This is a genomic window from Candidatus Doolittlea endobia, assembly GCF_900039485.1.
Taxonomy (GTDB): Bacteria; Pseudomonadota; Gammaproteobacteria; order Enterobacterales; family Enterobacteriaceae; genus Doolittlea; species Doolittlea endobia.
In genome coordinates, this window is record NZ_LN999833.1 from 230,685 (window position 1) to 346,027 (window position 115,343).

66 protein-coding genes, 7 tRNA genes, 1 other RNA gene and 7 pseudogenes are annotated in these 115,343 nt (G+C 43.7%); 32 read left to right on the forward strand and 49 right to left on the reverse strand.

What is annotated here, in order from left to right:
• Positions 1-243 precede the first annotated feature (243 nt).
• Positions 244-687, forward strand: coding sequence for a flavodoxin (locus tag A4A68_RS00845; protein ID WP_067565491.1), 444 nt, complete (start codon positions 244-246; stop codon positions 685-687).
• Between the two features lie 464 nt (positions 688-1,151).
• On the opposite strand, the gene murJ is transcribed toward A4A68_RS00845, so the two are convergent.
• Positions 1,152-2,684: a murein biosynthesis integral membrane protein MurJ gene (gene murJ / locus A4A68_RS00850; RefSeq protein WP_067565493.1), complete on the reverse strand. Its 1,533-nt coding sequence runs from the start codon at positions 2,682-2,684 to the stop codon at positions 1,152-1,154.
• 414 nt (positions 2,685-3,098) lie between these two features.
• Between murJ and A4A68_RS03845 the strand changes: the two genes are divergently transcribed.
• Positions 3,099-3,200 (forward strand): hypothetical protein, encoded by a 102-nt coding sequence (locus A4A68_RS03845; RefSeq protein ID WP_158648169.1) that lies wholly within the window; start codon positions 3,099-3,101, stop codon positions 3,198-3,200.
• A 160-nt stretch (positions 3,201-3,360) separates the two neighbouring features.
• Here the strand turns inward: A4A68_RS03845 and A4A68_RS00855 are convergent, their stop codons facing one another.
• Positions 3,361-3,699, reverse strand: a complete 339-nt coding sequence (locus A4A68_RS00855) for a DUF413 domain-containing protein (protein WP_067565496.1) — start codon at positions 3,697-3,699, stop codon at positions 3,361-3,363.
• A 113-nt stretch (positions 3,700-3,812) separates the two neighbouring features.
• On the opposite strand from A4A68_RS00855, the gene hdfR reads away from it, so the two are divergent.
• A complete protein-coding gene (gene hdfR, locus A4A68_RS00860) occupies positions 3,813-4,634 on the forward strand; it encodes an HTH-type transcriptional regulator HdfR (protein ID WP_067565499.1) in 822 nt (273 codons plus the stop codon).
• Positions 4,635-8,506: 3,872 nt separating this feature from the next.
• Here hdfR and A4A68_RS03655 read toward each other — a convergent pair.
• Positions 8,507-9,561 (reverse strand): annotated as a pseudogene (locus A4A68_RS03655) (dihydroorotase).
• A 176-nt stretch (positions 9,562-9,737) separates the two neighbouring features.
• Positions 9,738-12,956 carry a ribonuclease E gene (gene rne, locus A4A68_RS00875; RefSeq protein ID WP_067565508.1) on the reverse strand — a complete coding sequence of 1,073 codons (3,219 nt, stop codon included), beginning with the start codon at positions 12,954-12,956 and terminating at the stop codon, positions 9,738-9,740.
• Positions 12,957-13,395: 439 nt separating this feature from the next.
• Here rne and rluC point away from each other — a divergent pair, with 439 nt between their 5' ends.
• The 6 genes from rluC (at position 13,396) to acpP (ending at position 19,211) form a co-directional block, all read left to right on the forward strand.
• Positions 13,396-14,364, forward strand: a complete 969-nt coding sequence (gene rluC / locus A4A68_RS00880) for a 23S rRNA pseudouridine(955/2504/2580) synthase RluC (protein ID WP_067565511.1) — start codon at positions 13,396-13,398, stop codon at positions 14,362-14,364.
• 677 nt (positions 14,365-15,041) lie between these two features.
• Entirely contained in the window at positions 15,042-15,233 is a 192-nt protein-coding gene (gene rpmF / locus A4A68_RS00890) for a 50S ribosomal protein L32 (RefSeq protein ID WP_067565516.1), read from the forward strand.
• Positions 15,234-16,168: 935 nt separating this feature from the next.
• Positions 16,169-17,122 (forward strand): beta-ketoacyl-ACP synthase III, encoded by a 954-nt coding sequence (locus tag A4A68_RS00895; RefSeq protein ID WP_067565518.1) that lies wholly within the window; start codon positions 16,169-16,171, stop codon positions 17,120-17,122.
• A 16-nt stretch (positions 17,123-17,138) separates the two neighbouring features.
• On the forward strand, positions 17,139-18,086 hold the full coding sequence (gene fabD, locus A4A68_RS00900; protein WP_067565520.1) for an ACP S-malonyltransferase: 948 nt from the start codon (positions 17,139-17,141) through the stop codon (positions 18,084-18,086).
• 5 nt (positions 18,087-18,091) lie between these two features.
• Complete coding sequence (gene fabG, locus A4A68_RS00905) at positions 18,092-18,826, forward strand: 3-oxoacyl-ACP reductase FabG (protein WP_067566519.1); 735 nt, start codon at positions 18,092-18,094, stop codon at positions 18,824-18,826.
• 151 nt (positions 18,827-18,977) lie between these two features.
• Positions 18,978-19,211: an acyl carrier protein gene (acpP, locus tag A4A68_RS00910; protein ID WP_067565522.1), complete on the forward strand. Its 234-nt coding sequence runs from the start codon at positions 18,978-18,980 to the stop codon at positions 19,209-19,211.
• Between the two features lie 1,974 nt (positions 19,212-21,185).
• Here acpP and A4A68_RS00915 read toward each other — a convergent pair.
• Positions 21,186-21,262: transfer RNA gene (locus A4A68_RS00915), tRNA-Pro, on the reverse strand.
• 875 nt (positions 21,263-22,137) lie between these two features.
• On the opposite strand from A4A68_RS00915, the gene slyA reads away from it, so the two are divergent.
• Positions 22,138-22,572 carry a transcriptional regulator SlyA gene (gene slyA, locus A4A68_RS00920; RefSeq protein ID WP_067565523.1) on the forward strand — a complete coding sequence of 145 codons (435 nt, stop codon included), beginning with the start codon at positions 22,138-22,140 and terminating at the stop codon, positions 22,570-22,572.
• Positions 22,573-22,642: 70 nt separating this feature from the next.
• Here the strand turns inward: slyA and A4A68_RS00925 are convergent, their stop codons facing one another.
• Positions 22,643-23,110 (reverse strand): outer membrane lipoprotein, encoded by a 468-nt coding sequence (locus A4A68_RS00925; RefSeq protein ID WP_067565527.1) that lies wholly within the window; start codon positions 23,108-23,110, stop codon positions 22,643-22,645.
• Between the two features lie 216 nt (positions 23,111-23,326).
• Here A4A68_RS00925 and A4A68_RS03445 point away from each other — a divergent pair, with 216 nt between their 5' ends.
• Positions 23,327-23,464, forward strand: a complete 138-nt coding sequence (locus tag A4A68_RS03445) for a hypothetical protein (protein ID WP_158648170.1) — start codon at positions 23,327-23,329, stop codon at positions 23,462-23,464.
• 368 nt (positions 23,465-23,832) lie between these two features.
• Here the strand turns inward: A4A68_RS03445 and lpdA are convergent, their stop codons facing one another.
• The 3 genes from lpdA to aceE form a co-directional block, all read right to left on the reverse strand.
• Positions 23,833-25,251, reverse strand: a complete 1,419-nt coding sequence (gene lpdA, locus A4A68_RS00930) for a dihydrolipoyl dehydrogenase (RefSeq protein WP_067565530.1) — start codon at positions 25,249-25,251, stop codon at positions 23,833-23,835.
• Positions 25,252-25,404: 153 nt separating this feature from the next.
• Complete coding sequence (gene aceF / locus A4A68_RS00935) at positions 25,405-27,159, reverse strand: pyruvate dehydrogenase complex dihydrolipoyllysine-residue acetyltransferase (RefSeq protein ID WP_067565533.1); 1,755 nt, start codon at positions 27,157-27,159, stop codon at positions 25,405-25,407.
• A gap of 15 nt (positions 27,160-27,174) precedes the next feature.
• A complete protein-coding gene (gene aceE / locus A4A68_RS00940; protein ID WP_067565535.1) occupies positions 27,175-29,841 on the reverse strand; it encodes a pyruvate dehydrogenase (acetyl-transferring), homodimeric type in 2,667 nt (888 codons plus the stop codon).
• 1,659 nt (positions 29,842-31,500) lie between these two features.
• On the opposite strand from aceE, the gene dnaX reads away from it, so the two are divergent.
• The 3 genes and pseudogenes from dnaX to purL all read left to right on the forward strand — a co-directional run bounded on the left by dnaX (position 31,501) and on the right by purL (position 38,472).
• Positions 31,501-33,789: a DNA polymerase III subunit gamma/tau gene (dnaX, locus tag A4A68_RS00945; protein ID WP_067565537.1), complete on the forward strand. Its 2,289-nt coding sequence runs from the start codon at positions 31,501-31,503 to the stop codon at positions 33,787-33,789.
• A gap of 59 nt (positions 33,790-33,848) precedes the next feature.
• Positions 33,849-34,178: a YbaB/EbfC family nucleoid-associated protein gene (locus tag A4A68_RS00950; RefSeq protein WP_067565540.1), complete on the forward strand. Its 330-nt coding sequence runs from the start codon at positions 33,849-33,851 to the stop codon at positions 34,176-34,178.
• Between the two features lie 893 nt (positions 34,179-35,071).
• Positions 35,072-38,472: pseudogene (gene purL, locus A4A68_RS00955) on the forward strand (phosphoribosylformylglycinamidine synthase).
• A gap of 200 nt (positions 38,473-38,672) precedes the next feature.
• On the opposite strand, the pseudogene A4A68_RS03170 reads toward purL, so the two are convergent.
• The 13 genes and pseudogenes from A4A68_RS03170 to tsaE all read right to left on the reverse strand — a co-directional run bounded on the left by A4A68_RS03170 (position 38,673) and on the right by tsaE (position 52,668).
• A pseudogene (locus tag A4A68_RS03170) lies at positions 38,673-39,381 on the reverse strand (response regulator).
• 261 nt (positions 39,382-39,642) lie between these two features.
• Entirely contained in the window at positions 39,643-40,437 is a 795-nt protein-coding gene (rlmB, locus tag A4A68_RS00965) for a 23S rRNA (guanosine(2251)-2'-O)-methyltransferase RlmB (RefSeq protein WP_082800144.1), read from the reverse strand.
• A 248-nt stretch (positions 40,438-40,685) separates the two neighbouring features.
• Positions 40,686-43,031 (reverse strand): ribonuclease R, encoded by a 2,346-nt coding sequence (rnr, locus tag A4A68_RS00970; protein WP_067565543.1) that lies wholly within the window; start codon positions 43,029-43,031, stop codon positions 40,686-40,688.
• 344 nt (positions 43,032-43,375) lie between these two features.
• A pseudogene (locus tag A4A68_RS03850) lies at positions 43,376-43,729 on the reverse strand (adenylosuccinate synthetase); the annotation flags it as partial.
• 86 nt (positions 43,730-43,815) lie between these two features.
• Positions 43,816-44,219 (reverse strand): annotated as a pseudogene (locus A4A68_RS03855) (adenylosuccinate synthetase); the annotation flags it as partial.
• A 62-nt stretch (positions 44,220-44,281) separates the two neighbouring features.
• Complete coding sequence (hflC, locus tag A4A68_RS00975) at positions 44,282-45,286, reverse strand: protease modulator HflC (protein WP_067565546.1); 1,005 nt, start codon at positions 45,284-45,286, stop codon at positions 44,282-44,284.
• A 3-nt stretch (positions 45,287-45,289) separates the two neighbouring features.
• Positions 45,290-46,531, reverse strand: a complete 1,242-nt coding sequence (gene hflK / locus A4A68_RS00980; RefSeq protein ID WP_067565549.1) for an FtsH protease activity modulator HflK — start codon at positions 46,529-46,531, stop codon at positions 45,290-45,292.
• 525 nt (positions 46,532-47,056) lie between these two features.
• Positions 47,057-47,362, reverse strand: a complete 306-nt coding sequence (gene hfq / locus A4A68_RS00985; protein ID WP_067565553.1) for an RNA chaperone Hfq — start codon at positions 47,360-47,362, stop codon at positions 47,057-47,059.
• A 238-nt stretch (positions 47,363-47,600) separates the two neighbouring features.
• On the reverse strand, positions 47,601-48,587 hold the full coding sequence (gene miaA, locus A4A68_RS00990) for a tRNA (adenosine(37)-N6)-dimethylallyltransferase MiaA (RefSeq protein WP_067565556.1): 987 nt from the start codon (positions 48,585-48,587) through the stop codon (positions 47,601-47,603).
• A 544-nt stretch (positions 48,588-49,131) separates the two neighbouring features.
• Positions 49,132-49,416: a hypothetical protein gene (locus tag A4A68_RS03460; RefSeq protein WP_158648171.1), complete on the reverse strand. Its 285-nt coding sequence runs from the start codon at positions 49,414-49,416 to the stop codon at positions 49,132-49,134.
• A 232-nt stretch (positions 49,417-49,648) separates the two neighbouring features.
• Positions 49,649-50,619: pseudogene (mutL, locus tag A4A68_RS03180) on the reverse strand (DNA mismatch repair endonuclease MutL); the annotation flags it as partial.
• Positions 50,620-50,632: 13 nt separating this feature from the next.
• Positions 50,633-52,186: an N-acetylmuramoyl-L-alanine amidase gene (locus tag A4A68_RS01010; RefSeq protein ID WP_067565567.1), complete on the reverse strand. Its 1,554-nt coding sequence runs from the start codon at positions 52,184-52,186 to the stop codon at positions 50,633-50,635.
• Positions 52,183-52,668, reverse strand: a complete 486-nt coding sequence (tsaE, locus tag A4A68_RS01015) for a tRNA (adenosine(37)-N6)-threonylcarbamoyltransferase complex ATPase subunit type 1 TsaE (protein ID WP_067565570.1) — start codon at positions 52,666-52,668, stop codon at positions 52,183-52,185. The genes A4A68_RS01010 and tsaE overlap by 4 nt, the downstream gene beginning before the upstream one ends.
• 1,436 nt (positions 52,669-54,104) lie before the next feature.
• Here tsaE and birA point away from each other — a divergent pair.
• Complete coding sequence (birA, locus tag A4A68_RS01020; RefSeq protein ID WP_067566522.1) at positions 54,105-55,064, forward strand: bifunctional biotin--[acetyl-CoA-carboxylase] ligase/biotin operon repressor BirA; 960 nt, start codon at positions 54,105-54,107, stop codon at positions 55,062-55,064.
• 468 nt (positions 55,065-55,532) lie between these two features.
• Here the strand turns inward: birA and murB are convergent, their stop codons facing one another.
• Entirely contained in the window at positions 55,533-56,567 is a 1,035-nt protein-coding gene (gene murB / locus A4A68_RS01025) for a UDP-N-acetylmuramate dehydrogenase (RefSeq protein WP_067565573.1), read from the reverse strand.
• Between the two features lie 1,517 nt (positions 56,568-58,084).
• Between murB and rplU the strand changes: the two genes are divergently transcribed.
• Positions 58,085-58,396, forward strand: a complete 312-nt coding sequence (rplU, locus tag A4A68_RS01030) for a 50S ribosomal protein L21 (RefSeq protein ID WP_067565576.1) — start codon at positions 58,085-58,087, stop codon at positions 58,394-58,396.
• A 600-nt stretch (positions 58,397-58,996) separates the two neighbouring features.
• On the opposite strand, the gene ispF is transcribed toward rplU, so the two are convergent.
• Positions 58,997-59,476, reverse strand: coding sequence for a 2-C-methyl-D-erythritol 2,4-cyclodiphosphate synthase (ispF, locus tag A4A68_RS01035; protein WP_067565579.1), 480 nt, complete (start codon positions 59,474-59,476; stop codon positions 58,997-58,999).
• Positions 59,477-60,288: 812 nt separating this feature from the next.
• Between ispF and rpsF the strand changes: the two genes are divergently transcribed.
• From rpsF to rplI, 4 genes are all read left to right on the forward strand, one after another.
• Positions 60,289-60,684, forward strand: a complete 396-nt coding sequence (rpsF, locus tag A4A68_RS01045; protein WP_067565585.1) for a 30S ribosomal protein S6 — start codon at positions 60,289-60,291, stop codon at positions 60,682-60,684.
• Between the two features lie 3 nt (positions 60,685-60,687).
• Complete coding sequence (gene priB, locus A4A68_RS01050; protein WP_102135076.1) at positions 60,688-61,008, forward strand: primosomal replication protein N; 321 nt, start codon at positions 60,688-60,690, stop codon at positions 61,006-61,008.
• A gap of 4 nt (positions 61,009-61,012) precedes the next feature.
• Positions 61,013-61,240, forward strand: coding sequence for a 30S ribosomal protein S18 (gene rpsR, locus A4A68_RS01055; protein ID WP_067565589.1), 228 nt, complete (start codon positions 61,013-61,015; stop codon positions 61,238-61,240).
• Between the two features lie 482 nt (positions 61,241-61,722).
• Positions 61,723-62,172: a 50S ribosomal protein L9 gene (gene rplI, locus A4A68_RS01060; protein WP_067565592.1), complete on the forward strand. Its 450-nt coding sequence runs from the start codon at positions 61,723-61,725 to the stop codon at positions 62,170-62,172.
• 344 nt (positions 62,173-62,516) lie between these two features.
• Here rplI and speG read toward each other — a convergent pair whose 3' ends face one another.
• The 3 genes from speG to A4A68_RS01075 all read right to left on the reverse strand — a co-directional run bounded on the left by speG (position 62,517) and on the right by A4A68_RS01075 (position 65,252).
• A complete protein-coding gene (gene speG / locus A4A68_RS01065) occupies positions 62,517-63,122 on the reverse strand; it encodes a spermidine N1-acetyltransferase (RefSeq protein WP_067565595.1) in 606 nt (201 codons plus the stop codon).
• Positions 63,123-63,669: 547 nt separating this feature from the next.
• Positions 63,670-63,766, reverse strand: an RNA gene (gene ffs / locus A4A68_RS01070) — signal recognition particle sRNA small type.
• Positions 63,767-65,178: 1,412 nt separating this feature from the next.
• Positions 65,179-65,252 (reverse strand) — tRNA-Pro (locus A4A68_RS01075).
• A 1,241-nt stretch (positions 65,253-66,493) separates the two neighbouring features.
• On the opposite strand from A4A68_RS01075, the gene hinT reads away from it, so the two are divergent.
• Both hinT and lpoB read left to right on the forward strand, forming a co-directional pair.
• Positions 66,494-66,841 (forward strand): purine nucleoside phosphoramidase, encoded by a 348-nt coding sequence (hinT, locus tag A4A68_RS01080; RefSeq protein WP_067565598.1) that lies wholly within the window; start codon positions 66,494-66,496, stop codon positions 66,839-66,841.
• Between the two features lie 329 nt (positions 66,842-67,170).
• A complete protein-coding gene (gene lpoB / locus A4A68_RS01085) occupies positions 67,171-67,752 on the forward strand; it encodes a penicillin-binding protein activator LpoB (RefSeq protein ID WP_082800145.1) in 582 nt (193 codons plus the stop codon).
• Positions 67,753-69,204: 1,452 nt separating this feature from the next.
• Here the strand turns inward: lpoB and infA are convergent.
• The 11 genes from infA to rpmH form a co-directional block, all read right to left on the reverse strand.
• On the reverse strand, positions 69,205-69,420 hold the full coding sequence (gene infA / locus A4A68_RS01090; RefSeq protein WP_082800146.1) for a translation initiation factor IF-1: 216 nt from the start codon (positions 69,418-69,420) through the stop codon (positions 69,205-69,207).
• Positions 69,421-69,764: 344 nt separating this feature from the next.
• Positions 69,765-71,495: a heme ABC transporter ATP-binding protein/permease CydC gene (cydC, locus tag A4A68_RS01095; RefSeq protein WP_067565604.1), complete on the reverse strand. Its 1,731-nt coding sequence runs from the start codon at positions 71,493-71,495 to the stop codon at positions 69,765-69,767.
• Between the two features lie 2 nt (positions 71,496-71,497).
• Positions 71,498-73,261 carry a heme ABC transporter permease/ATP-binding protein CydD gene (gene cydD / locus A4A68_RS01100; RefSeq protein WP_067565607.1) on the reverse strand — a complete coding sequence of 588 codons (1,764 nt, stop codon included), beginning with the start codon at positions 73,259-73,261 and terminating at the stop codon, positions 71,498-71,500.
• Between the two features lie 2,287 nt (positions 73,262-75,548).
• Entirely contained in the window at positions 75,549-76,598 is a 1,050-nt protein-coding gene (gene pgl, locus A4A68_RS01105; protein WP_067565610.1) for a 6-phosphogluconolactonase, read from the reverse strand.
• A 500-nt stretch (positions 76,599-77,098) separates the two neighbouring features.
• Positions 77,099-78,208 (reverse strand): D-alanine--D-alanine ligase, encoded by a 1,110-nt coding sequence (ddlA, locus tag A4A68_RS01110; protein ID WP_067565613.1) that lies wholly within the window; start codon positions 78,206-78,208, stop codon positions 77,099-77,101.
• A 1,129-nt stretch (positions 78,209-79,337) separates the two neighbouring features.
• Entirely contained in the window at positions 79,338-79,523 is a 186-nt protein-coding gene (locus A4A68_RS03465; RefSeq protein WP_158648172.1) for a hypothetical protein, read from the reverse strand.
• A 556-nt stretch (positions 79,524-80,079) separates the two neighbouring features.
• Positions 80,080-81,438: a tRNA uridine-5-carboxymethylaminomethyl(34) synthesis GTPase MnmE gene (gene mnmE / locus A4A68_RS01120; protein ID WP_067565619.1), complete on the reverse strand. Its 1,359-nt coding sequence runs from the start codon at positions 81,436-81,438 to the stop codon at positions 80,080-80,082.
• A gap of 341 nt (positions 81,439-81,779) precedes the next feature.
• Positions 81,780-83,420, reverse strand: a complete 1,641-nt coding sequence (gene yidC / locus A4A68_RS01125; protein WP_067565622.1) for a membrane protein insertase YidC — start codon at positions 83,418-83,420, stop codon at positions 81,780-81,782.
• 12 nt (positions 83,421-83,432) lie between these two features.
• Positions 83,433-83,681 (reverse strand): membrane protein insertion efficiency factor YidD, encoded by a 249-nt coding sequence (gene yidD / locus A4A68_RS03190; RefSeq protein WP_082800147.1) that lies wholly within the window; start codon positions 83,679-83,681, stop codon positions 83,433-83,435.
• Positions 83,660-84,004 carry a ribonuclease P protein component gene (gene rnpA / locus A4A68_RS01130; protein WP_067565625.1) on the reverse strand — a complete coding sequence of 115 codons (345 nt, stop codon included), beginning with the start codon at positions 84,002-84,004 and terminating at the stop codon, positions 83,660-83,662. The genes yidD and rnpA overlap by 22 nt, the downstream gene beginning before the upstream one ends.
• Positions 84,005-84,020: 16 nt before the next feature.
• The gene (gene rpmH, locus A4A68_RS01135) at positions 84,021-84,164 is read right to left on the reverse strand and encodes a 50S ribosomal protein L34 (RefSeq protein ID WP_067565628.1); all 144 of its coding nucleotides are present in this window, start codon (positions 84,162-84,164) and stop codon (positions 84,021-84,023) included.
• 512 nt (positions 84,165-84,676) lie between these two features.
• Here rpmH and A4A68_RS01140 point away from each other — a divergent pair.
• Both A4A68_RS01140 and clpB read left to right on the forward strand, forming a co-directional pair.
• Positions 84,677-85,279, forward strand: a complete 603-nt coding sequence (locus A4A68_RS01140) for a peroxiredoxin C (protein WP_067565631.1) — start codon at positions 84,677-84,679, stop codon at positions 85,277-85,279.
• 1,049 nt (positions 85,280-86,328) lie between these two features.
• Positions 86,329-88,902 carry an ATP-dependent chaperone ClpB gene (gene clpB, locus A4A68_RS01145; RefSeq protein WP_067566533.1) on the forward strand — a complete coding sequence of 858 codons (2,574 nt, stop codon included), beginning with the start codon at positions 86,329-86,331 and terminating at the stop codon, positions 88,900-88,902.
• An 823-nt stretch (positions 88,903-89,725) separates the two neighbouring features.
• On the opposite strand, the gene rho is transcribed toward clpB, so the two are convergent.
• Both rho and trxA read right to left on the reverse strand, forming a co-directional pair.
• Positions 89,726-90,985, reverse strand: a complete 1,260-nt coding sequence (rho, locus tag A4A68_RS01150; protein ID WP_067565634.1) for a transcription termination factor Rho — start codon at positions 90,983-90,985, stop codon at positions 89,726-89,728.
• 1,091 nt (positions 90,986-92,076) lie between these two features.
• Positions 92,077-92,403: a thioredoxin TrxA gene (gene trxA, locus A4A68_RS01155; protein ID WP_067565637.1), complete on the reverse strand. Its 327-nt coding sequence runs from the start codon at positions 92,401-92,403 to the stop codon at positions 92,077-92,079.
• Positions 92,404-94,982: 2,579 nt separating this feature from the next.
• On the opposite strand from trxA, the gene A4A68_RS01160 reads away from it, so the two are divergent.
• Positions 94,983-96,713, forward strand: coding sequence for a potassium/proton antiporter (locus A4A68_RS01160; protein ID WP_067565640.1), 1,731 nt, complete (start codon positions 94,983-94,985; stop codon positions 96,711-96,713).
• 939 nt (positions 96,714-97,652) lie between these two features.
• Here A4A68_RS01160 and A4A68_RS03665 read toward each other — a convergent pair.
• Both A4A68_RS03665 and A4A68_RS03670 read right to left on the reverse strand, forming a co-directional pair.
• Positions 97,653-97,871, reverse strand: a complete 219-nt coding sequence (locus A4A68_RS03665; RefSeq protein ID WP_231938061.1) for a UbiD family decarboxylase domain-containing protein — start codon at positions 97,869-97,871, stop codon at positions 97,653-97,655.
• Positions 97,872-98,128: 257 nt separating this feature from the next.
• The gene (locus tag A4A68_RS03670) at positions 98,129-98,458 is read right to left on the reverse strand and encodes a UbiD family decarboxylase domain-containing protein (RefSeq protein WP_320409010.1); all 330 of its coding nucleotides are present in this window, start codon (positions 98,456-98,458) and stop codon (positions 98,129-98,131) included.
• 567 nt (positions 98,459-99,025) lie between these two features.
• On the opposite strand from A4A68_RS03670, the gene A4A68_RS01165 reads away from it, so the two are divergent.
• Positions 99,026-99,673: a DedA family protein gene (locus A4A68_RS01165; RefSeq protein WP_067565643.1), complete on the forward strand. Its 648-nt coding sequence runs from the start codon at positions 99,026-99,028 to the stop codon at positions 99,671-99,673.
• Between the two features lie 785 nt (positions 99,674-100,458).
• On the opposite strand, the gene A4A68_RS01170 is transcribed toward A4A68_RS01165, so the two are convergent.
• The 4 genes from A4A68_RS01170 to A4A68_RS01185 all read right to left on the reverse strand — a co-directional run bounded on the left by A4A68_RS01170 (position 100,459) and on the right by A4A68_RS01185 (position 101,569).
• Positions 100,459-100,540: transfer RNA gene (locus A4A68_RS01170), tRNA-Leu, on the reverse strand.
• Positions 100,541-100,829: 289 nt separating this feature from the next.
• Positions 100,830-100,902: transfer RNA gene (locus A4A68_RS01175), tRNA-Ile, on the reverse strand.
• A 498-nt stretch (positions 100,903-101,400) separates the two neighbouring features.
• Positions 101,401-101,473 (reverse strand) — tRNA-Lys (locus A4A68_RS01180).
• A gap of 23 nt (positions 101,474-101,496) precedes the next feature.
• Positions 101,497-101,569: transfer RNA gene (locus tag A4A68_RS01185), tRNA-Val, on the reverse strand.
• Between the two features lie 227 nt (positions 101,570-101,796).
• Between A4A68_RS01185 and gltX the strand changes: the two genes are divergently transcribed.
• The 4 genes from gltX to pfkA all read left to right on the forward strand — a co-directional run bounded on the left by gltX (position 101,797) and on the right by pfkA (position 108,491).
• A complete protein-coding gene (gltX, locus tag A4A68_RS01190; protein WP_067566536.1) occupies positions 101,797-103,224 on the forward strand; it encodes a glutamate--tRNA ligase in 1,428 nt (475 codons plus the stop codon).
• Positions 103,225-103,311: 87 nt separating this feature from the next.
• A tRNA-Ala gene (locus A4A68_RS01195) sits at positions 103,312-103,384 on the forward strand.
• A 1,364-nt stretch (positions 103,385-104,748) separates the two neighbouring features.
• On the forward strand, positions 104,749-106,167 hold the full coding sequence (gene tilS, locus A4A68_RS01200) for a tRNA lysidine(34) synthetase TilS (protein ID WP_067565646.1): 1,419 nt from the start codon (positions 104,749-104,751) through the stop codon (positions 106,165-106,167).
• A 1,361-nt stretch (positions 106,168-107,528) separates the two neighbouring features.
• Positions 107,529-108,491, forward strand: a complete 963-nt coding sequence (gene pfkA / locus A4A68_RS01205; RefSeq protein WP_067565649.1) for a 6-phosphofructokinase — start codon at positions 107,529-107,531, stop codon at positions 108,489-108,491.
• 251 nt (positions 108,492-108,742) lie between these two features.
• Here the strand turns inward: pfkA and A4A68_RS03085 are convergent, their stop codons facing one another.
• Complete coding sequence (locus A4A68_RS03085) at positions 108,743-108,958, reverse strand: hypothetical protein (RefSeq protein WP_158648173.1); 216 nt, start codon at positions 108,956-108,958, stop codon at positions 108,743-108,745.
• A gap of 2 nt (positions 108,959-108,960) precedes the next feature.
• Positions 108,961-109,793: pseudogene (locus A4A68_RS03200) on the reverse strand (phosphoribosylformylglycinamidine cyclo-ligase); the annotation flags it as partial.
• A 1,226-nt stretch (positions 109,794-111,019) separates the two neighbouring features.
• Between A4A68_RS03200 and A4A68_RS03470 the strand changes: the two are divergent.
• Positions 111,020-111,193, forward strand: coding sequence for a hypothetical protein (locus A4A68_RS03470; protein WP_158648174.1), 174 nt, complete (start codon positions 111,020-111,022; stop codon positions 111,191-111,193).
• A complete protein-coding gene (locus A4A68_RS01215) occupies positions 111,190-112,191 on the forward strand; it encodes an AI-2E family transporter (RefSeq protein ID WP_067565652.1) in 1,002 nt (333 codons plus the stop codon). Before A4A68_RS03470 ends, A4A68_RS01215 begins: the two co-directional genes overlap by 4 nt.
• A 1,471-nt stretch (positions 112,192-113,662) precedes the next feature.
• On the opposite strand, the gene tldD is transcribed toward A4A68_RS01215, so the two are convergent.
• The gene (gene tldD / locus A4A68_RS01220) at positions 113,663-115,108 is read right to left on the reverse strand and encodes a metalloprotease TldD (protein ID WP_067565656.1); all 1,446 of its coding nucleotides are present in this window, start codon (positions 115,106-115,108) and stop codon (positions 113,663-113,665) included.
• Positions 115,109-115,343: the final 235 nt, after the last annotated feature.

Below are 115,343 nucleotides of genomic sequence, written 5' to 3' on the forward strand. Positions count from 1 at the left end.
ACAAACATGGTTTCGCCTCCGTTTTTAGGGACAACAAGCTGTCTTGCACACTTGTCGAGCACGATTGCCTACGTATCACTTATTATTGGATGTCTGCTAGGGAGAATAGCTGACAAACTATTGATGAGATGCGCCCGTCTAACTCAACCTTTCCATGTATGTAAAAAGGTTGAGCTTACTTAGTTTTCTGGTCAGGATAAGACTTTTGATTATATGATGTAGGTTAGGGGAGTCATAAGTGGTATGGCGCAGATAAGTATTTTTGTTGGTACAGTATACGGTAACGCATTACAGATCGCTGAAGCAGTAAAATCAGTTTTGACAGAGCAGGGCCATCAGGTAATATTATTTCAAGATGGTGATTTTCAGTGGAAGGCGCATGCCGAACGAGTAATCCTTATTATTACTTCCACTACCGGAAAAGGGAGATTACCGGATAATATCGTACCATTATTCCAGAAGATGAAGGATAAGCTGTTGTATCAACCAGCGCTGCACTATGGTATTATCGCGTTGGGCGACAGCAGTTATAATACATTTTGCAACGCAGGGCACGTTTTTGACCTGCTATTACAGGAGCAGGGGGCCACGCGGGTGGGCGCTTTGTTAGAGATCGATGCTATAGAACGTCCTGAGCCCAAAACGTTTGCTTGTCAATGGGCGAGAGAGTGGGGCGCATTGTTATAATGCGTTCTCACATGTATTGTGATAACGACAGTAGGCTGGCGCCTCTCCTTGCATTAGGAGAGGGATATTGAGGAGAAACTTGGCGCCGACAACGTCGGCACTCCTTACAATTCTCTGACGCGTGCTAGTTCAACCGGGTCACTTTTCGATATAGCCAATTTTATTAGGCACCATGTTTTCCAGATAGCGCAAATCATCCAATATCTTATTTCCAAATCTACTTTGATCAATAAATTTAATGCAGCTATAATGTATCTTATAGACGTTGTGATTCAGATTTGCTGATAATAATGTGCATTCATATACTATCCAATAAAAACATATGACTCGTAAAAGCATTGGCTTGTTAAAATTAGGATAGATGCATGATAAGATCATTATATGATATATAACCATATACTATTATCAGTAAATCTGAATCATGCTTGAATCTCATAATCTTGTAATGATAATTTCTAGTACATCTAGACCGAGCGTGCGAAGTGACGTAGTCGGAATCCCATCAGCCACAGTGTAGCGAAATAAACTATCCCTCCCACCGCAACTACACCCATAAGGCGTAGAAGCCGCCAGAACATACTGCCTTGTGCCCAGTCGGGCATTATCATTAAAAGCCCGACAAGCGCTGCCGCCATAACAATAACTGCTAGTAACAACCGACAGCAAAATCCCATCCATCCCGGCTGCGGTTCAAACAGTTTTTGTCGGCGTAATTGCCAATACAAGAGCGCGGCATTAAGACAGGCTGCTAGACCTATGGATAGCGATAAGCCGGCATGTTTTAGCGTACCAACAAAAGCCAAGTTCATTAATTGCGTTATGAGAAGCGTAATCATCGCTATACGTACCGGAGTTTTGATGTCTTGTCTGGAGTAAAACCCTGGCGCAAGTACTTTGACCAAAATCAAACCAACTAAGCCCACTGAATAAGCTATTAAAGCTCGTTGCGTCATCAAAGCGTCAAAGGCAGAGAACTTGCCGTATTGGAATAGCGCGACGGTCAATGGATGCGCTAAAATTCCTAGTGCTACAGCACTAGGAAACGCCAGCATGAAGCATAAGCGTAACCCCCAGTCCAGTAAATGAGAGTGCTCAGCGTAATTCCCGCGTGTAAAGCTACGCGATAATAAAGGCAATAAAATAGTTCCTATCGCCATACCGAGCACACCGGATGGAAACTCCATCAAACGATCGGCATAATACATCCACGACACCGAGCCGGAAGCTAAAAAAGAAGCAAAAATAGTATTGATAATAATGGAGATTTGGCTGACGGATACACCGAGGAGAGCCGGTCCCATTTGCCGCAGTACGCGCCAAACACCGGCGTCATGGCACTGTAGTCTAGGAAAGACCAACATGCCAATTTTCTTCAGGTGAGACAGCTGATATCCCAGTTGCAGGATGCCACCGGTCACTACGGCCCAGGCCAGCGCCATAATAGGTGGATGGAAGAGTGATGCTGCTAACAACGCGAAACCTATCATGCTAACATTGAATAACGTCGGTGCGAATGCCGGTGCAGAGAAGCAGTTCCAAGTATTCAGAACCGCTCCAACTAGAGAAGTGAGAGAAATCAGAAAAATATAGGGAAATGTGACACGTAACAGCGCTGTAGTCAAAACAAATTTCTCTGGCATACCGGTAAATCCCGGTGCAGTAATTGTCACGATCCAGGGTGCAGCCAACATACCTGTTATGGTGATCAGCGCCAGAACCAACATGAGTAAGCCTGCAACATAAGTGACAAACACGCGTGTAACTACATCACCTTTCAGGCTCTTGTATTCCGCTAAAATAGGAACAAACGCTTGTGAAAAAGCTCCTTCGGCGAAGATGCGCCGCAATAGATTGGGAATTTTGAAAGCCACGCAAAAAGCGTCACTTTCCATGCCCGCGCCAAACACTCTCGCAACGATGGTGTCGCGAATAAACCCTAGAACGCGGGAAAAAAGTGCCATGGAACTGACCGCTGCCAGTGTTTTTAATAAATTCATGGTGTTAGTTTCCGTCTGGACGGTGTCGAAGGTTCTGTACTGTCCGGCAAATACTGAACATTATGAGTCTGCTTTGATTTCCCCCTGCCTGATAAACACCACTATCTCGTCTTCACCATTTCTGAGGTGTAAAGTGTCTCTTTCTCCGAGACTGTAATAAGTCAACCGGCGTTGCTATTTCGTTTTTAATACATTAAAAGGAAACTTAAGAACAACTCTCGTGAGTAGCTGTCGTTGCGAGCAATACAGGTATTAATGGTTTTTAAACTAAAACAACAGAAATTATTAAGAGCGTTAAGCAAATTCAACATAGCTTTTGCATGATAGATGCAGAGATTTTGATAGAGTTTTGTTGAACTTAAATAATCATGTAGTCAGCAAACACTTACTCAGCGGATAGAACGGCGGCATCAATTGACTTTATGTGCTCATAGCAAACGTCTTTCTCGTAAAACCATTTACTTTTCAAAATCGAAAGCAATGCATGACGAGATAGGATGTTATCAGCAAATCTAAGTCATGGCTCAGTACTTGTACGATATCCTTATATTAAGTGTATTGTCATATCAATTATAGTCTAGTTTATGTAAGTATGTTCGACTGGTATAGCAGGTGGAATATTTTCAAATATAGCTTACTGATGCAGCGTTAAGATCCTAACGCTGCATAGCGAACATCAATCTTCGGTGTCTGTGTAGTCCTCTACCACATCCATCTGTGGCTTACCGCCGGTAAGGGTATGAAAACGCTTGGGACGGCGAGTATATTCTGTATACTTAAACCAAACTTTCTCATGTTCATTGAGAGGGGCAAGTTTGCCGTGACATACCGCAACAAACTGTCGTTCATCTTCTGTTATAGGCTCCCGTTTCCCACTGTTTAAATCATTATAAGCATTGCCGCAACGCTCTAACAATTGCGCTTCTCGAATGCTGAAGCAGCCATGCCTAGAGAAACCGCGAGGATAGTTTTTATGATCAAAATAACGATTAGTAGTAAAAAAACTGTCTGCCATCTTTTCCGTCTTTACATCAGCCACATTGTTTATGACGCGGAGTATTAGTTAGGCTTGACTTTCTGTAAAACAAAAACATTTAATCATTACGATAATTTTTTTTTGAGAACGTAGTGGATACGGAATTATTAAAAACATTTCTGGAAGTAAGTCGTACTCGACACTTTGGGCGTGCGGCGGAAGGGCTTTATCTGACACAATCGGCGGTAAGTTTTCGTATCCGCCAATTGGAAACGCAGCTCGGTGTTAGTCTCTTCACCCGCCACAGAAATAATATTCGCTTGACTGCGGCGGGAGAACGCTTGTTGCCCTATGCTAAAAATCTGATAGTCACTTGGTTAGTCGCCAAGAAGGAAGTGACGCGCTCATTGCAACATAATCCGCTGTCCATCGGCGCCAGTGCCTCACTGTGGGAAGCGTGGCTGGGGAACTGGCTGAAAAACCTTTACCAACAATGGCCAGATTTACAGTTGGAAGCACGCGTTGCTGTGCGTCAAGGGCTGATAAAAGAGTTGCACGAACGTCAATTAGATTTGCTAATTACTACCGAAGCGCCAAAAATGGAAGAATTAGCTAGTCAGCAGCTAGGCTGTTTCTCATTAACGCTATTTACTGATGTCAACAGCGTGTCGATGAGCGACAGACGTCCCTATATTCAGCTTGAATGGGGCGCCGATTTTCATGTACATGAAAATCGGCTTCAGTTAAACCAGCAGGCGCCGCTCGTTACCACAACTTCAGCGCAATTAACGCGTCAATTATTGCAAGTTACTACCGCCTGTGCCTTTCTGCCTAGTCATTGGGTCCAATCTTTCGAAGATTTGCGAGCTGTCAACGACGCCCTGTCGATAGTCTGTCCACTATATGCGGTGTGGTTACAAAACAGCGATCAGAATCCGCTGATTAGACAGCTCTTAAAAACTACTGTTCTATAAAGGTTCTCGGCGCTTTGCATTGGTTAACGCGATTTCTCTTATTGTCGTGGATTCCGACTTCTACTACGGTATCGTTTGCACGACGCGTTAGTTAGAGAATGTTTACTCATTTCTGTAATCTGATAAAACTGAACAATAGGATTCTGATGACAATCTTAAATGTTTGCTTAGAAACATAACGCCTAATAACGTGTCGAAGCCGCTTGTCAACAATGTACCTCAATGACCACCCGAAATAGCATCTAGTTCCTGGTCGATAATTTCCGCAGTATAGCTTGTTATATATAGAAATACGATATAAATCATCGTTGTATCTAGGCAACCACCAAGCATAATAACCAGCAGAGCCGTACTGCGATGTAAAAGAGAAGGGCCGGCTCGTGTGAAACGGTCAAATTCATGCTGTGCAGGAAAAACATATTATCTGAGTAATAAGAAGTGCTGACAGATGTAACACATTCTGAATAATCCAACTAATCAGTGCGCACCACAATACTCGTTTGAGATTACAGTGCTGCCTATGCGACACATTATAAAACAGATAGAAGTTAGTTAGCTCGGCGCCAAAGCGCTGACTGATACCACTTGTCTTGTTGATCGCGATAAGCTTGGTTTTTCTTCTGCGACACGATATAGGATGAATAGCGTTCTCGTGAACATATACTAGAGCATCTTGTTGGATGCATGATTAGCATGGTGCATTTTTGCTTTGCCGAAGAGCTAATTTTTTAATACTGATAAGGCAGGTTTCATCGTAGAATCGCATCACTCCTGGCTTGTCGCTAATATCGAAGAAGAAAAACCCGACACAATGGAGTTACCTGAGGTATATGTGATCTGGCACGGAGTGAATTAACCGGTATGATAATGACATTGAAAGACCTGCTTCTAGCTTAACAATGATATACAAGGGAAACAAAAAAGGACTATTCAATCCGCTAGATACCTGGTTTGACTGCTAATATATAGCGATGCTAGTGCTCGATGGACTCTAATTGAAATCACTGTACTATCAAGAAGTGACACAACAGGGTTATGCTGACTACCGGACAAGCGGATAATTTAGTGTAAAATGGTCATTGTCTCGAAGAGCACCATATTGTTGGCAAAGCAGCGGTAAAAGCTATTTATCAAGGCGTTCCATTAGAATACTATCGATAACGCGATTACAAGATTTTAGCTTCGACAATGAGTTTATCCGGTCCTTGCGTTAGCTGCTGTTGTACCTGCACAACATAAAGCGAAAAGTGGTGTACCGATGGAGCAGATTATGGGGATTAGCGCGGTTCTCCAGCCTAGCCGAATTCTGTCTCTAGAAGGCTACTTTTGTAAGTGCTATCAATCAGCTAAACATAGCTATAACTTTTTATACAAGGGACAAACTCGTTAATTTTTCACTAAAAGACTAGATAGTTGTATTTCCAGCCAATAATCTAAATCTCTCATTAGCGCAGTTACGTGATTAAAAACGTGCCGATGAGAGCAGAAACGTAGTGCTAACGCTAAACAGAAAACGGGACTGACTTTATCGCGCATAATAAATCCGCGCTTCTACCGTCAAGCGACAATAAAAAATACTGCTTGAAGCCGTTGTAAACAAGTGCGCCTAATTCAGACAACTTTTTCTACGGTTTTTCAAAATAGGCACGCAGACACTGCAAATAGTACACTCGAAATCTTCGATATTAGTATCCGACAGCACATAGCCGAAGTTCACGTGCAGATCTGCTACCTTGCAGTAATCGCGGTCGAAAACACAATAAAGTTTTTAGTCAGATAGCGCTTATTTTCTTCATTAAGCGCTTCCGCAGCCGATACCAATACTTGGATTTGAAACTAACAAAAATATTTTATGAGTGCATATCGGTGTAAAAACCATCACGAAAAACCTAAGTCAAAAAACCTATACCTGCGCTTCCTAGTAGCTTCCATATTGGTTTCCTGCTTCTCCAGCGTGACTACATCATTGATAGGTATGCCATAGATGCGCTTTAATGATCATCAAAGTTTCGCTGCAGTAGCAATTTGGGCAAACCTCTGTTACTATAACATCAAACTATCAGAAAAATTACGTCGCAACTGCGTGATATTTTGTCGCTTCATGCAATAAATTTAACTCATTAAGCAATCTTTTTATATTTTAGTGCGATTTCGACAGACTACAGACGTCGACTATCCGGGAAAAATGCGGTATACAACTAGTCAACTTTTACATTAAACGTATATCAGCTTTAATTATCAGATAAACATCCTAGCGGATCGCTTTGATCATTACCTCTTGGCTATTTTTTAGCCGAACAGTATGCACTTGCACAATCGAGGCGAAAACTAGCGGTTTCTGTTAGAAATTGTCGAATTAGGTTGCTTGCGGGTACGGCTCCCTATAGAACGCTCGATATGCGAGCCCTGCACCCGTCTTGCAGCATTACTAGCTCATCAGCGATGAGCGCCGAGAAAAGATCAAGGCGAGTAAAAAGCATCTGCCTGAACTTGACCCATATCAGCCCTATCTTCTGCAAGACTAAAGATTCTCCTAGCAAGCGGCGTGGCTGTGCGACAGCCATAACAGCAAATTACATCCTATCTGTAGCGGAAGAGTCAACCGCGTTTTCGGGATACACTAATCCGGCTTGTAGATAAGCATGATACGAATAATCAAATAAAAGTGGCGAATATCATCTGCTGGCCTCCATCAAGCAGGTTACTATAACTTCGCCTGGACCGGATGACCTTATCTATTGACCGATAACCATACCTGCTCTAGCGCTGAGGGCGCTAGACGCCATTCATCGGTTATTTTCTACGTCACCTCTACGTCACCTGCCTTTGGCTAGTGCTCAACAACCACAATGTGTTGGTTAGCAAACACACTAGACCAGTTAACTAACACTTTCAGAAGTGCTGTCCCAATCTAAGAAGCCGACAGTTCAGCCACATCACATTTAGAATATCCGCTAGCACAGCGACACTTAGGACGCTTTACTTCATTATCTACGCCAACTTTTGACATTTTTATATCGCCTGTAATATATAGCAAGATGGGTGCATATCGTGCAATCCACCGCATTATCCTAGACGTTGAGTACATATACATGATGCTGGCTGAATACTAAAATGGTCGACGTTTCCTATTCGGCTAATTCAAATTGTAAAATTTTGCCTTTCAAGCGTAACAGAGCAGATATGCATGATTTTAATAAAGCAGGCGTTCAAGCACAACTTCTAGAATCATTGCTTTAAATGTGTCCTGTTCTAGGTGGTTGTAGATGAACTTCGCCAGACAGCGATAGCTTTAGCAGTAGCATCTAGGGTTACCATGTCAGCGATGCGCGAAAGATCGCCGGTGATGCCTGTCGCGTAAATAGCATTTCTTCAATGACGCATGTCATTAATCTCTATCATAACACGTCGCTTTCCTGCAGCGGGTATTTCTTGCTGCCGAAAAGACCGATCACCGAATCTGCGCTTCGCCGGATAAGACTACTATGTTCTTCAGGTAATTTGTGCAGTATTTTAAATCTTAAGAGCATGGGTCTGAGTTGTAACTGCTTATTATCCTTTGTAATACTCATGTTGTAATAATCACGAAGCATCGAGAACTCAACGCTACACCAGCAAGCTGTATTTAAACATTTCAGCTTCATTTTCGCTGTTAGAACATTGAATCTGTAGAGATACAGAGAACTATCTTCAATATAGCAACGAATGCTTTTACTGTACTTTAATGACTTGCCCAATTTGAAAAACAAAAGATTTTACGAGCAAGATTCTGATGTGGAAACATAAATTGAAGTTACGATATAATATTTACTAAATATATTTTTACTACACGACTAAATCATAGTTCATTCCAATTCGCACTATCGTGTACTTCAAGCCAAACAAGAATGACGGTTTATTAGCACAAGCAGGCGACACGCGAGATGGGTGGATAATCGTTTTCGTTCAATTGAGTGCCTTTTAGCAAGAAACGGGATTAGCGTTTCGTCGTTATCGCCCGTCATAGGAATAGCTGCGGGTTGTTGATGGGATTCACGGCGCAGGATAATAAAATCATCGTTAAGCGACAAGCTGTAAAAGTACGGATCATTTAGCAAACGAAAAACTTCAAAATGTGACGTATATTTTTCAAACATCGTTGCGTATGACGGTAGAACGGCGAAGGCATGAAATACCCCAGCGTAACTGCAGTGCACTTCCTAAGTCCGCGAGTATGAAGGACGGGTTAGCACCGAGGAACAAACGGTCACAACCAATGGGCACCGCCGCACGCAATGCATGCTGATATATTGTGTTTCAAAATAGGAAAGCAATAAAGATGCGGACGTACGCTTCCCACTAGCATATAGTTAGGATTGAACATAAGATGTTACGGAGTAGAAGTAGCGGCTAAAGACTTATCACCGATTAGTACATAATTGGTAGCTTCTGTAGTAGTGATGTACTCAAATACGATTTTCAGCGCCGGAAATTGACTGGCATAGGCGCCATAGCTTTTCAATAAAGTGCGACTCCCGAAAAAATATTAACGTCTATCACTGTGAATCCTCTATGAATAAGAAGCGGCAGACAGATGGTCTGCATGGCATTAATAAAGGATAAACATTGATTATACCATGTTGAATGTTGCTTGTGGCATTGACTGGATACAGTTTATTGGCGGTAACATTTTATGGTGATATATCCATTAATTAGTGTTTGTTTGTCTAACAAATCTGTCAAATAGAAGGTCGTCATACCGGAAGCGAAACTAAAATACGTTCGCGATAGGTTATCACCTGGGAGAGAGCGTCGTATAATGGGCGGTCAAATTTGAAACAATAATCGCTCGGCCAAAATAGCAGTTAGTGTAAAGTAGCACTGTGCGCAACACGTTATTGTTTCGCAAATGAATGTGCCAATCGTCCGGATGACAAATTTTCAGTATTTCAGGTTATGTGATCATAGGGTTGCTCTCCTATTAAACGAAGCATGTCGTTGTGCATTGTTCCATTATAATCAAGTATAAAATAATCGACGTTATTACATTAAGATCTTGGCAAATCACGACCACACTGGAGAAATAAAAGACCCGCTATCTCACGCGGGTCTGAGAGTGGAGACTTATAACGGATCCGGTTTATCCGGACGGGTTTTTAATACAGTTGCCTGATGGTCTGCGGTGTGATTTCCAGCAGTGCCACGATCGTTGAAACAGTAGTCCGACTGTTTCCAGCTGCTAGCCGGTAACAGAGAGGCCTTATAGGCCGGCGCAGGTGCTTTGGTTATCGGTGCGCTGGCGTGATGCTTAAAGCGCGTATTAGGGGTTTTCGGCGTGTGAAGTGAAACGCTTTTGACTGCAGTGCAAAGTGCAGTTTGTCCGATTTGGAGAAATGTAGCATCAGAACATGTAGTGGCTTCCACCGTTTTTTCAAGATGTCGCGCCTCATCTGTTGATGCCGGCGCCAAGCTAGCAAAGCGTTCTTCTTTGTATGAAGCGACAGGCTGAGATAACGCGGCGGAACACACCTGCGCTTCAACTCTCAGATTAACCGGCAAGTGATCCAGTGCATCCCCATTGTTAGGTTGAGAGAGATCTACAGCCATCGGCACCATTACGTTACTATCGAAGGTCAACTCGGATTGCACAGGCCGTCGTTGTGCTACTTGATGATCTTCTGTAGCAATAACCACCTGCGGCACCTCATTGCTGACCGTCGTCGGTCTGCCTGATTTCCTTGCGGAAAATGCCGTCTGTAGTTGCTGTTCATCAATAGCGACTACTTCTGTAATCTGGGGAATACCAGTTGTATCGGCAAACACGTCTTTTTCAATCCGATCGATGGCTGTGACAGGATAACTAATCCACACTTTACCAGAGGCTATTTCCGGCGATACGACCGCGCTAGTAAGCGGTACAGGCGACGAGAGTGGACAACATCTATCGCGGTAACGGCGACGGCGCTGGCTGTTTACACGCAGATATCGTGGGGAACGCCGTGCACGGGTGGGCAAAAACGCCTCACTGTTACGTCCAGAATTAGCATTGCTGGTATTAAGCGATATGCCATTTTTGTCTTGCAGGACGTCGTTACAATCATTATTGTCCTGATTTTCTATCGCTGTATTAAACGCGGCAGTAGCGCTTTCTACGGAGGCAGTCTGTGCGGTGGTAGAAAGGATGGGCCGCTCGTCGCCGTGAATTTTATGATTTAATACGCGACACTGACGGCGTAGCCGAACTTGGATCGTCTTATTGCCTTCGTCATAGGTGTTACTGCCGTTTGAAGCTATCGCGGGAGCAGGTTGCGCTTTGATTTCCTGCTCTTCAGGTCGATCCTGACATGATTCGCGACGTGGGTAGAGTTGCGCTTTTTGTGGCTTTTCTTTGACAAGATCACTTACTATGCCTGTTTCACGTAGAGTCTGTGAATATTTGCGGCGCGGACCGTCACGTCTATCACGGCAGTCACGGCGGCCCCTCTGTCGGAGTTGATTGCAACGATTCTGACTTTCCTGATGATGCGTGGTTCCCGCTTCAACCGGTGTCTCCATAACTACCGCATCGGCAGCTTCAGTTTCCTGTTGTAGCGCAGGCGTGAAGAGAGATTTAAAACCGTCAACTAGACGACCGAACAGGCTACGCGATGTGCTGGCGCTTGCTGTGCTGAAGGTAGGCGCTGTCGGCATACGATTCGCATCAGCCGTAGCGGGTTTTTCGCTAATCAACGGTGAATTATGTATTACAAATGCCGACAACGCCGGCTGTTCAGAATGTTTACGATCAGAGGAAGGCTCCTCTGAGGATTGGGTCATTTCTGCTTCATGCAACTGCGGCAACAAATAACTTAAAGTAAGAACCTCTTCACCTTTTCGAACACGCAGAACTGCATAATGCGGGGTTTGCATTTGATGATTCGGTACAATAATCGCCCGGACGCCGCCTTGACGCTTTTCAATGGCGTTAACAGCTGCGCGTTTTTCGTTCAGCAAATAAGAGGCGATAGGTACTGGCACAATAGCATGCACTTCATGTGTGTTATCTTTTAGCGCTTCTTCTTCAATCAGCCGAAGTATAGAGAGAGAAAGGGATGCATTATCGCGAATGGCGCCGGTACCGCCGCAGCGGGGACAAACGTGATGGGTTGATTCACCCAATGACGGACTCAGTCTCTGACGGGATAGCTCTAGTAAGCCGAAGCGAGAAATGCGCCCAATTTGGATGCGAGCACGGTCTTGACGAACCGATTCTCGCAAGCAATTTTCCACCTCGCGTTGGTGGCGCACTGGCGTCATATCGATAAAATCAATGACAACTAAACCGCCCAAATCTCGCAGACGCAGCTGACGGGCGATTTCATTCGCCGCTTGCAGGTTGGTATTGAAAGCAGTTTCTTCAATATCACCACCGCGGGTTGAGCGCGCGGAGTTGATATCAATGGAAGTCAACGCCTCGGTAGTATCGATGATAATGGAGCCACCGGAAGGCAGGCGCACTTCACGTTGAAAGGCAGATTCAATCTGTGATTCGATCTGGTAATGGCTGAACAAAGGAATTTCTCCTCTGTAAAGCTTAATTTTACTAGTAAAATCAGGGCGACCTAATGAAACAATGTGCTCTTTTGCTAGATCTAGCACTTTAGGATTATCGATCAGAATTTCGCCGATATCCGGCCGCAAATAATCTCGGAAAGCACGGACAATAACATTGCTTTCCTGATGGATCAAGAATGGCGCTGGGCGTTCTTCAGCGGCCTTTTTAATAGCTTGCCAATGTTTGCAACGGAAAGTTAGATCCCATTGAAGCGCCTCAGCCGACTTTCCGACACCGGCGGTGCGAACGATAAGTCCCATGCCATCTGGAAGATTAAGGGAGGACAAGACTTCTTTCAGCTCGATGCGATCATCGCCTTCTATACGGCGTGATATTCCGCCCACTCGCGGATTATTCGGCATTAGCACCAGATAACTACCGGCTAGACTGATAAATGTAGTTAGTGCCGCACCTTTATTCCCTCGTTCTTCTTTATCAACCTGTACGATAACTTCCTGGCTTTCTCGAAGTACGTCCCTGATATTTGGTCTAGCGTAAGTAGAATATTGAGGTGGAAAGTATTCGCTAGAAATTTCTTTAAGAGGAAGGAAACCATGGCGTTCTGCGCCATAATCCACAAACGCTGCTTCCAGGCTGGGTTCAATACGGATGATTTTACCCTTATAAATATTGGCTTTTTTTTGTTCATGGCCAGGGCTTTCGATATCTAGGTCATACAGTCTCTGGCCCTCTACCAGAGCGACACGCAACTCTTCCTGTTGAGTTGCGTTAATTAACATTCTTTTCATTGTAACATACTCATTTTATGCATTAGCATGCAGCGCTGTGGCAAACGTACGGTCAATCATAGACAGACTCATGACTTGGCGCAAAGCCGTTAACCTTACAGTTATCGCTTGCTAAGGGAGGCATGATTGCGATAGTTTGTCCCATGTCTGCAGCTCGCTAACTGCTAGATAGCTATTACGTTTTGCCCACTGCCGCGTTTAGGATCAACCAAATTCGAAATTCCTTAATGACGCGTCTTAGACGCGAAAATATGGAAAGTAAACGTATTATTCCACTGCTGATACGCATATAGCAATATGACTTTAGCCATCGATAAGATGGTTTTTAAAGAACAGCGCAACGAGTTCACCGGACTAAAGACCTTTTACCGATGAAACTATAGTTAAGCACAGAAAAAGAAGTAGCGCTATGCTATCAACATATTTAGGGTTTAGGCTCATGGATAAAAATAATCCAAGCGTACATTTTATCACTGTATCTACAAACGAAACCGATCAGCGGATTGATAATTTTTTACGTACGCACCTTAAAGGGACGCCGAAAAGCATAATTTATCGCATCGTGCGTACAGGTAAAGTACGCGTCAATAAGAAAAGGGTAAAACCGAAATACAAACTGCAAAACGATGATATAGTGCGTATTCCTCCGGTACGATGTTCTAACGAAGAACGCCAGCCTATATCTTCCGGAGGGGCTAAAGTTGCTACCTTAAATAAGGCTGTTCTTTACGAAGACGATTATTTATTGATTCTGAACAAGCCGGCCGGCACAGCAGTACATGGAGGCAGCAGTATCAGCTTCGGTGTTATTGAAGGTTTACGCGCGTTACGCCAAGATGCACGTTTTCTAGAATTAGTTCACCGTTTGGATAAAGACACCTCCGGCGTACTGTTGGTGGCCAAAAAGCAGTCGGCGCTGCGTGCGTTGCATGAGCAATTGCGTGCTAAAGAAATGCAAAAGGATTATCTAGCATTGGTACGCAATCAATGGCAGTCCCATTGTAAAATGGTTACGGCACCGTTGTTAAAAAATATTTTCTCCAGCGGTGAGCGCATTGTACGGGTGAACAGCGATGGCAAACCATCGGAAACCCGTTTTAAGATCGAGGAACGGTTTACTTTAGCCACTTTGGTTCGTGCTTGTCCGATAACCGGGCGCACCCACCAAATCCGTGTTCATGCCCAACATGCCGGTCATCCAATTGCGTTCGACGATCGTTATGGTGATAACGCGTTCGATCAGCAACTAAAAGGCTGTGGTCTAAACCGCCTGTTTCTGCACGCAGCCGAGCTGCGGTTCGACCATCCAAATAGTGGCGAAACGTTACGGATAGAAGCGCCGCTGGATGAGTCGTTGCGCCAGTGCTTGTTGTATTTGCGCGACAATTATAGGTTTGTCGGCAGTTAGCGCTTACCGACGTAACAGATTTATTCCTGACGCTATATGTTACAAACCACCAATAAAGGCGACACGCTTAATGTGCATTGGAGCTCTGCCCTCTATCGTAAAGAAGCGCGTGATCCTCAATCATCATTTAACTGAAAATCAAACGGAGCGCGTAAGAAACAAAGGAACGATTTTATACGTCGTTACATTTAAAACTCTGCGATGCTAAGATAAAGCAAGTGCAAATACCCTCTTGACTCCCGCTCCCGTTATAAAAAAAATCAAATGCCCGTGACCATTGATGCACTATATGCCGCTTTAAAAACCTGTACTATCTTGGTATCCATGCATCTGAGTGAGTAGAATGTGTCGTTGAATTCCTAGTCAGCGTGAAGATGATAGTGCCTTTCGTTGATGAGCAGTTGTGCAGACGTAAGGATAATCTGTGCTAGCAGTATTGCAATCAGTCGTTCGCATATTAGGTATATACGATATGTTTAGTCCAGTCATTAGCGATGAATGGGCTGAAGAATTGTCGGAAACGTATGAAGCAATCTACATCAATATATTATTTCATTGCATATCGCGTCAGTACGTTATCTTGAATACTGTAGGTATTTTCAACGAAATATAGAGGAAAAACCTAACCTATTTGCTATATTAGCCAGTTTAAAACATAAGTAATCGAGGGCAGGCCCATGGCCGTACAAAAAAACAAACCTACCCGCTCAAAACGGGGCATGCGTCGTTCTCACGACGCACTGACTACTGCCATTGTATCAGTAGACAAAATTTCCGGTGAAATCCACCTGCGTCACCACATCACCGCCGGCGGTTTCTACCGCGGTCGTAAAATTATCGCTAAAAGTTTTAGGGCGATAGCTTCTTGAGACGCCTCACATTTGCATTACCTGCTATAGGAAGCGGCTTCAATCCCGCCGTGACGGCGTCTACAGCCTTGCTGATATTGATCTCATATCCGCAATTTGCACTGCCTTTTTTCGACAGTCCCACTGTAATACATCTTTTATTAATAACAACTAATCCGTTCTGCTTAAGTGATGCACGGTTATTCCCAATACATCGATTATTACTAGTGATACTAAAGCATCGAAGGTCGTGCTCAGTTCTGCATCAGTGCCGTCAATACTGGCGTAAGAATCTGGCGCTAAACCCTATGAACGGTATTGAACAGACGGTGCTGATGTGGTTTTACTTCATTATAAGCAGGGCGAAACAGGCTGCTGGTTTTGGGTTCAACGTCGCTTGCGATACTGGAGAAACTTTCCGTGACAGGCGCGGTGATGGCCAAGCAAGGGGTTACCTAATCTGCGTCTGGTATTGTTGAGTATTGGCGAGGAAAGGAGTCTCGATCTATTTCAACATGTGACGACGCTTTTACTGAATATTTCGTCGGTTGGTTATGTCAACTATTCTAAAGCTAACACATTATTAATGGAGAACAGATAGCCTAATCTGTGACAACTTTGTTGATAACGTTACATTAAAAATCATGGAATGAGATAAGAGCTTTCTATCATTGTTAGAATCTTCTTAGAAAGCGGCAGGCAGGGCTATCTGATGCAATGGGTCAAGCGATGGGCAAACAGTCGCTTGATGCGTTAATTCGTGCAGTTGAATCCCAACCTATATGATAGCGCTTGCCTGATAGGTTTGCGCAGACTGTTTTCAACAGTCACATTGAAACCAACTAGTGTGCGTTACCAACGATATTGAACAGGCAATGCAAGCGGTGAAGTGGCGAATCCCGGAGCGGATAGCCGCACGCCTGGATGCGGTACTACTCAAGAGTGATTAAGCGTACATGTTTACAAAGATGCTCGGCACCGGGAGCTATCTTCCGGCAAATATTAGGTCTAACGCCGACCTGGAAAAAATGATGGATACGTCTGATGAGTGGATCGTTACCCGCACCGGTATTCGCGAACGCCGTATCGCTAGAGCCGATGAAACTGTTTCCAGTATGGGGCGCGTTGCTGCTGTACAAGCGCTGACTATGGCCGGCATTGCAGCGGATAAAGTTGGTATGATAATCGTTGCCACCACATCGTCAAGTCATGCTTTTCCAAGTTCAGCTTGCCAGATTCAGCGCGAACTAAGTATTAATGATTGCATCGCTTTCGATTTAGCAGCAGCCTGCGCCGGTTTCGCTTACGCGCTAAGCGTGGCGGACAACTACATTAAGAACGGCGCAGTCAAATATGCGCTGGTGGTCGGCTCTGATGCGTTGAGCCATACCTTAGATCCTAAGGATCGCGGAACGTTGATTTTATTTGGCGATGGCGCGGGTGCACTGGTGATCGGGCCTTCCGCTGAGCCGGGCATCATCTCCACACACCTGCACGCTGATGGCCGCTATGGCGATTTGCTAACGCTGCCGTACCATAATCGTCTCGATCCAGCCGCGTCCGCTTACCTGAGCATGTCAGGCAATGAAGTATTTAAAATAGCGGTGACAGAACTGGCAGATATTGCTGATGAAACGCTCAGCGCCAATGGGCTAGACCACAGTGAACTGGACTGGCTAGTTCCTCATCAGGCTAATCTCCGTATTATAACTGCTACCGCTAAACGCATAGGAATGGGTATGGAGAAAGTGGTCGTGACCCTTGACAGGCACGGTAATACTTCGGCCGCTTCTGTTCCGCTGGCGCTGGACGAAGCAGTGCGCGATGGCCGCATTCAACCGGGACATCTAGTGTTACTTGAAGCATTTGGTGGTGGTTTCACCTGGGGTTCAGCGCTACTACGGTTTTAATCGACAGGAAGAAAAAATGACTATTTTCGCTATGGTATTTCCGGGACAAGGTTCCCAAACGGTAGGCATGTTAACAGAGCTAGCGGTAGATTACGAGGTAATAGAGGCAACATTCTCCGAAGCGTCTTCCGTCTTAGGTTATGATTTATGGAAAGTGGTGCAGCAAGGTCCGACTGAAGTACTAAACCAAACCTGGGTGACACAGCCGGCGTTACTAGCATCATCGATAGCTATTTGGCGGATCTGGCAGCAGAAAGGCGGGCGAGCTCCGGCACTTATGGCTGGCCATAGTCTTGGCGAATATTCCGCATTGGTATGTGCAGGTAGTCTAGATTTTTCTGCGGCAATTGCGCTAGTGGCGCTGCGCGGCAAACTAATGCATGATGCAGTACCATCCGGTACTGGTGCGATGTCTGCTATTATCGGTCTAGATAACGAAGCCATCGTTGCCGCCTGTAAACAAGCGGCCAAAGGACAAGTAGTGTCGCCGGTTAATTTTAATTCACCGGGGCAAGTGGTTATCGCCGGACATAAAGAAGCAGTGGAGCGTGCCGGTCTGGTTTGTAAGGAAATAGGGGCTAAGCGCACTTTGCCACTGCAGATCAGCGTACCATCCCATTGTTTATTGATGAAACCTGCTGCGGAAAAATTGGCGAAAACACTAGAAACGGTAAGATTCTCCGGATTGCAAATTCCGGTGATTAATAATGTAGATGTGCGCGCGGAGCAACAGCCGACGGCCATCCGTCAGGCGCTGGTGCGTCAACTGTACAGCCCGGTGCGCTGGTCTGAAAGTGTAGAATATCTTGCATCCCAGGGCGTAGAGATATTGCTAGAAATCGGTCCAGGTCAAGTACTAACTAACCTAACTAAACGAATAAACGGCAACCTATCTGGAGTGGCGGTAAATGATGTCGCTTCTCTGGCTGTTGCGATCGAAGACTACAATTGGAGTTACAGATGAATTTAATGACTTTAAAAGGTAAAATCGCCCTGGTGACTGGTGCTAGTCGTGGCATCGGCCGTGCAATCTCAGAAACGCTCGCAGATCGAGGGGCAACAGTAATTGGTACTGCAACCAGTAAATTGGGTGCTGCAACCATCAGCGCTTATCTAGGCGACAGCGGCAAAGGCATGAAATTGGATGTTACTAACAACAATTCAATCGATGCTGTGTTAGAAAAAATACACGCAGAATTTGGTGATACAGATATTTTAGTGAATAATGTAGGTATTGCAAGTGATAATTTGTTGATGCGTATGAAAGAAGACGAATGGCAGTCTATTCTTGACACTAATCTGACCTCCGTATTCCGCATGTCAAAAGCGATAATGAGGGGAATGATGAAAAAGCACTACGGCAGAATAATTACCATTGGTTCTATTGTAGGGTCCATGGGTAACGCCGGGCAGACAAATTATGCTGCCGCTAAGGCGGGCTTAGTGGGTTTTAGTAAATCGTTAGCTCGTGAGGTTGCTTCGCGTGGTATTACCGTCAATGTGGTAGCGCCGGGATTTATCGAAACCGATATGACCGAAGCGTTGACAGATGAGCACCGTGCGAGCATTTTGTCTCAGATTCCGGCGAATCGTCTTGGTTGTCCAAAAGACATTGCCAGTGCTGTCGCTTTTTTCGCTTCTGAAGAGACAACATATATTACCGGCGAAACGATACATGTCAATGGTGGCATGTATATGCTATAAAAGTATGAAAATCATTTGCGTTATTTGTGGTAAAAGCCGCAGAATGGCATAAAATCGTGGTGCAGCTAGTCGGGTTTGAGTTGCGTCATTTCAGATTTATATACCACGAAAATCATCGCGTAAGCGAGTTTTGATAGGAAAATATACGAGTATGAGCACTATCGAAGAGAGCGTTAAAGCAATCATCGCCGAGCAGTTGGGCGTCAAGAAAGAAGAAGTCGTTAATAATGCTTCTTTTGTTGACGACCTCGGAGCTGATTCTCTTGACACCGTTGAGTTAGTTATGGCGCTGGAAGAAAAGTTCGATACTGAAATTCCGGACGAGGAAGCTGAAAAAATCACTACTGTTCAAGCAGCAATTGATTTCATCCGAAAAAACCGATAGTAAGCGAACATGTTTGCATCGCTATTGTTATTTGAGTACGTTTGACGAAAATTAACCAGCAATGAGAAGAGCATCCTCTCTTGAGGAGCATCCAAGGTGGGTAGTTGACTTTTTTGCCTAAGAAACATGCTTAGTTCTGAAATCAGATTCAATTGAACAGCAGATAGCGATGTTATCGAATAAAATCACTTAAATTGAAGATATCTCTTCGGATGACTTACGTCGCTTCTATATTAAAGCTTATCTCGGTGATATAGTCTCGCCAACGATGCTCATCTCTGCAGGACCGTCAGTTCTACGTCTAATTACTGATGCTTTTCACCGCACGTTTTCCAGTGGGTAGCGCCGCTAGTCGTGCCGTGAGTGCTTCTCTACGACTAAGGCAATCATCTCAGGTGGTCGACAACATGATAACGGATAAAATATCCGGCTACATGCGACATAACCAAAAGTCTATAATTCCCCGTACGCCCTGTAAAACGCAAGTTTCGCTTGAGCAATACCCTCCCTCCCTCCCTATTAGGGTCAAAGGAGACAGGTAAAGCATGCTTCTCTATAGAAGGCAATTATAAATAATTTTGGTTTTATACGTCGCGTTAAAGCAGATTACCACCAATAGAGTAGGGACTAATGCTGAAGTCGTCGGTCATTATCTGCTGTATGGTCTAATATAACCAGTTATGTAATAAGTAACATATATTTAACGGATAAAGCGGCAAAATTGAAATCAATACTTAACAAAATTAAGTATACGATCACTAAAAAACTTCAGGAATAACATATTTAGAACCTACATTATGGTCAATAGATTACCGGAACCATACTAGTTTGATCATCTAAATAGCCACCTTTCTCGTTTAAAAGAGAACAATTAGTGTGTCTTTACAAAAGAGTGATGAAACTTGCTCTTTGGTAAGAATACAGAGTTAATGTATTGCAACTTAAGTCGAAATCTTGTGACGGAGAGGTCTTTCGGGGGTTGTTTTCGGTAAAAATAATATAAAGTAGGTATAGGTTAAAATAAAAGACAAACACAGGTTCCGGTTTTGATTACCAACTCGGTGGAACCGGCACCGGACGAAGACAGTGCGTTACTTGCCAAATTTACAGGTCGAAGGCCATTAGTTGCGCTTCCATGAACTGTTTCGCTCCACCGTTGTCTGGAACGCGCCTCGACAAGCGATTTGCATGTTGAGAACTTGTGAATAGCTTTCAGTGATGGTATTAAATGTTGCTTCCTTGAATCTTCCAGCACTGTACAGTGGAAAAGCGTCGATTCTAGCAGTTACAGACTACGACGCGTTGATGGCTACGTTGCCTGCCCTTCCCCCTCCATGAAAGGGGATATAACCTGACACTTAACCCTTCTGGACCACGAAGGCTGCTGCCACTCTACGATCACTGGACGTCACTAGTGTGAGCTGCCTTTCCGAAACCTTTACCTTATATCATGGGAGCATTTTCCTGCACCAGCGATATGTACTGACAGAGTTAGCCCTGATAGCAAATGCTGCGTATATCCATTAATCCTCTTGCCGGACAGGGGCTGTCTTGGCTTTCGCGATGTCAATGCACTCTATAGCTGAGGTCTTGCTTGTTTTACGCAACCGTGGCGAACATTGGGAATGCTGGCAGTGCACGTTATCAGTACTGTCAGTACAGCGATAATCTACTGATGCAGATGAAATGGATGCGTTCACGCAACTTGGTGTCTTTAATGTTAGGCCTGCTTGTTGACGTCGAGCTATTAATTATAATCATAAACAGCTGAGATAAAACTCTTGTACATCAGTTTTACAGCAGATAACGACTTCGCATTAAAGGTTGTCGTTATCCGTTAAAGACAAATCCTAGTTATTTTTAAATGAAAATAAAAACATTTTAAGTCTGCGAGGCTATTTTGTAAAGCTTTGCAGCCTAATGTGCGGTGTGCTATGGCTTTTATGTTTGTGCGTTGTCTTACTAAAGAGAGATTGGTCGGCATGAGAGGATTTGAACCTCTGACCCCCGACACCCCATGACGGTGCGCTACCAGACTGCGCTACATGCCGAATTCATTGTCACTTATACTACCTGTTCTTGCTACGAATGCAATAGAAGATTTGAACGACTGCCTTAGGAATTGTCGTTATGCATTAAAGACAGGTATATGTTCTTATCCTAAGGAATGTTATGTTCTTATCCTAAGGAATGTATAGAAATTATAGTCTACATGACTTATATATAACCACCTTATAAGATTTTTTTAGATTCAAGCAGTCATGTAAGCGAAAATATATTTAGAAAATGGCACAGTACAACTTTAATTTATGTATTTATATCAAATGTCTTACTCGTAAAATTCTTTGTTTTCAAAATTTAAACGTATGTTTGGTAAACGAAATATGTTGTGTCTTGGATAGGATGTGCTTAGTACTAATATCTTACACGGTGTTGTATTGCGGAGTTGATCACTGAAAATTTCCGTTTCTTCGATGAATAGAATCGCCCCATTACCGGGAAATTAGCCGATTTTGGAAGAGGCTTTTACTATTCAAAGTACTGTCGGTGCTATTGGTAGCACTAAAAAAGTATCATTTTGCAGCGCCATCGATACGTTAATTTGTCAATGCATTGATTTCTATCGTCTTATCTTTAAAGAATACATACAGTAAGATCTACATTGTTTGCTCTCATTATATAATGATGTAGTTTGATATAATGAATGGCAAAGAAAGCTGAATGATATATTAAATAACAAACTAAAAGAAATCAACGATAATACACTTTACCGTTGAGATCGGAGGTATGCGTCATAGATCTATCTTTACATAAAGCTTAGGTTATGAGTATATATATTTGTCATTTGTTCATTCACCTATTAGGATGCAATGGAGTCCAAGACGTAAGGTTAACTAGCTTAATTATAAATTATAAGGAGAAAGCATTGGAATCACCATTAGGATCAGATTTGACGCGACTTGTTCGCGTGTGGCGCGCTTTAATTGACCACCGTTTAAAGCCTTTAGAACTTACACAGACGCATTGGATCACTTTACATAAGATCTGCCAGTTGCCGCCAGAGCGATCTCAAATTCAACTGGCAAAGGCTATCGGTATCGAACAGCCTTCATTGGTGCGAACGTTGGATCAGCTCGAAGAAAAAGGGTTTATCACCCGGCATATCTGCGCCAATGATCGCCGGGCGAAGCGGATCAAACTGACCGCATTGGCTGAACCTATTATCAAAGCAGTGAATAATGTTATCGATAGTACCAGAAATGAAATTCTTAATGGTATTAGCCAGGAAGAGATTAAAATACTGAGTAGTTTGATAGCTAAACTCGAAAAGAATATTCTTGAGCTTCATAACAAACCTTAATACGTACTTCTACAGCACTGATGTGAAAACCGGCCTTGTGGCCGGTTTTTTGTGGCATGAAAACAGAGGATTAACGCGGAGATACAGTAATAGTGCGGCCATTACTGACAAGCGCAACACGCTGCCCAACGCTAAAACGGGTACGACTCTGTTTCTGTACAACTATAATTATATTACCGTCATCTTTACGTACTTCAAGCTCCACCCCTTGAGTCCGGTTCACCGCACTCTCAATGCTTGATCCAGCTACACTGCCGGCTACGGCGCCCGCCGTGCTTGCCAAACTGCTGCCGCTACCGCCCCCGATCGTGCTCCCCAGCACTCCGCCCAGCACTGCGCCGCTGATAGCGCCAACGACATTTGAATCTTCATTGCCCTGGATTTGTACCGGGCGAATCCCCATAAGGGTGCCGTACGTCACGCTTTGAACCTGTTTGGCTTCCGAAGCAGAATAAACATCACTGGATAGTGTGCTATTATTGGCGCAACCCGCCACCGTCATACCGGTCAGGGCCACTACGATCAAACGTTTCATCATAAAAACTCCAGTTAATATAGCCGTTCTGTACGGGTAATCCCGGACAGAATCGGATAGACGGTAAAATTTTATGCGCCGGTATAGGGAATCAAAGTGACCTGTGACGCACAGAGACCAGAGTTAATTGTATCGAAAAAAGTTAAACTGAGAATAAACAGATTAAGGTAGTTAGAAGATTAAATCGCACTTACACTCGGTGTAATCATATCATTACTAATGCGTAATATTCTAAAACATTGCTTAATTTTCGTGACTTCATCCAACAGCTTGACAGAATACGGCAATATCGCTTACGTTACTGTCGAAGCAAATCTTGCCGTTTATCAAGACGCTTGTCTTGGTGCTGTGATGTAAAAATAAAGTAACACAATCCTAATTCACACTAAATAGTGTGCTTGCACACGAGAACTCTGGAAATCGCTGAATAGCGACAAGCTCACGACTTTTACGATACACCCTATTCGAAATAGGCGGAATTAAGTTCCATTAACGTCAGCTCCATCGTCTGCTGGATTCGCGACAATAACAGAAGTCGTTCTTAAAGAGAATGTCATCACGAGGTTAAGATAGATATGCGTTGTTGCTTTTTAAGCAAAAAAAGCAAATGAGATTTGATGATATCACGCATTTGGCTTGTTATCATCTTGTGATAATGGGCTGGGAATGCCAGACGTACACAAAAAGGCAAATGCGTTTGCCTTTCCCCAAAAGATAAAGGAAGATTATTTCTTTTTAACGTTAAGCAAATCAGTAATGGTGCCTGTATATACTTCCGCCGCTAGACCCACCGATTCATGTAGAGTAGGGTGCGCATGGATGGTCAATGCAATATCTTCTGCGTCGCAACCCATTTCAATTGCGAAACCAATTTCACCCAATAGCTCACCACCATTGGTGCCGACTACGGCGCCACCAATAATCCGATGGCTTTTTTTATCAAAAATCAGCTTAGTTATACCGTCCTTGTAATCTGAAGAAATAGCGCGCCCGGAGGCTGCCCAAGGAAACGTAGCGACTTCATAGTTAATGTTTTGCACTTGTGCTTCTTTTTCTGTCAAGCCGACCCATGCCACTTCCGGCTCAGTATAAGCGATAGACGGAATGACTTTAGGATTAAAATAGTGTTTCTTGCCAGCAATGACTTCCGCTGCCACGTGTCCTTCGTGTGTACCTTTGTGCGCTAACATCGGCTGGCCAATGATATCGCCGATAGCATAAATGTGCGAAACATTGGTGCGCATCTGTTTGTCGACGCGGATAAAGCCGCAATCAGTCACTTCGACCCCGGCCCGGCAGGCATCTAGAAGCTTACCGTTCGGGGAACGTCCGATGGCAACAAGCACGGCATCATAGCGTTGAGCTTCTGAAGGCGCTTGTTTCCCTTTCATGCTGACATACACGCCATCTTCCCGGGCTTCCACCGCAGTGACTTTAGTTTCTAGCATCAGGTTAAACTGTGAACTGATACGCTTAGTGAACACTTGTACCACATCTTTATCGGCAGTCGGGATAACCTGATCGAACATTTCCACCACGTCGATTTCTGAACGCAAGGCATGGTAAACGGTAGCCATTTCAAGACCTATAATTCCTCCACCCATCACCAATAGCCGCTTTGGCACTGACGTCAGGGCGAGCGCATCAGTAGAATCCCATATGCGTGAATCAACATAGGGGATAAAAGGCAGCTGGATCGGGTGTGAGCCAGCTGCAATAATGGCATTGTCAAAAGTGACGATAGTGGTACTGTTTTCGCTTTCTACCTGAAGCGTATTAGTACTGGTGAATTTACCATAACCGTTTACCACCTTTACCCTACGCGCTCTGGCCATACCGCATAGACCGCTTGTTAGCTGACTAACAACCTTTTCCTTCCATGTGCGCACTTTGTCGATATTGATTTGTGGTTCGCCAAAGACTATACCGTTTTTGTTCAACGCTTTAGCCTCTGTAATAACCTTAGCGATGTGTAATAATGCTTTGGAAGGAATACAGCCTACATTTAGACAAGCTCCGCCAAGGGCGGAATAACGTTCCACCAGGAGAGTTTCTAGACCTAAATCTGCACAACGGAATGCTGCAGAATAACCTCCTGGGCCTGCCCCAAGTACCACGACTTGAGTTTTTATTTTAGTGCTCATATGACCTCTTAGCGAATTATCCGTTGTCTATTTTATCGTACATAATCCACCGTGTCACCTTGACATTTCTATTTAGTTTGCATAAATATTAATAGAATAAGAGTATGTGATGTTATTAATTGATACTATCGACAACTCGCTGGTGACACCAGACTACATCATTAAGAGGCGAATATCAGACAACATGTTATTAATACATCTGATAAAGCGCGCGCTATCAGCGCCGTCAATAACCCTGTGGTCATAGGACAGCGACAGCGGCAACATCAGCCGAGGTGAGAACTCTGTACCATTCCATATTGGTTTTGTTGACGATTTTGACACGCCGAGAATCGCTACTTCCGGCGCGTTGACGATAGGCGTGAACGCTGTTCCGCCAATACCGCCCAAGCTGGAAATAGTGAAACAGCCTCCCTGCATATCTAACGCAGTTAGTTTCCCATCACGAGCCTTTTGGGAGATCGCTGTTAGCTCGTGCGACAGCTCTAGAATACCTTTTTTATGTACATCGCGAAACACAGGTACTACTAGGCCATTCGAGGTGTCAACTGCTACGCCGATATTGATGTATTTCTTTAACGTCAGTTTTTGAGCATCCTCTGACAAGGAGCTGTTAAAACGCGGAAATTCTTCCAGTCCCTTGGCGACTGCTTTCATGATAAACACCAGCGGTGTGATTTTCACATTCCGCTTCTTTTTCTCGGCTTCGGTGTTTTGCTGTTTACGAAAGGCTTCCATTTCGGTGATGTCGGCTTCGTCGAACTGGGTCACATGGGGGATCGTGACCCAGTTACGGAGCAGGTTGGCGCCGGAGATTTTTTGAATCCGGCTCAGATCTACCGTTTCAATATCGCCCAATTTGCTGAAGTCCATTTTTGGCCACGGCAATAGTCCGAGCAGCGGACTGACGCCGGTCACTGATGGCACGGTCTCGGCGCGTTTAATTACATCTTTGATGTAAGCCTGAATATCTTCACGCAAGATACGTTTTTTACGCCCGGTACCTTTTACTTTCTCTAAGTTAACACCGAACTCGCGCGCTAGACGGCGAATTACCGGAGTAGCATGTATATAGGCGTCGTTCTCAGCAAATTCATTTTTGCCGTTAGGCGATAATGAAGCGAAAGTGGCAGTAGATGCGTTTTTTTTGACGTTTGATGTTATCGTCGGTGCCACGGTTGCAGTACTTTCCGCTTCAAACACCATCATTTTTGAACCAGTGCTAATCTTATCTCCGACGTTAATGTTAATTTCTTTAACGGTACCATCGAACGGCGCCGGCACCTCCATTGATGTTTTATCGCCTTCCACAGTAATCAGCGACTGTTCGCTCTTAACCTTGTCGCCGACCTTGACCATGACCTCGGTGACCTCCAGTGCATTGCCACCGATATCTGGAACGTGCACATCTTTTTTATTGCCGATGGATTGAATCGATGGACTCTGCGGCAACGCCGTAGACGAAGCAGCTTCCTCGCAGATCATAATAAGCGATCCAGTATTCACTTTATCACCGATATTGACCTTTACTGCTTTAATCATGCCAGAGAACGGCGCCGGCACTTCCATTGATGTTTTGTCACCCTCAATGGTAATCAGCGACTGTTCGGCCTTGACCTTATCCCCGACCTTTACTAATATCTCGGTAACTTCTACCTCATCATCCCCGATATCAGGAACGTGAATTTCTTTATTTTCTGTTGCACAGCCATCGGTGGATACAGGTTGGATCGTCAGCGCGCTGTCGGTTGTCATTATCAGCGCCTGACGAGAGGACGTTTGTATGGAGGCTTTATCGCCTTCCACAGTAATCAGCGACTGTTCGGCCTTTACCTTATCGCCTTTGCTAACCGGGGCTTCAATAATTTTATCTCTACAGATATTCGGTACGTTCATTTCATTATCCATAATCTATTTTACCTTTTACGCCAGACGCGGATTGATTTTATCAGCATCGATGCTAAATGTGCTGATGGCTTGCGTTACTACATCAACGCCGATATTACCGCGTTTGACCAATTCACTTAGCGCCGCTACTACCACATAGCTGGCATTCACTTCAAAGTGACAACGCAGGTTTGCTCGACTGTCGGAACGACCGAAACCATCTGTGCCTAGAACGCGGAATTCGCTGGCGGGAATAAAGTTGCGGATCTGCTCGGCAAATAGTTTTATATAATCAGTAGACGCTACCGTGGGCGCATCGTTTAGCACAGTGGTTACATATGGCACCCTCTGCGTTTCGGTCGGATGCAGCATATTCCAGCGTTCGCAATCCTGGCCGTCTCGAGCTAGCTCAGTAAACGAAGTCACACTGTACACATCGGAAGCGACATTATAGTCTTTCGACAAGATGTGCGCCGCTTCTCGTACGTGGCGCAGAATAGCGCCGGAGCCCATGAGTTGCACTTTACCTTTACCGCCTTCCAGTGTTTCTAGCTTGTAGATCCCCTTGAGAATACCTTTTTCCGCGCCTTTCGGCATGGCTGGCATAGCGTAATTTTCATTTAACGTAGTTAGATAGTAATAGACGTTTTCTGGCTTATCGCCATACATCCTGGTTAGACCGTCATGTATAATAACCGCGACTTCATAGGCATAAGCCGGATCATAAGAGATGCAGTTTGGAATAGTCAGCGACTGAATATGGCTATGACCGTCTTCATGCTGCAAGCCTTCACCATTTAGAGTTGTGCGTCCCGAGGTGCCGCCGATAAGGAAACCACGCGCCTGTTGATCGCCCGCCGCCCAACACAGATCTCCGATTCTCTGAAAACCAAACATCGAATAATAAATGTAAAAAGGAATCATTGGTAAATTATTAGAGCTATAAGAGGTCGCCGCTGCTAACCAGGAAGAAGCCGCACCAAGCTCGTTAATCCCTTCTTGCAGTACCTGTCCTTTTTCATCTTCGCGGTAATAGGCAACCTGCTCGCGGTCCTGCGGCGTATACTGCTGACCGCTAGGATTGTAAATACCTATCTGCCGGAATAGACCTTCCATACCAAAGGTACGGGCTTCATCAGCAATAATCGGGACCAAGCGATCTTTAATCGTTTTGTTCTTCAACATCACGTTCAATACGCGGACAAAAGCGATGGTGGTGGAGATTTCTTTCTTCTGTTCTTTCAAAAGCGATGCAAAATCCTCAAGAGTCGGCAAGTCCAACGGTTCGGTGAAATCTTTCAAGCGACTCGGCAAATAACCATGAAGTGATTTTCGGCGCTCATGTAAATAAGTGTGTTCTTCGGACCCTTCTGCAAAAGTGATATAAGGCAGCGTTTCAATCTTGTCGTCTGTAATGACGCTCAAGTTGAAGCGATCGCGGAAATAACGTACTCCTTCCATGTTCATTTTTTTTACTTGGTGCGCGATATTCATACCTTCTGCAGTCACACCCATTCCGTAGCCTTTAATGGTGTGCGCTAAAATTACTACAGGCTTTCCGGTGGTTTTTTTGGCCTTTTGCAGAGCGGCATAGATCTTTTTTGGATCGTGGCCACCGCGGTCGAGCTCCCAAATCTCGTCGTCGCTCATGTTTTTCACCAGCGCAGCGGTTTCTGAGTATTTACCAAAGAAATGCTCACGTACGTAGGCGCCGTTTTTCGATTTAAAGGTCTGATAGTCACCGTCGACAGTTTCGTTCATTAGTTGAATTAGCTTGCCAGAAGTATCTTTGCGTAGCAGTTTATCCCAGCGGCTTCCCCAGACTACCTTAATTACTTCCCATCCGGCGCCGCTAAATACGCCTTCTAATTCGCTAATGATCTTGCCATTACCGTTAACGGGACCGTCTAAACGCTGAAGGTTACAATTAACGATGAATATCAAGTTGTCCAGCTGCGCGCGAGTCGCAACAGTGATAGCGCCTTTAGATTCCGGCTCATCCATTTCACCATCGCCTAGAAATGAGTACACAGTCTGATTACTAGTGTTTTTCAGTCCCCGGTGGTGCAGATATTTTAAAAATTTTGCTTGATAGATGGCGCTTATCGGACCGAGGCCCATCGATACTGTCGGAAATTGCCAGAAATCTGGCATCAGCTTCGGATGCGGGTAAGATGATAACCCCTTGCTATGTACTTCCTGGCGGAAATTGTTCATTTGATCTTCGCTTAGACGGCCTTCAAGGAAGGCACGAGCGTATATACCTGGAGAAATATGCCCCTGGAAATAAACCAGATCGCCGCCGTCTTTGTCATTACGCGCGCGAAAGAAATGGTTAAAGCATACTTCATAAATGGTGGCAGACGACTGAAATGACGCGATATGTCCGCCTAGTTCTACATTTTTCTTCGATGCGTGCAGAACTGTCATTACAGCGTTCCAGCGAATAGCAGAACGAATGCGGCGCTCTAATTCTAAATTGCCAGGATACGTAGGCTCTTCCTCAACTGGAATCGTGTTGATGTAGTTTTGCCCATCAGCGCCTTGCGCAAGGCTGACCCCACTTTTACGCGCTTTATCCATCACTTGCTCAATTAGGAATTGAGCGCGTTCAATACCTTCTTCACGGATAACCGATTCGATCCCCTGGAGCCAGTCACGTGTTTCGATCGGATCCACGTCATTATAAAAACGTTTTGACATGGTGGTGTTCCTTATCTATCTTTAATGTTGGTTTAGTTAGCACCTATATGTTTTGTCCATCATAACATACGAAGACAGGCTTATAGATTCTCCCAGCGTCTGGCTATTATTCCATGAGGTTTAATCCGCGTTCTTGGAAATGTCGAAGCAATCGTTTTAGCTGGCTAAATTCCTGGATAAGGCCAGGAATATTTTCGTTTTCACCTTGCTGACACAGCCGCTGTCCTTTAATTTTCAATCACTAGAGGTTTTCTGTAGTGAGGAGTTGATAGGTCAGTTAGAACTCGTTAGGCAGTTTTGTTGGGCGCAGTATTCCTTGCGGGATTAAATATTCCAACTACTATGACATCCAATAACTAGGTTAACACAGAGCTCTGCTAATCTTCTCAGCGGATAGCGAATGATTAATTGGTAATACAAATTTTGTTTATACGATACTAAAAGAAGCAGAGTATTCAATTTATATCCGTTATGACTTTGACTTAAGTCATCAAATTTCACGCATTTTTATAAAATCTTTATACCTGTCCTGCATTAGGTTCGGTCTTTCAGCAGTATTTTACACTACAAAAAGGTTCTTAGGTGTTGTCGTCACGAGCTAAAGACAAGCATTAGATTAGTTGTTCTTTTGTAATATCTAATCTTGTTGCCGATTGTATAGTCGTTTGAAGCTTTAGTAGGTCTTATTGAACTCAGCCACCTTCTTGTGTTTTGATTTTGAAAACACATGGTCACATGAGCAATGTGGGTACGTAAATTCAAGTGATGCCACTCTATCCACTAAATATGCTTTCCTTGCTACTATACAATAGGTCAAGTTCCCAACAAGGCCTTATAAACAAACATACATCAATCATGTTAACGCGGCGATCACCTATGTAGCTGTCGAGTACGGGTGGAATTGTTTTTAGAGATGCGCAAGCTATCACTATCGTGAATCTTCGTAAGAAACCACCGACGAAGCTAGCTCGTGGGATAACGCGGCATTTGTTGGGTAAGCCGATTGGCTAGCCAGGCAACGCGCTTAGTGCTACCCTATTCCACCACACTGATCAAATTAGAGAGCATTGTGCGGTTCTCGAACAGATAGTCAGTCGTTTACAGTGATGCGTAACATTAACTCGGAGGGGCGCATCGCCGAGGCTTGTTGCTACTATTAAGCCAATCAGTTTTATTCTAAACATGACAGTGTTGTTGTAGAATATTAAATTGGTTCCTAGCTATCCGAAACTAGGCATTCTATTTTTCAATATTATTTAGCCAACTCGCGTTATTGAATAATTTTTTTCGCGAAGCCAACTGTAAGACTCGGCACAAAAGCGCGTAGATTATTGTTTAGCACAGTGGTTACGTTAGTGTTGAGCTGAGATTTGTTCCAATGTGCAATTCAGGCAAGATGCTGCGTGAAACTATTAGTGAATACTGAAGTATCCAGCGATAAAGTGCCAATGGATAATATTCCACTAGCCATAAGCGATCTATTTGCGCTACAGTGAGACTGACGCGGAGGCTCAGTCGGCAGGATGTTTTGTCTTTATTATCACAGTATTAGCGTAGCTAGTTATAGCTAGTATTCTTCTCAGGTTGCTGTTAAGTATTCGTGAGACGGTGCGTAGTTGTGTTAATATAGTTGCGTTTTCCTAACATAAATTTTGACTCATGAGCTACCAGGTTCTTGCCCGTAAGTGGCGTCCGCAAACATTTATCGATATAGTAGGCCAGGAGCATATCCTAGCGGCGCTAGCAAACAGCTTTTCATTGGGTAGGATTCATCACGCCTATCTTTTCTCTGGTACTCGCGGTGTGGGTAAGACTACGATTGGCCGTCTTTTGGCTAAAGGGCTAAACTGCCACACAGGTATCACTGCAACCCCTTGCAGACAATGCGACAACTGCCGGGAAATCGAGCAGGGCCGCTTTGTCGATTTAATTGAAATTGATGCTGCCTCGCGTACTAAAGTTGAAGATACCCGCGAGCTGCTGGATAACGTTCAATATATTCCGGCACGCGGCCGATTTAAGGTCTATCTGATCGACGAAGTACATATGCTATCCTGCTACAGCTTTAATGCTTTACTGAAAACCCTTGAGGAACCGCCAGCGCATGTCAAGTTTTTACTGGCTACTACCAATCCGCAAAAACTTCCGGTGACTATCCTGTCCCGCTGTCTGCAATTCCATTTAAAGGCTCTTGACGTTAAACAAATCCGTAATCATCTGTCCTACGTCTTGCAGAAAGAACAGATCATGGCCGAACCTCATGCGCTACAAATGTTAGCCAGTGCTGCTGATGGTAGTATGCGAGACGCTCTCAGTCTAACCGACCAAGCCATCGCCACAGGTCTAGGGGAGGTAAGCGATGAAGCGGTCAGTCTAATGCTCGGGACACTCAATACAGAGCAGCCGCTGGCGCTTATCGAAGCATTGGCCGAGGCCGACGGTGGCGCGATAATGGCGACACTCGCGCAATGCGCTGCTCGCGGTATGGACTGGGACAATCTGCTTGTTGAGATGCTTTCTTTACTACATCGCCTTGCGTTGGGACAGTTAGCGCCTGACCAGTTAAATTCTGAAGACAACCCGGCTAGCAAACTGCGTTTGCGCGACCTGGCCCGGCGTTTACCGCCTTCCGATCTGCAACTATACTACCAGGCTCTAATTATCGGACGCAAAGAGCTGCCTTTTTCACCGGATCCACGGATAGGAGTGGAAATGACTCTGCTGCGCGCGCTGGCGTTTCGTCCTTCCGCTGTAGAAAAAATGACCACTGTCGCTAGCATGGAAAAAAAAACGGCTGAATTCGACGAAAACAGACACTGCGACAGCAGTGCTACCGGTGCGTCTGGCGCCAAACGGGCACTGACGCAATTAAAGCTTGATAATACCAGACGCGCCGGGGCAAATATAGCGACGCCAGCGCAAGACGTACCAAAATCGTCTTCTTTTTCCAGTGGAGTCAATGTTGGCAAGCGCCTGATAACGGTGAAGAAGCAAAATACGCTTACTGCTCCGGTATCAGGATCGTGGACTGATTGGCAGACCACGTTGCCTAGCTGTCCTCAGTCTAGCTGGATCGATATAGATAAAGAGCATTTTAGGCTAATTTATACTGGTAGCGACTGTAATGATGAAAAAGCAGAGAGCGATAGGCAAGACATCGTGTTGAAGTCTGAACAAGAAGCATCTCGAGCACTTTTTTTACCATCTTCAAGTAGTGATAGTCCGCTTCCGGATGCGACTACGCAATTTTTGCAGGCTCGCATTGCCCTGTTAAAGTGGCAAAAGATTAAAAAAACAAAAAAGTGCGGACAGGCACCGGCACGGCAGAAGACTACTGTTCCTTCGCTAGAACGGCCGGCTAGTGCGAGCGAACGTACGAAGCAGCAACACGATGACGCTGGAAAGAAAGAGCCGATGAAAACCCCGCGACCGGAGGTGTATGGTTGGCGTGTCACTCAACAACCAGAGGTAGCCTCGAAGCCGGTGACGACCACGAAATCGCTGCGTACAGCGCTAGAGCATGCAAAAACATCAAAGTTAGCATTGTGCTTAGCCGAAGAGTCGCTGACGCGCGATCCTTGGGCAGCGCAAGTAAATCGTTTGGTGGTGCCCAAAGTAGCACAACAACTAGCTTTAAACGCCTGGAAAGAGGATTTGGCTCCAGGCAAAATTTGTTTGCACCTGCGCGCCTCTCAGCGTCATTTAAATTCGGCTTCAGCGCAAAGCGCTCTGTGCACCGCGTTGAGCGACGTCTTTGGCGCGTCGATTGACTTGACCATAGTGGAAGATGATAATCTGACAATGAAAACGCCATTAGAATGGCGACAGGAAATTTATGAAGAGAAGCTGATTCGGGCCAAGAAAGCGATTTTGCATGATGCTCACATTCAAGTGCTACAAAGTTTTTTCGATGCCGAGCTAGATGAAGATAGCATCCGACCCGTATAACCCGTCGAATTGCGGAAGGATATCATAAATGCAGTTCGATTCAACTAGGGGGAAAGATTATGTTTGGTAAAGGCGGAATGGGTAACCTGACGAAACAAGCTCAGCAAATGCAAGAAAAATTACAGCGGACGCAAGAAGAGATCGCGAAGCTGGAAGTGACTGGGGAGTCTGGTGCTGGCTTGGTCAAGATCACGATTAATGGCGCACATAATTGCCGGCGTGTTGAAGTCGATTCCAACTTGCTGGAAAATGACAAAGATATGCTGGAAGATCTGATCGCCGCAGCGTTTAATGATGCTATCCGCCGTATTGCTAAAACTCAGAAGGAAAAGATGGCCTCTGTTTCCAGCGGCATGTCGCTTCCTCCTGGTTTTAAAATGCCGTTCTAATGCAAATCAATCCAGTATTAGAAGTACAGCAAAAGGTTTTGTTCTACAGGCGGCAATCGAGCCAAATCTGTGTGGTGGTAAGCCTAATACGCTGATTATCGACATGATCGGCTATAGGAACGTTAATCTTGCACTCTATGTAGCTCTTCCACCGTTAGGTAAATTCTGCTGTACTACGCTAATAGTTTCTACACAGAACGCTGATGCTTACAAATTGTACTGTACGAACCGCACTCGTAATTGAAAGCAATGTTGGCCTGCCATGCAGCCAATGGACGGTCTCAGTAAATGGAAGAAACGCGTCAATATGGCTTTGCTCACTACCGCTATGAGGTGAGTCATGGAAATTTTTCGCGACTACATCATGCTTAATCTTCCCGATCCTTATCGCGTCAATCAAGACATCTATGAACTGTCGGAATGGAAGGAAGCGACTCGCAAATCGTCCAGTTAATAATTCTACTTGTCTGTTATCCTGTCGTCGTCTCACAGCTGGCAATTAAACCTTTAAGTCGAGAGTAAATTACTACATGGCTGACAACCAGTGTATCCGATGATTAACGCAATCAACGTAGTCAAGTGTACTGGCACCAAAGTCGGAGTTAGGCACACCTTTTTGCGATACCGATTATAAAATTCGGGAAGAATATTTAATCGCAGTCACCGCTAAAGATAATCCACTAAAGTGGCAGTAGAAGTAGGTGCAGCGCACTAATATCTTGTTTTGATTTTACGTAAAGCTAACCTTATATTACGACCTGGCAGATGGGATCTGTATCCATAGGATGCTTTCTTTTTCTTTTAGCAAGTTCTGCATAGGAGTAATGCAATCAAGTGTTAACGTGCAATAAAATTGCTCTGCGTATCCGCGCCTTGGGCCACTGCGCCTATGAATAGTCAAACCACACACTTGCGACACGCCCATCCTGTCTACATTTCACATTAATAAGCTGCTAGTTCGTTGTCGAACTGCTCGACTAGTGGTCTATGATATCTATGTTAAATGCATCCACTTCACTGACGTCAGCGCTACGCTCAACAAAGATGCGTTAAGGCGACTGCAGCAGCTGTTGGAACACAGTCCTCTTTTAGCAACCGATATTCAGCTGTGGACTTAGATAAAACGTCTACCTCAATTACGTAAGCCGAAGTGGTAGAGAGAACTTTCTGTCCTATTGCACGACAGAATGATAAAAACAGTGTTCACCATTGAGCTATATATGTTTGCTCAAGCTAACTCTGAGCATTGCCGCCATAAAATTTTCAACGCCGATTGGGTGATCGATGGTGCATCTATAAGCCAAGTTGCTATTCAATATGATTCAAAACACCTTCTAGTAAACTTCAGACTATATGTTATCGGCCTATAAGGACAATGCTGCGGTGATGAAGGGAGAAGTAGTAGGGCGCTTCCCAACGCGCAAACAGTGAAGTACAACTTCCATTAGGAAGCAGCGCATATTTTAATGAAAGTCGAAACCTATAATCATCCGGCCGTCATCTCATCTTGGCCAGGCGCAGCTACTGGTTCCGGTAGTGAAATCCGTGATGAAGATAATACCGGCCGTGGCGCTAAACCGAAAGCTTCTGGTCGGAAGCTCCGTTACGTATTCCTGGCTTTGACAAGCCTGGGAAGAAGATTTTAGTTGGCCACCTAGGATGTCTTGTCAGCGCATTAAATATCATGACCAACGGCTCTTTGTGAAGATCAGCGTACAATAATTAATTTAGCCATCCCGTTTTGACTGGCTATTTTCGCATCTATGAAGAGCGCGTAGATAGTCATAACGGCATGGAGTTGCACGGTTACCATAAGCACCATTGTGCTAGTTGGCAGCATTGGTAATATTCGTGCATCGACGTCAAAAAAAGCAAAATTAGCGTGGGCGATAAGTTTATAGTTTTTGGCGGTCCAACGATGAAGATCAGCCTTGGCGCCGGCACAGCCTCGTCGAGAATTTCCGGTCAGCTCGATAACGATTTAGATTTTGCATCTGTGCAGCGCACCAATCCTGAAATGGCACGACGCTGTCAAGCAGTCATCGATCGAGGTGAAGATAGCCCGATTCTATTTATCCATGACGTGGTGTCGGCGGTTTGGCAAACGCCATGCCGGCGCTGATCATCGACGACAAACGCGACGGACGTTTCCAACTGCGCGAGATCCCTAATGACGAGACTGGTATGAGTCCGTTGAAAATCTAGTGTAATGAATCACAAGAACGTCACTTTATAGCAATTTCCCCTGAGCGGTTGGAAGAATTTGACGCTCTTTGCCACCGTGAGCGCGCTCTTTACGCGGTGATAGGCGAAGCGACAGAGGCGCTGCATCTCAAAGTAGACGACGCGTATTATATAGCAACAGGCCGATTGATTTGCCGCTTAATGTTTTTTGAAAAGACGCCAAAGATGCATTGGGTAGCCGTAAGCCTACAGGCTGCCGGCTACTCGCGTAATCACAATGGAATTATGCCTACCGAGGCGATTAACCGCGTATTGTATTTGCCAGCAGTTTCGGAAAACCTTCCTTCTTACCATCAGTGCGTAGTATAACCGGAAATGGTCGCGCGTGATCAAATGATCAGCGCGTGGTAAGTGCCGAGACGGACTGCGCCGTGACAACCGCTAATTTTGACAGTTATTATGGCAAAGCGATGTCGCTAGGTAACGATCGCCAGTCGCGCTGCTAAATTGCCGCTTCCTCACGCCTAGTAGTAGGCGAGGCATTGACTAATCTGGCTGCTACATATATCGGTGATATCAGACGGGTAAATTTTCCTCCAACTGAATGGATGTCCGGGTCATCCTGGTGAAGATGCCGGCCTGTATCAGGCACTGAAAACAGTAGGCGGAAAGCTTTGCCCCGGCGCTGGGCTCAGTGCAAAGCCGAATCACGGGAAATGACGGCACCGCTGTCACTGGTCGCTCACTGTTTTCGCCAGCGTGGAAGACGTACGTGCTACCGTGACGCTACAATTACAGCCGGAACGAGATAATACATTGTTGCTTATCGATCTAGGCGCCGGTTATCAAGCTTTAGGAGCTACTGCACTGGCACAAGTGTATCCATCAGCTCGGGGGATAAAACTACTAATGTGCGCGACGTTTGTCAGTTATCCGCCTTTTCCCGCGTCATACAATAACTAGTAGCGCGAAGGAAACTGTTACCTATCATGACCGTTCCAACGGCGGCTTGTTAGTAACACTGGCAGAAATAACGTTTGCTGGTCACTGCAGTATCAATGTTGATATTGGTCCGCTAGGAGAGTGGTTAACTGCCCTCTTTGATGAAGAGCTGGGAGCAGTGATACAAATCGAAAAAGCTGATCGGGACGCGATCGCAGCGCTTTTCCATCAAGAAGCTCTAACGAGCCGCTTACATTATCTTGGCTCAGGTCCAGCCCGGAGACCGTTTTATTCTGCGCGCCGGAAAGAGTGTGCTTATATAATGAAAGCTATACAACCCAGAGAATCTGGCGGCAGAAACTAGCCGGCAAATGCAGCGACTACGTGATAATCCTGAAAGTGCCATCAGGAACACACTTCTCATCAAGATCCCAACGATCTTGGATCGGTAGCCTTAAGCTGTGATCTTAATGATGATATCGCTGCACTATTTATCGCCAAAGTCGTACGACCGAAGATTGTCGTACTACGGGAACAAGTCGCAAACTTCCATATAGAGATGGAAGCCGATTTTCATCGCGCTGAGTTTGAGACTATCGATATGAATATGAACGATCTGCTTATCGGAGAGAAAACCCTTAAGGATTTTCATACGCTGGTAGCTTGTGGCGGCTTCTCCTATGGCGATGTGTTGGGTGTTGGAGAAAGATGGCGGAGTCAATTTATTGAACCAGCGCGTGCGCAATATGTTTGAGGCTTTCCCGTCGTCCACAAGCCTTAGCGCTCTGGATTCGCAATGGATGTCAAATGATGTCCAATTTACACGACGTACATAATAAATCCGAGCGATTTGAAGCGCGATTCAGCCTGGTAGAGGTAACGCAGTATCCGTCGCTACTGTTACATGGCATGACCTACCTATCGCTGTTTCTCACGGAGAAGGGCAGGTAGAAGCGCGCAATACGTCGCATTTAGCAGAGATTGGGAATGCATGCCTGGTGTCTCTACGCTACGCTATGTAGACAATTATAGTAAGGTTACTGAAAACTATCCCGCTAACCTAAATGGCTCACTTAACGGGAGAGCTATCATGATCATGCCACAATTCTGAACGTGTTTTCCTCACAATTAGCCACTTTTGGCACCCTGCTGGGTGAGACAAATATGAGCATGGATGCAGCTGTTTCGCAATGCACGTAAGCAATTTATCTAACTCCGAAGATTAGTTTTCGCCGGTTTATAGTTAGAGTAAAGCTCAAAGTAGATTCTATTATACTGCGAGAAATGCGCCGAGATTATGTTATGCGTCGCTTGTGCCAAGCCAGCGACTAGAGGTCAATCAGCAACAATAATGCAAACATATGTCACTCATATACTTCTATCCAAAAAAGCGCTTGAAAGCTCTCTCTCATTAGAGAATGTTGTTCTTAAGCCTCTTTTTTGTTGTATAGATTTGTGCACTGACTCTTTCAAATCGTCGCAGAAACAATAATCTTCCTCAATAGTGTCTATTTTCGGCGTATCTGGTGTAAATTCAAGATACTTGCGTATGTGCCTGTATTTTCTCAAAAGTGCAGCATAGCGCGAAATTCGCTGCGGGGCAATTTGTAGCTCTCGCCTTTAAGACTCAGAAAAAACGGCTTATTAATATAGAGATACCAACCGTTAAATTGGTAACTTTCTACTAGTTTTCAAGAGTAACGTTCAGAGACATAGTGCGAAATAGTAGGTTAAGCACACGGATAGTAGGTTCACGCAGGTTGAACGGTTTGGTAATATAATCCGTCGGCTCCAATTTCCAGTCCAAAGATTTTATCCACTTCGTTATTGCGGCAGGTAAGAAACATTAAGGCGACGCTGGTAAGTTTACGAAACTTTCTTGCTAGTAACAAGCCATTTTTACCCGGTAGGTTAATATCTATGATAAGTGAATTAATATCATGTTCCAACAGCACTCAGTGCATCTACGCGTCGTCGGTAGCTGCATAAACTATATAGCCTTATCTTCAAAAATCCTTTTAAGGATATTACAAATGACCAACTCATTTTCAACGACAAGGATTTGCGGCATCTGCATGTTTACTACCTAAAGTGACTAATATCACTAAAAGAGGAGATGCTCAAGATCTGAAAGCTGTTTTGGAAGCATTCTAACTGCATTCAAAACTTGACCAAAACCTTCGCATAGTCGAAGGTGTTGCCACCAGCACCCCTAATGTATCTTAACTATGAGGTCTGCGTTCACCATCACGCATACACTACGTATCGATGTAGGCTGGGAAAGCACTGTGGCCTTTTATCGACAGGCAGACGAACTCAAATACGTTACTAGCAAACCCTAATGATCTCTAAAGCGCTGACTCTCAACGCCTGGCACACAGCGAGGCGATTCTTTCTGTAGACACAGGCGTTGCCTCACAGCTTCAAACAGACACACTCCAGCAGCAACCGACACATTGAGTGACGAAACCGTGCCTGCCATGGGAATGCTGATAAGCTCATCGCAGTATTTTCGCGTCAGGTGACGCATGCCATCACCTTCTGAGCCCATGACTATTGCCAACGACCCAGTTAATTTACTTTGATAAATATGATGATCTGCTTCACCGACAGTGCCAACTATCCGGACATTATGTTCTTGCAGCAGACGCTGCGTACGCGCTAGATTGATCACGCGGATGAGTGGCACAGTTTCCCCAGCGCCGCTAGCCACTTTTTTAGCGGTAGCGTTAAGCGGCGCTGTGCGATCACGCGGTACGATCACCGCATGCACTCCGGCGGCATCAGCGCAGCGTAGGCATGCGCCTAGATTATGTGGATCGGTAACGCCATCAAGCACTAGTAGAAAAGGTGCAACTTGTTGCTTCAGAAACGCCGGGAGATTGCTTTCTTGGCATTGCCACACTTCCCGCACGCGGGCGACGATGCCTTGATGAACGGCACCTTTCACTTTCTCGTTCAGCCACTGGCGACTCACCATCTGAATAGCGATATCCGCACTTTCCAATCGCTGAACTAGCGACTGCAAACGACGGTCATCACGTCCTTTGAGAAGATACACATCTAAGAAACGCCGATGATCACACTCCAGCAAAGCTTGTATAGCATGAATTCCGTAAATAATTTCACTCATGATCGTCTTTCATCGTTAATAGATTTAGCTAATTCATTTGCTATATTAGTTAATAGCACTTATCGACACTCAACTTTCTGAACGGCGTAATGCTCTGTCCTTGGGCGGTTTATTAAGAAAATGCTTCTTTAACGATTAATTTTTCGTTACCTTTTTAGCGCGCTTCCGCCGTCGAGACTGCTGGGGATCGTCTTCGATTTGTTTATTCCGCCTACAGTGTCCATCTTCGGGCTTGTTACCTTCGTTTCTTATCTCTCCGTTGGTCGAGATGCACTATTATGCTTTAAATTAGCGAGCTGTTTATCACTACGGTGACGTTGTGATAGTTTGCCTTCGTTGCCGCCGTAGATCGTCTGCTGCTGACGCTGACGTTGTCGAATCGTTTTGCCTACGCCTCGCGACTGACGACAGCTAGAAATTAAAGAAAAATCAATTTTTCGATCGTCCATATGTACGGCTTCGACTCGAATACTGACAGTATCGCCGAGCTGGTACACTCTACCGCTAGACTCCCCTATCAACTTCTGGCTGATATTGTCATAACGATAATAGTCATTATTCAATGATGAAATGTGCACAAGACCATCGATAAACAGTTTATCAAGACGTACGAAAAAACCAAAAGTAGCTACACTGGTGATAAGTCCGCTAAACACCTCACCAATATGATCCTGTATAAAATCACACTTCAACCAATCTGCCACATCGCGGCTTGCTTCATCGGCACGACGCTCATTCAGCGAACATTGCTGGCCCAATCGCAACATATCTTTTAACTCAAAATGCCAACCGCCGGTCGGGGTAGCGCGGCCGTTAATTTCACCGGTTTGCTGGCTAAGCAGATATTTAATTGCCCGATGCAACGCCAGATCCGGATAACGCCGAATCGGCGAAGTAAAATGAGCATAGGTTTGTAGAGCTAACCCGAAATGGCCGCGGTTTTCTGGATCGTAAATCGCCTGTTTCATTGATCGCAACAGTATGGTTTGCAGCATTTCGTGATCCGGCCAGCTCGCAACCAGATTCATCATATCAGCATAATCCTTCGGTGCAGGTTTATCGCCGCCGCCAAGAGTCAGTCCTAGCTTGCCCAATACCGTGCGCAACGATGTGATGTGGTCCTTACTTGGCCTATCATGTACACGATAAAGCGCTGGTTCTTTGTACTTTTCAACAAAACGTGCCGCGGCAATATTCGCCAAGATCATGCACTCTTCGAGCAGTTTATGAGCATCATTGCGCTTTACCGCTTCGATACGTTCAATACGGTGCTTTGTGTTAAAAATGAACTTGGCCTCCTCAGTTTCAAAAAAGATCCCGCCGCGCTGAACTCTGGCCTGCTCTAGCATTTGATACATTTCATGTAATTGCGTCAAAGACTTGACGAACGGCGCGTATTGGGTGCGCAATTCCTGCTGCCCCTGCAGTGTCTGCCAAACCTTGTTATAGGTGAGACGAGCATGAGAGTGCATTACCGCTTCATAAAATTTATAACATGAAAGGCGTCCCTGAGCAGAAATGGCCATCTCGCAGACTATGCATAACCTGTCTACATGTGGATTTAACGAACATAATCCGTTGGACAGCACTTCTGGAAGCATTGGGATCACCTGTGAAGGAAAATACACTGAGGTGGCACGCCAGCTAGCTTCCTGATCGAGCGGTGTATTCGGGCGGACGTAATAGCTGACATCAGCGATTGCCACCCATAATCGCCAACCCCCACTGCGTTTTTTCTCGCAGTATACAGCATCGTCGAAATCACGTGCATCCTCGTCGTCAATGGTTACCAGCGGTAGTGCACGTAAATCGACACGCCCACGCTTGGCTTCTTCCGGTACTTCTTCTTGTAAATTCGCAAGCTGCTGTTCGACTTCTGGCGGCCAAACATAGGGAATATCGTGCGTACGCAACGCAATATCTACCGCCATACCGGTACCCATATTATCGCCGAGCACTTCTACCACCTTACCTGTGGCTTTAGTACGCCGAGTCGGGCGCTGCGTCAATTCCACCATTACCACGCTCCCCATACAGGCGTTCTTGGTTTCTTCTGGTGGAATCAGAATATCGAAACTGAGGCGACTGTCATCCGGCACAACAAATGCGTTGTCTGCATCGGTGAAAAAACGGCCGACGATCTGGTTGGTTTTCGGTACTATTACTTGTACAATGCGGGCTTCTCGACGGCCTTTACGGTCTACACTCTGAGGCTGCGCCATGACTACATCGCCGTGAATAGCCATTTTCATCTGTTCAGAAGACAAATAATAGTCATCCTTGCTGCCTTCGATACGCAAAAAACCAAACCCGTCACGATGACCGATGACTGTGCCGCGCAATAAATCCAGGCGTTTTGGGAGCGCATAACACTGGCGCCTGGTAAAAATCAATTGTCCATCCCGCTCCATGGCGCGCAGGCGTCGACGTAAACCTTCTAGTTGGTTTTTGCTGCTGATGTTCAACTCTTGTGCTAATTCCTCTCGGCTAGTGGGCTTTCCCCGCTTAGCTAAGCAAGTGAGGATAAATTCTCGGCTGGGAATCGAGAATACGTATTTCTCTATCTCTTTTTCTAGAAAAGGATCTTGTGACATCGTGTTACCTCCATCATAATGTCAAACAGGTTGCCGTGCTGCCAGTAGGTACGCGCACATCTATGTGGCGCGGCGGTTAGACAATAATGCAAACAAGGCTCGAAGTAATGCAAAACTATTATGGGCGCCTACGGCAACGCCTGTTTGTAATGGCAAATATCAACCTTATATCCCACACTACTAGACAGCGCGTAACACGCCGACTTTACAACCTCACCAAACTCTAGCGGAGTTAACTGTATCGATAAAAAGGGAACATACACAATAAGTTATAAGACTTGTTGAGTATAAATGAGGACATGCGCGGTAATGGCAAGATAAGCTATTTTGTGTATTTTAACGCATCAGGCGTCAAACGGGTCGTGTGAAATCATGGTTTCACTTCGGTTAGGCCCGGTCGATACGATCTTCGATACACTTGATGACCTGCTTCGGGAGGCTTATTGAACGTCTTCGTAGGCTCTTTCCAGTTTTCGCCAGCGGCGTATTTGTCATCGTGAAACCATCAGGTAAGCAATAAGCGATGCATACCTGCACTTCCTGCAGACCGTCAAGCACGTCAAATTTAGTGAGGCAAAAACCGGGAAGTGAGTTGACCTGCACCAACAATCCAGTGCGACAGTGTTGGCTGTGGTATTCGATGAGGTGACGTAAGGATAGGTGCCTTGATCGATATCAAGCAGCGTGTCCTGAGCACCTTACCTTACCTTCAGCGTTTACGGCATTACGTCGGATATCATCAGGATGCTACCAGTACCGTTTTGTAATCTACCGAATTGGCCTAATAATGTATTAGCTGAAAGCTGTAGTAGTGCATAATTTCTTTTAACTTATCAGGAAAATGACAGGCAAGAATTAAAAGGCACGACTCGGATATTATCATACGTCTACGTACTAGAATCCCCTGTACCTCTAGCTCACTTATTTCTTTCATTAACTCTTCTGGTGACAAAAGAACGCTGTTGGCGATAACGCTGATAACGTTTCACGCAGGATGACCGTTAATAACTAAAGTGCGATCAGCATTATGGCCACCTTATTATGGCCACTTTGATCGCGTACAACATATTTTAGCCAGTTCAGTCAGCAGGTTAACAACCTTACCTTTACTTTGTCACCCCATTGAGCGCCCAGTACGATAACGCATCTCTTTATTTCACCAGATTCCTTAAAAATGGATTCTACCATCCGCATTCCACGATTTTCAGTGCTTCTTATAGGTGATGCAGATGGCGAATCGACGCAAAAGCCTATCTAGTAGTACCTTTTGGCGATTTCATGAAGCGGAAAAAATCACTTTCCGGACTCAACACTATCATATCATTATTATTGAAACTATTCTCATATGCACGCAGACTACGAATAAAAGCATAAAATGCTGGGTCTTTGTTGAACGCATCGGCGTACAGCTTAGTGGTTTCCGCATCCGCTTCACCTCGGATAATCAAAGCTTGACGCTTAGCTTCAGACAACGTTCGAGTTACTTTGTAATCCGCTGCTGCGCGTAGCTTTTCGGCTTCTTCCAAGCCTTGTGAACGGTGGCGACGAGCGACGGCTTCACGTTCGGCGCGCATACGCTGATAAATAGCGTCGGACACTTCCGTTGGCAAGTTGATTTGTTTGATACGTACGTCAACTACTTTGATTCCCAGTGCTGCCATACTATTAGGATTCACCGATGGCTGAGGGCCGCCGTTGGTCTCACGCTCCACCCGCGCGACGACGGAAGCGATAGCGTTATCAGCAGTGTTTGTTTGCAACTCTTCATCGCTACCAGACGTTCCGTTGTTTAGTGCTTCGCGCACATCAGTCATCAGACGATTTCGGGAATCAGTGACAATCCCTTTGACATCTAACCGACCAAGCTCCGAACGTAGACGATCGGAAAACTTCCGTTTCAACAATACTTCCGCCTGAGACACATCACCGCCACCGGTCGCTAGATAATAACGGCTGAAATCGCTAATACGCCATTTAATATAGGAATCGACAATAAGGTCTTTCTTTTCCATGGTGACAAAACGATCTGCCTGGTTTTCCATCGTCTGAATGCGTGCATCAAGATTTTTTACTGTTTCGATAAACGGTATTTTTATGTGTAGACCTGGATTGTAAATCAACGGCTTTTTATCGTCGTCGCGAAGTACTTTGCCAAATCGCAAAACAATACCACGTTGGCCTTCCTTCACAACAAACAGTGACGCACACATCACCACCAAAGTTACGACCATAATAAGAAATAAAGGCTTACGCATCCGTTATTCTCTCCTTTCGCGCGTGGTATCAGTACGTTGTACATTGGCATGTCGTTGATCTATGATTGTTCCACTGACGTTGCTACCTACAGCAGGTGTGGTCGCGGTACCGCCGGAGATGCCAGAAGGCAACTGCGGCAAATTAAGGGTATCGTCGCCCAAGCTAGTCTTAGTATTGCCGGTTGACGCGTTGCGCAACATCTGGTCAAGCGGCAGTACCATCAAATTATTGCTGTCCTTGTTATTGACTAAAATTTTGCAAGTTTTACTCAGCATGCGCTCCATGGAATCAATATACATACGTTCACGGGTCATTCCCGGAGCTACTTTATATTCCGGAAGTACTTTGGCGAACCGCTGGACTTCCCCCTGCGCTTCCATCACCGTACGGGCTTTATATGCGCGTCCTTCTTCAAGGATACGCTGCGCCTGACCGTTAGCACGAGGCTGGACTTCGTTTGAGTACGCTTCGGCTTCACGAATATATTGCTGTTCATTTTCCCGCGCAGCAATAGCGTCATCAAACGCCGCCTTTACCTCTTCCGGTGGCCTGGCGGCCTGGAAGTTAACGTCCAGAAGAGTAATGCCCATGTTATATGGCTGAATAGTATCTTCCAGAACGTGCTGAGTGTCACTGCGCACCACAGTGCGGCCTTCAGTTAGAATACGATCCATAGTATATTTACCGATAACGCCTCGTAAGGCGCTGTCAGTGGCCTGTCGCAGGCTTTCATCGGCGCTGGTTACACTGAATAGATAGAGCTTAGGGTCGGTCACGCGGTATTGCACGTTCATTTCTACTCGTACAACATTTTCATCAGCAGTTAACATTACACCTGAGGCCGCTAGCTCCCGTACCGACTCCACATTGACCGTAGTTACGGTGTCGATGAAAACTGGTTTCCAGTTCAGGCCTGGCTGAACAAGATGGTCAAATTTCCCGAAACGCAACACTACGCCGCGTTCCGCTTCCTTGATTGTATAAAAGCCACTGCCCGCCCAAACGGCTATGATGACCGCGACTACTAGACCGATATAATGACCGCTTCTGCTTGGCGTGCCGTTGCTGCCTTTTTTACCAAACTCGCCCAGTTTGCGGCTGAATTTATGGTAGATATCATCTAGATCGAGCGAGCTTTGTTCATGTCCACCTTTATTGTCATTGCCGTCAATGTTGTCTTTATGATCGCTATTTCCCCACGGATCACGGTCATGTCCGTGATTACCAGGCTTATTCCATGCCATAATTTTAGCTCCACTTTACTTCCATTAGTATTCTTCAACTAAGAAAAGTATCTAGTCGGTTACGCAACCATACGGGTTAGTCTCAAGCTTGCGTAACCCCGAGTGCTTTCTTCCACTCAAGATACGTTTAGCTACGTATAAAACATGTGACAAGATGATGCGGTTGAGCCAGATCTCCTTGCAGTATTACTCTCATGTGCATGCTGAACCTGGTAACACATCGAGGCTTAATCCTGTACGATCGATCACGGCACTTACAAAGTGTGTAGGATTACACCCCTAGACAGAAAGTTAAACTTTTAACGATCTCTGCGATCTTTTCTTTTTTACTCACTGATATTTTGGATACGACATCTTTTGATTGCCGATCACGGCATACAGGAATGCTATTCCTGTAGTACACGCCTGTTTGTTCGACAAACCGATCTCTTAACAGTCAGACAAGCGTACAACATCTCATACGAGTTATAACTACACTATATGCTAAAGCGCTATGAAATGAGCAAGAAGCAAAAAAATGTTGCTTCATTCGAAGTTCTCACTTACCGGCTGAGACGGTTGAAAAGCAGAGGCGCTGCTATGATGATAACTACTGGAACCGCCACTTGGATTGTTATTATAATGTGATACAGGGCGAGCCGGTACAACAGTAGAAATAGCATGTTTGTAAACCATCTGACTGACAGTGCTTTTCAATAAAATGACAAATTGATCAAAAGATTCAATTTGGCCCTGTAATTTAATACCGTTTACCAAATAAATAGAAACCGGAACACGTTCCCGACGCAATGCGTTTAAAAACGGGTCTTGCAAAGATTGCCCCTTCGCCATTCTGTCGTTTCCTTATGCGCTTCTTGTTTATAAGAAGAACCATGTATTTCTAAACAAAATAATCGTTGTAAAAAGTACGTTCAGTACCGTCAATTGCACACATCACCTAATCTAGGCGCTAAGGGCTGTCGTTACGAGTTAAAACAGACATGAGTTATTCTTTTTGGTACAAAAATAAAAGTGGCGTATATCTTAGTTTGGATTGAATCACTTATCATCCTGATGGGATGAATTTTAATCACAATCTAGATCTTAAGTATATCGGGTATTTTATCTTTTGACGATAACTTCTAACAACCTGTAAAATCCTATCGAGAGAAGCAGCGGGTGCATTGCTATCCAGCCAATGAATATTGCACCACCTTCGAAGCCAAGTCATTTGGCGCTTGGCAAGGTGCCGTGTCGCAGAAATTCCACTAAACACCATGTCATCATAATCGGTTCTATTGGCTAAATACGACCACATCTGTCGGTAGCCGACGCAACGCATAGATGGCATATCCTTATGAAGATCATTTCGCTTAAAAAGCGCACTAACCTCGTGTTCGAAGCCAGCGACTAACATCTGATGAAAGCGCTGCGTAATACGCTGATTCAGCAAAGCACGGTCAAGGGGTGCGATGGCGAATTGATGCACCAGATACTTCAATGTTTCACCTGAAATTTTCATTAGTTCCGTTAGAGTGTGACCTGAAATGAAAAAGACTTCTAGTGCCCGTGACAGTCTCTGCAGATCATTAGGATGAATGCGATTTGCTGCAATCGGATCAATCTGTTGTAATTTTCGGTGCAACGCCTGCCATCCTACTGTTTCCGCTTCGCGCTCAATATGAGCACGTACTTCAGGATCTGCTGAGGGCAAGGGAGAGAGTCCTTCCAGCAGCACCTTGAAATAAAGCATGGTCCCGCCTACCAGCAATGGTATACGACCAGCGTTGGTAATCTCTTTCATTGCCTTAAGCGCATCAAGGCGAAAATCCTCCGCTGAATAAACTTCCGACGGATCGCGGATATTTATTAGGCGATGTGGCACCCGCGCTAGCTCGTTGGCGCTAGGCTTCGCCGTGCCGATATCCATACCGCGATAGATCAATGCAGAATCGACGCTGATGATCTCTACTGGCAGATGTTGATGCGACACTATCGCTAGCGCGGTTTTGCCAGAAGCGGTTGGTCCCATAAGAAAAATGGCTTGGGGCCGGCTAGAAAATGTCGGCTTATTCATTGTTCAGAGCTTTAAGGTGACCTTAAAATTTAATATTATCAGAAGTTCGTATAGTTGTGCTTACACCAATTTCGGACACAATCGCTCCAACTCGGAAAGTAATTGCATGGCCTGAGAATGACTCTAGGCGACTGACTCGCGCTGAAACCAACGAGCAAGCCAGACAATAAAGTGGTGATAAGTTACTAACGTTTTACTTCCAGGTATCTTAACAGGTTTGGAATCAAATTTTGTAAATTCTGGCATTGTAATGATAAAAGTACCACATTTAATATCGCATGATGTAAATGTGTCGTAGCACAATACCCATTGTCTGTAAGAGCGGTTGATGACGTTTCAATGCTACAATCTCCGCATCGTGCAGTGTTATACGTAATAGCATCAGCAGAGACTGAACTCGTAGCGTCTCACTTTTTAATATTAGTTAGCGTTCAGTCAGGCAATGTTCAGCAATCGACAAAGAGAGTAATGCAAGAGTGCTTGCCGATTTCATCGGCGCGTAGCAAGGCGGTACTAAGGTCAACACTCCGCCTATGCGGATTTTTCACGACGCGTTCTCTTTAGCGTTGACGTGACAGCAACCGCTACAAGGGCCAATGCGCAGGTAGGCATTTTCGGTATCTGCTTCAACAGAGTTGACGCTCTTGTTCCGTTTTGTCGACGTAACGTCGATTGAGTCAATTTCACGACTCAGAGATAATTGAGCCTTTTCACTTTGTCCATGATGAGCCTGACTTGCCCCAGCGTGTCCCGTGTCGTCAGAAGAAGAGATCTCATGAGAAGACGACCTGGTAGTCTTTTCCGGCCGACGCTTAGTGAGTATATCCACTGCATTGTTTGTGCTCCTTGCTGAAACGCCACTGTCTGCATACGTAGCCGGTATGCCTGGCTACCGTAAACATTATTATACTGACGCGATAACCTTGTTTTTTCACTCACATCCCCTCTGATCTTTTCCTTCGTCGCTCCGCCTCAGCGCTGGTATCTGCTGAAAGCAGCTGCTTTGATGCAGCAAGATCCACCGGTGATAGTGTACGCGTCAGCGGCCTTCCCTCACTCATCAGGCCAGAAGCCGTGCTTTGCCGCAGAACAGTCATTGCCGCCTGATAAATAAAATCATGTACCAACCGTGCTTTGTGAAACCGCACTTCGTGCTTAGCAGGATGGACATTAATATCGACCTGATGAGGCGCTACGTTAAGAAAAACTACAAATTCCGTCTGTTGCATTTCTGCCAGCTGTTCCTGATACGCCGGATGACGTGATTGATTAATTTATCGCGTATCGTACGACGATTAACATAACTGTATTGCATCTCGGACAATGCTTTTCTCGACGGAGTTGATACTCAGCCATGAATAGCTAAATCGCCATGCTGCCAGGAAACACTAAGGACCTGCTCAATGAAAGCTGATCCGCATAGCAAACCTGACCCGTGCAAATACTGGCCGTTCTGACTAATTGCTTTGTATTGGCGAACTATTTTCCGTTGCACTGTAAAATAAACGTCGCGTTGGATCGTGACAGTGCAACACAGTTGATAATTTCATCAATATGAGTAAATTCGGTTTTTTCGGTACGTATAAACTTGCGTCGGGTTGGCGTGTTATAGAATAGATCTAACACCTCCACCGTCGTTCCCGCTAGATGAGCTGCAGGTTTCAATGTAATCTCTAAACCGCAACCATCGGAATATGATTGCCAGACCTCGCTTTGTGCATTAGTACGCGAGGTCAACGTTAGGCATAATACGCCTAATACTGACCAGCGCCTCTCCGCGAAAACCCATACTAGTAATAGTTTCGAGGTCGTCCAGACTAGCAATTTTGTTAACTGCGTGTCTGGCTAGCGCTAATACAAGCTCAATCCCAGGATACTGGTGCACCTAGTACCACCGCGTTCAACATCAATTTGAATGTCGCACTGGCGACAAAATTATTTTCGACAAACTCCTTTAGAACCGACGCTAGACGTTCTACTAATTCACTGGCAGCGATTTCATTAACAAGTTGTGCGGCAATATTTGTATCAATGGCCTTTGGGGCTTAAACAAGCGGTATAGTTAACATCTGTCCTAGCATAACGTTATTGGACATCATATGATTTGCTCGTTTAACGGCACCGGTGGACACCCCATAACGTATGGCAATTGCGGTCAACGTATCGCCACGTACGACTCGATGCCGACGTGGCGCAATTTTGGGTAACGCCTTGTTCTGAAAATTGCTTCTGGCGGGAATACGCAGCCGCTGTCCTATCCAAATATTGTCTTTTTTCAGCGCATTCAGCGTCCGCATCGCTGCTATGTTTAGCCCGTACTGGCGGGAGATAGAAAATAGGGTCTCACCACGTTTAACGATATGACAACCGGCGGCGACCTGAGTGACCCTTGCATTGACATCGACGTTAATGTTCTTCGGCGGGTTTTCAATTTTTGGGACGGTTTGCAGTGGATGCGCCAGAAAATACGCGCGTAAGCCTAGATACAAAGCGTTAGCGACCTTATCCTGGTATACTCTGCTGCCGAGTAATCGTTCCTCACGGGCATTACTAATAAACCCAGTTTCTACTAGTAGCGATGGAACATCCGGCGACCGTAGGACGCCGAGACTTGCGTGTTCCGGACGATGCTTATGCAATGCACCTACCTGCTGCAATTGATCCAACACCTTTACTGCAATGCCATACCCTACCCGTTGTGAGTGGCCGAACTGAAGATCTAACACTACTTGACTAAAATAAGGATCCGATTGGCTGTTGGCAAGCAAATCGCCTGCGCCACCAAGCAGCTCAGACTGTTTCTCATGCTGCTCTAACCAATGTGCCATTTCACTATTAGCTCGCCGGTTGGAGAGAACCCATACTGAAGCCCCGCTGGCGCTACGATTCGGCACAGCATCCGCGTGAATGGAAACTAGCACATTAGCGCCCTTCTTACGTGCGACATCAGAGCGGCCAATTACTGAAATAAACTCATCACTATCACGAGTCAATGCCGATTTAAACATGGCGTCCATGTCGAGTAACGTTTTCAGTTTTCGGGCGATGGCGATAGTCACATGTTTCTCATGCAGACCGTTTGGACCCGTCGCTCCTGGATCCTGACCACCATGGCCAGCGTCGATAGCTACTACTACTGGCTCGGCACTCAACGACAACCAACCGCGAGATGTCGGTATTCTAGATATAACAGCAGCCGATTTCTGGCTGTTTATAGTTAGAATAACATTATAACGCCCTCTGACTTTCCGTGTTGTAACCTGTGCGCAGGATTGGTGAGTCAACTCGAAAACCAGACGTAAACTCTGCTTATCGACTGGCGTACTAGTACGAATGCGTTTAATGACATTCTTGTCGCTAAACTCAATGGGCAATCCCTGGGCCGGGCCACTTTTGTGAAAATCTATCACTATCCGTTCAGGATTATGCAACGAGAAAAAGGCATATACTGGTTGTCGGTTAAACCCGAGTGTTACAGTTGCTTGGCTGGCGTTATTCGCAACGTTGATATCACCGAGTGTCGCAGTCTTCGCCACTGCCTGCTCCATCGTTAAAGACACCACTAACACTGCTAGCATGATCCTGAATTTTAGCATCATGAAAGTGTACCTTGTAACAGTGCCGGCGCCAAACGGACCAAAATTTGCTCGCCGATGACGCTTAAGGCTTGCGCTATCGCTTGCCTGCCGTCGTCTTGATACTGCAGCGTTAGCACGATATCCGCTTTTGGCAAAATACCCTCCCCTCGTTGTGGCCATTCCACCAAACACAGGGCGGTGTCATCAAAATAGTCCCGCACTCCAATAAACTCAAGCTCCTCAGGATCTGCCAGACGATAAAGGTCAAAATGATATACTGTCCAGTGCAACAACACGTAAGCCTCGATCAGAGTATAAGTTGGACTTTTTACGTTCCCAGCGTATCCTAACGCGCGCAGAAAACCACGGCAAAATGTGGTTTTCCCAGTGCCGAGATCGCCGTAAAGGTAAATCACGGATGCTTGCTGACAAGCTGCGGCCACCGCAGCGCCCAGTGCGACGTTTGCCGTCTCATGCCGCAAGGATATTACACGTTCTTCCATGTCTGGTTTCTATGTAGAAAATTAAAGATTAACAAATGGATACAATACTGGAAACGAATCTATGGATAACATTATCGCGCGCATTTTCCGGCACTAGATAGTAAACGGTGGTGTGCTTATAGAGCACACAGCCAACACATATTACATCATATAGCGACAGCTTTTGTGTGGGCAAACCGTCAATGATATCGAACAAGACATTCATACCCTCCCGGGGCCAATATCCGCATTCCCGATATTGGCAACAGTATCATCTTCGATAACGAATATAAGGTCATACCAGTTGACGAGCTATATAACCGGAAAATTGCCAATATTGTCATTTTAATAAGGAGACTGAACCGTTCCTAAGTTCCTTATCCAAGGCGCATCACCACTTAATTTAGCCTTTTCTGCGACGTGTCGTAGGTTATCGTGCCATTACGAACTACAGCAGGGCGTCAACAAAGGAGAGAATTCTTTTTATTCGTGAGCACGCAAACTAGCCCAGCTCACAGAGCAATGTGCTTTTCTAGTCATACGTATGCATCAGTAACAATGAATGTTATTTTCTAATGAGTAGTTGAAAAGTATTTGGAATTAGCCTCTAGATTATTCTAGAGCCTTTAAAAATTTACTAAAGTAAAGCGTGGAGCTTCATGCTGCGTGTCATTCATTACCTTCTGTCAAGCAGATAAAATGGTCGTGTATAAGTAATTAAAGATAATTTTCTCTGGTTGTTTGACGTTTATGAACGCATAAGAACATGACCCCGTATTTATATTTTAAACTCAGAAATGCATAAATGCCACAGATCGAGATTCAACCCGTCGTGTTGGACGATATATAACCATGCAATAAATTCATCCAGCATCATATCAGAATAGGTAATTTATCACATTTGTTTTTCTTGAAAATTATAACCAGTGCCTATCTTTGACTCGCAAAGACACCTCCTAGGTTTGGTTAAATTACTTATCATAATGATACGGTTTTAGATAAATATCATCGACACAATATTTCCGATCGTTACTAGAAAACTCTTGCGCCTGGTAGGAAAAGTAAATAGGGCAACGTCGCATAGTAGGGATGCACACTCTTGAATGCGCATTAACACAGATTCTTGAAAATTTTACTGAGAAGTAGATATAGCATATCGGATGCACATGATATGTCAATCAGAGTAATTTTAAGATCTAGTACTGTTGCTAGAGTTGTTCCAAATTTTCTCAAAAAAATTTACTGTAGCCTATTTGCTAGCTAATCGAGGCTGTGATAGTAAAATCATCAAATAAGATAAAAACAAGAGATACAGCTTCTCTACAAAAATCACTATGTTGTTAATTTCCGCGCTAGCGTGCTATGTGTGTTAACAAGTTGCAGAACAATTTGGAATCTGGCTAAAACCTACAGTACAGTTTATTAGCGTCTTAGGCAAGGTAAATGCAATGAATAACATGAGAAACATAACAATCCCCCTTAAACTAATTAGTTTGTTGGCCGACGGCGAGTACCATTCCAGTAAACAATTCGGTGCAATACTAGGAATGAGCCGTACTGCTATCAACAAACACCTTCAAACAATTCGCTATTGGGGTGTGGAAGTTTTCACGGCGCCTGGAAAAGGCTATCGTTTATATGCGCCGTTGCAATTACTGGACGAAAGCGTCATCCACGCGCGCCTACCAGCTAGTCGACTAGCAGTGCTATCGGTAATTGATTCCACGAATCAGTATTTAATCGGACGTATTGGTACTACAAAACCTGGCGATGCCTGCGTAGCAGAATATCAAACACAAGGGCGCGGTAGACGAGGTCGGCAGTGGGTGTCGACGTTCGGTAATAATTTGTATTTGTCATTATATTGGCGTTTTGAGAAAGGGCTGGCGGCAGCAGGAGGTCTTAGTCTGATGGTTGGCATTGTCATAGCAGAAGTATTGCAACGCCTTGGCGCAGAAGAGGTTCGCGTAAAATGGCCGAACGATCTCTACCTAAACGACCGAAAATTGGCTGGGATCCTAGTGGAACTTTCCGGCAAGGTTAGTGACGTCGCTCATGTCGTTATAGGCGCTGGAATCAATTTGGCGATGCGCGAAAGCACAGTGGGTAAAATCGACCAAGAGTGGATTAACTTACAGGCAGCAGGTATCACCATCGACCGTAACACACTAGCCACCGAATTAACTGACACGTTGCGACAGGCGTTGCAACAATTTGAGCGCAATGGGCTCGCACCGTTTGTCTCCCGATGGCAGGCACTGGACAACTTTTTTGGCCGACCTGTAAAATTACTTACTGAAGAGCAGGAAATTAAAGGGATTTCGCGTGGCATTGATGCACAAGGGGTCTTGCTATTGGAGCAAGAAGGCACACTGCATGCTTATTTGGACGGAGAGATATCGCTACGTGGCCAGTAGATGTGACGCTTTTCCCGCTGAGCAGACATCACTCAGCTTTATTGCGCAAGACGCTCAATTAAATATTGATTAGTAACCGTAGTATTCGGATAACCTTGAAACTTTCTAACGCGCCATGATGTTGCTCGTTTATCTGTCAAGATTAGTCCAGCTAGCCAGGTCTAATCACGTTCATCCAACAAACAGAGTATATACACGGCTCTCAGAAGAATCGATGTACGGGCGAAGTTAAATCGGACATTTTTGACTGTTGTCGTTATAGTAAAATACTTATCGTAGTTTATTCAACTATCTAACGCAAAATAGTAAATACATAAATGCTAGTATTTTCTTTTTAAGAAAAAATAAATGGATAAAGATAGTCGAATACACTGGTGGAATATCATCACAATAATGTAAAGGTAAAAATCTTGGTATTATGTTGCTGAATCGACCAATGCACACACGACAGTTGAATAGTCATGTCTTTTATGTTATTGCTTTCACCGCATTCACCTCGCCAAAGGCACCAATAAAACGCACTTCTGGCTCTAGCCAGACCCCAAACCGTTTTGCAACCTGTTGACGTACATAACGCGCTAGCGCGGAAATATCCTCGCCAGTCGCATTATTAACGTTGACTAAAACCAGCGCCTGTTTATCATGTACTGCTGCATTGCCAAGACGATAGCCTTTAAGTCCACATCGATCGATTAGCCAACCTGCTGCTAGTTTCACTCTGCCTTCCGACTGAGGATAGTGAGGAGCATCAGGATAGCGGCTTAGAAGTTGTGTTGCTTTTAATGCATCAACAACCGGATTTTTAAAAAAACTACCGGCGTTGCCCTGAAAAATAGGGTCAGGAATTTTCGTGCGACGCATCGTGCAAACCATATCATAAATCAACCGAGGAGTAACTCGCTGCGGATTCAGGCGAGCTAAATCACCATAAGTCAACACCGGTTGCCAGGCTTTGGCAAGACGAAGACCAACAGCAACAATGGCGTAGCGTTCGCGCAACACGTGCTTAAAGACACTATCTCGGTAACCAAATTGACATTCAGTTGCATTCAAGCGAAGTAAAGTGCCGTTTACTAACTGCAACACATCGACATAGTTACAAAACTGACGCAGTTCGACGCCATAAGCGCCAATATTCTGAATCGGCGCAGCACCAACGCAACCGGGGATAAGTGCTAAATTTTCTAAACCAGGCATATCTTGTTCAAGACAAGTACGCACTAGGTCATGCCACATTTCTCCGGCACTGACGTGTAAATGCCAAGCGTCAGGATGCTCTTCGATTGTTAGACCTTCAATCCGATTTAGCAATACGGTGCCAACATAATTTTCTAAAAATAACACATTACTACCACTACCTAACACCAGTGCCGGTGTAGCGTTATCTGCAGCTTGACGCCATAGCTTGAACAGCTTGGTTTTCGTATGCGCTGTGATTACGCGCCGTGCGCGCACATCAATAGAAAAGCTATTAAATGGCTTTAATACTCTATGATTATTCATTATTACATAGCCTACCTTTACTTTTGTTGCATTAGTTTACTCGCTCACACTAGAAAAAAATGAATGCATTTTATGATACGGAATAATATCGATGCTAGACTGCACGCCGAACACTTTATAATTGACAATGTGCTGTTGTTTAATATCAGGTAAATATTTTTACTTTCACATTATATACTATAAACTATTGATATTTTAAATTAAAGTTATTGGATCTCATAGAATAACAGTTGAAATATTTCTCCTTTTTATGAAGGAGACCATCCGTCAATTAAAAACTACAGGTCTGCTGCTGAGCAGACAGGTTGAAGGGATGTTTGTGCAAAGTAATTTATGAAACGCTTTAGTGAGCTGCTGACTTGAAGTATTAACGAAGCATTTTGAATCGCAAGATACCTATGAAAATAGATCTTTTCTTGAAGGAATGACACCTATTAATGTGCTACGCGGTAGCAAGTAGGATTTCAAGCATCTCCGTGAATGCCATCAGGAAATTGCGGTAGCACATCTCCATTTGGAGTTCATTGAGAAAATATTGTTGAACTTAAGCTGAGAATATAATCATCAACGTCTTTCGCAACACAAGAATTAACCTTCCTGAAACGGCGGTCACGCGGCAATAGAAGCTATAAGCCTGTCTTCGTGTCTTCTGACAAACCAAGCATAGAAGGAAAAGCGGTTTTCACTAAACCAAGATAAATCAGGAACACAAGAATATGGTTTCGATCGAAACACGCGCTTGGCTACAGACACATCTTGTAATGACAGTTCTTGCTTATTGTTTAAAACGCACCTTTTCTAGCATATACACCTACGTTTCTTTCGTCCGAAGCTGATGCCGGAGCTCTGAAGTTTCCGAAGGTGTCCGATAAGTCTCGCCAGATAAGTATTATTTATTCAGGAAAAGTTCCTAAAATATTTTCCCCACTAAGTACCGAATCCCGATCCCCAATGTGACTCAAAAGTATTACCCTAGTAAAGGGTGACAGTTCGTTGCCGGCGGACGCTCGGAAACTGACGTTGCAGAAGAATATCCAGGCATAACGATTAATATTACGAACAACATAATAGTTTCAGCGTTTCGCGATGTGAATTAAGACATATCTTGTCGAGCTATCGCACAAGCGAACGGTGTTTTTTTAAAAGCCCTGTGCCAATACGCTGACTGTACCGATGGTACCGATACATTGGTAGGGAAAATGTTTCAGGTGGAAAGATACATGAAAAGATCGTTTGCTAGAATATGACTGTACACTACTATCAGTAAATCTAAGTCATGACTTTATCTATTCAGTATCTTGTCATATATGGAATCGGATAACATAAATAATTACTTCTGAGTATACTTAAAATCAGAGAGTAATGGCAATGAAGAAACTGCGCCTTTTCCCGCTTGAAATAAGCAATTCTGCACTTGTCTTTAGTGAAAATCTTGTGTATAATTCGAATTCTTTCGTAAATATTTATAGCATGCTCCAAACAATTATAAGTTAAGCGTGCGGAAAGCGGAGTTTGTTATGTATGCTGTTTTCCAAAGTGGTGGTAAACAACATCGGGTAAGCGAAGGTCAAATCATTCGTCTCGAAAAGCTAGATGTCATAGCGGGTGAAACAGTTAGATTTGAACAAATTATCTTGATTGCTAGTAGCGAAAGCATTCAGATCGGAAGTCCTTTCGTGAACGGCGGTAAGGTCACGGCAAAAGTCATGGCTCACGGTCGCGGTGATAAAGTAATGATTGTCAAAGTTCGACGCCGTAAGCACTTCCGTAAACATCAAGGCCACCGTCAAGGGTTCACTGACGTTAAAATCACCAGTATTTGTGCTTAACATGCGACTTTACACATAAAAAAACTACTTAATCAAAAGTGAAGTTCCGTTCGTCATCGTTTTTCATGGCTTAAAGAAACGGCTCCTATCTTCCTTTCCTAATAAATTTTTCCGTTTTCATTACCAAAGAGAAGCTCCGCAAATAGGTTCGGAGATTTTACTTTTAGAACGCACTCCTAAGTGCCATGAAGCGAAGCATTGTCATTCAGCTGTCGTCGATATGACTATAATTTTAAGTTTACATATTGGACTGTGACAGACTCCAAAATTCAACACAATTGCATTAATAAATTTTCCTTATAATGTGACATCCCTAGGTACTGCCAAAGACCTGCTGAAACAGCAGGAGACATTGTACAACCGTAAACTGGAATGTCACGCAGTTGGGGCCGAGTTTACCGAATGCAAAAACCACTGTTCTTTTCTTTCAGGGCCCAGGCGAATAATCAATAGATTATTTTACAACCATGCCACACTGATTCACCTTCTCTGTCCGAGTAACCCTGCACGTTTCTCATACCTGTATGCTGCCATAGTTCTCATCAAACCAGTCACAACTGATTTGCCTGTAAACCAAGGTAGCTAATATAGTCCAGACCGTCAGTCATGAAGTCTGACTAGTAACGCCACCGCCTCGCAGGCAATGCCTTCACCGCGACCGATAAAGCCTAATAGTTCAGTAGTAATCGCTTTGACATTGACGTCATCTATACAGCAATTAAGATCTTTTGAGATATTCACGCGCATTTTCGGAATGTGCGGCGCCATCTTTGGTGCTTGGGCAATAATGGTAATATCCAGATTACCCAAACGATAGCCTGTAGAAGCGATCCGGCGCCAGGTTGTGCGCAATAATGCGCGACTATCGGCTCCTTTGAAAACCGGATCGGTATCTGGAAACAATGTGCCAATATCGCCCAGCGCAGCAGCACCAACTAAGGCATCGGTGACAGCATGCAGGACAACGTCAGCATCGGAATGCGACAGCAAACCTTGTGGGTAAGGGATACACACGCCGCCGATGATCAGCGGGCCTGCGCGGCCAAATTTATGCACGTCAAAGCCATGTCCGATGCGCATTCACTCGCTCCTTGTATTAAAGTCTATCATTACAAGATGGAAAATATTGTTATTGATGTTATTTATCTTTGTTGTAGTGGAGGCCAATGAAATTCGACGTGATAGTCATACGGCATCGGGCGATCAACGCTACATTTGTAAACTCTGTTCAAAAACGTTCCGCTGCATTTATGTTGTCGAGGTGTTCAGCCAGATTATCGTCGCTATGGCAATGAATAATTTCGAATATAAAAATACCGTATGAGTATTAAAGATTCTTATATATATCAATTACCCTAAACAAATCGCCGACGGACTTAATGCTAAAAGCAATTAGATACTATACAGAATATAGACACCCTACTAGTACATTTTATGCTTAAAATCACATAAAAACAAACTTTTACTCAATCCACAGATGCTACAAAAATTATTAATATTGTTCAGTGCATTTAGCATATAACATGACTTTACTGATGTTTAGCCAATTTATACAATCTTGTCAAAATACACTTAGTGGATAGAGCAATATTTACTGGAAGTGACGCGTTCATCTCAAACGTTTTGCTCGTAAACTATTTGCTTTCAAAATTATAAACGATACGCGACAAGAGCATCAGTTGGCACTAGATCATAATGTGAGTCTTAAATATACCATTATTAGTATTTTATATCATGACGACATCACTTCAATAAGAAATACTCCATCACGGTCCTTGTTTTTGGCCGAACGGATAAGTAAAATCGTGCGTCATTTTTCGACTTATACTCCTTGCTTCCATGGGCTGTGTTAACCATGACAGGAAGCTGAATAATCCGTAAGGAGCAACTCTATGCGTCATTACGAAATTGTTTTTATAGTTCACCCTGATCAAAGCGAACAGGTTGCTAGCATGATTGAACGTTACAGCGCTTTGATTACTGATGCTAAAGGCCAAATTCATCGCCTGGAAGACTGGGGACGTCGTCAGCTAGCTTACCCGATTAATAAGCTGCACAAAGCACACTATGTGTTAATGAACATAGAAGCACCAAAAAAAGTGATTGATGATCTGGAAATAGCTTTCCGCTTTAATGACGCAGTTATCCGTAACATGATTATGCGTGTTAAGCACGCGGTAACTGAACCATCTCCGATGGTTAAAACAAAAGATGAACGTCATGAACACCGTGAAGATTTCGCTACTGAAACTAATGAAGATGTTGATGCTGGAGATATTGAAGAGTAATCGATGATAACGGCGAACTGTTTGATATTGTCAGGTATCGTATGCAAGACACCTATCAGAAAGGTCAGCCCGTCAGGTGTTCCGCATTGTCAGTTCGTGCTTGAGCACCGCTCTGTGCGGCAAGAAGCCGGTTTTTCACGTCAAGCATGGTGTCGCATCCCCCTGGTGGTCAGTGGAAAACAGATGCTCGAAATTACTTGTTATATAACAGTCGGTACGCAGATCACTGCGCGAGGCTTTATCAGTTGTCATCAAGGGCGAAATGGCCTTAGCAAAATAGTTCTACATGCCGATCAGATTGATTTGATAAATTCTGGAGACTAACCCTATGGCACTTTATTTCCGTCGTCGCAAGTTCTGCCGTTTTACCGCGGAAGGGGTTCTTGAGATCGACTATAAAGACATTGCTATGTTAAAAAACTATGTCACTGAAAGTGGTAAAATTGTTCCGAGCCGTATTACCGGAACTCGCGCCAAATATCAACGTCAGCTGACTCGCGCAATCAAATATGCGCGCTATCTTTCTCTGTTGCCGTACATTGATCGCCATCAGTAATCGGTCAGTGTATACCAGAAAATTTGCTCACAAGATATAGGGCTATAATATTTTCGTCAATACGATAGCTACGTAGTGATTTTGGAGGCAAGAACAGGTTTGGCAAGATCTGCCGCTCAACGTGTTGTATTAGATAAGCTGATGGCCAGTGGTCATTATAATTGAATTTAAAGATCAGCATCGGCTGCTTGATGGCTTCGGATAATCGGCATAATAAACACTGATTGTATTGTATTGCCTAGACAAAACAGAACGAGGCTTTATCAACGCATTAGCGTTTATAAATTAAACTGCTAATTTCCACTACTCGCAATTGCCACAATGCACAATGAATGTTAGAGCTGTTGTCAAAAGGTCAAGACAAGTGTTAGTTGTTCTTTTTTATAAAACAAAAAGAACCGCATAGTTTAAGTTTAATGAACTGTTCTTAAAAATTTTATTTTATGACGACAGAACTTCTAAGTCGTTGAGAGGATAAGATAATGCAAGTTATTCTACTTGATAAAGTTGCCAACTTGGGTAGGCTAGGTGATCAAGTTAACGTAAAGTCAGGTTATGCTCGTAACTTCCTGTTACCGAAAGGTAAAGCTGTGCTGGCTACCAAGGAAAACGTGGAATGTTTCGAAGCGCGACGCGCTGCATTGACAGCTAAGTTAGCGGAACTTCAGGCTGAGGCAGAAGCGCGCGCCGAGAAAATAAATCAACTAGGCAGCGTCATCATTACGTCTAAAGCAGGCGACGAAGGTAAGCTATTCGGCTCTATTGGCGCTCGCGACATTGCTGGTGCGATCACTGCCGCTGGCGTTAACGTCGCTAAAAGCGAAGTACGTTTAAATGGTGTTCTGCGCACGACCGGTAACCATAATGTTAGTATTCAGGTGCACAGCGATGTTTTCGCTACCCTGAAAGTGGTAATTATTACAGAAACTTAATTATATAATTATGTGAACCGCTTAGTCGTTTGACTATCCTAGATACGAGCAAGAACGGAGACGCTTTTATCAAGGTACTCAACTACAGGCATGGATCAATCTATCGTCTCGACGATATAGCAACGTAGGTTCTGGGTGCAAAGACGCAATTTTGGTGTCGACCTTTAGTATATAGCTGAAGTTATTATCCGATGTGAAATAAGTAACGAGCCCTTGCGCCTCTTTTGAGGCGGCAATATAGCAAGATATCTTTTTCGTTTTCTTGACTACCTGATTAACGGTACAATTTCCCATATGCTATCATACTATACCTGTTAGATGTAGTGTTGTCCAAGCAACTGTTATCATGTCCGCTCGGACATTGTGTGACCGGCATCTCTGTCATGTCCGGACTCAAGCTCACGCGCCGCAGCAAGAGCGTTTTGATATTCGTGTTGGAATAGGCACATCCGCAACGTATTGCGATATTGGCCATTGATAAAAAACTCTTGCAGCAAAACCCCTTCTTGCTTGAAGCCCATCTTAGTATAGATGTGGATGGCTTTCGTATTTTCTTCGTCAACAATTAAATACAATTTATGCAGATTAAGAACCATAAAACCGAAATTCAGCGCTAAATGCGTTGCAACGCTAGCGTAGCCTTTACCCTGATGCTCAGGTGCCACTAAAATGGAAAACTCGGCACGCCGATGAATATGATAAATATCTACCAGCTCGACCAGTCCAACGCTTACGCCTAGTTTGTCAATGATAAACCGGCGCTCGCTAGTATTATGAATATTTTTTTGATAAAGATCTTTTAATTCTACATACGCTTCATGCGGCTCTTCAAACCAGTACCGCATCATCATTTCATTATTATTTAGTTGATGAATAAAATACAGATCCTCACGTTCTAATGGACGGAGTTTAATATGATGATCCTCTGAATCTTGTCTTGATGGTTTCATTTTGCATTCTCGAATACTTAAATTAAAACATAATAAGATTAATCAATATTCAGTTGTTTTTATAAAAGATTAACAATTATAACGCTAACAATAATACCAGCGATACCAAACATTACTACGGCATCTAACCATTGTCCATATAAGAAAGCATTCACGATGACGATAAAAATGATTCCTGACCCGGACTAGCTAGCATAAGCGATACCCACGGGTATGGGTTTTGAGGGCCATCGATAATAAAGATAAATGAGATAGCATAGTCCAACTATAACTAAAAGGAAGATATCAGTTTGCTAAAGTTCATCGAAGCCTTGAAATAAAAACATATCACAGACGATCCTGAATAGGATACTTAAGCACCGAGATTAACACTTTTCTTTAATAAACAAAATAGTATATCTAATAAACATTGTTAGTATGGCATAATTGACAGCAGCATGTCTCATATACTTAAAGACTCTCACCATGAGTTAACGATAGGAACTGGTTGTCTTCTATTTTCGCTGAAAGCAGGAGCGGTTTCGAATAGCACCGAAATAGGTGGAGGCTCTGTCAGCGACATCCCAACACACACGTCTCTTGCTGCAGCTGCTTCCTTCCGGACCTGACCGAGTTCACAAGGTAGTGTTGCGAGAGCACCCACGAAGCCTCCGTTGATAGCTCATTTCAACGAGCGAAGGTTATTATCAATTAAGGCTTCGGTAATTGCAAATTAGGACGATTCAAAAGTCGTTTTTCTATTATTGTATACCTAAGATTTTAGCGAAAACGCTCTATGACAAGGCGAACTGAATATAACGCTGATTTAGAGATTGTAGTTACGAGTTAAAGGCAGGTGTTGATTGTTCTTATTTAGGCAAAATGGAAGAGGTAGTTGTACATCGATTTGCTTAGATATGCTGATATGATGTAGGGTAAGTTTTAATCAAAAAAATTTGTGCTATAAAGCAAACCAACAATGCTATGTTATGTATAATAAGAACGGTCCCGTTGCTGTTTTATGCTTAACATATCTTTTACGTGACTACCTCGTTGTTTATCAAGCCTTGTTTTATATCATCAGACGTAATACCATGCAACTTTGCAGTTGATGTTCTTTTATAGCAAAACCTATAATGACTGTATTGCTTTTCTATTCTATATATTATTTTTTCTCCGAAAACAGCAGATGCTGGTCAAAAGCGTCAGCATTGGTTCTCATCCATCTTAGTCGATATTCCAGTTTCTATCGGTTTTAGTGTGTGCGGTTCATGGTACCATGACCGACAGTACTGTCGGTCATGTACTGATTATCGCGTCGACTACAACTTGACTGTCCTGTCCACTAGTTAATCTACATTGAACCAAAAATGCCTCACCTTTACTATGACGGGTATGCTTACTGATTAAATGCTATTAGTCTTAGCCACATCCTTGTCTTATGACAAGGAAAGAGATGCGTCCCATCGCTATCGTGGTATTTATCCGTAATGCAGCTTAAAACATCAGTAGCTGATCTGCCATACACTACAATCTGAGCGCTCATAATTCCTCTTTAGATTGAGCAAAGCCTACAATAGCAGCACCATCTATCAGGCAAGCCATTTTTCTTCTTGCATCCAGTACAAGTAATAAAAGCCATGCAGCGGTATGGTAATACTCAGTGTGTCGGCTTACCGCTCCAAGCACCGGTACATAGCGATAAACAGCAGAGAAATAAAGACTTCTCTATCCTTTTTGCTCACTACATAATCGGTTATGTCCAACAACCCAAAGACCATGCATCAGTTATAAGGAATTATTTTTTATGCAATCATCAATAGGCTTTGATATGCCCTAAAAAAGGGAGTCACAACTACAGCTATTTCGACAAATCTTTGTTGTCTAATAGAAAAACCAATATTGCAAGAGTGTTTCAAATCCTACGGTGAGCATTGCCAACTTAGTGCTGCCTTTATCGCGTTAGCAGTTTTCACTGTTCGAGATATGCCCATAGGGCGTGAAAAGCGCTAACGTTACATATGCTATTAATGCAAAAAAGTGCAGTTTATTGCATCACACCACAACATAAAATTGATCGGTGAGAGAGGATTTGAACCTCCGACCCATACGTCCCGAACGTATTGCGCTACCAAGCTGCGCCACTCACCGTAATGCGAGCGCATAGTACTTCACCACGTTAGTCAATCTATTTTAAGAGATGTCATCAACTTATAACCCCATCAGGCACATTTAACTGTGATAGCCGACAGTAATACAAAGAACTTTTAGTACCAGTTCGCTTTGAACTGCCGTCAGGCGACTTAGTATGTAACTCAAACATACTATTAGTGTAACATATGCTATACCTCGTCGCCAGCAAATCTAAGTCCACCGGCATAATTTTTCCAGACAGTGAGGTATTAGACCCTAACGGAAGAGAAAGTTTCTCCTTTACTGGTAGAATCGTCACAAACATAGCGATAGTATTAAAGATCGGTCTTCAACATCAGTCCAGAATACTCTAAGTCAGAGCTACTAATTTTCACGCCTCTCGTTTGCGATTATCCTGTTTAAATCGTTGACATTGCTTACACTTGTTATACAAAATTTTAACTTTAAGAAGAAAATAGTTGTATGAGAAAACGTCTAATGTAAATACATAAGTTTAAAGCATACTGCTCTATTTATTGAGAATATATTGCTTACTATGTGATCAGTTGTGTCTAATAAGAACTTATAATAAAACAGTCATGTTCAGTCATGTAAAAGTTATGTTGAATTTGATCAATAGTCTTGCGCTCTGACAGATGAGAAAGCTCATTTTTTACATGATCATAAACATAACGTAACTAACGAGAATTGTCCTTGTGACTATAAACTATTGTGCGTCTGCTACATCGATAGATAACGACTACAACATGCAGCCAAATGCTATTAGCATTTCGATTGGATATAACGTTTTAAATCTACTAGTATTGAAGCTAATATTAAACATAGTGACGCTATTTTAGACTCGAGTATATGCTTTTTAAAAATTAGAAGATAACCAATCAGTAAAATGTTTAGTGTTATTGTTAGGTAGTAACTGATATTGGATGATAGTGGTTACATGACTAGTACATGCCCGTTTATAAAGTTTTAGCTATGTAGTGAACATAAATATACTCAACGGATAGAATAAGAAGACCTTGAATTTACGTACTTACATTAAACGTCTTTCTTGTAAAACTGTTTGCTTTTTAAAATTAGCGATAATACATGATACGTTCATTTAATGAATATATACGCTATTACCAGTAATCTAAGTCACGGTCAATGAATCTATTTTAATAAAGCGCAGCCGATTGAAAAGCAGAGAGTTCGTCGCTCATATTCTAGTTACTACCAGTTAGGAAACAAGGAACTTCGTCATGACCGAAGAAACTATTTTCAGTAAAATTGTCAGACGGGAGATTCCCGCTGAGATTCTTTATCAGGACGATTTAGTTACCTCTTTTCGCGATATCAGACCTAAGGCACCTAGTCATATTTTAATTGTCACAAACATACCTATCCCCACTGTTAATGATATCACCGCTGATCATGAAGCAGGACTTGGACGTTTGTTTACTGTCGCGGCAAAAATCGCCAGACAAGAAGGCATCGCCGAAAAGGGCTACCGGTTGATCGTAAATTGCAACCACCATGGTGGTCAAGAAGTTTTTCATTTGCATATGCATCTTTTAGGAGGCAAACCGCTTGGACCTCTGGTAACCTGATGTGCTGGGGAAACATGTGTTTAATATCTTGATATGGCGCTGTCGCTGTTTCCAGTTTGTAGTAGAGTTAACGGTGATTTCGCCCCTTATTATCAATATGCAGCAATTATCAAGTATGAATCCGGAGTGTTTACAAAGACTATAGTCCCTTAATGAGGTTATATTATCATGTTTACTGATATGATGTGCAAAGATTGAATACTTTTCCTTTCGCTTTTATCGAAACATCTAACAGCAAAGAGAAATATAAGCGGTGAATAATAATCCGTAGTTGAAACGCATACGTGTTCTATTTATTTTTGCAATAAAGAATCAACGCCGAGTTTTTAGTGAAAAAGAGAGCTTCAGTTGTCCTCGCAGCGCTGGTATTAGTTAGCTGCGCCTCCAGACAGCCTGCGCCGTCCACAACATTTATCGAATCTGTTTCTCCACAGATTTCAGTTCCGATACATCCGCCGCCAGCCACTAGCGAACCGATGCCTATACTACCGAAAATCAATACCGTAGACTGGAAGTCTAGTTTGTTACCTCTAGTACAGAAAATGTTTGCGGTAGAAGGAATCAATGACGGTAGCGTGCTGCTAGTCAACACTATGCACAATACCACACAAGGTAGCATGCAGACTAGTAAAGCTACGGCAGCGCTCACCAATCTTATTGAGAACGGCGGCGAAAAATTTCGTGTTATCGACGCTAATCAATTAAACACGGCACGTCAGACGTTAGGACTTTCCGCTAACGATAATCTGGAATCACGTAGCAAAGCGGTAGGGCTGGCCCGCTACCTCAACGCGAAATATGTGCTTTATAGCGCCGCTGTCGGCGACGTGAAACAGCCGACGCTCAATTTGCAACTGATATTAGTGCAAACCGGCGAGATTCTTTGGTCCAGTACAGGTCGAGAGGACTGATGCCGACTTACGGTTAAAATAGGCACATGCCTGCCGCCACCCTGATAGAGTAGGGCTACTATCAATAGGTCAGCACCTTGACAGAAACACCGATGAACGCCAATAGGTATCGAAAGTGCTGTTTGCTTCGTGCGTTAAACGGAAAAGCCTTTCGGCGCGTACGTAGAGGTGCTCGCTCGCATCAACTAGCTGCTAGCGAACAGGCTAGTTTTGTACACTCAAGATTGCCAGCGCGTGATGAAGGTGAGCACCTTCGATGCTTTCAACTCTTTCTTAACGCCGGCGCAGCGACTATTTGTTAAATCTAGAGCCACAATTAAGCACAGCGTTCTCTGATAATCAATTCTGCGTGAGGTGTTATTACATATAAATTTACATTAAGCAAATGTGTTGTAGCAGACGGACGTATCTTCATCGAAGATCGATTGAGGGTACCTATGAGATGTAGCCTTGTTGTTTTGCGGCAATTAGCTTTTGCTACTAGTCCATGAATTGGTGTTGACCAAACTATGTGTGGGAACACATTGAATCTTGCTAACTGTCATTTGTGTGGCAGGTTAACGTTTTGGATTAATTATTTAACATGCTATGGCATGAAACGCGTTGGTCTTAGGGTAGTAATCACAATTTATTGTTACCCTGCCATCTTCAGCTTATCGGAAAATCCTGATACGGGGTATTTGCCCAGCAACAGCTCGATAAATAAAAATTAAGAAAATTGTGAAAGTATAGCAAGCACTAGCTTGCTCACTTAACGCAAAACGGCAAAGGATATCACATGTTAGCACGATTCCAACAACCAACTAAAGAGCATTAGTCTAGGCCCGCTTATGGTGTAATACATTGAAGTTCAGCGCCGTCAAGCAATAATCTCGCTGTTTGTATAGTATATATATCATAGCATATATGATTAGTGTGGCGAGCAAGGTCAGTTTGCCAAACTAATGGCAATTCTCTTCGCTTAAAAACAACCACAGTCGGCGAAGAGACAATCACTGCTACCGGAAATTAAAAAATCATCAACAGCCAGTCAGATTGACAGTTAGAAAAATATACCCAGTGAAAAGAGCAGTGATATGTAAAGGCATGCTTATCTTTAACTTATGACGACATTCTCTAGCAAACAACGTCGGCATGAAGATGCCTCTATTATTCTTTATCTATTTCTAACGTGCACTAATCATTACAACACTTACTTGACTATTAGCTCAATGGTTAGAGCAGGTGACGTATAATTGCCTGGTTACTGATTAAAGCCTAGCAGAGGAGGATTCTCTTTTCCGCATGAGAAGTTATCGCAAAGATTTAGTGGTACTATTTCCACTTGTTTAATTTCGCAAAGACCACTCAGTAACAGGAAAGTGCATACGTGGTTTTGTGTAACTTGTATCCCCTCTTGCGTGTATTATACAAATATCATCACCGTCATAACCGAAAACACACTCAGAAATTTTAGCAACTACGGAATACTATACGACCTTTGCTTAGATCGTATGGAGTCAGCTCAACTGTAACTTTATCACCTGTTAGTATGCGGATATAGTTCTTGTGCATTTTACCAGAGATATGTGCAGTAACTACATGTCCGTTTTCTAACTCTACACGAAACATGGTATTAGGGAGCGCATCCAGTACGGTGCCTTGCATTTCAATATTATCTTCTTTCAACCATCGAACCCTCTAGATGTAAAACCATAACGCTTAACTAGCATAATAATGCCGGAATACCCTTTTTATGTAAAGAAATGATTTTTGAATGATTTTGAAATTGCATCATCTGCCTTTTGCGCCTTTCTCGGCGCAGGAAATTCTCGGCGAGAAGCAGCTAAAATATCGGCTACGATAGAACGTGCACGTACACAGCATCACACAAGAATCCAACGACAACTACAAAATGCTGTTGCCGGTAAAATAATGAGAGAAATCTCTGTCAGATAGGCGAAAAGTAACCGCTGCAGCGATAAATTACTCTGAAGACCAGCAACCGTGTGCATATGCAGACATATCGCTAACTAGTATAATTCTATAGGATGATGATAGTAATAATAATGTCCGCGAAGCGCCATTAACGTCTGATGGCTGCCCTGTTCGATAAGAGTGCCGCGATCTAGAATACAAATGCGGTCCAAACGTTCTAATCCTTGTAATCGATGTGTGACAATAACTACTGTCCGTCCTTGGCCGAGTGTGCTAAGCAAGTGAAGTATTTTTTGTGCGGTAACAGCATCCAGCCCCTCTGTTGGCTCGTCGAGCAGCCACAACGGGGCATCGCGCAGCAGTGCGCGAGCAATACCTATACGACGTTGTTCACCGCCGGAAAGAGCCCGCCCACCTTCGCCGTACCAGGCATTAAGCCCATCACCTTTCAGAAGTTTATCAAGACCTACTTGCCGTATTACGAAGTGCAGTTGTTCATCGTCGGCGTTCTTTGCTGCCAAACGGAGATTATCGCGTAACGTGGCGCTAAAAATATAGACGCGTTGCCCTACCACGGCAGTCATCACGCGCAGCGCGCTTTCGCTCCACTTATGCAACGGCACGTCATTAAGCAAAATTTCCCCATTATTGGGATCCCAAGCGCGGGTTAATAATTGCAAGAAAGTTGATTTTCCGCTGCCCGTATGGCCAAGGAGAACAATATGTTCGCCGGCAGTGACTGTTATGGTTAAGTCGTTAATAGCGGCTACGATTTGATGAGGATAGCAAAACCGTAGCCGACGGACGCTGAGAGAAACACTCGCTGCTGGCGAAGGGCCAGCTTCGGGGAAGAACACTACTGGCGTCTGTTGGACAAGGTTGTTTAGGCGCACGGTGCAGGCAATGACTTGTCCAAGATGTTGAAACGTACCAGCTACCGGATTCAATGCCTCGAACAATGCAAGTGTTGAAAAAACAAATAAAGCTACTAGCGGACCAGCCGAACCATCGCCTTCTATGTTATCGGCGATTAGCCATAGTATACCGGTTGATGTTAGGCCGGTTATCATCAGCAATAAACATTGCGCGCCAGCACCTAGGCTGCTTTGACGACGCTGTTGCGTCTGCCAGCATTTTTCAATAGCCGTAAGTTGGCAGCGGTAGCGTTCAGCGGCGCCGTATAAAGTGAGTTCGGCATTTCCGGAAAGCCAAGTAGTAAGCTGTAAACGATAATCTGTGCGTAGAGCGGTCAGAACTTCCCCTATCGGTTTGCCAGCGAGGTAAAATAACGGCGGAAATAAAGTCAAAACAACTAACATTATCGTGCTAAGGATCAAGCTTGCTCGAGGGTTCAATAGATAAAGTCCGACGCCTACGGTCAGCGTGACGAGCAGTGCTCCTAGCAAAGGAGAAATAACTCGCAAATAAAGATGATCCAGCGTATCTACATCTGCTACTAGGCGATTAAGCAGTTCTCCCTTGCGCAAATCGGCGGTTGTGCCAGGTGCAAGAGGAAGAATACGGGTGAAAATATAAAGCCGCAGATGTTGTAATATACGGAAGGTAGCATCGTGGCTGACTACTCGCTCCGCCCAGCGGCCGACAGTGCGGATAATTGCCGCGCTGCGTACGCCGGCGGCAGGTAGCATATAGTTAAAGTTGTACAGGCTGGCGGTGCCCACAGTCGCCGCGCTGGCAAGGAACCAGCTGGAGAGCATCATCAGACCAATGCTAGCTAACAATGTACTGATGGTGAGCAGGACGCCAAAGGCAAGTTGTCCTCTGTGACGACGATAGAGGGCCAAATAGGGTAATAATGCACGCATAGCTACAGTTCCTGCGCTCGAAAAGTAATCAAATCGGCCAATGGCCCATCACTAACGGCAAGGTCGGCGTAAGAGCCTTGTTGAGCGATAGTGCCTTCATGCATCACCCAGACCACGTCGAAATCTGTAATGGCCTGTAATTGATGCGTTACTAATAACGTGGTCTGACGCCGCTTGGCGCTTTTCAGAACATGCATCACTAATCTCTTGCTGTGTATATCTAGACTGGCGGTAGGTTCATCAAGTAACAGCAGGTCTGGGGTCCGGATCAGTGCACGAGCCAAGGCAACACGCTGCGCCTGACCCACGGAAAGCAGACCGGCGTCTTCGCCAACGGCGCTATCCAGTCCCTTTGGCAGTACAGAAAGAAATTCTGCTATATAGGCATCATTCACCACCTGCATCAATTGAGCATTGTCTGCAGATGGTGCGCCCAGCAAAATATTGTCGCGCAATGTTGCCACTGGCAGCGACGGATTCTGGCTAATCCAACTTAATCGTTCACGCCACTGACTTGGCGCGAGCGCGCGCAGCTCTCGGCCGTTGATTTTAAGCGAACCACGATAGGGCAGAAATCCAAGCAATACGTTAAGAATAGAACTTTTGCCCGCGCCGCTGGCGCCGACAATAGCTACTTGCTGACCCGCTGGAAGAAAAAAGTTCAGCGGTCCGGCGAGTTCGCTACCGTCAGGCGCCAGCACCCATAAATCGCAAGCGAGTAAACTCACTGGTCCTGGTGCTAGCGTTTCGCTACCGGCCCCTTGGGCTTCATCGTCATGTTCTAAAAAAGAGACTAAAGATTCCGCGGCGCCTACCGCTTTGGCTTTGGCGTGATAGAACATTCCAAGATCACGTAACGGCTGGAAAAATTCCAGCGATAGGATCAAGACCAGAAAACCGGAGAAAAGCGTAACGCCGGTTCCATAGCTGCCGAAATGTAGCTCTTGCAGGTAGGAGAAGCCGAAATACACTGCTGCTATAGCAATGGAGATCGAGGTAAAGAACTCCAATATTCCAGAGGAAAGAAAGGCTAGTCGTAATACTTCCATAGTACGCTGACGAAATAACTCGGTTGCATGGCGGAGCTCTTGCGTTTCAGCTTCGGCGAGAAAGAAGAGCCGAAGAGTGTCTAGCCCGCGTAACCGGTCTAAAAAGTAGCCCGACAGGCGCGCCAGTGCTAAAAAATTGCGTCGGTTGGCGTCAGCCGCACCCATTCCGACCAGTGTCATGAATAGCGGAATCAGCGGCGCGGTTAACAATAAAATCAGCCCAGCGGCCCAGTTGATGAAAAACACTACAATCAGGATCATCAGCGGTACCAGCACCGCCAGCGACACTTGTGGCAAATAGCGGGCGTAAAAGTCGTGCATATCTTCGATTTGCTCAAACAGCATACTGCTCCAGCTTCCAGCTGGCTTTCCGCGGATCCAGGCCGGCCCTAAACGCGCGAGGCGATCTAGCACTTGGGTACGAATTTGACGGCGCAAAAAACTACCGGCGATAAATCCTACCTGTTCACGGATATAGTTAACCACTGCGCGCAGCGCAAATAACGACGCTAGAACAACAAAGCTACCGGTTAAAGTAGTGCGCGGGGCGTCATCCATGATTAACGCCTGTAACACACTAGCTAGTACCCAGGCTTGTATAACGATAATAACAGCGCTTATTAGGCCAAGAAGACGGGAAAGGTTCAGCCAGCGGTTTATCCACTTACTTTGCGATCCTAGCCAACGTACCAAGATTTGTTGTCGATTCTTATTCATTGAAAGCTTGTTCCAGCAAGAACGGCATAAAGTTGGGAATCCATGTTAAGTAACGAGATCGGAATGTTCTGCAGCGAAAGTACACTGACATATTATCCTGTTGTAGGCAAAGTGAAAATCATTGGGCTAATATTAAAAGAACCATTGTTACAAGATTTCGACCTGGATCGTACATCGAATCGCAATGCTTGCAAGAAAAGGATATTTTGCAGTGTTTCGTCCATGCCTGCCATGAACTCGCGACGACAGTCTCTAGCTCTATAACTACTTGTCCGATAATTTCAAGCCTTAAAGAGATAGTGTAAATTGGTCACGAAAGACTGATGTCAGTGTACGATCCTGCTGGTGTGCTTTGCGTTCGCTAATTAGCATACTAAAGTTCTTTATCAAACGCTGAAGCAGCGCTGTCTCTGTCATAGGATTTATCAGTAACGCCTAGGCCAATTCATTGGCCTCGACGGTAAAGCGAGACAGAATTAACACACTGGGACGTAATATATCTTTAGCCACCTAATTTCCCGTCTCGTAACGGCGTTATTAACTCCATCTCACAATGACGGCGTCTTTTCTGACTTTGAAAAAGGGTCGTTGATACGATCGGATTCGGTTTCCAGCTTGTGCAAGGATATCCTTGATACGCTTGTACATCGTCTTGTAACATTGGCGCAATTGAAATTGCGGGTATTACCGCGACGCGTCTTATAGGTCTGAAAGCGCTCTGATAACCCTTTAGGGTAATTGAGACGATCAACATCTCATCGTACAGATGCGCAAGTTTTGGCAGCAATAACTTTTCTACTAATTTATTGAATATTCCCTAGCTCAACGCTTATAAGGTAAATCTACGCTTGTAGTTTTCGAGACGATCACCATCCAGCTTTTGTGGTCACTAACGCTAAATTTTCAATGAATTCCTAACAAAAGTTAATTCGAAAAGCTTTGTCAACAGCTCTTTACGCCGGGCAACACATTAAAACTCTTAGAAATAGGAAAAGGAATATGTAAGAAAAACCAATTCAGTTTTCTATGTCTCACTTATGTGACAAGCGCTGGAAAATGGCAATAAATGATAATCGTGTATCCAAAGAATATCATTTCTATTTACTAGCGACTTTAAATATTCGACAACATTGTATTAACTAATCATCAGAATCTTTACGTTAATATTACATCAAGTCAAGACATCATGATAGGCGGACCAGATAACAGTGTAAAATTGAGATAATATTAATCATATTACTTTGCTTTAGAACAAACGCCGCAAAAGCATCTATAATGCTAACGGACAAACCGTTGGCTTTTCTTTTTTTACTTTCAATAGCTGCTATCCTATTTGATTCAATTATTAGAAGGCTCATAAACTTTTCCAATCTTTATCCGTAAGATCGTTAGCAACGAATAACAGCGTACGTCCAGAAAAAGGCGCTTCTTGCGCAAATACAGCTCTATAACTTCTGCGCCTTGCCACACTGGCAGGCTCTACATATTTACTGGGCCGTAGAACCAGTTTGGAATAACATTTTCCATAGCAGTTATTAAAAGTCATAATAGCCGCTTCAACTCCTGCGACAATTCAGTCATATGTGATACTGTGAATTCCTGTTGGTTTCACCCCGCTCTTCGGCATGCACTCCGGAGGCAAATCCGCGAAACGGTGTAAGCTCAGTATATTTACTGTGATAGCCGATCTGGTATCAAAGCTAGAGCGCTGTTAGAGGTATCATAAAGCTCGCATGCAATTCTGATTGTATTCCAATACCGGCGTTCCTTATATTATGATCCCGACGTTAGGGTGCTTTGACATATTATCGTGCAAGTAGAGATCTAAGGAGTGTAAGAACATAAAGAGGATCCCGATTTTATTATATCCTTAGCTTTCTTTGTTCTTAAGCTGTTCTTGGAATCACCTAAGCTAAAGGGGGGTGAGGGTAGCGAAAATAAATATTGCCCAGGCAATCCTACACTATTGTAACTATAACATAAAAATTAATGGTTTACACTTTTGCCAGAACGAGCAAAATTTATTTTACTAGTAAATACAACTATTTTTACACTGCAATTAGCATTCTAATTTTTTATTCTTTGATTTTAAAAGGTGCAGCAAAACCTGTGGTGTAATCGATTATTCGGCTGAACTGTACATGCGCTGGATGTGCATCGTCTGAAAGTGCATAAAGCAACTAGCCACGTTGATTGGCTTCAACGTGCATTCCAAGCCTGGTCAACGTATCGTTAACCGCCACTGACCATTGATTAAGACGGCTCGTCGACACTTCCCGGCGAAAAACTATGACTTAAGCTTGGACCTAGGTGCAGTGGGTCGCGAAGCGAGTGGCAATGCGCCCAAGATGGACACCCACACCGGCCCTTGTCCCACCACATAGCGCGCCAATGGTATCAGCGCGCCGGATTGCGTATTGATAGCGTAAACCATGATATGGTGTGATTTCTGCCCGGCTGCCACTAAAAACCGGCCCTGGCTATCGATATTGAAACCACGTGGCTGAGTTTCTGTTGCCTGATGACCCAACGGAAGCAAATTTTCGCCGTTTTTAGATACCGCAAAGTAGCTGATGATACTGGCGGTGCGATCGCAGCAATAGAGCCAGCGACCGTCTGGCGTGATATGGATATCTGCTGCCCAGCATTTGGCTCTAAAACCAGCTGGTATAATATCTAGTGTTTGCACGATGTGTGAACTGACGCCTATAGAATCTATAGCAATTACGTTGACCGTACCGTTTAGTTCATTAATTACATAAGCGTAATCGCCGCCATGGTGAAAGGCCATATGCCGTGGCCCGGCACCGGATACGCTGTCTAATGCTTCTGGTGTATGGGGCATCAAATAACCAGATTTACCAATGGTATAAAGCCGGATGCGATCTTCTTTCAGGCAAGGTATCCAAAGTACCTGATTTGTGGTGTCAACATTAGCAGAGTGGCAATGGGTTAGACCTTTTAAGGTCTGCGTCGGTTTGCCAGCAATGCCCTGTTCGTCGATGGGACTTACGTCGAGACAACTGCCGCTATAAGAAACACTGTACAGAGTTTTGCCATGCAAATCAGTGGTCAGTTGGGTCGGACTACCCGACAGCGGGGCTATGCCGGTTTCGGTTATCAACCCTTGTTCATTAATCTGATAGCTAACTACACTAAAAGACGGACGAACGCTGACGCCAATGTAGAGGTAGGTGTTTGCCGGATGGATGACCATTGATTTCCCCTGCCCAGGAGTATTTATAACTTGCAGTAAAGTTAGCGTACCTTGGTGATCCATTTTCCAGACATGTATCTGCTGACTCTCTGGGCTAGTAACATAGATAATCTGATTCATGTATTTTCTTAAAATCATTTTTGACAGGTATACGTCCATTTTTAACGGTTAAGTGAATTATTGAAATAATAGATGTTAACGATATATTTCTGACCCGTCACAATATACACAGTTATATTGTCGGAATTAGTTGCACTTTAAAAACCAGTCTGCAAGTCATGCTGATCGCTGAACGTCAGTATATCGCTATTCCCCTTTGCTTGTATGCTCTCGGAATAGACACATAAGATCTAAACGCTTACAACATCGTCTAGGCTAGCATCACGTATCCTGGCCTGGTCGGAGACCTTACCGCCGACAACGGCTAAGCTCGTATAGGCGAGCAGATAAAACTAGAGCTTGAGTTGATCTGCCAATAGTTCTGAGCGATCAAGTGGATATTGGGCTGGCATAGTCACGAAAGGATGCAGGATGGATAAAGTAATCATTTTGATGATAATTTCGTTAATTCTATCTTCCAGCGACTGCTTGTTTGAGTTAATAAATATATAGTCATGGTTTCAGCGTTCTATCTGGTTTAGGCTAGTCGTAGTGGCGCGGGCTAGTGCTAGCCCGATCAGGCGATCGACTAAATCGGGATAATCTAACCCACTAGCTTTCCACAACTTAGGATACATGCTGATTGAGGTAAAACCTGGCAAGGTATTAACTTCATTTAGTAAGATTTTGCCTTGGTCGCTTAAAAAGAAATCTACCCGTGCCATCACACTACAGCCGAGCGCCTGATAAGCCTCCCGTGCCATTGTCCGGAGAGTATTAGCGACGGACACTGACAGTGCTGCTGGAATAACTAGACCTGCTTGCGCTTCATTGAGATACTTAGCGTGATAGGCATAAAATTCGTCGTTGACAAGGATCTCACCGCAGACGCTAACATCAGGAGAATTGTTTCCCAGCACAGCGATTTCGATTTCTCGACCGTTTATCCCCTGTTCCACTAGCACTTTAGTGCCATAACGGAAGGCCAGTGCCAATGCTGCTTCAAAATCGGCGCGGGTTATCACCTTGCTCACACCTATGGAAGAACCTTGACTAGCGGGTTTAATAAACAGTGGAAGACCCAGCTGGCTGATGATAGCGCCGATATCCGGCGCAACATCGACATTACGTAGCAGCGTCACCGAGGGTGTCACCGGCACCCCGGCGTCGCGTAAAACGCGTTTAGTCATGTCTTTGTCCATACATACCGCCGAGCCCAATATATCTGCCCCAGCGTAGGGAATGTTGAGTGCCCGCAACAGGCCTTGTACCGACCCGTCCTCTCCGCTAGCGCCGTGCAATACAGAGAAAGCGACATCAATCTGCGGCAATGGCTGAGCATTAGCGGCATCAATCAGCTGCGCCCCAAATTGACCGGGCACCACAGCTAGGTAGCGCTGCGGTGGTGCCAAACGGATGGCGGCTGGATCGTCCGCATTGCACAGATAGGCCTGTCTATCGCACAACGTCCAGCGTCCATGTTTATCTACTCCGATAAGAGTTAAATCGTATTTTTTTTGGTCTATGGCACAAATAAGATTCACTGATGAGCGCAACGACACTTCATGCTCAGTGGACTGGCCACCGAATAGCACCGCGACTCGTTTTTTGCCGTTTTCCCGTGATTCCATAACTTCCTCGTTGATTATTAAAATAACTAGAGGTTGTTACGAGTTCAAGAAAATATAGTTACATATTTTAGATTTAGTTGAATCATGCATCTATCACGTCGGCATAGTTCTAAGAAAATTTCAATCATACTTTGAGTCTTAAATATATATAGTGGCGAAAAACCATGTATAGCCATCTTTTCTACATACTGTGTGTCTAAAATATATAAATTTAAGTTATGTTATTTTATCTGTTATTTTGCTTACTACATGACTATTCTAGTCTAACTAGATACTATAAATAGATCATACATCAGTTATGTAAAATTCTCTGTTGAATTTGCTTAACGATAGCAATTGCTGCTATTGCGAGTGCCGGCAATCGCGATCAATGAAATTATGGCTTGGCTGTTTGAACTATATTGCAGCATGATAGTGTAATCTTGGATTATTGTTAGATTGTTTTCATTACTCTAGCTGAGTCAACCTCCCTCACAGCCCGAGGCAGAGTTAATTTCGGCTGATATAGCTAAGCTGACTGCGCTGGAATAAGCTAAAGAGCGAATACACGTCTGACCCAGCTTAGGCTGGTGTACTCATTGATGGCTAGCAAGCACCAGCTCCAGCGCTCACGTTGCTGCTTCTTTATGTCGCTGTACAACCCCCATAACCGGACATTCTAGAAAATCCAGAAGTTCATTTCGCCAAAAGTAGCGATATCCAGAGAAGTTGGCAATTATCTATTGCGTCTCAATGTAACATCAATCATCCCTGAAAGGGTGGATAACAAACATCATAGCGCCAGTGCTACCGCCAAACGCTCATGGCTAGCATAGAAAAAATCCGGCTTACGCGGTTTCTTCTCCCAGTCTCGCCGAAATCTCTATGTGCGTCAGTAAGTTTGCTGACAACTCCAGTAATGCTTAAGATACAGCACGTGCCTTCCCAGGAAATTGACTCAGTTCCTTGGATAAGATTTCCGCATCTTTCTCATCTACGTCAACAAAACTTATGAAGCGCGCGCTGATCTAGAGCACGGCCAAGGTCAATAACGTCATTGATCCAGCGCTAAACGGACGCGTCAGCGGCAAGGCAGCAGAGATAATAATCTCTGTGCCTCTGGAGAGATTCTCCACATAGCACGTCTCATTTATCCGACTGTTCTTCCAGACAGGTGATAAATAGCTGATAGCGCACCGACGTGTCTGGCATTCAAGATAGTTAACGATACGGGTGTATTGATCTTTTCCATATCAGAGATGACCAGGCCAATGGAACGAGTACGCAAGCGCATAAGCCGTTTAACATTAAGCCAGGCGATTTTATCCAGTTTCACATAGGTCTCTTTATGCTTGTCAATTAACCGTTTTCCCGAATGTCCATAATTGCAACAAAGGAACTGAACTTTAATAGTCGTTAAGCTTCTAAGCCTATATTGAATTTGCCGAATAGCGTTAATCATCTCTATAGCATCTGTAGATTTCTTGCTTCAAACCCATCCTTACATCTTATCGTGATATCACATAAAGATGTACTGATTGATGTTTAAAAAAAAGGACAAACCACCCTTGTCTTTAACTCATAACGAGATTATCAGCTACCGTGTCCCTGCATCCAAAACTATTTATTACCATGTCGCATTGTGCTCTCGATGCCGAATGATCATTGCATCGAATTCCATTTCTTGTACTATAATGGAGGAAGATCACAAGCAATTTTGGTATATGCATTTTGAAAATAAAAGGATATACATAAATATGTGTTTCACACATAACTTTTATTTTAATTGCCTATTGAAGATTATCATGTAGTTGCAATCAGAGTAAATTTAATTAGCGCAGTGTTGTATCTACTGAAGATTCAGCGGAATAAAAAGCCAAGTAATATTGACATCATTTCCCGATGCAAAAACTGGAAAAAATTCTGCTGAGTAGGTCATCTGAACTGAATGCTCCAGTTATTTCGTTCAGAAACTGCTGTGCCAAACGTAGTTCCTCTGTCAGCAGCTCGTTAGCATAAGCAGTCACTAACTGTGCTTTTCCATGTTGTAAATGGGTCGCTGCGGTCTCTAGCGCGTTAAGATGACGCCTGCGGGCCAAAAAGCGCCCTTCGGTGCCGCCGGTAAAACTTATTCTCTGTTTCAAATGGGTGCGCAGCAGATCCATATCTACGCCAGACTTGGCGGAGAGTGTAATAACTGAATAGCCGCTTACTTCGCTAATAGCGACGCTTTCTCCTGTCAGATCGGCTTTGTTGCGCACCACAGTAACCTGCATCTCAGGTGGGAAATGGTTAATAAATTCCGGGCACAACATATCAGGGTCGTCAGGGGAGATAGTGGTGCCGTCTACTATGAATAGTACATGGTCTGCTTGTTCGATTTCGCGCCAGGCGCGTTCGACACCAATACGTTCTACTTCGTCACTAGCGTCACGCAGTCCGGCAGTGTCGATAATATGTAGTGGCATACCGTCTATGCAGATATGTTCACGCAACACGTCTCGAGTCGTGCCTGCAATATCAGTAACGATCGCTACTTCGCGTCTCGCCAGTGCATTAAGCAAACTGGATTTACCGGCGTTCGGTTTACCAGCAATCACTACTGTCATCCCTTCTCGTAGAAGTCTGCCCTGGCGCGCTTCGGTGCGTACCTGTTCTAAATTTTCGATAATATCGTTTAGGCTCGCTTCAATTACATCCTTAGAGAGGAGATCAATATTTTCATCGGGAAAATCGATAATTGCTTCGATATAGACACGTAGTTTGATAAGCGCTTCCACTAATTCATGAATGCGCTTTGAAAACGCGCCTTGTAGCGAATTGGTCGCTGAGCGTGCGGCCTGGGCAGAGCTAGCGTCGATGAGATCGGCGATAGCTTCTGCCTGGGTCAAATCTATTTTCTCGTTAAGAAAAGCGCGTTCTGAAAACTCGCCTGGGCGCGCAATGCGCACGCCTGGTATTGCGATGATACGCTGTAGCAATAAATCTAATATGACTGGGCCGCCATGGCCTTGCAATTCTAAGACATCTTCGCCGGTAAAAGAGTGAGGACCGGGAAAAAACAACGCGATGCCTTGATCAAGTGACACGCCGTCGTCGTCGAGAAAAGGAAGATATTCAGCCTGACGCGGTCTCGGCAGTTTCCCCAACATCGCATAAGCCACCTGGACAGCTAAGGAGCCAGAGACGCGTAATATGCCGATGCCGCCGCGTCCGAGCGGAGTAGCAAGAGCAGTAATAGTCTGGATCATGGAAACACTCGATTTACGCCGTGAAGCGCGGTTGTAAAAATAAAGGCGGTTATGTTAGACCGAAGTCGTGACTTTATTTATAGTGCAGACGACAAAATTTGATGCAATGGTTATTCTGTATCAGAAGCGCAACGCTACATTTATAAGCTGTGTTTGAAAGCGTGTTAGCTTTATTGTTTGTTATTGAATCGTTTCAATCAGACATACACTAGATTATCGTCAATATGGCAATGAATGGTTCCGGAAATGGCACATGCCCATATTACTGACTTGTCAAGCCTTTTGTTCATTAAAGGCAGAAATATTAGATATCATCAGCGTACAATGTGACCAGGCTCGCTTTACTTGGTTGTTTTATCCTGTTTATGCAGCAGGCCGCGCTTTTCCAAGCCACGGTAAACTAGTGGCTGCTGGATGAGAGTTACTAAGTTGCTGATGGTATAGTATAATACTAGACCTGAAGGGAGCCACAGGAAAAATATTGTAAAAATGACCGGCATAAAAGTCATGAGCTTCTTCTGAAGAGGATCGACAACAGTGGTAATCGACATCTTCTGGATAAAAAACATGCTAATACCCATTAAAATCGGCAAGACGTAGTATGGGTCTTGTGCCGATAGATCTTTTATCCACAGTGCGAACGGCGCATGACGCAATTCAATAGCACCTGAAAGCATGTAATACAATGCGAGAAAGATAGGCATCTGGATTGCCAACGGCAGACAACCGCCTAGCGGGTTGACCTTTTCCGCCTTGTAAAGCGCCATTATTTCCTGACCTTGCCGTTGCTTATCGCCTTCTAGGCGTTCGCGCATCACGGCTAGTTTCGGTTGTAACATTCGCATCTTAGCCATCGAAGTGTACTGTGCTTTGGTCAAAGGGAATAGCATGCCACGCACGATGAAGGTAATAAGAATAATGGAAAATCCCCAGTTTCCGATATAGCTATGGATGTATTCCAGTAGCTTAAACAGCGGTTGAGAAATAAACCATAACCAACCGTAATCGACAAGCAGATCTAGATGCGGGGCAATGGCCGCCATCTTGTCCTGAATTTCAGGACCGAGCCATAATGCAGCTTTCAGTTCTCTTTCGCTGCCAGCCGCGATGGTGACTGGAGCAGATTTGAAGCCGATTGTTACCAAACCGTTTCTTAAGTCCTTGGTATAAAAGGTGTTTTCCCCCGGTGTTAAAGGCACCCAGGCCGTAGCAAAATACTGCTGAAGCATAGCGATCCAGCCGCCTGCGGTGCTGACGCATAGATTCTCGTCTTTAATATCTTTGAAACTATACTTCTGATATTTATTGTCTGTGGTGGAATAGGCCGCACCACGGTAAGTATGCAGCGTAAAGTTATTTCTGCCAGTATCATACGCCTTAGGCAAATTAATGGATTGCGTCAATTGACCGAACAACGATAATTCAATCGGTAGAGCGCTGACGTTATTAATATTATAATTGACATTTAACGCGAAATCACTGCGTTTAAGGATAAAAGTTTTGGTGTACATCACACCGTCAGAAGCAGTATAGGTCAACGGAACGTACAATTCATTCTGGTTGTCCGCCAAAATATAGATGTTCTTGTTCGTCCTAAATATTAGGCGATCGCCGTTGGGATTGTCCAAACCGTTTTTTCCGATCAGACCGCTTCGGGCCTGATAAACAAATTCCGGTGATGTTTCAAGTAGATGGAAAGGCTGTAGCGAATTCAATTTATCAGGATAAGATAGGAGGAAAGCTTGTTCGATGTTACCGCCGCGAGTGTTAATTTTTAGTGAAAGCACGTCGGTTTGAACCGTAATGAGGTCTTCACTATTTGCTAACATATTCTGACTGTCTAAGCTTAGGGTAGTAGTGTTCTCGGTCTGTTGTATGGCCTTGTCGGTAAGCGTAGAAATATGGTCTGTTTGCCAGGCTTGCCAGATTATAAAAGACACGAACAGCAGAGCGATGACAAGAAGATCGCGTTGCGAATCCATCGTTAGTATTCTCTAGTTGTCATTGTTTGTTGGTGGAACGAGGTCTTTTCCACCTGGGTTCAAAGGGTGGCATTTTAATACGCGCTTTAATGTCAGCAAACAACCTTTTAATACACCAAACCTACGTATTGCCTCAATTCCATACTCTGAACATGTGGGCCTAAACCGGCAATGAGGCCCCAGAAATGGGCTGATGATAAGCTGATAAGCACGTATCAATCCAATTGGTAGCTTTGAGCCTAGCGATGATGGCGACACCATAATTTTTCTAATATTTCCGTCAGGGCATGATTATTTAAATCAGCTATACCTTTTTTAGCAATAATCACAAAATCCATGGGTGGCAAAGCATGCTGATGTAGGCGAAAACTTTCTCGCGTCAAGCGCTTGATCCGATTACGTTGATAGGCCCGTTTTACATGTTTTTTGGCGACCGTAAGGCCAACACGGGGATGTCTTAGTGTGTTCAGGCGGCCGAGAACAGTAACATGCGGCGTGCTAGCCCGTTGAGGCTGCTTAAAAACAAAAGCAAAGTGCTTAGGAGTTAACAGCCGTAATTCTCTTGAAAATGCGAACGCAACCATCCGGTGATAATCTTTCTTACTTGAAAGATACAGTTAGGTGTGTACGGCCTTTTGCACGACGACGTGCTAAAACCTGACGACCGTTCTTCGTCGACATGCGAGCACGAAAACCGTGGGAACGATTGCGTTTTAATACAGACGGTTGAAAAGTGCGTTTCATAGCGATTTCTACTAAACCTTAATAATTACTGATGATAAACGCGTTTGTCTGCTTGTCGTGAAATAACTGACAGATCAATCGCATAGCGATAAAGAGGCATAATAATTGTATTGTTCCAAGTCAATTCACATTGTGCTTGTCCGCCTGAATTCCGTACCACACTTGATTATTCATCCGACAAGTCGGACTTGAAAAAATGTTACGCCTAACGCAGAATCAGGCAGTATATGACTATATATCATTATCAGTCAATCTAAATTACGACTTATAATCTATCATTTATCATTTTCATCAATTAAGCGAAGAACTAAGTGCCTTTGCGCTCTGGTGAGGCACTGCGATACAATTGGTTAATCGAATAACGTGATTAACGAGGCATGATTAGCAAGATTTTTTTTATAGGCATAATCCATTAAACCACGTGGTTCATGTGACTTTATTCCCAGTAAGGTTTTATAATGGAATTGATATAAACCCTATCAATTTTCAATTGCTACTTTACAGGAGTTAATATGGTTCTGGTTACTCGTCAAGCCCCTGATTTTACGGCTGCCGCTGTGCTCGGCAACGGTGAAATTGTTAATGATTTTAATCTCACATCGCATATCCAGGGTGAACCGGCAGTCATTTTCTTCTGGCCGATGGATTTCACCTTCGTCTGCCCGTCTGAGTTGATTGCGTGTGACAAACGCTATGCTAAATTCCAGAAGCGCGGTGTTAAAATCATCGGTGTGTCTTTTGATTCTGAGTTTGTACACAGCGCCTGGAGGAAGGTGCCTACCGATAAAGGCGGTATCGGACCGGTTCAGTATCCCATGGTCGCGGATATCAAACGCGAAATTATTCAAGCTTACGGCATTGAGCACCCTGACTCTGGCGTTGCGCTTCGCGGTTCGTTCTTAATCGATAAAAACGGAATCGTTCGCCATCAGGTTGTTAATGATTTACCACTAGGCCGTAATTTCGATGAAATGATGCGTATGGTCGACGCGCTGCAATTCTACGAAAAACACGGTGAAGTCTGTCCAGCACAATGGGAAAAAGGACAGGAAGGGATAGAGACTTCCTCGGAAGGGGTAGCTCAATATCTGTCCTCGCACATAAACAGGCTATAATTAATCGCCTTGCGTATGTGAAACATACTAGTCAGAACAGTGATTCTACCCATATTATACCGGTTGGTGACCCCTGACCGGTTTTTTATTTCGGACGTTTAGCGCGTGTGCCATGACGCACACTGGAAGCTTTCTTGCAATGATAAATAAAAAAGTTTATACGTCAATTCAAGTGATGGCGTGTTATCCGCTGAGTTATAGCTGACTAGATGATTACTTGAGCCTGACAAGGCCTTATTAATGGGTTATACATCAGTCACGTAAAAGTTATAAATTTGTTTAACAATATTAATTGTTTCTGTAGATATAGACGAATAAACCATTATTCGTCTATTGTATAATAGATAATGACTGCAAGTATTTAAGCTCGATACTATCGGAAACTTGCAATAGTACCAGTGTAGCACTGTGCATCGTAATACCGGTAATATGTCTGATTGAGCGCCTCGATAGCGAGGAAACTAGAACGTTTTCAAACATAACCTACAGTATAGCGTTAAGATTACGATCCCGACATTGTGTTAAAAGTCATGCGCCTTATTACAAAGAGATAACATCAGGCTTACTAAATAGAATGTGCGTTACGAAATGGAACCTAACAACAAATTTTAGTCGTCGAACACACGCATGCCACTTAAAAAAACGTCAATGTCGGTGCCGATGCTGAGTATATAATCTGTTACAAACTGGCTTAATAAGTTAATTATAGATGATTTGCTAGCCGACAAAGATTACAACAGTGATTTAATTATTAAAGAAACGACATAGAAAGCAGTATCGGCAGTTCGACAATGATCTTTGCAGAATTATGTTGTTGATTGCTTAAAGATTAAGCAGTTGTGAAGAATGGCGACTTAATTTGTAAAAAGAATGTTCTCCGTTCTACATCCAGACTCGATTTGTAGCAATCTGGGCTAAGATCTTGTGACAATAGTACCTATGATGGATAGCGATGATCTTTTAGCTTCTTGGTAAGAAGTCCTTGAATTTTAAATTAACGACCTCATCTGATCTTAAGGGTAGTGGTTTTGGCCAATATGGGAGAAGTTATGCGTCTGGATCGTCTTACTAATAAATTCCAGCTTGCCCTCGCCGACGCCCAGTCGTTGGCTCTTGGGCGCGATAACCAATTTATCGAACCTTTACACGTTATGGCGGCACTACTAAAGCAAGAGGGGGGTACCGTACGTTCGCTGTTACAATCTGCCGGAGTTAATGTGATTACGTTTATCAACGCGGTAGAACAGGCCTGTGAGCGTTTACCGCAAGTAGAAGGTACCGACAACGACGTTCAGCCTTCTCTGGATCTTGTGCGTACACTAAACTTGTGCGACAAACTAGCACAAAAACGCACAGACAGTTTTATCTCCTCCGAACTCTTCATTCTTGCATCGCTAGAGTCGCGCGGCACTTTATCCGGGCTACTGAGTTCGGCGGGCGCTACAAAAGCATCTATTACCAAGGCTATTGAGCAGATGCGCAGTGGTACGCAGGTGAATTTTCAGAATGCTGAAGATCAACGTCAGGCGCTGAAAAAATTTACAATTAACCTGACCGAGCTTGCCACACAGGGAAAGCTAGATCCTGTTATCGGGCGTGATGAAGAAATTCGCCGTACCATCCAGGTGCTCCAGAGGCGCACTAAAAATAATCCGGTCCTTATCGGCAAACCAGGAGTGGGTAAAACCGCTATTGTTGAAGGGCTAGCGCAACGCATCGTCAATGGAGGAATCCCCGAAGGCTTAAAGAATAACCAGGTATTATCACTGGATATGAGCTCGCTTGTGGCGGGCGCAAAATATCGCGGTGAATTTGAAGAGCGCCTGAAAGGCGTTTTAAACGATTTGTCTAAACAAAAAAGCAATGTCATCTTATTTATCGATGAGTTGCATACTATGGTGGGCACCGGTAAAGCCGATGGTGCGATAGACGCTGGTAACATGCTCAAACCTGCGTTGGCTCGCGGCGAACTGCACTGCGTTGGTGCAACAACGCTTGATGAGTATCGCAAGTTTATCGAGAAGGATGCCGCGCTAGAGCGGCGTTTCCAGAAGGTATTTGTTTCTGAGCCGGATATAGAGAATACCATCGCTATTTTACGTGGTTTAAAAGAGCGTTACGAACTGCATCATCATGTGCAGATTACTGATCCGGCTATTGTTGCCGCCGCGACACTCTCCAATCGATATATTGCCGACAGGCAATTGCCTGATAAAGCTATTGATCTTATCGATGAAGCCGCATCCAGCATTTGTATGCAGATCAATTCTAAACCTGAAGAACTTGACCGGTTAGATCGTCGAATTATTCAATTGAAGTTAGAAAAGCAAGCGCTGATGAAAGAATCAGATGACGCCAGTTTAAAGCGATTAGCGATGCTTAATAACGAATTAGCGGAAAAGGAACGCGATTACTCTAAACTTGAAGAGGAATGGAAAGCGGAAAAAGCTTCTTTGTCTGGCACCCAGCATTTGAAATCGGAATTAGAACAGGCAAAAATCTCAATAGAACAGGCACAACGCGTTGGGGATCTAGCGCGAATGTCTGAGCTTCAGTACGGTACAATTCCCGCGCTGAAAAAACAGCTAGCGGCGGTTTCGCAAGCTGAAGGAAAAAGTATGCGTTTACTGAAAAATCGCGTGACCGACCTTGAAGTTGCTGAAGTGTTAGCCCGTTGGACGGGCATCCCAGTTGCACGTATGTTAGAGAGCGAGCGAACAAAACTGCTGCGTATGGAACAGGATTTACATCAGAGGGTCATTGGACAAAATGAAGCTGTAGAAGCGGTTTCGAATGCTATTCGTCGCAGCCGTGCTGGTTTAGCGGATCCTAACCGACCTATTGGGTCCTTCATGTTTTTGGGACCGACCGGGGTAGGTAAAACAGAATTGTGCAAAGCATTAGCCATGTTCTTGTTTGATAGCGACCAGAATATGGTGCGTATCGATATGTCGGAATTCATGGAAAAACATTCAATATCTCGGTTGCTTGGCGCCCCTCCTGGGTATGTCGGTTATGAAGAAGGAGGATATTTAACTGAGGCGGTGCGCCGCCGTCCTTATTCAGTCATTTTGTTAGATGAGATCGAAAAGGCACATCCCGATATTTTCAATATTCTTCTACAGGTATTAGATGACGGCCGATTGACAGACGGCCAAGGTCGCACCGTGGATTTTCGTAATACCGTTGTCATAATGACCTCTAACTTAGGATCGGATATTATCCAAGAACGCTTCGGCCAGATAAACTATCAGGAAATGAAGGATTTGGTACTTAATACAGTTAGTCATCATTTTCGGCCGGAGTTTATTAACCGTGTGGATGAAGTTGTCGTGTTTCATCCGCTAAGCAGGGAATATATTGCCGAGATTGTTCAGATCCAATTGCAACGTCTGTATCAGCGGTTGGAGGAACGAGGTTATATTATGACTATCAGCGACGAGGCTTTGGCGCTAATAAGCAAATTTGGCTTCGACCCCATTTATGGGGCACGCCCGCTGAAACGCGCTATTCAGCAAAAGATCGAAAACCCGTTATCGCAGCAGATCTTGTCCGGTCAGCTATTACCAGCTAAACCTATCAGACTGGATGTACAGAACGATAATATTGTCGCCAGACAGTAAATTTTACAGCAGCAAGCTAGGAAAATTATCCTGGTTTCCGCAACATAAGTATGTTGCCTCATATTCTAGCCACGATCTCCAACTGGGCTGAGGACAATGACTAACTACACTGAAGTTGAAACAAGATTCAGGTACCTACTGAAGGTAGTAGTGAGGAATATGCATAATAAAGGAAGACCTGATATAACTAAGCCTCATATGTAAAAAAGGTTTTTATTTGAAAATATTTTCAACTTCAAAGCAGGTGGTAGTTTTCTGCTTGTAAACGGTTTGTCAAGTCCTACAGCTTCCGAGTTTAACCAGAAAACTCTGGGTTAGAAATTTCTAGAGAGACAAGAAGAAAGAATTCTAGATGTAACAGTGAATGTGTGTAACTCCAGAAGAATGCTTGTAAAGGCAGTCATAAACTTTATGGACACTTACTATAAAGTGCCATGGAAAATTGCCATCTTGTTGAGAGTGCGTCACCTGCCCCTGTCCGATATAACAATAAGGATTAGCTTTTATTTCAACGAAACAAGCTAAAACGGAATGCTCTTAGCAACGGTCACCAAGTCTCAAATTCTGTGGAGAGAGCCTCTTGTTAAACTCTAAGATACTGCATTAAAACAATGTCCTTCTCGACGCCGTCGCATTTGCTTTTCTAATAAACAGCGAGGGTTTTTGATGAATCCAAATAGCGATCAGAAATGTCGTATTAAAAATGTGCCAACAAAATTAATTTTTCCTATTTTCCAATGTCTGTCTTTGACTCGTAACAATAGCCATTAAGTGTAGAAACGAAAACGCCACTTTTCACGTGGCGTTACACGAGTTTTGTGACTTACGAACGTTTCATCATAACGAAAAATTCTTCATTAGTTTTTGTCATCGCTAACTTATTTATTAAGAATTCCATTGCGTCGATTTCACTCATTGGATGAATAATTTTTCGCAGGATCCACATTTTCTGTAGCTCTTCTTGAATGGTGAGCAATTCTTCTTTACGAGTCCCCGAACGATTGTAATCAATCGCTGGGAAAACGCGTTTCTCGGCGATTTTACGCGATAGGTGCAGTTCCATATTGCCCGTTCCCTTAAACTCTTCGTAAATTACTTCGTCCATTTTAGAGCCAGTATCGATAAGCGCGGTAGCGATGATGGTTAGGCTTCCACCTTCTTCCACATTGCGCGCTGCACCGAAAAAACGCTTAGGGCGATGTAAGGCATTAGCGTCCACACCACCAGTCAATACCTTGCCAGAAGCAGGCACTATAGTGTTATAAGCACGCGCCAGACGAGTAATAGAATCTAGCAGGACAATAACGTCTTTCTTATGTTCAACCAGACGTTTAGCTTTTTCAATCACCATTTCGGCGACCTGAACATGGCGAGATGCCGGCTCGTCAAAGGTTGAAGCGATCACTTCACCTTTTACCAAACGCTGCATTTCGGTTACTTCTTCCGGACGTTCGTCAATCAACAGAACCATTAAGACACAGTCAAGATGGTTATAAGCGATGCTTTGAGCAATATTCTGAAGCAGCATGGTCTTACCAGCTTTCGGCGGCGCCACAATTAACCCACGCTGGCCAAGGCCTATAGGTGAAGCTAGATCTAAAACACGCGCGGTCAGATCTTCTGTGGAGCCGTTGCCGCGTTCCATGCGCAAACGTGAATTAGCATGCAGTGGCGTTAGGTTTTCAAATAAAATCTTGTTGCGTGCATTTTCCGGCTTATCATAGTTAACTTCGTTCACTTTTAGTAGCGCAAAGTAACGCTCTCCTTCTTTTGGTGGGCGAATCTTCCCTGAAATGGTGTCACCGGTGCGTAGGTTGAAGCGTCTGATCTGGCTAGGAGAAACATAGATATCATCTGGGCCTGCAAGGTAGGAGCTGTCGCTGGAACGGAGAAAACCAAATCCGTCCTGCAAAATTTCCAGCACACCATCGCCGAAGATATCTTCGCCACTCTTAGCATGCTGCTTGAGGATAGCAAAGATAATGTCTTGTTTACGCATGCGGGCCAGGTTTTCTAGCCCCATATCCTCGCCGAGGATTACAAGTTCTGAAACCGGCGTATTTTTTAATGCGGTAAGGTTCATAATGATAGTTTCTTAAACTCGGGATATATCTCGAACTGTGTGGATGGTATGGCAGCGTAAAATCGTGCCTGTCTATAGCATTGAATACCGCTTAGGCTGAGAAACAGCGACTTATGCAATATGAATAATAAGAAGACTAAGATTAATAATGCTGAACAATGAGTCGTGACTTAGATTTGATGATAATGGTTTATAGTCATATTCCATCTCATGATCTTATCATGTATCGTTAGTTTTATGATCAAGACACTTGATGTGGTACGTCAATTCAACTTATATCTCTTTAAGAGCTGTTGTCATAAGTTAAAGACAAGGATTGGCTGTTTTTAGGCAAAAAAAATGGCAAAGATAGCTCCGTATGCCTGAGATTTGATCAAATCACTCATGATACTGGCATGTCCTGAGTAAATTTTAACCATAAACATACTTATTCTTGGTACTGTTTGTAACAATAGCCTCTATATTGCCGAATTTATTTGTGCTTACTACATGATTAAGTGTTAATGATTTCTTGTAGCGTCTGTACACTTTCGCTCTAAAATATGAGAAAGGGCTTATTTTCTTGTTGCTATCATCGTCAAATTGTTAAACAGGCTATTATTATGTATATAATGGGCAATTGTTTACTCTGCCAGGAACCTGTTTGAAGTAATTTTTAAAATACACTAAATAACATAAGGCTACTTTAAATACATCTAAAACTATTCATTATCATATCGATGATAATCTGGTACATGTCTCGTTAAACGACTTAACGATGTAGCATTGACCTATCAATGCGTATGACCATTATATTTAAAACCATCTACAATAAAGATACACAACACCAATTTCGTCATATACTTTTTAAAGTATAAAAGTAATAAATCTGAGTTACGACACAAACAACAAATTAATTTAAATTTTGCCACTTGATACTTCGATGGTCACATTCGGTATTTTCTTACCGCAAGAACAAAGCTCAGATTCAAACTACGAGCGAGATCACAATGCAGTAGGTGCAAATTTAGCATGATTCTTGATAAGCGTCTAGCTCTCAATACGAGCAATATTTCTGAACGCCAGCGTCAGAAAAAGATTCGCAATACTGCTTACAGATTTGCGTTAAGAAACTCCTTTAACTGTCCTTTAGATAAGGCGCCAACTTTAGTGGCTACCGCTTCACCATCGCGGAACAATAACAAGGCTGGAATACCGCGGATGCCATACTTTATCGTAGTAGCTGGATTCTCTTCTGTATTCAATTTAGCGATGATTATTCTGCCGTCAAATTCATCAGCGATTTCTGTAAGAATAGGCGCAATCCTTTTACATGGACCACACCATTCTGCCCAGAAATCGACTAGAAATAGTCCCTTAGCCTCTATTATATTCTTTTGAAAGCTATCGTCACTAAGATAGAGAATCTTATCGCTCATGTTTTACTCCACAGGAGTATTGCTATCTATCCTTGTAGCAATACTTAAAAACAAGCTGATTTTATTGTATACGTTTATAACGAATGGCTAACTCTACCACACTATGAGAAAATATACTTAACAATTGCAAGCCATCAATTAATTATTGAAGCGCTTTAAAACTTTGACAACTGTACGTTCATTCAAGCGCTGACTTTGTTCATTTCGTTCTATCCACTCACCTGCCGTTTAAAGACAGCACACCAAGTAGCTCAGTTCCTGATCATGAAACCACCCGTGATCTGTCGGTAAAACTCTTCAGATTCCGCATATTAGTCTAGACAATCGACCTGAATGGAGTTAGCCTGCAACGTTGATATCTTATTAGGAACGCCGACAGTACGTAAATGCTAGATCAAATCACCTCAATATAAGCTATATAGGGATATAGGCTGTGCGTCTTCACTTTACAAAGATATCCGCTGACCCTGATACGCACTGTCGACGAATGTTTAAATATGCCGTTCTTCGCCATTCTCGCTTATCGGATACGCCAGTTAGCCTTCAAGGTAATATGCATACGAGCATGTTGTAGTACACTGCATATAAGAAGAATTACTTTATTCCTTTAACAAAGAAAAATAATGCGTTACTTCAAACGCTTGTTGAGGGGGTAATATCTGATAGGCATATTACTTCGCCAATACTAAGCACTACCAAGATATCTCAAACTACCCCTCACCGTTGATAAGCATTGCGTTGAATTGTTGACCGGCGATGTTTCTTAGAAACGGCGCTTATACATTTTAGTAATATTACCTATAGATATAGGGACGACGGATATAATACAGCTACTTGCTGATCATAGATTCTTTTTATGACTAATGAAACCAACGATTACGAATTGGTATACCCGTATCGGTTGCACCAAACACGACGGCTTCGAACGATTACGCCATTATCCAGTGTGCACAAAACATGATCTTAAGATAATCAAAAGTTGTATTAGCTATTAGATTTCCCTCAGTGTATATAAATACATATCCTCGTTAAATAAATAAATTTAGATGTAGAGATTCTCTGCACGAGGACTAGAGTTTTTATCCAAAAATCAATTGCAGATAGCATAAAGCTTAATGTTGCAGCCATTATCTTCTGTGATGTAATAAGGACAAGTCTTGCTGGCAACAATTGCATACGAAACGAGTTTTTGATAGTATTGAACTGATGCATGGTTCGTTTATAACGGGTTTTGGACTTATTAACGAAGCAACATATACTTAGCGGATAAATCTATATAATTTAAAATTATATATTAACATCAAAAATTTAACTTACAAACTATATTGTTTCCAAAATTAGATTGATGCATGACAAGGTAATTTGGTAAGCATGTCAAATGAAACCGCCAAACCAGGCGATAGGGTTCTACCAGATAGACTGCGACTTCATAAACAAAGCCGCTCAAGAAAGAAACGCTGCTTTATTTATTGTTAAATTTCATCTGCTAATATAGGTATGATCTCTATATCCGATGTAAGAAGAGGCTCTAGCTAAGCGCTTTTATTCCTGGAGACGATTGTTTCATCGTACTGAAACTCAACGAAGAAGTCATGCAAGAAGCGATATGCACCCAGACGTCGGATAGTAATTTATTTCTATGCAATGATTTGTTGGCTAATTGTTTGATGCTGTTAATACAGTATTATTATAGTTATATAGAATAAACTAAGCCTTGTAGCGCGAATAAGAAAGCTTGCAAGCACGATTAATAAAAACAAGTAACTTTTTCTATCCTAGTCATATTAACTCCATACGCTATATACTCTATAACAACTCTTCCTCTGACAGTCACATTTCTGCACACCGTCAGCCTGTATTCACCCGACCAGATAATCCGAGATACGGCACGTCTTATTTTACTATATCGCTCAGCACAAACTGGCGGATACAGTTGACGTTTTCCTGCGATTTATCGTAATTTTGTTAGAATGAAAATGTATTCATAACTACCTTTACAATGCGATCGTGCATACATCATGCTTGCATACGCTTTCGTGTTATTAGAAATAGTACAGCGCCTTGCTTCCCGCCAATATTGGCTGTGGTACTAACGCATCAACGGAGAGAGATACGAGTAATGCAACTGAAGTGGACAAAATATAATCAAAACCATGATATCTTAGCTGAAGTGCAGGTTATTACAGTGTTCTCCATGCCTGTAAGCGCAGTGTGGTGTCAGGCGACAACCAAGTATCTTTCAGTAGTAAAAGCCATTTTAAGCACGTTCCGATAAAAAGGGATTGAACGCCTTAAAACAGATTAATACTAAAAACGGCTTTTTTGTTGTAAGCAAAAGGGGTACTTTAATCAAGTACCAGCCAGGGATTTACCAAACTAAGACTGCCGCTGCTCACACTCTCGTCGCGGGTTCTGACAGACGACTCGTCAGAGCAGTATAATAAACTTCCTTCTCTTTTTAGGTAAAGGTTCCGACGCTTTCAGCCAGGCAATTGTGATAGGAATTTCGGATCATAACGCCTTTGCAAGATAGCCTAAAAAAGCAAGTTATAAAATAGAACATAAAAAGGAGACCGCGTTTGGACAGCAGCGCCATTATAAATTTGTTTATTATAGGTTCAATATTGGTGGGGGGGGGTATCTTACTCAGCGCCTTTTCCTCACGTCTTGGCATCCCTATTCTATTAATTTTTCTAGCTATTGGCATGTTAGCGGGAATTGATGGATTGGGTGGCATTGCATTTGATAATTATCCTATAGCCTATCTTATCAGCAACTTGGCGCTAGCGGTAATCTTATTGGATGGCGGTATGCGTACGCGAGACGCTGCCTTTCGCGTTGCACTCTGGCCATCGCTGTCTCTTGCAACGATAGGGGTCATTGTCACCGCTGGTCTAACCGGTATAGCCGCTGCTTGGCTTTTCGGACTGGATAAAATTGAAGGTATGCTTATCGGCGCTATTGTAGGTTCTACCGATGCTGCAGCAGTGTTCTCCCTGTTAGGAAACAAAGGATTGAACGAACGCGTGACATCCACGCTTGAAATTGAATCAGGTAGTAATGATCCTATGGCAGTGTTTCTAACAATAACGCTTATCGCAATGATTCAAAACGGACAGACCCACCTTGACTGGCTGTTTTTAATACATCTTATCCGCGAGTTCGGTCTTGGCGTGATCATAGGCTTATGCGGCGGTTGGCTGTTGCAGCAAATCATTAACCGAATTACATTAACCAATGCCTTGTATCCCTTGCTTGCGGTTAGTGGCGGTATCATGATTTTCGCCCTAACCACTGCGCTAGAAGGTAGCGGAATCTTGGCTGTCTATTTGTGTGGTTTTGTGCTAGGCAATCGACCGATACGCAACCGATATGGTATTTTACAAACTTTTGACGGTATGGCTTGGCTCAGTCAAATTTGCATGTTTCTAGTGTTGGGTCTCCTTGTGACGCCAAGTGATTTGTGGATAATTGCTATTCCGGCGCTTATTTTATCCCTATGGCTAATGTTCATCGCTCGCCCTCTATCTATTTTTGTCGGTTTACTGCCGTTTCGTAACTACACTACCCGTGAGAGAATTTTTCTTTCCTGGGTTGGTCTACGCGGAGCAGTACCGATTATTTTAGCGGTATTCCCAATGATGGCAGGCCTGGAGAATGCACGTTTGTATTTTAATGTCGCCTTTTTTATTGTTCTCATTTCTTTACTTTTACAGGGCACTTCACTCGCCTTTGCCGCTAGGCTAGCGAAAGTGGTTATACCTCCGACCGCGTCACCAATTGCCCGTGTGGGAATGGATATTCATCCGGAAAATCCCTGGGAGCAGTTTATATATCAATTGGGAGAGGAAAATTGGTGTGTAGGCGCAGCGCTACGCGATCTGACAATGTCTCCTCATACGCGTATTGCCGCTTTATTTCGCGATAACGTATTGTTGCACCCGACCGCTCATACCAGGCTACGTGCAGGGGATGTGCTTTGCGTCATCGGACGGGAGCGGGATCTCCCAGTACTTGGCAGACTATTCAGTCAATCACCGCCCGTTGCACTAGATCAGCGTTTCTTCGGGGATTTTATTCTAGAAGCCAGTGCACGCTTGCGCGATGTTTCATCTATTTATGGTCTGGAATTTGCCGGCGAAGTGGATAGTGAACTGACCCTTGGGCAATTTGTTATGACCTTGCTCGGAGGTGGAGAACCAGTAGTCGGCGATAATATCGTGGCGGAAGGTGTTGTATGGAGTATCGCGGAAAAAGACGAACATCAAGTTAGCAAAATCGGCATCAAGATTGCCGACGATCCAGTTTGAAGCACTATTACCCGTCCTCCTCCGGAGGAGGGATGGTAAGTGCAAGACCTATGCTGATGTTTCAACCACGACATTGTGCAATGGGCTTATTAGACGCAATTGGAACCAATAATTCGTCGTTCAATAATGATTTCTACTGCCTTATCGAATATCGAAAAGGCATCCTGATTTGTACAGAAACACTGCAGACATTAATTAACAGAATAGACAACCCTCGCCTTTAAATCTTGTTTCACTGCAACGGCATTTTGGCTGGGTTATTTAAAACATCTCTTCTCAAAAAGACTAAGTTAAAATCATTACCTTCACCTGTGGAATGCTCCCCTTCTGGGTTCCCCGTAAGTTTTTCTGTGCAAACTATGACTGCACGCAATTATGATGAGTGTCGTATATATTATAACTTTTGATTATTCTCTAAGATGGATACTTGTTCTGGGACAGCTACCCCGTTTCTCCCAGCCATTTATTTGCCGAATCCATGCTCATTTTGAGCCCAGTCCGGAAGTCTGGGAAGCAAAATCAAATAATCTATTAGTACATTCTCTATCAAGACGGTATCGCGTGCAGGGCCCTATTCGGGTGGTCACCGCCAAAATCGCGTCTTTCCAATTACGGCGTTAATATCATGATCGCACACAATAATGAATTTGATATACATGAATTGAAATAGACCAAATTCCATCATTACCCGCCTGGCCTAACCGGCATGTTACTTTTAATAGTTATTACCGCCAGTCGATAGGACCACCTTTCCTCACGATTTCAGGAAGCTGTTTTTGCAAAATTAAAATAAAGACTTCATTAAACGCTGCGCTTATTACCGCCGGTTCATCTGGCGGAAGACCCGTATAGGTTTAACGGTATAGCGCATTACGACGATGTGTAATATGGAGCTAGGAAGATATCGGTTTCATTGTAGCAACCCGCATAATCGCCATACTATCTTTCTATCGCTGTTCCGCTCGCTTCCAAGTAACCTTCTAGAACGATTTCGGCGCTAGCCGGCACGTCCAAATCGCAAAATATGCATTTTGCTACTTCGGTGTTTCTGCTGCTTAATAGGCATGCGAAAGCATGTTCTGAGAACGTGTCAAGTATCGGCGTTACTGCGACTAAGATTGTTGCCGGATCGGCATTGAGTGCAACCGCGACAGGCAAGTACTGACCAGTATCTTACTACGTTCATTCTTGAAAATCCAAGTACCGCCGCGCTGTAAAAGCCAGCGCATAATCATTTTATTTTTTTCTTAACACCTTCTTGTGATAGATACCAAGATTTTACCGTTCCTTATTTAGCTCTTGAGTGATCGTAAACCAACAGGTGATAAGCGGTACGGAACAGTGCATGACAATAATACGCACATTTCGCCTTGTCAGATTTGCTCTTTGACAAAGCGAAAAATGCAGTCGTTTTGTTAGTATGCAGTATCTGGCAATATTGAGGAGCCTGATCCAGCAAATCGCAAAAACTTTTGCGTGGTTCTGGCATTTTTAAAAGTCAGGAATTTGCTTACATTACTTAAAGTATTAATACTATCTTGACACATACTAAGCGCTACCCGTTCGGAAATACCAAACAGATTGTAGAGTATCGGCATAGTGCGCCCTTTCTGATTTTCAAACAGAAGCGCAGGACCACCAACGCGCAGCGCGCGGTCAACGTTTTCTGTCGTTTCTAAATAGGGATCGATTGATAAGCTGATTCGTTTTAATTTCCCTTTTTTATTTTTAACTTGTGACGACAGCTTCTAAAAGAAATCATTATTTTTTAGAAAAAAATCTTGCTTTAGTGAAAAAGATTGTGCAAGGTATCGAGAATATGCATGAATTCTAATTCTATAAAGCAAATGATTTTGCGTGACTGGTTAAGTCCTACAATAAAAAGACTATATATTAGTAATGAAACATGAGCATCTTTGCTGTTCAAAAAACAATTTCTCAGCGTATTGTGTAATTTACGATATTCTAATGTATGCCTGATGAAACGTTTCGACAGAGAGAATGTTGAGGTGTTTTACAATATATCTTATAGGTGTAGCGCGTTATCACTATCACTGCAATATTATCATCCTTGATATTCTTTTACCAAGAAACAAGGGTTTGATTCTTCCCAAGCCGCAAGCAGAAATGTGCTAACAAAATGAATTTTCCAATTTGTTTTAAAAAAAAGATGCATAACAAGACCATTGGACGGGTATATGACACTTTTCCCCAACCTTCGCATTATGGGCAGTTTATCTCCTGCTTCAAATGCAGGAAAGATTTCTCCGGCTCAGAAAAAGAAGCGTGCCGTCATTGGTTGAGAATACAAGATGGATATTTTTAAGGCACTGTTGCACGCCCTCTGGCAGCAAGATTTTAAAACACTTTCAGATCCAAGTTTGATTTGGGCTATTTATTTTCTAGTGTTTGTCATCCTTTTTTTGGAAAACGGCCTTTTGCCCGCTGCTTTTTTACCCGGAGATAGTTTACTTATATTACTCGGTGTGCTGAGTGCTAAGGAGACGCTGCATTTTCCTTTTGTTTTAGTACTTCTTACTGTCGCCGCTAGCCTGGGCAGTTGGGTAAGTTATCTACAGGGGAAATGGCTGGAAAACAACCGGGTAGTAAAAAGCTGGTTGATCCATTTGCCAGCCCGTTATCATCAACGGGCGCGCCAAATGTTTTATCGTCATGGGTTTTCAGCTTTGCTGATCGGTCGCTTTATCGCATTTGTGCGCACCCTACTACCGACCATTGCAGGCTTATCTGGCCTGAGCAGTACGTATTTTCAATTTTTCAATTGGATCAGTGCTTTCCTTTGGGTTTTTATCTTGACGCTGATTGGGTTCATCCTTGGAAAAACGCCTGTCTTTCAGCATTATGAAGAAGAAGTGATGTTATGTTTAATGCTGCTGCCGTTAGCACTTCTGACGATAGGACTGGTGAGTTCTGTGGTTGTAATTTCGCGTCGAAAATGACTTAATGATTCGTATAAAATGAAAACATCAGATTATCTTAATTTTCATGAAGTGCTTTCGCCTCGGTCTACTGGTTGCAGCTGTTCTGATGCAACAGAATGAAAATTATTGCTATACGCAAGTATAGAACGTTACCGAACGGTTTTGTTCTATATTAATACCTTAGAATAAATACAAAGGACGCAGCTGTTAGAAGATTCCGCAATGCTCAAAAATCGCCGCAACATCAGCCATCCTCCGTGCTTTATGAAGGAACACCTTACCCTATCAGTTTACCTAAGTGTTTTGTCTGACTGTCATGTAGAATTCACTTTTTTTGTTTTTTTGACTGGGTTATGTTTACTTTAATCCATAAGCATTAAAACTCTTCTAGCTTGTAATATTGACGACCTAACTTTACTAACTTTCTTAGCTGCACGGTACAGTAATCGAGCAGCTCACGCTATACCGCATACCGCTATAGATTACACTTTATGTCAAACAGGTTGAAGGCGCTAATAGCGTTCTGAAAATCTTATAGGAGAATAGCGTCAAACGGTCTCCGAGTTTAAAATAATTAATGGTTGGCAAGGGGGAAGAAGAAATAGCAAACCAGTCTAAGATGTTCAATGCGAGTATGTAAATTATAAGTAATACCGCTTATCCGTTGATTTTAATAAAACCGTATAAACTAGCCATGCTTTAGTCATTTAAAAGTTAAGTTGGTTTAAATGGCAAATCACATGACGAAGTGCTTATTGCAGATTTCTGTAAATATTTATTAACATCTATTGATGTTCGGATGATGCCGAAGGCCGGACTCGAACCGGCACACCACAAGGCGGTTGATTTTGAATCAACTGCGTCTACCTATTTCGCCACTTCGGCACAGAAGGCTAAGGATAGCGAGGTAAATGATACTGTTTACAGGTCCCAATAAAATGCTAATCCATTTTCATCTTAACTGTTGAAAATAGCCGCGTTCTTTATTGCAGCAACTGCTGGCTTATATTATCGATAGTGACTTAAATTTATTAATTTATCATCCTTGCTGCATCTTCTATACTCATTTTGTTATCGAAGCGATCAACTTAGTATTCTCTATACCAGAGAATCGTCTGGATGCAGGGATACTGTATAATCATGACAACAACTACTAATGCGGCATGAACTATAGTGGCCCCTGCTGGACTTGAACCAGCGACCAAGCAATTATGAGTCGCCTGCTCTAACCACTGAGCTAAGGGGCCAAGTAGCGTGGATTGTAAATGATGCTACCAACCAGGTCTATAGAGAAACCCATCCTATATGGAGAATTTATCGTTATTTTTTGATTAAAATTGTTAATTATCGGCACCGTGGACAAAGATAAACGAAAAGGTATAATGATATTATCTAGCGCGAATAAAAGATATACATGTTACTAGATCGTATCAATAATAAGCTGATATCTCAAGCATTGTTTGATGACCGCCGCTAGCGCGGCTGTGCCAGATCAAGCCTCAGTGTCAGTTATGTCTAGATAACGTTTTGTAATAGAGCCCAATGATCATTCTATAATACTAATGCAGTGCCTGTTTACCAATATTAGCTAGCCTGCACCTACCGCGTCTCATTAAGAATAATTAGACAATCGTTTAATTCCTCAATAAATCTAAATGCACAGCACATAACAATAGCAATGCTGACAGTATCGAGGTAGTTACGTAGCGACAAATCATTAATAATGAAGACAAAAATAAAAAGGATGGGTCGTGCAGGATTTGAACCTACGACCAATTGATTAAAAGTCAACTGCTCTACCAACTGAGCTAACGACCCACTTTCAAAAAATATTAGAACGATGGGTGATGACGGGATCGAACCGCCGACCCCCTCCTTGTAAGGGAGGTGCTCTCCCAGCTGAGCTAATCACCCCTGCTGTATGAAGTTACATTATAAGGAACCACAGAAATGAGTCAACGATTTTCCCCCTCGAATTTTATGTATTCGTATTAAATTGAGTCATCTTGGTGATCTTTCCTGAACAAAAACCTACCGGATGTGGACGGGTATTGAAAATACGCTCCCAAGCGGTAGACTATTTACTCACTTTGTTATGGGCGAGGACTTGTTCGCCTTGCATAATAGAGACAATGCAGGTAATGAAAATTAAAACTCGTTTCGCGCCAAGCCCAACCGGCTATTTACATGTCGGTGGAGCGCGTACCGCGCTCTACTCGTGGTTATTTGCCCGCCATTTTAGAGGAAGATTTGTACTGCGCATAGAAGATACCGATCTTGATCGTTCTACGCAACCGGCGGTTGATGCCATTATAGATAGTATGAATTGGCTCAACCTGGATTGGGACGAAGGTCCATACTTCCAGACGAAACGTTTCGTCCGCTATAACGCAGTTATTGATGATATGCTGTCTAATGGAACAGCTTATCGCTGCTATTGCTCCAAAAAACGGCTAGAAACGTTGCGTAAAGAGCAGATAGCCAGGGACGAAAAACCGCGCTACGACGGCCGCTGCCGCGATAGCCATGCATATCACGTCGACGATAAATCCTGCGTAGTACGTTTTCGCAACCCGCAGAATGGCTCGGTGATGTTTAATGATTTAATCCGTGGGCCTATTAAATTTAGCAATCAGGAACTGGATGATCTCATTATCCGCCGAATCGATGGGTCCCCTACCTACAATTTCTGCGTGGTGATTGACGATTTTGATATGGCAATAACTCACGTTATCCGTGGGGAAGACCATATCAGTAACACGCCGCGCCAAATTAATATCCTTAAGGCGCTTGGAGCACCAGTGCCGGCTTATGCTCATGTTTCAACTATCTTAGGCGATGATGGCAAAAAACTGTCCAAACGCCACGGTGCGGTAGGGATTATGCAGTACCGCGATGAGGGGTTTTTACCGGAAGCGCTGCTGAACTATTTGGTTCGTCTAGGATGGTCACACGGTGATCAGGAAATTTTCAACATCGACGAGATGAAACAGCTCTTTAGCCTTGAGGCGGTGAACAAGTCCGCCAGTGCTTTCAATAATAAAAAGTTGTTATGGCTGAATCATTATTACATTAATCATCTACCGGCCAGTTATGTTGCTACACATCTAGCCTGGCATATAAAGCAACAGGGAATTGATACTCGCACTGGACCGAAATTAGCGGTGCTTGTCAAGCTACTAGGTGAGCGTTGCAAAACGCTAAAAGAGATAGCGATTAGCTGTCGCTATTTCTACGAAGATTTTAGCGAATTCGATTCTAATGTGAGCAAGAAGTATTTATGCCAGGCAGCAGCTCCGGCTCTGGAGACGGTACATGCTAATCTGGCTTCGCTCACTGAATGGACGCCTGCTGCAGTACATACGGCTATTAAGCAAACAACCGAGGCACTTCAGGTTAGTATAGATAAAATCGGTATGCCCTTGCGCGTTGCAATTACCGGCGTCAGCCAATCTCCTGCTCTTGACATCACCGCGTATGCCATAGGTAAATCGCGCTGTTTAGCACGTATCATCCAGGCGTTGGATTATATTGCCTGCCGAGCGAGAGGAAACACCGATCAAGCCTGATTTGCCGGCTATGGTATATTTAGCGTTGACAGAGTATATTGGTGGTTATACCATGCTTCTCATTTACCGGAAGCGACATCGTGGTACGGGGCTATAGCTCAGCTGGTAGAGCGCTTGCATGGCATGCAAGAGGTCGGCGGTTCGATCCCGCTTAGCTCCACCGCTAAAAATCAGCCAAGGTCCTTTATAGGTGGACCGGAGGTCGATTGCTTAAGCAGAAACATTTGCTAGGCTACCTAATCGGCGGGTTTGTGTCAGACCGTTAGTGAGGAAACGGAATAGTGCTAGATAAGCGCAGCAATAACTTACCAGTGTCTTTTTGGTATCGAAAGACTTTATTCAACAGCAAGTTGATGGCTACCATTCTGCTCGCCTGTAGTGCTTTTTTATGCGCATGCCTAACCAAGAAAAATGGACAATATCTCCACCTTGGAAGCTGAAACTGCATAGACATATTTACTGCGGAAATTAGCGTAATGAGGCTGACATTGCCGAGACAATAATTGCGACTTAGAAACCGGTGAAGATACATTCTCCTAGAATTTTAAAAGGCTTTTTCTTCGTGCGGAGCGTTATAACTGATAGCTTAAGCAAGGACAGAGAATGAATGTATAGAACATATTCGAGCTACTACACGGCAGCGCCGTATCGTTATTATATAGGCATCTGATTCAGGTGGTGGTCTTTATATGGTATTCTATAATGCAGCTAGAACGTTATCAAACACAGCTTGCTGATGTAGTGTTGAGTGCATAATGTCGTGTTACATCAAACTTTATCAGTGTCACTACAAAGAAATAACACCAAAACTATAGCAGTATGATGAGTGTTTAAATCAAATTTAAAGTGTAGGCCTACTTATTTTCATTTATTTTTTGCTTAAAAAGCAACCAGTGTCTGTCTTTAATTCATGCGGTAACACTGTTAAACAAATTTAATGTAGCCTTTTATATAACTGATACATGGCTTGTTCATAAAGTCTTGTTTGAGTAAACTAGCGATATGGTAAACAAAAATATACTTATCAGATAGAGTGGCATTTCTTAAATTGACGTACTCGCATCATAATCTGTCAATATTGTCCGGATGTTAAACTGATATCTCCAGTGCTCAATTGAGCAATAGTGATCAATGCCGAATGCGGTTATTGTAAGAAATGATTAGAGGAAGAGAGCTGTAGGGACAGCGATAAGTTTGGCCTACACAGCGCGTTTAAATTAACATACAGATTGTAAAATCAACGCTGAAATAACTACAACATTAGTCACGTTAATAACCAAATAAAAACGAAAACCTTAACATATGCTTAGCCTACACTAGATGTTGCTGTATTGCTGTTATCGCGAGCAATTATGTGCGTAGCAAAACTTTGCAGAGTTGTTGATGTCTCTTCCCGACGCAACAATACTGTTTGGTCGGCCATTGCAGCGCTTATTGATTCGCTAGCGTCGCTGGCAAGATGATGTAAATCAATCCGCAAATTTACTTACTTTACCAAGCTCGATCAATGCCAGCTAGGACTACATGGAACCTGACGCCAATCAAGTGCAGATGTTACGCCGTCGCGTCGTTGCCTGCGTCGCGCCTTACCGATCTTTGCTTCTGGCATTCAGTGGTGGTCTAGATTCTACGGTATTGCTGAATGCCCTCGCTGCGTTACGCGATGGCGATGGCTTCCAAGGTGGTGATAACGTCCTGGCGCTGCGGGCTGTACATATCCACCATAACTTGAGCCGCCACGCAGATGAATGGACTGCGCATTGTGCGCAGGAATGTCATCGGCTTAATGTCACATTTACTGCAATACATGTTACTGTTGACGCTACGTCGGATGGCATTGAGGCGGCGGCGCGCAGCGCGCGTTATGGGGCGCTAGCGGCGGCGCTGACACAGGATGAAGTGTTGATTACCGCTCAACATCAGGACGATCAAGCAGAAACGTTGCTGTTGGCGTTGAAACGCGGTAGCGGGCCTGCCGGTTTGTCGTCAATGGCGGCAGATGCGCCATATTTAGGACATCGTCTAGTGCGCCCATTACTGGGCTTTGGTCGGTGGGAGCTAGAGGCGTATGCCAAGGCGGACAAGTTGCACTGGATTAAGGATGACAGCAATACTGATCTGCGTTTCGATCGAAACTTTTTACGTCTGCGCATCTTGCCACTTTTGCGGCAGCGCTGGCCGAAGTTTGCTAACGCTTTATCTCGCAGCGCGCAGCTTTGCGCCGAGCAAGAACAGCTTCTCGATGAACTGCTATCGGAAACATTGGCCGGTCTCATCGAACCAGATGGGTCGTTACGCTTGACGGCGCTCACCACGATGCACGGAAGCAAGCGAGCAGCCTTGTTACGTCGTTGGCTGAAGAGTCTCGGCGTAAAAATGCCTACAAGGGCGCAATTATCTCGCCTATGGCAAGAAGTCGCGCTCAGTCGACGCGATGCGGTTGCACAATTGAAACTTGACGGCTGTCTTGTTCGGCGCTTTCGCGATCATCTTTATATCGTGCCGTGTTTCCCGCCGCTTACAAACAGTAAGGCTGTCTTTCCCTGGCCATGGGAAAGCGCACATCTTGTGTTGCCATCTGGTCTGGGCAAACTCTATCGACGCCAGGTTAATACTGGTAGCACAGCAACGTTGCTGACTATTGTGCGCGCACCATTTCCTGGTGAACGAGTGTCGGTGCGTTTTAGTCCCGTGCATGGTAAATTATATATTGTAGGAAGGCGCCGAGGCCGAACATTGAAAAAAATCTGGCAAGAACTGCACATCCCTCCATGGCGGCGTAGTCGCACACCACTACTGTTTTATAACGATCAACTAATTGCGGCGTTGAATGTCTTCGTAACTTGGGAAGGTGCAGCGCGTGAGGATCACGCGCAATGGCAGATATTTTGGCAATCCGATAATAAGGAATTATTCTGTACTGACCTACCACGCGATACCTAAATTTTGGGTAGTAAAACTGATAATACGACCCAGTTTCTTATATAAGACTTGCCTTGACGATCACCAAATACTCACGCGCCTTTTCGATATCATTTGGCGTGCTACGCCAGTTATTATTTTCCCCTTACAGAATATAAGGGCTAACGCCCAATGGCAGGTGCAGGTACAGACAGGTACAGGCGAACTTAAGATTATCGTAATTGTTGCAGTCGCATTATATCTTAAGCCTGCCGAGCAGCATATGTTAATTAATACCATTAATTAATTGCTAGTACCAAGAATCTTGACCGTTTTCACCATTTCTGAATTGGTAATCTCAAAAGCGTCGCCTGTGCACATAAACGATGTATAGCAGCCATCAAAATAGATGAGCATAGCGACTTCTCCGACTCGGAGGCATGTTGACCGAGACATAGTCCGCGTGCGGCTTATGGTTCGTGACCACTTTAGGGCAGCTATTGCTCGTTTTTTTAGAATTAATGATCTTACCATGCATTATTTCTACTTTTGAAAGCAAATAATATCGGCAATAGATAGATACTATGGATTTTAGTAACAATCTACGCTGTGCTCCGGCTTGATTAAATTTAATCACTTTTACAGCCTCGGTTGCCCAGCAGATGATCTACAATCAACTCCTTGTCTAGAAACCATGCATTGCCATATCGAAGATAATCTAGTGTATGTTTGACCCAAATACAGCCTGCAGAAGCAGTGTTGAGTTTTCAATGCTGAATGACATCACATTGTATGCCATTGCCTTCACTACAACGACATCGATCTTCGCCATGTGCATATTAAAAATAGAAGGATTTATAACCCATGATAATTGTATGATGTATTCTAATACACCACGATTAGAAAATATAAGTCATGACGACTAAAATTATTTGTTTTTCAAAATTAAGGTATGTATCACTATATACAAAGCATACTAGGCCGATTTTTAAAATTAATTGCAATACATCGGCACTACACGTTTCGGAGATAATAGTGCCATTACGTTAATGTTGTCTAAGGGTTTCACTGACAGTATAACATTTTCAATGTAATATATACAAAATGTATATAATACCTTTATTCCCAAGAACGCAATCAGCGATTAAGGAAAACGAAGTTTTTTTATAGGAGCAACTATGAAAGTTGCATTAAATCAGAAGCGACCATGCACATTTTACAGTATGATAAAATCTACAGACGAAGTATTTATTAGGTAAGTAATGAAAGTGGCCTGACATGAATCAATTTAGCTTTAGCGGTTCGCTCTGCTCTGTCTTCATAGACTCCGACATCCGGGTAGGAAAAGCAGTAATAAACATACGTATGTTCTACAAGCAGTATCCTAAAGTTCAGAGGTGGTCATGATTAAAAAAATTGGTATACTGACAAGCGGCGGTGATTCACCAGGAATGAATGCAGCCATCCGGGGCGTAGTACGGGCCGGACTTTTTGAAGGCCTGGAAGTCTACGGAATTTATGACGGATACCTCGGCCTATTTCAGGATCGTATTGCGAAACTGGACCGTTATAGCGTTTCAGATATGATTAACCGCGGCGGCACTTTTTTAGGTTCTGCGCGTTTTCCGGAATTTCGAGAGAAAGGTACTCGCGCTATCGCGATTGAAAACTTAGCCAAGCGTGATCTAGATGCGCTGGTGGTAATCGGCGGTGATGGATCCTATATGGGCGCAAAGCGTTTAACCGAAATGGGGTTTCCCTGTATTGGTCTGCCGGGCACGATTGATAATGACGTGGCTGGCACAGATTATACTATTGGCTACTTTACCGCGTTGGAAACTGTTATCGAGGCCATCGACCGGCTGCGTGATACATCTACATCACATCAACGTATTTCTATTGTCGAAGTTATGGGCCGGTATTGTGGCGATTTGACCCTGTCAGCCGCTATTGCCGGTGGCTGTGAATTTATCATATTGCCTGAAGTAAAATTCAAACCGGAAGACCTGGTCTACGAAATTAAAGCAGGTATCGCTAAAGGGAAAAAACACGCCATTGTCGCAATTACCGAACACATCTGTAATGTTACTGAGTTAGCACAGTATATTGAAAATGAGACGGGACGAGAAACTCGCGCCACTGTACTTGGGCACATTCAGCGCGGCGGCAGCCCGGTAGCTTACGACCGTATTTTAGCCTCTCGCATGGGTGCCTATTCTATTGAGCTGCTGCTGCAAGGCTACGGGGACCGTTGTGTCGGCGTGCAAAATGAGCGACTGGTACATCACGATATCGTCTATACCATTGAAAATATGAAACGCCCTTTCCGCAGCGAAATTCTGGAAACGGCTAAAAAACTCTTTTGATTTTGTCGCTTGTTTTGCCCTCGGCTCTGAGGGCAAATACCTGAAAACAAGTACTAAAGATTACTGCACCAGAGCAATGCTTGCCTCTCTTATAGCAGACGATAACTTCAGCATTACGCTCAATGCTATACACTCCTACAATATCTTTGCATTTAGAGTCATTTATTGCTAGATCGAAGATGGTCCGATGTATGATCCGCCTCGATAGCGAAATTGATATCCTGCCTGACAAAGGTAGCGGAGAATATGTATCAAACCGACAAGAATGCTCTAATTGCCGGTGGATCACTATCGATCAGGACGGCGCCTTTATAACCGTCCGTAATCAATGCAATTAAGTGTTTCATTAGCGAATAATTATCCTGATACTTTTTGTTAGCAACCTGAATGTAGTCGAGTGCACAAGCAGTTTTGCCAAGATCAGCCAAGATAGTAGCTAGCGCTTTGTCGTCGCTATCCGAGGGCACGTGCCAAGAACGCAATTAAAAGTAACGGTACGTTTCATAGTGGCTAATATTGCCGGCTAGCTGTATCCAGTGGAAAATAGTTGTGCCAGCTGTTTCATGAATCACTGCCTGGATACCAGCCGGAATAACTTTGGGATTTTTCCCAAAAGCCACCATCAGTCAAATATGCAATAGCATGTACTATAATCTGCGTGATAGGAGATAAAACCGTTTTGACGTAATACGCGTCGGCAATAACAAACGGTCCGCTAGCGATTTGCCTTTGATCTGCATTTGTTCAGAGTCAGTCTTACTGAAAGATAAAACTTTACGTACAAGTGAGTAACCGTTGGAGTGCAGGCCACTTGCGGCCACGGTCAGCAGGGTATCGCCAGCTTGCATTTGCACCTGTCGATGATGTCTGATATTTCTGCCGTTTCTCCACCGACCAGCGCGCTGCCAGACTGTTTACGGCCATCGGCGATACCGGTTATCACCGCAAAAGCGGTATCAATATCTAGTTTGCCGGTAGCATAATAATAAAGGGAAAATAGTGGTTCAGTGCCCTGAACCACTAGGCCATTCACACACATTACCATCAAGGCAATACCGATAGTATCGTGGCGTTTTAAATCCATAGACGCAGTCTAGTCCCGACGCCATCTGTGCTTGACATTATAATCGGCTCGTGATACTTCTTTAGAAGAACGCATAGGGCGCCGAAGCCGCCTGATACCCAAATTGCTTCTGGACGCGTAGTCTGCTTCACAACACTTTTAATACGGTTTACTAATGCGTTGCCAGTATCAATATCCACGCCTGCGTCTTTGTAATTGAAAAAAGTTTCGTCGGTCACTGCAAGACCTTCGCTGTTGATCAGCATGGGTTATACAGCGTGGCAAGCGTTTGTTTATAAGAGCTATTGAATTCGCGCTAACCTTTTATTGACTATAGTAATCCGCTAAATCTTTGATCATGATTAGGAATTTATACGGTACGACAGAAACAAAGTGACAGTCTTGCAACGAGTTAAAGAATTGCATGGGCAATTTAGGCACCGTCAAGACGTATTCAGGACGTACTGTATAGAAAAACGTTCCATTCTAGAAATAGCCTAGGATTTAAAACGCAATAAACAATCTATTATCCTTCGCGATACTGCCTTATTTGTTTTCCGACAGGAAGCAAGGGCGCTATCCAAATAGCGTTATATCTTACGAAAGTATACCACTATTGTGGCTTTAGTTAATCAGGTTAAGTTTCATTAACAGTAATTTTTATAGTGTTCATGTTTTTCGCTCTCAAAAAAATGAGAAAGAATTCGTTTATTGTGCACTTTTAGATATAAAAGCGCAATTTTCCATGCGCTGCGTATATAAATCATCATATGCTACCAGCAATCTGCTTTAACATAATTTTTTAAATGCATTAAACAGCATGGAAATTAATTTCCATATTTTTTACAGGTTTTATGTCTTGTTTTTCGGCTCGTTTAATGAGGAATTGCCAATCAAAGTGTGGCTTTTCTAGCAAAATCCAGACAAAATCGAGATCTTTTAATAGCGACACTTAAAATGTATAGCCACTTTTGTTGTGTCTAAGAAGGTAAGTAATGTTTTTCGTTAGCCCATGAAAACCGCTCTTAATACTTGTGCAGTATGCCTTTATTCAAAGACTTTTATGACTATATCGAAAATAGTCTGATATATGTCTGGTTGAGCACCGTAATAGTAAAATAAACTGGAATGTTTTCAAACATAGATACGGTATAACATTTAGTTTCTGATGCTGCATGACTATTACAGCGAATTATGTTGATTTTACCATATATTTCGTCTGTTTTATTAGCATGCTAGACAATGGTGAAAACGCTATTTGTAGAACTAGTCTATCAGATTCTCTGCGTTGGACTGGAACTGACAGTTTACTGGTTAAGCTACAATGTCTACCGATTTAATCATTACTTCGATTTCTTTTTTGTAACGCATTGCAACACGGCCGTTGCCACGGTGAACAATTTGATCATTGTTCTTATCGGCCTAAGATTTTCCTCCGACTATTAATTCTATAACGCTTTCGGCAATGGCGAAAGCCAAACCTAACGGCGTGACAACCACACGCAGTGTAAGTGATTATCTTGCTCTTTATGGGAACGATGACACTGCAGTTGAAATTGTTGGTGCTATGATTATCACCTACGCTGTTTGCTATTCACACAACGAAAAATCTGTTAGTAATAAAAGGAAAGAAGAATGAGCGTAAGTGAGATATGGCTAAAAGCAACCTCTTACCTGTTAATGTTTCTTTTTATCATACTGATAATACCGCTACATTTATTTCCCTGCTTTATCGCTGGCTTTCTAGGGTATGAGGTAATTATTTCCCTGACTCCATGGTTTGAACGTCTAGTGGGTAGTGTCCGTGCACGTTTGGTTGTTGTAACGCTGATTGCTGTATTTGTAGTTATTGTAATGACGCTGAGTATCGTGAGCCTGGTAAGCTTCTTGACCTCTGACATCCAGCGCGGTATTGATATTACCACCGAAATCAACTGTATTTTTTCCGACGTGAAGAACCGAATACCTGATTATCTTCCATCATTCTTTCCCGGAAACGCAGAAGAACTAAAAGATCAACTTTTTACTTTAGTTGAGTCTAATCTAATTATTATCCGAAATATGGGCCGTTCTTTTCTGCACGGACTGATAACCGTTTTTATCGGTCTTATTATCGGCGCGGTAGTGTCTTTAAATAACCCATCAGGTCGTAACACTTATTTTACGCAGCAGTTACTAAAGCGCCTGTATTATCTCTCTGAGGCGTTTCGCAATATTGTTTTTGCCCAAATTCAAATATCGCTGATCAATACCCTTTTGACGTCGATGATGATTTTGGTGCTGTTTCCGCTTTTCGGCGTTCATCTTCCGTTAGGTAAAACGCTGATTGTGGCCACTTTTATCTTCGGCCTACTGCCGATTGTCGGTAATCTTATTTCTAATCTCATGATTATCATTTCAGCGCTCTCCATCTCCTTAAGTGTAGGTGGAGTGATGGTGCTGTACCTCATTTTGATCCATAAGTTGGAGTATTTCCTCAATGCCGAGATCGTCGGTAGCCGTATCAATGCTAAATCTTGGGAGCTACTGCTTACAATGCTTATTTTGGAGGCAGCGTTCGGTCTGGAAGGATTAGTAGCGGCGCCGATCTATTACGCTTATCTGAAAATTGAATTACGAGCGCTAAAACTGATTTAATCCGGTAAGTGCTTGTGCGCATGTCTAGCGCCTCTCCCCGATCTGTCATAACCAGTGGAAAGCAGGTTAACAACAGAGAAGCTATCAATTTAGTACGCGATGAGTTGCAGTTTACTTCGGAAATAAATTTACCTGTTATGCCGATATTACCCAGTTGATAAACGACATAAATAAAGACCTGTGCAATCCTTGTCGACATTATACTCGGCAGTAACTGTGGCGATCTGCAGCGCGATAACAACAGCACATTGAATGAAGTATTATGCGACTATGATTATCAACATGATAAATGCACTCTTAACTTCTCTGGTCACACAAACATATTCGTCGAAAAATGACTCTTTCCTGATACTCGATGCTCAGTTTAAATATGTAGATTTCGCACATCTGAAATAATAGATGAAATCTTTAATTAATCAAATTGACTGCGTAATGACCGATAAGTAGCTAATAAAGCTAAACGCGATGGCACGCAGCATCAGATACAACTGCTAATTAGTAACGATTTGCTATTCCAAGCACTACTTTTATCGATATCTATCAGTCTGGGTGACGATCAGCTCTATGTTATCGATCATCTGCTTTGGCCAATTATTTAATTGCACCACATAGGCTAATTGCTAGTACTCTTTTCGATATTGGGAGAAAATATCTGCTTCATGTACATAAATCCAAGTAATACTACTCTAGGTGCATTTTCAAAATAAATAGCTGCTTCCAAAAAGACCTTATAAATATTCATGTATTAGATCATGTAAAAGTATGTTGAATTTGATCAACAGTATTAATAATTACTGTATTTGTATATATTCTTTACGTTGGTCTAAATAACCTAAAGTAAATATTATCAGAAGTTCGATACACCATGTTAATAAAATGTCTTTGCGAAAATGAAGTACGAAACGCGTCCTTTTTCTGGGCAGCATTCAGATGCAATTGGCTGAAATCTTATAGTGACAACACTTAAAATGTACGCATCCGGTTCTTTTAATATCGTAATTTGGATTTGCTGATAGCAGTCTACAGTCATCTACTGATCTTATAGAGAAGTACTTGGTCTGTATCTATTACCTATCAGCCACTTTATTACTAACGATTTCCAGACGATAATGCGTTGACTTATTGCTGACGCGGTATTCATTATATGGCTGATCCTGTATCTTTTTGCAAAAGATAAAGCGCAGCGATGATGTGGTTCACGGCTTATTTACGCAATCTATGCGATCAATTTCTACTTAAATTATAAGTGCACATTAACTATTTGATGAGGTGATTTCAACAAGATAACAGATTAAACTTTCGGTCAGAACAGCGGAAGACATACTCGGCAGGGCAAAAGGCGTCTAGCTTGATAATAGCGAGTACTCAGGCCGCCTATTACTACCGGTTGCAATAACACATAAAGTCGATGGTATTCGACGCTTGGGAAGTTTGCTATGCAAGTTAAAGTGACTTGTGGTACTGATAGAACTCAGGCAGTCCCCCCAACAGTAATTTTATCAAGTTTTAACGTCGGCTGACCCACACCCACCGGCAGTCTTTGGCCCTCTTTATCGCAAACACCGATCCCTTTATCTAGCGTCAAATCGTTACCTACCATCGAAATCTGCTGCATCGCTTCAATGCCAGAACCGATAAGCATCGCCCTCTTTACCGGTGTGGTAACACGTCCATTCTCAATCAGATAGGCTTCCGCTGTAGAGAAAACGAACTTTCCAGAAGCAATATCGACTTGTCCACCGCCAAAATCGGGCGCGTATATTCCCCGTTCCACGCTGGCGATAATTTCTTCCGGCGTTGATTGGCCTGACAACATATAGGTATTAGTCATACGCGGAATCGGCAAGTACGCATAAGATGCGCGCCGGCCGTTACCAGTAGGCGTAACTCCCATCAGACGAGCATTAAATTTATCCTGCATATATCCTTTCAGTAAACCATTTTCAATAAGGATTGTATATTGTCCCGGCACACCTTCATCATCGATCGTCAACGAACCGCATCGGCCGGAGAGTGTGCCATCATCAACCACCGTACATAGTTCAGAAGCCACTCGCTTGTTCATTTTTCCACTGAATACCGAGCTGCCTCGGCGGTTGAAATCACCCTCCAAGCCATGTCCTACTGCTTCGTGCAACAACACGCCCGGCCAACCTGCCCCGAGTACCACCGGCATGACACCGACGGGGGCAGCAGCAGCGGACAGATTCACCAAAGCCCTCTTCACAGCTTCTCGAGCCCAGATATCGGCCCGTACTTCGCCGTCAACGTCTTCGAGAAAGAAATCGTATCCAAAACGGCCTCCGCCACCGCTGGCGCCGCGTTCGCGTTTACCGTCCTGAGCCACCTGCACGCTAATGGACAGACGCACCAGTGGACGTACATCTGCTGCCAGCGTGCCGTCCGTTGCAGCAACCAAAATCTGCTCATAAATCCCTGATAGACTAGCCGTGACTTCCTGCACGCGTCCATCGGCATCTCGCGCTGCTTTATTTACCCGATGCAGCAGCGAAATTTTCTCTTCTCGCGGCAGGCCGCTAAGCGGGTCTAGTTGTAGGTGCAGAGAGCGATAGGTTACCTCGTCCAAAGTTTGCACCCAGTCGCTGCCAGATTCGTTGACAATACTAAGCGCGGCCTTTGCGCTCTGATTCAGAGCCGCGAGAGTAATTTGGTCGGCATAAGCAAAACCAGTTTTATCGCCGATAATCGCCCGCACGCCCACGCCCTGATCAATATTATACAATCCTTCTTTAATAATACCGTCTTCGATTACCCAGGCTTCATGATAAATTGATTGGAAATAGAGATCGGCATAATCCAGCCGCCACGCGCTCATCTGCTCTAATAATGAAAAAAGATGTTCATGCTGCAAATGATTTGCAGAAAGTAAATTCCCACTGACTAGCGTCAGACTCATAGATGTGCACTCTTAAATAAATAAATTCGACCCCGTAAATTCAACTCTATTTTTACAACACAACTGCTTAAATCCAATAAGGCCATATAAACTGGCATACAACGATTATATAAAAGGTTATATTTCTTAACAGTGTAATGATTTCTGTAGCTTCTGCAATCAGAAGAATAAAATAATAGTGAGCACTATCCTTTTTTGAGGACAGCGCATCTCCTATGCCAAAGGATAATTATAT

Excerpts from the sequence above, each read along its gene's own strand:
- A4A68_RS00845 (WP_067565491.1), top strand. The coding sequence starts at position 244 with ATGGCGCAGATAAGTATTTTTGTTGGTACAGTATACGGTAACGCATTA.
- murJ (WP_067565493.1), bottom strand. The coding sequence starts at position 2,684 with ATGAATTTATTAAAAACACTGGCAGCGGTCAGTTCCATGGCACTTTTT.
- A4A68_RS00855 (WP_067565496.1), bottom strand. The coding sequence starts at position 3,699 with ATGGCAGACAGTTTTTTTACTACTAATCGTTATTTTGATCATAAAAAC.
- rne (WP_067565508.1), bottom strand. The coding sequence starts at position 12,956 with ATGAAAAGAATGTTAATTAACGCAACTCAACAGGAAGAGTTGCGTGTC.
- rluC (WP_067565511.1), top strand. The coding sequence starts at position 13,396 with ATGGATAAAAATAATCCAAGCGTACATTTTATCACTGTATCTACAAAC.
- rpmF (WP_067565516.1), top strand. The coding sequence starts at position 15,042 with ATGGCCGTACAAAAAAACAAACCTACCCGCTCAAAACGGGGCATGCGT.
- A4A68_RS00895 (WP_067565518.1), top strand. The coding sequence starts at position 16,169 with ATGTTTACAAAGATGCTCGGCACCGGGAGCTATCTTCCGGCAAATATT.
- fabD (WP_067565520.1), top strand. The coding sequence starts at position 17,139 with ATGACTATTTTCGCTATGGTATTTCCGGGACAAGGTTCCCAAACGGTA.
- fabG (WP_067566519.1), top strand. The coding sequence starts at position 18,092 with ATGACTTTAAAAGGTAAAATCGCCCTGGTGACTGGTGCTAGTCGTGGC.
- acpP (WP_067565522.1), top strand. The coding sequence starts at position 18,978 with ATGAGCACTATCGAAGAGAGCGTTAAAGCAATCATCGCCGAGCAGTTG.
- A4A68_RS00925 (WP_067565527.1), bottom strand. The coding sequence starts at position 23,110 with ATGATGAAACGTTTGATCGTAGTGGCCCTGACCGGTATGACGGTGGCG.
- A4A68_RS03445 (WP_158648170.1), top strand. The coding sequence starts at position 23,327 with ATGCGTAATATTCTAAAACATTGCTTAATTTTCGTGACTTCATCCAAC.
- lpdA (WP_067565530.1), bottom strand. The coding sequence starts at position 25,251 with ATGAGCACTAAAATAAAAACTCAAGTCGTGGTACTTGGGGCAGGCCCA.
- aceF (WP_067565533.1), bottom strand. The coding sequence starts at position 27,159 with ATGGATAATGAAATGAACGTACCGAATATCTGTAGAGATAAAATTATT.
- aceE (WP_067565535.1), bottom strand. The coding sequence starts at position 29,841 with ATGTCAAAACGTTTTTATAATGACGTGGATCCGATCGAAACACGTGAC.
- dnaX (WP_067565537.1), top strand. The coding sequence starts at position 31,501 with ATGAGCTACCAGGTTCTTGCCCGTAAGTGGCGTCCGCAAACATTTATC.
- A4A68_RS00950 (WP_067565540.1), top strand. The coding sequence starts at position 33,849 with ATGTTTGGTAAAGGCGGAATGGGTAACCTGACGAAACAAGCTCAGCAA.
- rlmB (WP_082800144.1), bottom strand. The coding sequence starts at position 40,437 with ATGAGTGAAATTATTTACGGAATTCATGCTATACAAGCTTTGCTGGAG.
- rnr (WP_067565543.1), bottom strand. The coding sequence starts at position 43,031 with ATGTCACAAGATCCTTTTCTAGAAAAAGAGATAGAGAAATACGTATTC.
- hflC (WP_067565546.1), bottom strand. The coding sequence starts at position 45,286 with ATGCGTAAGCCTTTATTTCTTATTATGGTCGTAACTTTGGTGGTGATG.
- hflK (WP_067565549.1), bottom strand. The coding sequence starts at position 46,531 with ATGGCATGGAATAAGCCTGGTAATCACGGACATGACCGTGATCCGTGG.
- hfq (WP_067565553.1), bottom strand. The coding sequence starts at position 47,362 with ATGGCGAAGGGGCAATCTTTGCAAGACCCGTTTTTAAACGCATTGCGT.
- miaA (WP_067565556.1), bottom strand. The coding sequence starts at position 48,587 with ATGAATAAGCCGACATTTTCTAGCCGGCCCCAAGCCATTTTTCTTATG.
- A4A68_RS01010 (WP_067565567.1), bottom strand. The coding sequence starts at position 52,186 with ATGATGCTAAAATTCAGGATCATGCTAGCAGTGTTAGTGGTGTCTTTA.
- tsaE (WP_067565570.1), bottom strand. The coding sequence starts at position 52,668 with ATGGAAGAACGTGTAATATCCTTGCGGCATGAGACGGCAAACGTCGCA.
- birA (WP_067566522.1), top strand. The coding sequence starts at position 54,105 with ATGAGAAACATAACAATCCCCCTTAAACTAATTAGTTTGTTGGCCGAC.
- murB (WP_067565573.1), bottom strand. The coding sequence starts at position 56,567 with ATGAATAATCATAGAGTATTAAAGCCATTTAATAGCTTTTCTATTGAT.
- rplU (WP_067565576.1), top strand. The coding sequence starts at position 58,085 with ATGTATGCTGTTTTCCAAAGTGGTGGTAAACAACATCGGGTAAGCGAA.
- ispF (WP_067565579.1), bottom strand. The coding sequence starts at position 59,476 with ATGCGCATCGGACATGGCTTTGACGTGCATAAATTTGGCCGCGCAGGC.
- rpsF (WP_067565585.1), top strand. The coding sequence starts at position 60,289 with ATGCGTCATTACGAAATTGTTTTTATAGTTCACCCTGATCAAAGCGAA.
- priB (WP_102135076.1), top strand. The coding sequence starts at position 60,688 with ATGATAACGGCGAACTGTTTGATATTGTCAGGTATCGTATGCAAGACA.
- rpsR (WP_067565589.1), top strand. The coding sequence starts at position 61,013 with ATGGCACTTTATTTCCGTCGTCGCAAGTTCTGCCGTTTTACCGCGGAA.
- rplI (WP_067565592.1), top strand. The coding sequence starts at position 61,723 with ATGCAAGTTATTCTACTTGATAAAGTTGCCAACTTGGGTAGGCTAGGT.
- speG (WP_067565595.1), bottom strand. The coding sequence starts at position 63,122 with ATGAAACCATCAAGACAAGATTCAGAGGATCATCATATTAAACTCCGT.
- hinT (WP_067565598.1), top strand. The coding sequence starts at position 66,494 with ATGACCGAAGAAACTATTTTCAGTAAAATTGTCAGACGGGAGATTCCC.
- cydC (WP_067565604.1), bottom strand. The coding sequence starts at position 71,495 with ATGCGTGCATTATTACCCTATTTGGCCCTCTATCGTCGTCACAGAGGA.
- cydD (WP_067565607.1), bottom strand. The coding sequence starts at position 73,261 with ATGAATAAGAATCGACAACAAATCTTGGTACGTTGGCTAGGATCGCAA.
- pgl (WP_067565610.1), bottom strand. The coding sequence starts at position 76,598 with ATGAATCAGATTATCTATGTTACTAGCCCAGAGAGTCAGCAGATACAT.
- ddlA (WP_067565613.1), bottom strand. The coding sequence starts at position 78,208 with ATGGAATCACGGGAAAACGGCAAAAAACGAGTCGCGGTGCTATTCGGT.
- mnmE (WP_067565619.1), bottom strand. The coding sequence starts at position 81,438 with ATGATCCAGACTATTACTGCTCTTGCTACTCCGCTCGGACGCGGCGGC.
- yidC (WP_067565622.1), bottom strand. The coding sequence starts at position 83,420 with ATGGATTCGCAACGCGATCTTCTTGTCATCGCTCTGCTGTTCGTGTCT.
- yidD (WP_082800147.1), bottom strand. The coding sequence starts at position 83,681 with ATGGTGTCGCCATCATCGCTAGGCTCAAAGCTACCAATTGGATTGATA.
- rnpA (WP_067565625.1), bottom strand. The coding sequence starts at position 84,004 with ATGGTTGCGTTCGCATTTTCAAGAGAATTACGGCTGTTAACTCCTAAG.
- rpmH (WP_067565628.1), bottom strand. The coding sequence starts at position 84,164 with ATGAAACGCACTTTTCAACCGTCTGTATTAAAACGCAATCGTTCCCAC.
- A4A68_RS01140 (WP_067565631.1), top strand. The coding sequence starts at position 84,677 with ATGGTTCTGGTTACTCGTCAAGCCCCTGATTTTACGGCTGCCGCTGTG.
- clpB (WP_067566533.1), top strand. The coding sequence starts at position 86,329 with ATGCGTCTGGATCGTCTTACTAATAAATTCCAGCTTGCCCTCGCCGAC.
- rho (WP_067565634.1), bottom strand. The coding sequence starts at position 90,985 with ATGAACCTTACCGCATTAAAAAATACGCCGGTTTCAGAACTTGTAATC.
- trxA (WP_067565637.1), bottom strand. The coding sequence starts at position 92,403 with ATGAGCGATAAGATTCTCTATCTTAGTGACGATAGCTTTCAAAAGAAT.
- A4A68_RS01165 (WP_067565643.1), top strand. The coding sequence starts at position 99,026 with ATGGATATTTTTAAGGCACTGTTGCACGCCCTCTGGCAGCAAGATTTT.
- gltX (WP_067566536.1), top strand. The coding sequence starts at position 101,797 with ATGAAAATTAAAACTCGTTTCGCGCCAAGCCCAACCGGCTATTTACAT.
- tilS (WP_067565646.1), top strand. The coding sequence starts at position 104,749 with ATGGAACCTGACGCCAATCAAGTGCAGATGTTACGCCGTCGCGTCGTT.
- pfkA (WP_067565649.1), top strand. The coding sequence starts at position 107,529 with ATGATTAAAAAAATTGGTATACTGACAAGCGGCGGTGATTCACCAGGA.
- A4A68_RS03470 (WP_158648174.1), top strand. The coding sequence starts at position 111,020 with ATGGCGAAAGCCAAACCTAACGGCGTGACAACCACACGCAGTGTAAGT.
- A4A68_RS01215 (WP_067565652.1), top strand. The coding sequence starts at position 111,190 with ATGAGCGTAAGTGAGATATGGCTAAAAGCAACCTCTTACCTGTTAATG.
- tldD (WP_067565656.1), bottom strand. The coding sequence starts at position 115,108 with ATGAGTCTGACGCTAGTCAGTGGGAATTTACTTTCTGCAAATCATTTG.